This is a genomic window from Streptomyces daghestanicus, from assembly GCF_020521275.1.
GTDB classification, from domain to species: domain Bacteria; phylum Actinomycetota; class Actinomycetes; order Streptomycetales; family Streptomycetaceae; genus Streptomyces; species Streptomyces griseoviridis.
The window spans coordinates 115,343-228,379 of record NZ_BNDX01000007.1 but is presented as its reverse complement, the minus strand read 5'-3'; the positions used below and the strand labels follow the sequence as shown (position 1 = coordinate 228,379).

General features: G+C 74.0%; 100 protein-coding genes and 4 pseudogenes (2 of these 104 only partly in view). 48 read left to right on the top strand and 56 right to left on the bottom strand.

Going from position 1 to position 113,037, the window contains the following annotated elements:
• The 4 genes from Sdagh_RS08315 to Sdagh_RS08300 form a co-directional block, all read right to left on the bottom strand.
• On the bottom strand, positions 1–1,983 hold the 5' portion of the coding sequence (locus tag Sdagh_RS08315) for a GH92 family glycosyl hydrolase (protein WP_190076790.1). The gene continues 372 nt to the left of window position 1, outside the view; only the first 1,983 of its 2,355 coding nucleotides appear in the window; the start codon lies at positions 1,981–1,983; the stop codon falls past the left edge of the window.
• A 188-nt stretch (positions 1,984–2,171) separates the two neighbouring features.
• Positions 2,172–3,194 carry a TolB family protein gene (locus Sdagh_RS08310; RefSeq protein ID WP_190076791.1) on the bottom strand — a complete coding sequence of 341 codons (1,023 nt, stop codon included), beginning with the start codon at positions 3,192–3,194 and terminating at the stop codon, positions 2,172–2,174.
• A gap of 690 nt (positions 3,195–3,884) precedes the next feature.
• A complete protein-coding gene (locus Sdagh_RS08305; protein ID WP_189419264.1) occupies positions 3,885–5,174 on the bottom strand; it encodes an MFS transporter in 1,290 nt (429 codons plus the stop codon).
• A gap of 26 nt (positions 5,175–5,200) precedes the next feature.
• A complete protein-coding gene (locus Sdagh_RS08300; protein ID WP_189419266.1) occupies positions 5,201–6,049 on the bottom strand; it encodes a glycosyltransferase family 2 protein in 849 nt (282 codons plus the stop codon).
• A 345-nt stretch (positions 6,050–6,394) separates the two neighbouring features.
• Here Sdagh_RS08300 and Sdagh_RS08295 point away from each other — a divergent pair, with 345 nt between their 5' ends.
• The 8 genes from Sdagh_RS08295 to Sdagh_RS08260 all read left to right on the top strand — a co-directional run bounded on the left by Sdagh_RS08295 (position 6,395) and on the right by Sdagh_RS08260 (position 17,712).
• A complete protein-coding gene (locus tag Sdagh_RS08295; protein ID WP_190076792.1) occupies positions 6,395–7,831 on the top strand; it encodes a sugar transferase in 1,437 nt (478 codons plus the stop codon).
• A gap of 148 nt (positions 7,832–7,979) precedes the next feature.
• Positions 7,980–9,029 (top strand): Gfo/Idh/MocA family protein, encoded by a 1,050-nt coding sequence (locus tag Sdagh_RS08290; RefSeq protein ID WP_226534851.1) that lies wholly within the window; start codon positions 7,980–7,982, stop codon positions 9,027–9,029.
• A 33-nt stretch (positions 9,030–9,062) separates the two neighbouring features.
• A complete protein-coding gene (locus tag Sdagh_RS08285) occupies positions 9,063–10,037 on the top strand; it encodes an NAD-dependent epimerase/dehydratase family protein (RefSeq protein WP_189419272.1) in 975 nt (324 codons plus the stop codon).
• Complete coding sequence (locus tag Sdagh_RS08280) at positions 10,034–11,173, top strand: DegT/DnrJ/EryC1/StrS family aminotransferase (RefSeq protein WP_226534849.1); 1,140 nt, start codon at positions 10,034–10,036, stop codon at positions 11,171–11,173. Before Sdagh_RS08285 ends, Sdagh_RS08280 begins: the two co-directional genes overlap by 4 nt.
• Positions 11,170–11,877, top strand: a complete 708-nt coding sequence (locus Sdagh_RS08275) for a NeuD/PglB/VioB family sugar acetyltransferase (protein WP_189419276.1) — start codon at positions 11,170–11,172, stop codon at positions 11,875–11,877. Before Sdagh_RS08280 ends, Sdagh_RS08275 begins: the two co-directional genes overlap by 4 nt.
• Positions 11,874–12,992: a DegT/DnrJ/EryC1/StrS family aminotransferase gene (locus Sdagh_RS08270; RefSeq protein ID WP_189419278.1), complete on the top strand. Its 1,119-nt coding sequence runs from the start codon at positions 11,874–11,876 to the stop codon at positions 12,990–12,992. Before Sdagh_RS08275 ends, Sdagh_RS08270 begins: the two co-directional genes overlap by 4 nt.
• Before the next feature lie 50 nt (positions 12,993–13,042).
• Positions 13,043–16,651, top strand: coding sequence for a DUF4082 domain-containing protein (locus Sdagh_RS08265; RefSeq protein WP_190076793.1), 3,609 nt, complete (start codon positions 13,043–13,045; stop codon positions 16,649–16,651).
• A 14-nt stretch (positions 16,652–16,665) separates the two neighbouring features.
• The gene (locus Sdagh_RS08260) at positions 16,666–17,712 is read left to right on the top strand and encodes a glycosyltransferase family 2 protein (RefSeq protein WP_190076794.1); all 1,047 of its coding nucleotides are present in this window, start codon (positions 16,666–16,668) and stop codon (positions 17,710–17,712) included.
• Between the two features lie 20 nt (positions 17,713–17,732).
• Here Sdagh_RS08260 and Sdagh_RS08255 read toward each other — a convergent pair whose 3' ends face one another.
• On the bottom strand, positions 17,733–18,383 hold the full coding sequence (locus Sdagh_RS08255) for a hypothetical protein (RefSeq protein ID WP_189419284.1): 651 nt from the start codon (positions 18,381–18,383) through the stop codon (positions 17,733–17,735).
• Between the two features lie 89 nt (positions 18,384–18,472).
• Between Sdagh_RS08255 and Sdagh_RS08250 the strand changes: the two genes are divergently transcribed.
• Entirely contained in the window at positions 18,473–20,491 is a 2,019-nt protein-coding gene (locus tag Sdagh_RS08250) for an O-antigen ligase family protein (RefSeq protein WP_190076795.1), read from the top strand.
• Positions 20,488–21,387: a glycosyltransferase family 2 protein gene (locus Sdagh_RS08245; protein WP_189419288.1), complete on the top strand. Its 900-nt coding sequence runs from the start codon at positions 20,488–20,490 to the stop codon at positions 21,385–21,387. Before Sdagh_RS08250 ends, Sdagh_RS08245 begins: the two co-directional genes overlap by 4 nt.
• A 19-nt stretch (positions 21,388–21,406) precedes the next feature.
• On the opposite strand, the gene Sdagh_RS08240 is transcribed toward Sdagh_RS08245, so the two are convergent.
• From Sdagh_RS08240 to Sdagh_RS08155, 18 genes are all read right to left on the bottom strand, one after another.
• Positions 21,407–22,387 carry a class I SAM-dependent methyltransferase gene (locus Sdagh_RS08240; protein ID WP_190076796.1) on the bottom strand — a complete coding sequence of 327 codons (981 nt, stop codon included), beginning with the start codon at positions 22,385–22,387 and terminating at the stop codon, positions 21,407–21,409.
• The gene (locus Sdagh_RS08235) at positions 22,387–23,058 is read right to left on the bottom strand and encodes a class I SAM-dependent methyltransferase (protein ID WP_190076797.1); all 672 of its coding nucleotides are present in this window, start codon (positions 23,056–23,058) and stop codon (positions 22,387–22,389) included. The genes Sdagh_RS08240 and Sdagh_RS08235 overlap by 1 nt, the downstream gene beginning before the upstream one ends.
• A 63-nt stretch (positions 23,059–23,121) precedes the next feature.
• Positions 23,122–23,937, bottom strand: a complete 816-nt coding sequence (locus tag Sdagh_RS08230; protein ID WP_190076798.1) for a glycosyltransferase family 2 protein — start codon at positions 23,935–23,937, stop codon at positions 23,122–23,124.
• The gene (locus Sdagh_RS08225; RefSeq protein WP_226534847.1) at positions 23,934–25,076 is read right to left on the bottom strand and encodes a ribosomal eL19 family protein; all 1,143 of its coding nucleotides are present in this window, start codon (positions 25,074–25,076) and stop codon (positions 23,934–23,936) included. Before Sdagh_RS08225 ends, Sdagh_RS08230 begins: the two co-directional genes overlap by 4 nt.
• A 5-nt stretch (positions 25,077–25,081) precedes the next feature.
• Complete coding sequence (locus tag Sdagh_RS08220; RefSeq protein WP_190076800.1) at positions 25,082–26,605, bottom strand: oligosaccharide flippase family protein; 1,524 nt, start codon at positions 26,603–26,605, stop codon at positions 25,082–25,084.
• On the bottom strand, positions 26,577–27,398 hold the full coding sequence (locus Sdagh_RS08215; protein ID WP_190076801.1) for a chain length determinant protein: 822 nt from the start codon (positions 27,396–27,398) through the stop codon (positions 26,577–26,579). The genes Sdagh_RS08220 and Sdagh_RS08215 overlap by 29 nt, the downstream gene beginning before the upstream one ends.
• Positions 27,399–27,449: 51 nt before the next feature.
• The gene (wecB, locus tag Sdagh_RS08210) at positions 27,450–28,583 is read right to left on the bottom strand and encodes a non-hydrolyzing UDP-N-acetylglucosamine 2-epimerase (RefSeq protein WP_189419303.1); all 1,134 of its coding nucleotides are present in this window, start codon (positions 28,581–28,583) and stop codon (positions 27,450–27,452) included.
• 3 nt (positions 28,584–28,586) lie between these two features.
• Positions 28,587–29,846, bottom strand: a complete 1,260-nt coding sequence (locus tag Sdagh_RS08205) for a nucleotide sugar dehydrogenase (protein WP_189419306.1) — start codon at positions 29,844–29,846, stop codon at positions 28,587–28,589.
• Positions 29,846–30,616 (bottom strand): WecB/TagA/CpsF family glycosyltransferase, encoded by a 771-nt coding sequence (locus Sdagh_RS08200; RefSeq protein ID WP_189419308.1) that lies wholly within the window; start codon positions 30,614–30,616, stop codon positions 29,846–29,848. Before Sdagh_RS08200 ends, Sdagh_RS08205 begins: the two co-directional genes overlap by 1 nt.
• Positions 30,613–31,779, bottom strand: a complete 1,167-nt coding sequence (locus Sdagh_RS08195; protein ID WP_190076802.1) for a hypothetical protein — start codon at positions 31,777–31,779, stop codon at positions 30,613–30,615. The genes Sdagh_RS08200 and Sdagh_RS08195 overlap by 4 nt, the downstream gene beginning before the upstream one ends.
• Before the next feature lie 356 nt (positions 31,780–32,135).
• Complete coding sequence (locus Sdagh_RS08190) at positions 32,136–32,735, bottom strand: acyltransferase (RefSeq protein WP_189419312.1); 600 nt, start codon at positions 32,733–32,735, stop codon at positions 32,136–32,138.
• 227 nt (positions 32,736–32,962) lie between these two features.
• Positions 32,963–33,115 carry a hypothetical protein gene (locus Sdagh_RS08185; protein ID WP_189419314.1) on the bottom strand — a complete coding sequence of 51 codons (153 nt, stop codon included), beginning with the start codon at positions 33,113–33,115 and terminating at the stop codon, positions 32,963–32,965.
• A 99-nt stretch (positions 33,116–33,214) separates the two neighbouring features.
• On the bottom strand, positions 33,215–34,138 hold the full coding sequence (locus Sdagh_RS08180; RefSeq protein WP_226534940.1) for an amidohydrolase family protein: 924 nt from the start codon (positions 34,136–34,138) through the stop codon (positions 33,215–33,217).
• 227 nt (positions 34,139–34,365) lie between these two features.
• Positions 34,366–37,374 (bottom strand): 3-keto-alpha-glucoside-1,2-lyase-like domain-containing protein, encoded by a 3,009-nt coding sequence (locus Sdagh_RS08175; RefSeq protein WP_190076803.1) that lies wholly within the window; start codon positions 37,372–37,374, stop codon positions 34,366–34,368.
• Positions 37,375–37,500: 126 nt separating this feature from the next.
• Positions 37,501–38,370 carry a restriction endonuclease gene (locus Sdagh_RS08170; RefSeq protein WP_190076804.1) on the bottom strand — a complete coding sequence of 290 codons (870 nt, stop codon included), beginning with the start codon at positions 38,368–38,370 and terminating at the stop codon, positions 37,501–37,503.
• A 101-nt stretch (positions 38,371–38,471) separates the two neighbouring features.
• Positions 38,472–39,806, bottom strand: coding sequence for an enolase C-terminal domain-like protein (locus tag Sdagh_RS08165; RefSeq protein ID WP_190076805.1), 1,335 nt, complete (start codon positions 39,804–39,806; stop codon positions 38,472–38,474).
• 65 nt (positions 39,807–39,871) lie between these two features.
• Positions 39,872–41,209 carry a gluconate:H+ symporter gene (locus Sdagh_RS08160; RefSeq protein ID WP_190076806.1) on the bottom strand — a complete coding sequence of 446 codons (1,338 nt, stop codon included), beginning with the start codon at positions 41,207–41,209 and terminating at the stop codon, positions 39,872–39,874.
• A 420-nt stretch (positions 41,210–41,629) separates the two neighbouring features.
• Positions 41,630–42,505, bottom strand: coding sequence for a LysR substrate-binding domain-containing protein (locus Sdagh_RS08155; protein ID WP_190010309.1), 876 nt, complete (start codon positions 42,503–42,505; stop codon positions 41,630–41,632).
• 235 nt (positions 42,506–42,740) lie between these two features.
• On the opposite strand from Sdagh_RS08155, the gene Sdagh_RS08150 reads away from it, so the two are divergent.
• From Sdagh_RS08150 to Sdagh_RS08140, 3 genes are all read left to right on the top strand, one after another.
• Complete coding sequence (locus Sdagh_RS08150; RefSeq protein ID WP_190076866.1) at positions 42,741–43,913, top strand: L-talarate/galactarate dehydratase; 1,173 nt, start codon at positions 42,741–42,743, stop codon at positions 43,911–43,913.
• Positions 43,914–44,091: 178 nt separating this feature from the next.
• The gene (kdgD, locus tag Sdagh_RS08145) at positions 44,092–45,015 is read left to right on the top strand and encodes a 5-dehydro-4-deoxyglucarate dehydratase (protein WP_189419320.1); all 924 of its coding nucleotides are present in this window, start codon (positions 44,092–44,094) and stop codon (positions 45,013–45,015) included.
• Positions 45,016–45,118: 103 nt separating this feature from the next.
• Positions 45,119–45,715 carry a TetR family transcriptional regulator gene (locus Sdagh_RS08140; RefSeq protein WP_190076807.1) on the top strand — a complete coding sequence of 199 codons (597 nt, stop codon included), beginning with the start codon at positions 45,119–45,121 and terminating at the stop codon, positions 45,713–45,715.
• A gap of 4 nt (positions 45,716–45,719) precedes the next feature.
• Here Sdagh_RS08140 and Sdagh_RS08135 read toward each other — a convergent pair whose 3' ends face one another.
• Positions 45,720–46,730 (bottom strand): SMP-30/gluconolactonase/LRE family protein, encoded by a 1,011-nt coding sequence (locus Sdagh_RS08135; protein ID WP_190076808.1) that lies wholly within the window; start codon positions 46,728–46,730, stop codon positions 45,720–45,722.
• Between the two features lie 174 nt (positions 46,731–46,904).
• On the opposite strand from Sdagh_RS08135, the gene Sdagh_RS08130 reads away from it, so the two are divergent.
• Positions 46,905–48,710, top strand: coding sequence for a flavin-containing monooxygenase (locus tag Sdagh_RS08130; protein ID WP_190076809.1), 1,806 nt, complete (start codon positions 46,905–46,907; stop codon positions 48,708–48,710).
• Between the two features lie 7 nt (positions 48,711–48,717).
• On the opposite strand, the gene Sdagh_RS08125 is transcribed toward Sdagh_RS08130, so the two are convergent.
• The 4 genes from Sdagh_RS08125 to Sdagh_RS08110 form a co-directional block, all read right to left on the bottom strand.
• Positions 48,718–49,197, bottom strand: a complete 480-nt coding sequence (locus tag Sdagh_RS08125) for a (2Fe-2S)-binding protein (protein ID WP_189419324.1) — start codon at positions 49,195–49,197, stop codon at positions 48,718–48,720.
• Positions 49,198–49,214: 17 nt separating this feature from the next.
• Entirely contained in the window at positions 49,215–51,524 is a 2,310-nt protein-coding gene (locus Sdagh_RS08120) for a molybdopterin cofactor-binding domain-containing protein (RefSeq protein WP_189419325.1), read from the bottom strand.
• Positions 51,525–51,621: 97 nt separating this feature from the next.
• Positions 51,622–52,842, bottom strand: coding sequence for an oxygenase MpaB family protein (locus tag Sdagh_RS08115; RefSeq protein ID WP_189419326.1), 1,221 nt, complete (start codon positions 52,840–52,842; stop codon positions 51,622–51,624).
• 49 nt (positions 52,843–52,891) lie between these two features.
• Positions 52,892–54,121, bottom strand: coding sequence for an oxygenase MpaB family protein (locus tag Sdagh_RS08110; RefSeq protein WP_189419327.1), 1,230 nt, complete (start codon positions 54,119–54,121; stop codon positions 52,892–52,894).
• A 271-nt stretch (positions 54,122–54,392) separates the two neighbouring features.
• Here Sdagh_RS08110 and Sdagh_RS08105 point away from each other — a divergent pair, with 271 nt between their 5' ends.
• The 5 genes and pseudogenes from Sdagh_RS08105 (at position 54,393) to Sdagh_RS08085 (ending at position 57,949) form a co-directional block, all read left to right on the top strand.
• Positions 54,393–54,530, top strand: coding sequence for a hypothetical protein (locus Sdagh_RS08105; RefSeq protein WP_226534845.1), 138 nt, complete (start codon positions 54,393–54,395; stop codon positions 54,528–54,530).
• Positions 54,527–55,200, top strand: a pseudogene (locus tag Sdagh_RS08100) (M20/M25/M40 family metallo-hydrolase); the annotation flags it as partial. The gene Sdagh_RS08105 and the pseudogene Sdagh_RS08100, both read left to right, overlap by 4 nt.
• Positions 55,177–55,674 (top strand): MFS transporter, encoded by a 498-nt coding sequence (locus Sdagh_RS08095; RefSeq protein WP_226534931.1) that lies wholly within the window; start codon positions 55,177–55,179, stop codon positions 55,672–55,674. The pseudogene Sdagh_RS08100 and the gene Sdagh_RS08095, both read left to right, overlap by 24 nt.
• A 41-nt stretch (positions 55,675–55,715) precedes the next feature.
• Positions 55,716–56,630: a LysR family transcriptional regulator gene (locus Sdagh_RS08090; protein WP_189419333.1), complete on the top strand. Its 915-nt coding sequence runs from the start codon at positions 55,716–55,718 to the stop codon at positions 56,628–56,630.
• A gap of 191 nt (positions 56,631–56,821) precedes the next feature.
• Positions 56,822–57,949, top strand: coding sequence for an FAD-dependent oxidoreductase (locus tag Sdagh_RS08085; RefSeq protein ID WP_190010314.1), 1,128 nt, complete (start codon positions 56,822–56,824; stop codon positions 57,947–57,949).
• Positions 57,950–58,011: 62 nt separating this feature from the next.
• Here the strand turns inward: Sdagh_RS08085 and Sdagh_RS08080 are convergent, their stop codons facing one another.
• Positions 58,012–59,262 carry a poly(ethylene terephthalate) hydrolase family protein gene (locus Sdagh_RS08080; RefSeq protein ID WP_190076810.1) on the bottom strand — a complete coding sequence of 417 codons (1,251 nt, stop codon included), beginning with the start codon at positions 59,260–59,262 and terminating at the stop codon, positions 58,012–58,014.
• A gap of 551 nt (positions 59,263–59,813) precedes the next feature.
• Between Sdagh_RS08080 and Sdagh_RS08075 the strand changes: the two genes are divergently transcribed.
• Complete coding sequence (locus Sdagh_RS08075) at positions 59,814–60,200, top strand: VOC family protein (RefSeq protein WP_190076811.1); 387 nt, start codon at positions 59,814–59,816, stop codon at positions 60,198–60,200.
• A gap of 85 nt (positions 60,201–60,285) precedes the next feature.
• Here Sdagh_RS08075 and Sdagh_RS08070 read toward each other — a convergent pair.
• Positions 60,286–60,432, bottom strand: a pseudogene (locus Sdagh_RS08070) (aldo/keto reductase); the annotation flags it as partial.
• Here Sdagh_RS08070 and Sdagh_RS08065 point away from each other — a divergent pair.
• From Sdagh_RS08065 to Sdagh_RS08050, 4 genes and pseudogenes are all read left to right on the top strand, one after another.
• Positions 60,432–60,842 (top strand): annotated as a pseudogene (locus tag Sdagh_RS08065) (aldo/keto reductase); the annotation flags it as partial. The pseudogenes Sdagh_RS08070 and Sdagh_RS08065 sit on opposite strands and share 1 nt — an antisense overlap.
• 113 nt (positions 60,843–60,955) lie before the next feature.
• Entirely contained in the window at positions 60,956–62,422 is a 1,467-nt protein-coding gene (locus Sdagh_RS08060; protein ID WP_190010318.1) for a 4-hydroxyphenylacetate 3-hydroxylase family protein, read from the top strand.
• Positions 62,423–62,723: 301 nt separating this feature from the next.
• A complete protein-coding gene (gene helR, locus Sdagh_RS08055; protein WP_190076812.1) occupies positions 62,724–64,892 on the top strand; it encodes an RNA polymerase recycling motor ATPase HelR in 2,169 nt (722 codons plus the stop codon).
• A gap of 244 nt (positions 64,893–65,136) precedes the next feature.
• Complete coding sequence (locus Sdagh_RS08050) at positions 65,137–65,514, top strand: ATP-binding protein (protein WP_308288740.1); 378 nt, start codon at positions 65,137–65,139, stop codon at positions 65,512–65,514.
• Between the two features lie 16 nt (positions 65,515–65,530).
• On the opposite strand, the gene Sdagh_RS08045 is transcribed toward Sdagh_RS08050, so the two are convergent.
• From Sdagh_RS08045 to Sdagh_RS08025, 5 genes are all read right to left on the bottom strand, one after another.
• Entirely contained in the window at positions 65,531–66,715 is a 1,185-nt protein-coding gene (locus Sdagh_RS08045; protein ID WP_190010324.1) for a PP2C family protein-serine/threonine phosphatase, read from the bottom strand.
• Between the two features lie 594 nt (positions 66,716–67,309).
• Positions 67,310–68,044, bottom strand: a complete 735-nt coding sequence (locus Sdagh_RS08040; RefSeq protein ID WP_190010326.1) for a hypothetical protein — start codon at positions 68,042–68,044, stop codon at positions 67,310–67,312.
• A gap of 211 nt (positions 68,045–68,255) precedes the next feature.
• Positions 68,256–69,548: a sulfite oxidase gene (locus Sdagh_RS08035; protein ID WP_190076813.1), complete on the bottom strand. Its 1,293-nt coding sequence runs from the start codon at positions 69,546–69,548 to the stop codon at positions 68,256–68,258.
• Between the two features lie 39 nt (positions 69,549–69,587).
• Positions 69,588–71,567 (bottom strand): FAD/NAD(P)-binding protein, encoded by a 1,980-nt coding sequence (locus tag Sdagh_RS08030; protein ID WP_372478428.1) that lies wholly within the window; start codon positions 71,565–71,567, stop codon positions 69,588–69,590.
• A gap of 5 nt (positions 71,568–71,572) precedes the next feature.
• A complete protein-coding gene (locus tag Sdagh_RS08025) occupies positions 71,573–72,622 on the bottom strand; it encodes an amino acid ABC transporter permease (RefSeq protein ID WP_190010332.1) in 1,050 nt (349 codons plus the stop codon).
• Positions 72,623–73,286: 664 nt separating this feature from the next.
• Here Sdagh_RS08025 and Sdagh_RS08020 point away from each other — a divergent pair.
• The 10 genes from Sdagh_RS08020 to Sdagh_RS07980 all read left to right on the top strand — a co-directional run bounded on the left by Sdagh_RS08020 (position 73,287) and on the right by Sdagh_RS07980 (position 81,842).
• Complete coding sequence (locus Sdagh_RS08020; RefSeq protein WP_189419351.1) at positions 73,287–74,423, top strand: LLM class flavin-dependent oxidoreductase; 1,137 nt, start codon at positions 73,287–73,289, stop codon at positions 74,421–74,423.
• Positions 74,420–74,923 (top strand): GNAT family N-acetyltransferase, encoded by a 504-nt coding sequence (locus Sdagh_RS08015; RefSeq protein WP_190076815.1) that lies wholly within the window; start codon positions 74,420–74,422, stop codon positions 74,921–74,923. The genes Sdagh_RS08020 and Sdagh_RS08015 overlap by 4 nt, the downstream gene beginning before the upstream one ends.
• Positions 74,920–75,870: an ABC transporter substrate-binding protein gene (locus Sdagh_RS08010; protein ID WP_189419356.1), complete on the top strand. Its 951-nt coding sequence runs from the start codon at positions 74,920–74,922 to the stop codon at positions 75,868–75,870. The genes Sdagh_RS08015 and Sdagh_RS08010 overlap by 4 nt, the downstream gene beginning before the upstream one ends.
• Before the next feature lie 19 nt (positions 75,871–75,889).
• The gene (locus tag Sdagh_RS08005) at positions 75,890–76,900 is read left to right on the top strand and encodes an amino acid ABC transporter permease (protein ID WP_190076816.1); all 1,011 of its coding nucleotides are present in this window, start codon (positions 75,890–75,892) and stop codon (positions 76,898–76,900) included.
• Positions 76,897–77,670, top strand: a complete 774-nt coding sequence (locus tag Sdagh_RS08000; protein WP_306884224.1) for an amino acid ABC transporter ATP-binding protein — start codon at positions 76,897–76,899, stop codon at positions 77,668–77,670. Before Sdagh_RS08005 ends, Sdagh_RS08000 begins: the two co-directional genes overlap by 4 nt.
• Positions 77,671–77,705: 35 nt before the next feature.
• A complete protein-coding gene (locus tag Sdagh_RS07995; protein ID WP_190076817.1) occupies positions 77,706–78,683 on the top strand; it encodes an ABC transporter substrate-binding protein in 978 nt (325 codons plus the stop codon).
• Between the two features lie 157 nt (positions 78,684–78,840).
• Positions 78,841–78,933 carry a putative leader peptide gene (locus Sdagh_RS36905; protein ID WP_370594857.1) on the top strand — a complete coding sequence of 31 codons (93 nt, stop codon included), beginning with the start codon at positions 78,841–78,843 and terminating at the stop codon, positions 78,931–78,933.
• Between the two features lie 88 nt (positions 78,934–79,021).
• On the top strand, positions 79,022–79,594 hold the full coding sequence (locus tag Sdagh_RS07990; RefSeq protein ID WP_189419362.1) for a winged helix-turn-helix domain-containing protein: 573 nt from the start codon (positions 79,022–79,024) through the stop codon (positions 79,592–79,594).
• Positions 79,595–79,602: 8 nt separating this feature from the next.
• Positions 79,603–80,892 carry an acyl-CoA dehydrogenase family protein gene (locus tag Sdagh_RS07985; RefSeq protein WP_226534843.1) on the top strand — a complete coding sequence of 430 codons (1,290 nt, stop codon included), beginning with the start codon at positions 79,603–79,605 and terminating at the stop codon, positions 80,890–80,892.
• Positions 80,893–80,978: 86 nt separating this feature from the next.
• Entirely contained in the window at positions 80,979–81,842 is an 864-nt protein-coding gene (locus tag Sdagh_RS07980; RefSeq protein WP_189419364.1) for a glutathione S-transferase C-terminal domain-containing protein, read from the top strand.
• 64 nt (positions 81,843–81,906) lie between these two features.
• Here Sdagh_RS07980 and Sdagh_RS07975 read toward each other — a convergent pair whose 3' ends face one another.
• The 8 genes from Sdagh_RS07975 to Sdagh_RS07945 form a co-directional block, all read right to left on the bottom strand.
• Entirely contained in the window at positions 81,907–82,809 is a 903-nt protein-coding gene (locus Sdagh_RS07975) for an ABC transporter permease (RefSeq protein ID WP_189419367.1), read from the bottom strand.
• Positions 82,796–83,593, bottom strand: coding sequence for an ABC transporter ATP-binding protein (locus tag Sdagh_RS07970; RefSeq protein ID WP_189419369.1), 798 nt, complete (start codon positions 83,591–83,593; stop codon positions 82,796–82,798). The genes Sdagh_RS07975 and Sdagh_RS07970 overlap by 14 nt, the downstream gene beginning before the upstream one ends.
• Positions 83,594–83,656: 63 nt before the next feature.
• Positions 83,657–84,763, bottom strand: coding sequence for an ABC transporter substrate-binding protein (locus Sdagh_RS07965; RefSeq protein ID WP_190076818.1), 1,107 nt, complete (start codon positions 84,761–84,763; stop codon positions 83,657–83,659).
• 136 nt (positions 84,764–84,899) lie between these two features.
• A complete protein-coding gene (locus Sdagh_RS36900; protein ID WP_360018976.1) occupies positions 84,900–85,001 on the bottom strand; it encodes a putative leader peptide in 102 nt (33 codons plus the stop codon).
• A 124-nt stretch (positions 85,002–85,125) separates the two neighbouring features.
• The gene (locus Sdagh_RS07960) at positions 85,126–85,584 is read right to left on the bottom strand and encodes an RrF2 family transcriptional regulator (RefSeq protein WP_189419374.1); all 459 of its coding nucleotides are present in this window, start codon (positions 85,582–85,584) and stop codon (positions 85,126–85,128) included.
• A gap of 78 nt (positions 85,585–85,662) precedes the next feature.
• Entirely contained in the window at positions 85,663–86,226 is a 564-nt protein-coding gene (locus tag Sdagh_RS07955) for a DUF3618 domain-containing protein (protein ID WP_190010340.1), read from the bottom strand.
• A complete protein-coding gene (locus Sdagh_RS07950) occupies positions 86,223–86,663 on the bottom strand; it encodes a phage holin family protein (protein ID WP_189419378.1) in 441 nt (146 codons plus the stop codon). The genes Sdagh_RS07955 and Sdagh_RS07950 overlap by 4 nt, the downstream gene beginning before the upstream one ends.
• Before the next feature lie 174 nt (positions 86,664–86,837).
• Positions 86,838–87,047, bottom strand: coding sequence for a hypothetical protein (locus tag Sdagh_RS07945; RefSeq protein WP_190010342.1), 210 nt, complete (start codon positions 87,045–87,047; stop codon positions 86,838–86,840).
• 153 nt (positions 87,048–87,200) lie between these two features.
• Between Sdagh_RS07945 and Sdagh_RS07940 the strand changes: the two genes are divergently transcribed.
• Complete coding sequence (locus Sdagh_RS07940; protein ID WP_226534841.1) at positions 87,201–87,980, top strand: SAM-dependent methyltransferase; 780 nt, start codon at positions 87,201–87,203, stop codon at positions 87,978–87,980.
• 173 nt (positions 87,981–88,153) lie between these two features.
• On the top strand, positions 88,154–90,268 hold the full coding sequence (locus tag Sdagh_RS07935) for a SpoIIE family protein phosphatase (RefSeq protein ID WP_190010344.1): 2,115 nt from the start codon (positions 88,154–88,156) through the stop codon (positions 90,266–90,268).
• An 8-nt stretch (positions 90,269–90,276) separates the two neighbouring features.
• Here Sdagh_RS07935 and Sdagh_RS07930 read toward each other — a convergent pair whose 3' ends face one another.
• Entirely contained in the window at positions 90,277–90,603 is a 327-nt protein-coding gene (locus tag Sdagh_RS07930; RefSeq protein ID WP_190010346.1) for a helix-turn-helix transcriptional regulator, read from the bottom strand.
• Between the two features lie 169 nt (positions 90,604–90,772).
• Between Sdagh_RS07930 and Sdagh_RS07925 the strand changes: the two genes are divergently transcribed.
• Positions 90,773–91,117, top strand: coding sequence for an STAS domain-containing protein (locus Sdagh_RS07925; protein ID WP_190010348.1), 345 nt, complete (start codon positions 90,773–90,775; stop codon positions 91,115–91,117).
• A gap of 21 nt (positions 91,118–91,138) precedes the next feature.
• On the opposite strand, the gene Sdagh_RS07920 is transcribed toward Sdagh_RS07925, so the two are convergent.
• Positions 91,139–91,795 carry a maleylpyruvate isomerase N-terminal domain-containing protein gene (locus Sdagh_RS07920; protein ID WP_190010350.1) on the bottom strand — a complete coding sequence of 219 codons (657 nt, stop codon included), beginning with the start codon at positions 91,793–91,795 and terminating at the stop codon, positions 91,139–91,141.
• A gap of 343 nt (positions 91,796–92,138) precedes the next feature.
• Here Sdagh_RS07920 and Sdagh_RS07915 point away from each other — a divergent pair, with 343 nt between their 5' ends.
• The 3 genes from Sdagh_RS07915 (at position 92,139) to Sdagh_RS07905 (ending at position 94,820) form a co-directional block, all read left to right on the top strand.
• Positions 92,139–92,927 (top strand): methyltransferase domain-containing protein, encoded by a 789-nt coding sequence (locus Sdagh_RS07915; RefSeq protein WP_189419389.1) that lies wholly within the window; start codon positions 92,139–92,141, stop codon positions 92,925–92,927.
• Positions 92,928–93,293: 366 nt separating this feature from the next.
• The gene (locus tag Sdagh_RS07910; protein WP_226534839.1) at positions 93,294–94,568 is read left to right on the top strand and encodes an ABC transporter ATP-binding protein; all 1,275 of its coding nucleotides are present in this window, start codon (positions 93,294–93,296) and stop codon (positions 94,566–94,568) included.
• Positions 94,569–94,613: 45 nt separating this feature from the next.
• Positions 94,614–94,820: a DUF5302 domain-containing protein gene (locus Sdagh_RS07905; RefSeq protein ID WP_189419391.1), complete on the top strand. Its 207-nt coding sequence runs from the start codon at positions 94,614–94,616 to the stop codon at positions 94,818–94,820.
• 429 nt (positions 94,821–95,249) lie between these two features.
• Here the strand turns inward: Sdagh_RS07905 and Sdagh_RS07900 are convergent, their stop codons facing one another.
• The gene (locus Sdagh_RS07900) at positions 95,250–96,212 is read right to left on the bottom strand and encodes a zinc-binding dehydrogenase (RefSeq protein ID WP_189419393.1); all 963 of its coding nucleotides are present in this window, start codon (positions 96,210–96,212) and stop codon (positions 95,250–95,252) included.
• Between the two features lie 85 nt (positions 96,213–96,297).
• Here Sdagh_RS07900 and Sdagh_RS07895 point away from each other — a divergent pair, with 85 nt between their 5' ends.
• The 3 genes from Sdagh_RS07895 (at position 96,298) to Sdagh_RS07885 (ending at position 99,349) form a co-directional block, all read left to right on the top strand.
• Positions 96,298–96,936, top strand: coding sequence for a TetR/AcrR family transcriptional regulator (locus tag Sdagh_RS07895; RefSeq protein ID WP_226534838.1), 639 nt, complete (start codon positions 96,298–96,300; stop codon positions 96,934–96,936).
• Between the two features lie 404 nt (positions 96,937–97,340).
• On the top strand, positions 97,341–97,715 hold the full coding sequence (locus tag Sdagh_RS07890) for a DUF485 domain-containing protein (RefSeq protein WP_189419395.1): 375 nt from the start codon (positions 97,341–97,343) through the stop codon (positions 97,713–97,715).
• Positions 97,712–99,349 carry a sodium/solute symporter gene (locus Sdagh_RS07885; RefSeq protein ID WP_190076819.1) on the top strand — a complete coding sequence of 546 codons (1,638 nt, stop codon included), beginning with the start codon at positions 97,712–97,714 and terminating at the stop codon, positions 99,347–99,349. The genes Sdagh_RS07890 and Sdagh_RS07885 overlap by 4 nt, the downstream gene beginning before the upstream one ends.
• Before the next feature lie 56 nt (positions 99,350–99,405).
• Here Sdagh_RS07885 and Sdagh_RS07880 read toward each other — a convergent pair whose 3' ends face one another.
• Complete coding sequence (locus Sdagh_RS07880; RefSeq protein ID WP_189419397.1) at positions 99,406–100,143, bottom strand: alpha/beta hydrolase; 738 nt, start codon at positions 100,141–100,143, stop codon at positions 99,406–99,408.
• Between the two features lie 144 nt (positions 100,144–100,287).
• Between Sdagh_RS07880 and Sdagh_RS07875 the strand changes: the two genes are divergently transcribed.
• The gene (locus Sdagh_RS07875; protein ID WP_190076820.1) at positions 100,288–101,127 is read left to right on the top strand and encodes a helix-turn-helix domain-containing protein; all 840 of its coding nucleotides are present in this window, start codon (positions 100,288–100,290) and stop codon (positions 101,125–101,127) included.
• 6 nt (positions 101,128–101,133) lie between these two features.
• On the opposite strand, the gene Sdagh_RS07870 is transcribed toward Sdagh_RS07875, so the two are convergent.
• The 3 genes from Sdagh_RS07870 to Sdagh_RS07860 all read right to left on the bottom strand — a co-directional run bounded on the left by Sdagh_RS07870 (position 101,134) and on the right by Sdagh_RS07860 (position 103,303).
• Positions 101,134–102,312, bottom strand: coding sequence for a wax ester/triacylglycerol synthase domain-containing protein (locus Sdagh_RS07870; protein ID WP_189419402.1), 1,179 nt, complete (start codon positions 102,310–102,312; stop codon positions 101,134–101,136).
• Between the two features lie 138 nt (positions 102,313–102,450).
• On the bottom strand, positions 102,451–102,963 hold the full coding sequence (locus tag Sdagh_RS07865) for an SRPBCC family protein (protein ID WP_226534836.1): 513 nt from the start codon (positions 102,961–102,963) through the stop codon (positions 102,451–102,453).
• 124 nt (positions 102,964–103,087) lie between these two features.
• Entirely contained in the window at positions 103,088–103,303 is a 216-nt protein-coding gene (locus Sdagh_RS07860) for a tautomerase family protein (protein ID WP_189419403.1), read from the bottom strand.
• Positions 103,304–103,450: 147 nt separating this feature from the next.
• Here Sdagh_RS07860 and Sdagh_RS07855 point away from each other — a divergent pair, with 147 nt between their 5' ends.
• Positions 103,451–104,323: a helix-turn-helix transcriptional regulator gene (locus tag Sdagh_RS07855; protein WP_190076821.1), complete on the top strand. Its 873-nt coding sequence runs from the start codon at positions 103,451–103,453 to the stop codon at positions 104,321–104,323.
• Positions 104,324–104,342: 19 nt separating this feature from the next.
• Here Sdagh_RS07855 and Sdagh_RS07850 read toward each other — a convergent pair whose 3' ends face one another.
• On the bottom strand, positions 104,343–105,683 hold the full coding sequence (locus tag Sdagh_RS07850) for an MFS transporter (protein WP_372478427.1): 1,341 nt from the start codon (positions 105,681–105,683) through the stop codon (positions 104,343–104,345).
• A gap of 365 nt (positions 105,684–106,048) precedes the next feature.
• Between Sdagh_RS07850 and Sdagh_RS07845 the strand changes: the two genes are divergently transcribed.
• The 3 genes from Sdagh_RS07845 to Sdagh_RS07835 are packed head-to-tail and all read left to right on the top strand — an operon-like array spanning position 106,049 to position 109,938.
• The gene (locus Sdagh_RS07845; protein ID WP_189419405.1) at positions 106,049–106,936 is read left to right on the top strand and encodes a helix-turn-helix domain-containing protein; all 888 of its coding nucleotides are present in this window, start codon (positions 106,049–106,051) and stop codon (positions 106,934–106,936) included.
• A gap of 10 nt (positions 106,937–106,946) precedes the next feature.
• Positions 106,947–108,491: an NAD(P)-binding domain-containing protein gene (locus tag Sdagh_RS07840; protein ID WP_189419406.1), complete on the top strand. Its 1,545-nt coding sequence runs from the start codon at positions 106,947–106,949 to the stop codon at positions 108,489–108,491.
• A complete protein-coding gene (locus tag Sdagh_RS07835) occupies positions 108,484–109,938 on the top strand; it encodes a class I adenylate-forming enzyme family protein (protein WP_190076822.1) in 1,455 nt (484 codons plus the stop codon). Before Sdagh_RS07840 ends, Sdagh_RS07835 begins: the two co-directional genes overlap by 8 nt.
• Before the next feature lie 200 nt (positions 109,939–110,138).
• Here Sdagh_RS07835 and Sdagh_RS07830 read toward each other — a convergent pair whose 3' ends face one another.
• From Sdagh_RS07830 to Sdagh_RS07815, 5 genes and pseudogenes are all read right to left on the bottom strand, one after another.
• Positions 110,139–110,684, bottom strand: coding sequence for an ATP/GTP-binding protein (locus tag Sdagh_RS07830; RefSeq protein ID WP_190076823.1), 546 nt, complete (start codon positions 110,682–110,684; stop codon positions 110,139–110,141).
• A 304-nt stretch (positions 110,685–110,988) separates the two neighbouring features.
• Positions 110,989–111,126 (bottom strand): annotated as a pseudogene (locus tag Sdagh_RS36895) (IS5-like element IS4811 family transposase); the annotation flags it as partial.
• Positions 111,127–111,204: 78 nt separating this feature from the next.
• Positions 111,205–111,423 carry a hypothetical protein gene (locus Sdagh_RS07825; RefSeq protein ID WP_190076824.1) on the bottom strand — a complete coding sequence of 73 codons (219 nt, stop codon included), beginning with the start codon at positions 111,421–111,423 and terminating at the stop codon, positions 111,205–111,207.
• A gap of 232 nt (positions 111,424–111,655) precedes the next feature.
• Complete coding sequence (locus Sdagh_RS07820; protein ID WP_190076825.1) at positions 111,656–112,924, bottom strand: cation:proton antiporter; 1,269 nt, start codon at positions 112,922–112,924, stop codon at positions 111,656–111,658.
• A protein-coding gene (locus Sdagh_RS07815) for a cytochrome P450 (RefSeq protein WP_190076826.1) crosses the window boundary here: on the bottom strand, positions 112,921–113,037 show its 3' end. 1,251 nt of this gene lie beyond the right edge of the window; 117 of the gene's 1,368 nt are visible here — the last part of the coding sequence; its start codon lies off the right edge, out of view; it ends in the stop codon at positions 112,921–112,923. Before Sdagh_RS07815 ends, Sdagh_RS07820 begins: the two co-directional genes overlap by 4 nt.

Below are 113,037 nucleotides of genomic sequence, written 5' to 3'. Positions count from 1 at the left end.
CGTGCGCAGCGCCCGCAGCACCGCCGAGGTCTTCCACGGCGAGCCGGTCCACGCGTACATCCACGGGGCGTGGAAGTCGGGCTCGTTGTTCGGGTTGAAGGCGAAGTTGTCGTGGTAGTCGTACGCGCCCGTCACCCAGGACTCCGAGGCGGCCTTCGCCGGGTCGGAGAGCACGGTCGGCAGGTCGAAGAAGGCGTCGAGCCGCCGCTCGGCCGCGTCCCGGCCGCCCATCAGCCCGAACAGGGTCCCGGGGTCCTGCTGGCCGAGCCACTGGTACTGCCACGCGGTGCCCTCGTGGAAGGCGCCGGACTGCGTGGGGTCGGTGGTGCCGGCCGCCGTGCCGTCCTCGTTCCGGGCCACGGGGAAACCGGTGAAGCCCTTCGAGGTGACGCCGGAGTCCCACAGGTGGGCGAAGTCGTCACAGCGGGCGGCGAGCGTCTCGGCCTTCTTCCGGTGGCCGAGCCCCGCGGCCATCGTGGACAGCGCGCAGTCGCCCAGGGCGTACTCGAGGGTGGCCGACCCCGCCTGGCGGCTGTCGCCGTACAGGTAACCGGGCAGGTTCCGGTAGGCGACCCAGCCGTTCGCCACGTACGAGGGGTTGCCGTCCCGGCCGCGGAAGAGGGACTGGTCCTCGGGGACCTCGTTGGCGTTCTTCCAGAGCGCGGCGAACAGCCCGCGGGCGGTGCGGTCGTCGAGCAGGCCGCGGTTGTACAGGTCCACGACGAACGGCGTGACCGGGTCGCCGCTCATCACGTTGGTCTCGCCGTTGCCGAGCCCCCAGCGCGGCAGCCAGCCGGCGTCCTCGTGGACACGCAGCAGGGACCGGGCCATGTCCGCGGCCCGGTCCGGGTGCAGCAGCGCGACCAGCTGGTTCTGCGAACGGTAGGTGTCCCAGAGGGAGAACATCTGGTAGTAGGGGGAGTCCGCGCGGTGCACCTGGTCGTCGAAGCCGCGGTAGCGGCCGTCCACGTCGGAGCCGACCGACGGGTGCAGCAGTGAGTGGTAGAGCGCCGTGTAGTAGGTGCGCTGGTCGGCGGTGCTGCCGCCGGCCACCCGCATCCGGCTCAGCTCCTCGCGCCAGGTGTCGTGCGCGGCGGCGCGGGCCCGGTCGAACGACCTGGGCTGCTCGACCCGGCGGTTCAGGCGCGCCCCGTCCACCGAGGTGTAGGACAGGCCCACCGAGGCGCCCACCCGCTTCCCCCCGGCGGGGTCGAACGTCAGCCAGGCACCGGCCCGCTGAGCGCCCCGCGACGCCTCCCGCCGCCCGGCGGTGAGGGTGTCGTCGCTCCAGGTGCCGAACGCCGAGAACGTCCGGTCGAACCGGGCGCTGAAGTAGACCCGGTAGCGCTCCTTGCCGGTCTCCCCGCAGAAGTTGCCGCCCTGCACCCAGCCTTCCACGGTGTCGTCGCCGACCACCCGGACGTCCCCGGCGTAGGTGCTGCCGTTGCTCTGCCCGGCCTCGACGAGGATGTTCTCGGCGTCCGCGCCGTCGGGGAAGGTGTAGCGGTGCTGCCCGGTCCGCTGCGTCGCCGACAGCTCGGCCTCGATGCCGCCTGCGAGGGTCACGCCGTAGTAGCCCGGTGCCCGCCGCTCGTCGTCATGGCTGAACTCCGCCGCGTACCGCGCCGGATCGGAGGAGGTCACCGTGCCGGTGGTCGGCATGAACCGGATGTTGCCCATCGTCTGACAGCCGACGCCCGAGAGGTGCGTGTGGCTGAAACCGAGGATGCTGTCCTGCGCGTAGTCGTACGAGGCGTACTTGTTCAGCTGGGTGTCGGGGCTGAGCTGGACCATGCCGAACGGAGTGGTGGCGCCCGGGAAGGTGGTCCCGTCGCCGTTGTTGCCGATCGACGTGTCGACCAGCGTGGTGGGGTCGGCCGCGAACCTCGGGGGCCGTTCCCCGGCGTGCGCGGCGCCGGTGGTGGCCGCGGCCACAGTGATGACGGTCAACGCGCCGGTGAACGCCCGTTTCCACGCTCTCATCGTGATCCTTCCGTTCGACAACGTTGTCACGGTGGTGTCCGTCGATCTTGGGCCCATGGACGCGCTTCCGTCAATGCGTCCGCCGACGCGTTCCGTCGGTACGTCGTCGCGTACGGCGGGTGTGGGGGGTGGGGGAGGGCGGGAGGCGGGCGGGAGGCGGGCGGCGGGAGGTTCCTGGCGTTCGGTGATCAGAGCGGCGCGGGAGAGGACGCCCCTCGGACCAGCAGCCGGGGGCTGCCCGAGCCGTCGGCGGGCACGCTCCACAGGTCGCTGGAACCGACCTCGCCGTCGGCGGGCAGGGCGTAGGCGAGGGTGTCGTCGTCCAGCCAGGCGGCCTGGTCGTCGACGCTGTGCCGTTCGGCGAGCGGGGTCTCGCGCAGGGTGCGCAGGTCGAGGACGTACTCGCGCCACAGGTCGGTCCGGGACAGCACCCGCTTCTTGAAGGCGACCCGGGTTCCGTCGGGGGAGAGCGAGGGGCACTCCACGTTCTCGGCCAGGGTGGTGACCGACCGTTCGGAGACCGAACCGCGCACCAGGTACGTCTTGTTCGCGGTGTTGAGGGTGGCGTAGAAGGTGTCGTCGTCGGCGGCGAAGGTCACTCCCCAGAAGTTGACGTCGGCGGCGCGGTAGGACGCGCCGTCGAGGGTGATGGCGAAGGTCTCCAGGCTCGGGATCAGCCGCATGGTGCGGGTGTCCAGGATGGAGGTCCGGGTGGAGAAGAAGGTGGACGCGTAGGACTCGCCGGAGACGAAGACGGTCCAGGCGGCGAAGCGGCCGCTGGGGGAGACCCGGGCCCGGCTGGGCGTCCCCGCGAGGGCGAAGGTGCGTCGGGTGCGCAGCTCGGAGTCGAGCAGCAGGGCGCGGTGGCTCTGCTTGAGCACACCGGGCTCGGACCGGAGGCAGACGCCGGTGCCGGCCGCCGCGTAGAAGCGTACGCACTTCAGGCCGGAGGCCGTCCGGTCGCCGCCCGGGGCCGTGGCCGGCACCGAGGCGACCGCCGTGCGGTGCGGTCCCGCGGTCTCGTTGACGAACGCCAGCCGGCCCTCCCGGCCCAGCGTCACCGCGCCCGCGTGCGCGCGGGGGGCGCCCGCGTGCGGCCGGTCGGCGCGGTCGGCCCGGTCGGCGGCGCGCAGGACCATGCCGGTGGCGGCGCCGGCGAGGAGCAGGATCGCGACGGCGAGGACGAGGAGGCGGCGGTGGAGCGAGGTCATGGGGTCCTCGGGGGTGCGGGCTTCGGCGGGGCGGTCGGCGGGGTTTCGCGGGCGGTCGGTGGTGGCCGGTGCTGGTCATGGGGTGGGCGGGGCGTGGCGTCCGCGGCCGGGGTGGCCGTCCGGGGCCGGTCGGCGGCGGGTGCGCGGGGCCGCGGAGAGTGAGCGGGGGCCGGGGGAGTGGGGGCCGGGGGAGCGGCGGTGCCGGTGTGCCCCGGCGTTCGGCGGGTGGTCGCCGGCCCGGGACCGGTGGGCCGCCGGTGCCCGTACCGGTGGACGACGAGGAGGTGCGGGGGACGCGGTGACACCGGCGCCCCCGCCGCGGCACCGGCGGCCTGGGTCTCACGGAGGTCATGGGCGGCACGGGTTCCAAGGGCCTCACGAGCGGCACGGGTTCCACGGGCGTCGCGTGTTGCACGGAGATCTGCCGCGGCATGGATCTCGGGGAGGTCACTCGCACATCGTGGCTCACGGGCGTCGCGTGTTGCACGGAGATCTGCCGCAGCACGGATCTCACGGAGGTCACCGGCACCTCGTGGCTCACGGGCGTCACACGTCTCACGGAGATCACCTGGCTCACCGATCTCACGGGCGTCACGCGCGTCACGTGTCTCATGGGCGTCACAAGGGGCACGGATCTCACGGACGTCATCCGTGACACGCGTGGCACAGGCGGTACGGCTTCCACGGGCGTCACCGGCGGCCGTCGTCCCCGTGGGCCGGGCGCAGGACCGAACCGGCGACGGCCGCGCAGCACAGCAGGCCGAGCGCGGAGCCGGCGAGGGCCGGGCCGTCGCCCCACAGCGTCCAGGCGGCGCCGAAGCCCAGGGAGCAGCCGAACCGGGCCAGGGCCTGGCCGGTGCCGACGAGGGCGAGACCGCTGGCCCGCAGGTGCTCGGGCACCACCCCGGCCAGCGCGGCCGGCAGCACCCCGTCGGTCGCCGCGTAGAACACGCCGTGCAGGGCCAGCACCAGCGGCACGAGCAGCGGGGTGGCCGGGGCCCACAGCAGCAGGCCGTACGCGGTCAGCAGGGCCCCGTGTCCGGCGAGGAACACGGTGTGCCGGCCGACCCGGTCGGCGAGCGCGCCCAGCGGCACGGCCAGCAGCAGGAACACCGCGGCGGTGCCCAGCGGCAGCAGGGTGAACCACTCCTCGCCGACCTCCGCGCGGCGTTGCAGCAGCAGGTAGAGGAACGCGTCGCTGACCGTGGTCAGGCCCAGCAGCGCAGCGCACCCGGCCAGCGACCGCAGCCGGGGCAGCCGCAGCAGGGCCAGCGCCTCCCGCACCCGGACCGGGGCCAGCCCCCCGTCCGCGTCCGCGACCGCGCCGGGCGGCGCGGCGGGCCGCTGTCGCCGGCCGGGCACGAACAGCACCAGCACCAGCACGCCCAGCACGGCGACGCACGCGCTCACCCCGAACACCGCGTCATAGCCGTCGGCCGCCACACTCAGGATGAGGAACGCGGCCAGCGGGCCGAGCATCGCCCCGGTGGTGTCCATCGCCCGGTGCACTCCGAAGGCCCGGCCCTGGCGCGCCACCGGCGTGGACAGGGAGATCATCGCGTCCCGGGGCGCGGTGCGCAGCCCCTTCCCGGTCCGCTCCAGCGCGAGCACCGCGCCGAGCGCGCCGATGCTCCCGGCGACCAGCAGCAGCGGCTTGGCCAGGGCGGACAGGCCGTAACCGAGCCCCGCGAGGAGCTTGTGGCCGCGCACCCGGTCGGCGAGGTGCCCGCCGGTGAGCTGGACCAGCGCGCCGACGCCGTTGTAGACACCGTCGAGGGTGCCGAAGGCCAGCGGGCTGAAGCCGAGCGTGGTGACGAGGTACAGCGGGAGGACGGCGGTGACCATCTCCGAGGAGACGTCGGTGATCAGGCTGACCGTGCCGAGGACGAGCACGACCGGGGCGACGCCCGGCCGCCGGCCGCGTCTTCGGCCCGGTGCGCGGTCCGCCGCCGGCGGGGCGGAGCGATCGGTGAGGTACACGTACGGAACTCCCGTCGGGGGTGCGCTCAGTCCTGCCGGCTGCTGTCGTCCCGTAGCCAGGTGTCGAAGTCCCGCTTCCGGACGGCCCGCGCCGCCCTGCGGCGGGCGACGACCGCCGCCGCGACGAAGACGGCGACGCTCGCGAACAGCCCCGGCCGCGCGCGGAGCAGGACCGCGAGGTCGGACACGCCGGTGCGCGCCGAGGCGCCCGCCGGGCCCTGCCGCTGTTCGACCTGGGCGGTGGAGACCGCGGCCCGGACCCGCCGGTTGATCAAGTCCCGCCAGGTGCGCGGCGGGCGGACCACGACCTCGGCGGCGCCGACCACCCGCCGCTCCCCGGGGGCGAACGCCAGGGACGCGGCCAGATCGTCCGCCATCAGCGGCGGCAGCGCCGCGATCCGGGCGTGCCCGGCCGCCGAGACCGCGATCACGCCCCGGCCGAACAGCCCCTCGCGGACGGCCGGCAGCCGCTGCCACACCCGGTAGTACGCCCGCACCCGCCAGGCGCACCCGGCCAGCGGGATGCGCCGCACCGGGGCGGTGGCGAGGACGCCGGACGCGGTGTCGGCCAAGGGCTCGGCCAGCGCCCGGACGCCGGCGCCCGTGAGCACCACGTCGGCGTCCACATAGAGCCGGGGGAAGCCGCGGGCGTGGTCGTCGCCGGTGCGCAGCGCGGTGTGCTTGGACGGGACCGGGATCTCCACCACCCGTACGCGCGGCCCGCGTCCGGCGGCGACCCGCGCGGTGTCGTCCGTGCAGCCGTTGCAGACGACCACGATGTCGGTCGCCTCCTCGGCGGGGTCGGCCAGCAGCGCGTCCAGGAGCCGCCCGATGACGCGCGCCTCGTTGTGCGCCGGGATCACGATGCTCGTCACCTGGGCAGTATGCCGCCGGTGTCACGCTCGCGAGGTGTGTTTCGTCCAACTGTTCCCGCCGCTGCGGTCCATGGTCTAGATTGAGCTTCGCCTGGCCGGTGGTGACGGAGGGGAGCGTGCCGATGACGGCACGTGCCGAAGCCGGACGCCGCGGGCCGGACGGGGAGCAGTAAGCCAACAGGCAAGCGTGAAGCGGCGGTTGGGGAACCGCCGAAAGCTTTCTCGTACGTCGGTGCCGGGGTGTGGAGGAGACACACCGGTGCCGATCCAGCCCTGACCGAGGACGTGTGACCACACGTCCCGCATGCTCACGGTCGGGGGTAGCTGCGCGTGTGGTGGGGGGCCATGACCATTGAGGTCACGCACGAGCCGATCGAAGTGGAACGTAGGCGTCCGGAGACGCGCCGAAGACCCTGGGACCGCAGATACCGTTCGGTGCTGCTGGTCGCGGACGGCCTGGTGGCCGTCGCCGCGGCGCTGCTGATCCACGCGGCCTACGGCCGGTGGGCGGTGGCCCTGGTGCTGCCACCGGTCTGGATCGCGATCATGCTCGCCCACCGCTCCTACGACCGTGACGTCCTGGGGCTGGGGAGCGAGGAGTACCGGCGGGTGGTACGGGGGGCCGTGGCGCTGCCGGCGCTCGCCGCGGTCACGTACTGGCTGTTCGTCCCCGATTCCGCGCTCTTCCATGACATGACCATGGCTGCGTTACCGGTCGCCGGGTTGGGGCTTCCCGTCCGCCGCACGCTGCGCCGCAGGCTGCACCGGCGGTGGGCGCGGGGCCGGGACCACAGCCCGGCGCTCCTGGTCGGCCCGGCGCACGGCATCCTGGAACTCGTCGCCGTACTGCGGCGCGGCACCCAGGAGTTACGGGTCACCGGCGTGTGCCTGACCGATCCGGAGCACGCGGCGGAGATCCGCAAGGCCGGCCTCCCGGTGCTCGGCGGCGTCGCCGACCTGGACGACGTGGTCCGCGCCCTCGGCATCGGCACCGTGGTGGTGTTGCCCGCCCCGGAACTGGACACCGCCACGGTGCGCCGGATGTCCTGGACGGCGGCCGCGCAGGGCGTCGACTTCCTGCTGGTCCCGACGCTCGCCGACATCTCCGCGGCCCGCCTCGCGGTCCGCCCCGCCAACGGGGTGCCGCTGGTCCATGTGAGGGCCCCCGACCTCTCGCGGTCCGCCCGGCTGCCCAAGGAACTGCTGGACCGCTTACTCGCCGCTGTGCTCCTGGTGCCGCTCGCGCTCCCCATGCTGGTCATCGCCGCCGTCGTCCGGCTGGACAGCACCGGCCCCGCTCTCTTCCGCCAGCAGCGGGTGGGCCGCTACGGCGACCAGTTCACCATGCTCAAGTTCCGTTCCATGCGCCCCGGTTCCGAGGCGCTGCGGGCGGACCTCGACCATCTCAACCACAACGGCGACGGCCCGCTGTTCAAGGTGAAGCAGGACCCGCGCGTCACCCGCGTCGGGGCGTTCCTGCGCCGCACCTCCCTGGACGAACTCCCGCAGCTGCTCAACGTGGTGCGGGGCCACATGTCCCTGGTCGGCCCCCGCCCGCCGCTGCCCGAGGAGGTCGAGGGCTATCCGCCGGACATCAAGCGCCGGCTGCTCGTCAAACCGGGCCTCACCGGCCTCTGGCAGGTCAGCGGCCGTTCCGACCTGCCCTGGGAGGAAGCCGTCCGGCTCGATCTCGGATACGTGGACAACTGGTCGATGAGCCTCGACCTGTCGATCCTGCTGCGCACCGGGTCCGCGGTGGTGCGGGGAACGGGGGCCTACTGATGGGCCGGAGCACCACTGACACACCGCCGGCGCACCGGGGACCGGCGGCCCGCGAACCGATGGACCGGCGACCGATGACCCGGCGACCGTCGGACCGGGGACCGATGGACCGGGGGGCCTGCTGATGGGCAGGGGAAAGAGGACAGACGTGACAGCGCAGCCGCTGGGGGTCGCCGTCGTCGGCGCCGGCTACTGGGGCCCCAACCTCGTACGCAACTTCCAGGCCAGCGACCGGTTCCGGCTGCGCTGGCTCTGCGACCTCGACGTGGAGCGGGCCCGCCGGGTCCTCGGCGGCTACTCCACGGTCGGGGCGACCGCCGACTACGCCGCCGTCCTCGCCGACCCCGAGGTGGCCGCCGTCGCCGTCGCCACCCCGGCCGGCACCCACCTGGACATCGCCCTCGCCGCCCTGCGGGCCGGCAAGCACGTCCTCGTGGAGAAACCGCTCGCCTCGACCTACGCGGACGGGCAGCGCCTGGTCGCCGAGGCCGAGGAACGCCGCCTGGCTTTGATGTGCGACCACACCTACTGCTACACCCCCGCCGTGGGCCGCATCCGGGAAGCGGTCCGCTCCGGGGAGCTCGGCGAGATCCACTTCGTCGACTCCGTCCGCATCAACCTCGGGCTCGTCCAGAAGGACGTCGACGTCCTGTGGGACCTCGCCCCGCACGACCTGTCCATCCTCGACTTCATCCTCCCGGAGAACGTCGAACCGGTCGCCGTCGCCGCCCACGGCGCCGACCCGATCGGCGCCGGACAGGCCTGCGTCGCCTACCTGACGCTCCAGCTCAGCACGGGGGCCATCGCCCACGTCCACGTCAACTGGCTTTCCCCGACCAAGGTCCGCACCACCATGGTCGGCGGCGCCAAACGCACCCTGCTCTGGGACGACCTCAACCCCCTCCAGCGGGTGGCGGTCTACGACCGGGGCGTGGACCTCGCCTCGCCCCAGGAGATCGGCGCGGACGAGCGCCGCGACGCCCTCGTCTCGTACCGCACCGGGGACATGGTCGCGCCCGCCCTCGGCGAGAAGGAGGCGCTGCGCTCCATGGTCGAGGAGTTCGCCGACGCCGTCCGCGACGGCCGGCCCCCGCTCACCGACGGCCGGGCGGGCCTCAGGGTGCTGGACATCCTGGAGGCCGCCTCCCGCAGCCTCGCGTTCAAGGGCGCGGTCGTCGGCCTGCGCGCCGGGCGCTGACCCACCGTCCCACCCCACCGGAAGGCACCGCAGTTGAGCACCGTAGAAGGCAAGAAGATCCTGGTCACCGGGGGAGCGGGCACCATCGGCTCGCACCTTGTCGACCTCCTCGCCCGGGGCGGCGCCCGGGAGATCACGGTTCTGGACAACTTCGTCCGGGGCCGGCGCGCCAACCTCGCCGGGGCCCTGTCCGGCGGCGCCGTGGAGATCGTCGAGGGCGACATCCGGGACGCCGCCACCGTACGGAAGGTCACCGAGGGCGCCGACCTGGTCTTCCACCTCGCCGCCATCCGCATCACCCAGTGCGCGGAGGAACCCCGCCTCGCCAACGAGGTCCTGGTCGACGGCACCTTCAACGTCCTGGAGGCGGCGGCCGAGGCCGGCGTGGCCAAGGTGATCGCCTCCTCCTCGGCCTCCGTCTACGGCCTGGCCGAGACCTTCCCCACCACCGAACGCCACCACCCGTACAACAACGACACCTTCTACGGCGCCGCCAAAGCGTTCAACGAGGGCATGCTGCGCAGCTTCCACGCCATGTACGGCCTGGACTACGTGGCGCTGCGCTACTTCAACGTCTACGGCCCCCGGATGGACATCCACGGCCTCTACACCGAGGTCCTCATCCGCTGGATGGAGCGGATCGAGGCGGGCGAACCCCCGCTGATCCTCGGCGACGGCACCCAGACCATGGACTTCGTCGACGTCCGCGACATCGCCAGGGCCAATGTCCTGGCCGCCGAGTCGGACCTCACCGACGAGGTGTTCAACATCGCCAGCGGTACCGAGACCTCCCTGAAGGAGCTGGCCGAGGGCCTGCTGGCGGCGATGGGCGCCGAGGGCCTGGAGCCCGAGCACGGCCCGGCCCGCACGGTGAACGGCGTCACCCGCCGGCTCGCCGACACCTCCCACGCCGCCGAACGCCTCGGCTTCACCGCCGGCATCGACCTGCGCACCGGCCTGCGGGACCTCGTCCAGTGGTGGCGCGCGGAGCGGCGGGCCGCCCGGTGAGCGCCGGCCGCATCCCCGTGATGATCCCCTGGCTCGGCGAGGAGGAGGCCCGCGCCGCCTCCGACGCCGTGCTGTCCGGGTGGGTCGCCCAGGGCCCCAGGGTCGCGGAGTTCGAGCGGGCCTTCGCCGAGCGGACCGGCGCCGGGCACGCCGTCGCCGTCAGCTCCTGCACCACCGCCCTGCACCTGTCGCTCCACGTGCTCGGCATCGGACCCGGCGACGAGGTGGTGGTGCCCTCCCTCTCCTTCATCGCCACCGCCAACGCCGTGCGGTACACCGGCGCGCGGCCCGTCTTCGCCGACGTCGGCCTCACCACCGGCAACCTGACCCCCGAGACGATCGACGCGGTCCGCACCCCGCGCACCCGGGCCGTCCTCGCCGTCCACCAGGGCGGCGTCCCGGCCGACGTGCACGCGCTGCGCGCCGCCTGCGCCGAATGGGACCTGCCGCTGGTGGAGGACGCCGCCTGCGCGATCGGCTCCACCGTCGGCGGCAAGCCGGTCGGGCACGGCGCCCTGCTCGCCACCTGGTCCTTCCACCCCCGCAAGCTCGTCACCACCGGCGAGGGCGGCATGGTCACCACCGACGACGCCGACCGGGCGGCCCGGCTGCGCCGGCTGCGTGAACACGGCATGAACGCCTCGGCGGCCGAACGGCACGCCAGCGGCACACCCGTCCTGGAGAGCTACCTAGAAGTCGGCTTCAACTACCGGATGACCGACATCCAGGCCGCCGTCGGCCTCGTCCAGCTCGCCAAACTGGACACGATGATCACCCGCCGCCGCGCCCTTGCCGCCCGCTACGACCGGCTGCTGCGGGGCATCCCCGGCCTGTGCCCGGTCGGCGACCCCGCCCACGGACAGAGCAACTTCCAGTCCTACTGGGTGCTGCTGGACGCGGACTTCCCCGTGGGCCGGGACGACCTGCTCGGCACGCTCGCCGCCGCCGGGATCTCCGCCCGGCGCGGCATCATGGCCGCCCACCTCGAACCGGCCTACGCCGGCCACCCGGCCGTCCCGCTGCCGGTCACCGAACGGATCAGCCGCGACTCGCTGATCCTGCCGCTGTTCCACACCATGACCGAGGCCCAGCAGGACCGCATCGTCGCCACGCTGCGCGAACAGGCCCGCGGATGACGACGCCGCTGGTGCTCGTCGGGGCCGGGGGCTTCGCCCGGGAGACCGCGCGGGCGGCGGCCGCCGCGGGCGGCTTCGACCTGCTCGGGCACCTCGACGACGACCCGGCCCTGCACGGCACCGAAGCCGACGGCCTGCCCGTGCTCGGCGGCTGCGACCTCGTCCACGACCTGCCCGGGGCACGCGTGGTGGTCTGCGTGGGAAACCCCCGCGACTACGCCTCGCGGGCCCGCCTGGTCCGCCGCCTCGGCCTGCCCGAGGAGCGGTACGCCACCGTCGCGCACCCCACCGCGGCCCTCTCCGCCACCTCCGCCGTCGGGCCCGGCTCGGTGCTGCTCGCGCACTGCGCGCTGACCGCCGCGGTGCGGGTCGGCGCGCACGTCGCGGTGATGCCGGGGACCGTCCTCACCCATGACGACGTGGTCGAGGACTTCGCCACGCTCGCCGCCGGGGTCCGCCTGGGCGGCGGCGTACGGCTGGCCCGGGGCGCCTATCTGGGGACCGGCGCCCTGGTCAGGGAGGGCACGACGGTCGGCGCCTGGTCGCTGGTCGGCATGGGCGCCACCGTGCTCACGGACGTGCCGCCGGGCGAGGTCTGGGTGGGCAGCCCGGCCCGGCGGCTGCGCGCGGCACCGGCGCCCGCGCTCGCCGAAGCGGAACTCGACGCGCGGACAGCGCACGCACAGGGGGGAACCGTCACATGAACCGCATCCCGCTGGTGGACCTCAAAGCGGCCCACGAGGAGGTCGCCGACGAGGTGCGCGCCGGCTTCGCGCGCGTCCTCGCGCACACCGCGTTCGTCGGCGGCGAGGAGGTCCGCGCCTTCGAGCGCGAGTACGCCGCCTTCGGCGGGGTCGCGCACTGCGTGGGCGTCGCCAACGGCACCGACGCCGTCGAACTCGCCCTGCGCGCGGTCGGCGTCGGCCCCGGAGACGAGGTGGTGGTGCCCGCCAACACCTTCATCGCCACGGCCGGCGCGGTCGCCCGCATCGGCGCCCGCCCGGTCCTCGCCGACTGCCTGCCGGACAGCCTCCTCCTCGACCCCGAGGCCGCCCTCGCCGCGGTCGGCCCCGCCACCCGCGCCGTCGTCCCCGTCCACCTGTACGGGCAACTGGCCGACGTCGGCGCACTGGCCGGCCGGCTCCCCGACCGCGTCCGGATCGTCGAGGACGCCGCGCAGTGCCAGGGCGCGACCCGCGACGGCCGCACCCCCGGCAGCGGCCACATCGCCGCCACCAGCTTCTACCCCGGCAAGAACCTCGGCGCCTACGGCGACGCGGGCGCCGTCCTCACCGACGACGAGGACACCGCCGGCCTGGTCCGCGCCGTCGCCAACCACGGCGGCGTCGCCAAGTACCGCCACGACGTGCCCGGCTTCAACAGCCGCCTCGACGGACTCCAGGCCGTCGTCCTGCGGGCGAAGCTCGCCCGGCTCGCCGCCGGCAACGCGGCCCGCCGCGCCGCCGCCGCCCGCTACGACACCCTCCTCGCCCCCCTCGCCGAGCGGGGCCGGGCCGTCCTGCCGGTCACCGAACCCGGCAACGTCCACGTCTGGCACCTGTACGTCGTCCAGGTCACCGGCGCCGACCGCGACACGGTCGTCGGCAAGCTGAACGCCGAGGGCATCGGCGCGGGCGTGCACTACCCGGACCCGGTCCACCTCACCCCGGCCTACCGGCACCTCGGCCACGCCCGCGGCGACTTCCCGCACGCCGAACGGGCCGCCGCCCGGATGCTGTCCCTGCCGCTCTACCCGCAGATCACCCCCGACCAGCAGCGGCGTGTCGTGGACGTCCTCGCCCACGCGCTCACCGGCTGACGGTCCCCGCACCCGCGTCACGGCACCGCCGAGAGGTACACGAGGTACTCATGGACAGATGGACCAGACGGCTGAGGGGCCTCCGGCTCGCCGTCGCGGCGGCGTTGATCTGGGCGGTGCTCCCGCAGTCCGGGGCCGCCGGGGCGGCAGCCGACCCGTGCGGCGCGGACTCCAACCCGATCGTCTGCGAGAACTCCAAGGCGGGCACCCCGAAGTCCGAGTGGTTCGCGGCCAACGCCTACGGCGAGATCGGCGGCTTCACCACCAAGGAGAGCGTGCAGGCCGGGGAGACCCTCCGGTTCAAGATCCAGTCACCGGTCCCGTACCGGGTGGAGATCTACCGCCTGGGCTGGTACGGCGGTGACGGCGCCCGGCTGATGTCCACCGCCGCGCAGGCGGCGGTCACCTACCCGGCGACCTACACCACCGCGCCCGCCGCCTGCGGGAAGAAGGCAGCCACCGGCCTGGTCGACTGCGGCAACTGGCCGGTGAACGTGACCTGGACGGTGCCCGCGGACGCCGTCTCCGGCCTGTACATCGCCAACCTCGCCCAAGCGGACGGCGACGGCATGATGCCGTACCCCTTCGTCGTCCGCGACGACGGCAGCACCTCCGACATCGTCGTGCAGACCAGCGACCAGACCTGGCAGGCGTACAACGACTACGGCGGCCAGGACCTGTACGGCGGCGCCGGCCCCGCGCCCGACGGCCGCGCCTACGAGGTCAGCTACAACCGGCCGCTGGACATCGGCGGCGACAACGGCATCTACGGCTCCGAGTTCATGATGCTGTCCTGGCTGGAACGCAACGGCTACGACGTCAGCTACCTCTCCGGCGTCGACGTCTCCGCCAACGGCGCCGCCCTGCTGAAGAAGCACCAGGTGTACCTGTCCTCCGGACACGACGAGTACTGGACGCAGAGCCAGTACACCAACGTGCTGAACGCCCGCAAGGCCGGGGTCCGGCAGGGCTTCTTCAGCGGCAACGAGGTGTTCTGGCAGACCCGGCTGACCCCCAGCATCGACGGGACGAGCACCGCGAACCGCACCCTGGTCTGCTACAAGATGACCAAGATGGCCCAGAACAACGGCGTCGCCGACCCCAGCGGCACCTGGACCGGCACCTGGATGGACCCGGCCAGCACCCGGTACGGGCAGGAGTACCAGCCGCCGAACATCCTCACCGGCTCCATGTTCACCGTGAACGGCTACCGCGCCGACGCCATCACCGTGCCCGGCTCGTACGGCAGGAACCGGCTCTGGCGCAACACCTCCGTCGCGAACCTCACCGCGAACCAGACCGCCACCTTCCCGGCCGGCACCCTCGGCTACGAGTGGGACAGCGACATCGACAACAGCACCCGCCCCACCGGCGCCGTCAACCTGTCGTCGACCACCGTGGAGATCGGCGACGGCAAGCTCCGCACCGACTGGGGCAACACCTACGGCAACGGCACGGCCACCCACAGCCTCGTCGCCTTCCGCGACCAGGACTCCGGGGCCCTGGTCTTCGGCGCGGGCACCGTCCAGTGGTCGTGGGGGCTGACCGACGTACCCACGTACCACCCCGAGGACACCGTGGTGACCGAGGACGTCCGGATGCAGCAGGCGACGGTGAACATCCTCGCCGACATGGGCGTCCAGCCCGCCACCCGGCAGAGCCAGCTGGTCGCCGCGACCGCCTCCACCGACACCACCGGACCGGCCGTCACCGTCACCGCGCCGACGACCGGGGCCACCGTCCCGGCACTGAGACCGGTCACCGTCAAGGGCACCGCCACCGACTCCGGCGGCGGCGTGGTCGCCCGGGTGGAGGTCTCCACCGACGGCGGCGCGACCTGGCAGGCCGCCACCGGCCTGACGTCCTGGAGCTACCGCTGGACCCCGACCGCCCCGGGCCCCCTCTCCGTCAAGGTCCGCGCCGTCGACGACAGCGTCAACATCGGCACCGTCACCACCATCCCGCTGACCGTCGGCCCCCAGGTCTGCCCCTGCACGATCTGGCCGGCCTCGGCGGTGCCCGGCACCCTGAACGCGGGCGACGGCGGCTCCGTCGAGCTGGGCGTCAAGTTCCGCACCACCAAGCCCGGCGCGATCACCGCCGTACGCTTCTACAAGTCCCCGAACAACACCGGCACCCACACCGGCAGCCTGTGGACCGCCTCCGGCACCCGTCTCGCCACCGGCACCTTCGCGAACGAGACGGCCTCCGGCTGGCAGCAGCTCAACTTCGCCACCCCGGTCACCGTCAAGGCGAACACCACCTACGTCGCCTCCTACTTCGCGCCGAAGGGCGGCTACTCCTACGACGCCGACGGCTTCGCCGGCCAGGGCGCCGGCCTCGCGCCGCTGACCGCCCTGAAGTCCGGCACCGACGGCGGCAACGGCGTCTACCGCTACACCTCGGCCGGCGCCTTCCCGTCCGCCCAGTCCAGCGGCAGCAACTACTGGGTCGACGTGGTGCTGGACACCTCCACGGCCACCACCACACCCCCCGTGGTCACCTCCACCTCACCGACCTCCGGGGCGGCCGACACCTCGATCACCGCGTCCGTCTCGGCGGTGTTCAGCGCCTCCGTCGACCCCGACGGACTGACGTTCACCCTGAAGGCCCCGGACGGCTCCACGGTGCCGGGGACCGTGACCGTGCCCGCCGCGGACAAGGTGACCTTCACCCCCGCCGGCCAGCTCTCCCTGCACACCGCCTACACCGCCTCCGTCCGCGCCTCCGACGTGTGGGGCAACACCATGACGGAGCCGGTGACCTGGTCGTTCACCACCAGCTCCACCCCGCCCCCGGTGACCTGCCCCTGCACGTTGTGGGGCCCGAACGCCGCGCCGGCCGTGACCGACATGACCTCCGACACCAACTCCGTGGAGCTGGGCACCCGGTTCACCTCCTCGGCGGACGGCTGGATCACCGGCGTCACCTTCTACAAGGGCACCGGCAACACCGGCACCCACACCGGCAGCCTCTGGGCCGACGACGGCACCCTGCTCGGCAGCGGCACCTTCGTGAACGAGACGGCCTCCGGCTGGCAGACCCTGGTCTTCGCGACCCCGGTGAAGGTCACCGCCGGCACCGCGTACATCGCCTCCTACCACGCGCCGAACGGCCGCTACGCGGTGGACGGCGGCTACTTCGCCGCCGCCCACCAGTCCTATCCGCTCACCGCCACCGCCGACACCACCCCCCACCCCAACGGGCTGTACAAGTACGGCACCGACCCGGCGTTCCCCACCGCCTCCTACGGCTCCGCGAACTACTGGGTCGGCCCCGTCTTCACCGCCGACGACCCGAGCGCCTCCCTGGCGGCGGAGGGCTCCTTCGAACCCACCGCATCCGGGGTGACGTACACCGCCGACGCGGCGCACCCGCTGGTGGCGGCCGTGCCCGCCGACGAGGAACCGGCCTCGGTCCGGGCCGGCCTGGACATCCTGTCCGGCGCCGCCGACGAGGCCGCCGCCGAGAAGCTCGGCGTCCGGCCCGTCACCCACTACGACCGGGCCACCGGCAAGGCGTCCGTCCACCTCACCGCGCCCCTGCCGGACGGCACCCGGTTCCGGGTCACCGTCACCGCGAAGGACCGGAGCGGGCACCCGGTGGCGTCCCGCACGTGGACCCTGACCGCCGACTCCGTCCGCCGCCCGAAGAACTGATTGGCAACCCCACGATGAGCAGTGTCAGTGTGGTCATCCCCTGCTACAAGTACGGCCACTTCCTCGCCGACTGTGTGCGCAGCGTCCTCGACGAGCAGGACGGTGTCGACGTCCGGGTGCTCATCATCGACGACGCCTCGCCCGACGACTCGGCCGAGACCGCGCACCGGCTCGCCGCCGCCGACCCGCGGATCGAGGTCCGGGTCCACCCGGTCAACAAGGGCCACATCGCCACGTACAACGAGGGCCTCCTGGAGTGGGCCGACGGCGACTACGTGGCCCTGCTGTCCGCCGACGACCGGCTGGTGCCGGGCGCCCTGGCGCGGGCCACCGCCCTCCTCGACGCCCACCCGGAGGCCGGGTTCGCCTACGGCCGGCCGCTGCGCTTCCGGCATGGCGGACCCCTGCCCAAGGCCCGCACCCGCTCCACCGGTTCGGTCGTCTACCCCGGACGGTGGTGGCTGGAGCGGCGGTTCCGCGAGGGCACCGGCTGCATCACCTCGCCCGAGGTCGTCGTCCGCACCCGCCTCCAGCGCGCGGTCGGCGGCTACGACCCGGCCCTGCCGCACGCCGGGGACATCGAGATGTGGATGCGGCTCGCCGCCCACGCCGACGTCGGCTACGTCCGCGGCGCCGACCAGGCCTTCTACCGCGTGCACGGTGACAACATGTCCACCACCGACTTCGGCGGCCAGCTCGACGACCTTCGCCAGCGGCTGGTCGCCTTCGACTCGGTGCTGGCCAAGTGCGGCGACCGGCTGCCGGACGCCGACCGCCTGGCCGACCAGGTCCACACCCGGCTCGCCCGCTTCGCGCTCCGCCGCGCCTACCGGGCCTACGACCGGGGCCGCACCGCGGTCGTCCCGGTCGAGGAGTGCGTGGCCTTCGCCGAGAAGTGCCTGCCCGGGTTCGAGGCCCTGCCGGAGTACCGCGCGCTGCGGCTGCGCCGGCGGATCGGCCCGGCGGTCATGCCGTACCTCCAGCCGCTGGTGTGGTCGGCCGTGGCCGAGCGCGGGCGGGAGCGGCTGTGGTGGGAGTCGTGGAAGCGGCGCGGTCTGTGATGCCCGTACTACCGCTCCGCTCAGCCCGTCACCGGGACACCGCCGGCCCGCAGCAGCCGGCCTCCGCGCCGCCGCGCGTACCGGTCGCACCACAGCGCGCCCAGGAACGTACCGGTCAGCCCCAGCAGCGCCGTACCGGCCAGCGCCCGGCTGCGGACCCCCCGCACCGGCGCGGCGCTCGGCGCGACCAGCACGGACGCCCCGATCCGCGCCGCGGGGGCGATCCCCTGCGCCTCCTGGACGGCCGTCACATGCCGGGTGTAGACGTCGATGATCCGCCGGACCGCGGCGTCCGCCGCGCCGGCGTCCGACCGGCGCGCCTGCACCTGCACCGAGGGGATCAGATAGCTCGGCGTGGCACTGGTCCCGCTGTTGCGCGGGACCAGCTGGTACGGCTCCCGCACCCCCGCCGCGGCCAGCTCCGCGCGCCCCTCGGCCGACTCCAGCCGCTGGACGATCCCGTACGAGAGGGTGGCGAGCGGCGGTTGCAGATTGGTCAGCTGGTTCGGCTGGCTGCCGGTCACGGGCGGCTTGAGGACGACCACCGCCGAACTCACGTACCGCGGGGCGGGATGCAGCACCTGGAAGGCCCCGGCGGCCGTCAGCAGGAGTCCCAGCAGCACCACGTACCAGCGGCGGAGCAGCGCTTCGGCGACGTCACGGGGCGACACGGGCAATCCTTCCGTCGGCGCCCCCGATCCTCGCAGGCGCCGGGTCCCGCCGCCACCGGATCACGTGTCCCGGTCCGGCGGGAGTCCCCGTGAGCCTCGCCGACCTCCTGGCCATCATGCGGCGGCGCTGGTACTTCGTCGTGCCGCTCACCCTGCTCAGCCTGTTCGCGGGCGGCTACCTCTACCGGACCGTCCCGGTCTCCTGGGAGTCGCAGAGCTCCGTCACGCTCCTGGACTCCCGGGCGACCAGCGAACTGCCGCCGACCTTCGGCAACCCCCTGTCGAACGCGGGCGGTTCGCTGGTCGTCACGGCCGACGTCCTGATCCGCACCCTCCAGTCGGGCGCGTCGGCGGACGAACTGCGCTCGCGCGGCGTCACCGACCCCTACACGGTGGCCTTCGCGGCGGACGCCGACGGCCCGCTGCTCGGGCTGAGCGTCACCGGCACCGACCGGGCGAAGGTGCTCCGCGAGACCACCACCCTCACCGAGTTCGCCGGGGAACAGCTCACCGCCCTCCAGGCCGCCTCCAAGGTACCCCCGGTGTACGCCGTGCAGTCGGCGCCGGTCGTCCTGCCGCAGACCCCGGTCCCGCGGTCCAAGAGCCGGTACCAGGGCGTCGCGGCCGTCGTCATCGCCGGACTGGTCGGCGCGTTCCTGCTGTCCGTCCTGGCCGAGGGCGTCGCCGTGGTCCGCCGCCGGGGCCGCGCCCTGGCCGGGTACGTGGCCCGCCGCCACCGCGCCCGGCCCCCGGAGCGGCCCAAGGGCCTGCTGGTGCGCCGCCTGGACGCCACCACGGTCCTCACCGGCTATCTGGTGCTCGCCTTCTTCGTCCCGTCGAACCTCACCCTGCCCGCGCTGGGCGGCGTCGGCACCCCCGCCAACGTCTTCGCCCTGCTGGGGCTCCTCTGGTACCTCGCGACCTGGCTCGGCGGCCGCATCCGGCCCGCGCCGGGCACCCGGCTGCCGCGCGTGGCGATGTGCGTGCTCGCCGCCGCCGTCCTGTTGTCGTACCTCGCGGCGGCGACCCGCGGCAGCTCGCACGCGGAGGTCCTCGGCGCCGACCGGGGACTGATCGGACTCCTGGTGTGGGTGGCGCTGGTGGTGCTGGCCTCGGCCGGCATCCAGGAACGCGCCCGTCTGGAGACCCTGATGCGCCGCCTCGTCGTCCTCGGCACGGTGGTCGCCCTGATCGGCTACTACGACTTCTTCGCCGCGACCAACATCGCCGACTCGATCAGCATCCCCGGCCTGCAGTCCGGCAGCGCCGGCAGCGGCGCCATGGACCGGGGCTCGTTCACCCGGCCCCGCTCCACCACCGCCCACCCGCTGGAGTTCGGCGGAATGCTGGCCCTGCTGGTGCCCTTCGCCGTCCACCAGGCGTTCGACCCGGTGCGCCGGCACGCCGGCGCGCTGCGCCGCTGGGCACCGGTGGCGATCATGGCGGGCGCGCTGCCGCTGACCGTGTCGAGGACCTCCATCATCGGCGCGTTCATCGTGATCCTGGTGATGGTGCCCCGCTGGAAGCCGCAGCGGCGCTGGGCCGCGCTCGGCCTGATCCTCGGGTCGGTGGCCGTCTTCAAGGTGATCATCCCCGGGCTGATCGGCACCATCACCAACCTGTTCGCCGGTTTCCTCTCCGACTCCGACAGCAGCACCCAGGCCCGGACCGTGAAGTACAGCGCGATCGTCCCCTACCTCAAGGAACACCCCTGGTTCGGGCGGGGGTTCGGCACCTTCACCCCCGACCTGTACTTCTTCACCGACAACGAGTACATGCTGATCCTCGCCGAGACGGGCGTCGTGGGCCTCGTCGCCTTCCTCGTCCTGATCGCCACCGGCATCCACACCGGGGGCGCCGTCCGCCGCCTCGCCCGCACCGAGTCGGACCGGGAACTCGGCCAGGCATTCTTCGCCTCGGCCCTGGTCGCCCTGGTCACCAGCGCCACCTTCGACGCGCTCAGCTTCCCCATGTACGCCGGGATGTTCTTCCTCATCCTGGGCGCCGGCGGCAGTCACCTCGGCTTCATCCGCCGTGCCGCGTCCGCCCCGCGCGCCCCCGCGCCGCCCCCCGAAGCCCGGCTTCCCGACCTCGCGGAGTCCCGATGAGCACCGTCGCCGTCATCGTCGTCACCTGGAACAGCGCCCCGGTGCTGCCCGGCTTCCTCGCCACGCTCCCCGACGGGATGGCCGGACTCGACTGGCGGCTCGTCGTCGCCGACAACGACTCCTCGGACGGCACCGTCGACCTCCTGCGCGCCCTCGCCCCGGCCGCCACGGTCGTGCCGACCGGCCGCAACGCCGGGTACGCGGCCGGCGTCAACGCGGCGCTGGACGCGGCCGGGGAGCACGGGGCGGTGCTGATCTGCAACCCCGACGTCCGGCTGCGGCGGGGCTGCGCGGAACGCCTCGTCGGCCGCCTCGGCGACGGGACCGGCATCGCCGTACCCCTGCTGTACGAGGACGGCGGTGACGCGCCCCACCGCTCGCTGCGCCGCGAACCGACCGTGCTGCGGGCGCTCGGTGAGGCCCTCGTCGGAAACACCCGCGCCGGGCGGTTCCCGGCCCTGGGCGAACTGGTCACCGACCCCGCCGCGTACCGGCGGCCCACCCGCGCCGACTGGGCGACCGGCGCGCTGATGGCGGTCTCGGGGGAGTGCCTGGCCGACTGCGGCCGGTGGGACGAGTCGTTCTTCCTCTACTCCGAGGAGACCGAGTTCTGCCTCCGGGCCCGGGACCGGGGCTGGGCCACCCGGCTGGAGCCGACCGCCGAGGCCGTGCACCTGGGCGGTGACTCCCGGGTGTCGCCCCGGCTGTGGACCCTGCTCACCCTCAACCGGGTCCGCCTGTACCGCCGGCGGCACGGCGCCCTCGCCACCGCCGCCTTCCGCGCCGCCGTCCTGCTCCGGGAGACCTCGCGCGCCGTGCTCGGCCGGCCCGCCGCCCGCGCCGCCGCGGCCGCCCTGGTCCGGCCGGGCGCGCTGCGGGCCACGCCGGGACCCTGACGGCCCCGGCGGCCGCCGCTCAGGACGCCCGGGGGCGGCACACCAGGGCGACGAAGTCGTGCCCGACCTCCGGCAGCGCCGCGTCCTCCGCGGCGAAGCACTGATCGAGCAGCGCCAGCGTCTCGGGTTCCTGGTCCCGGAAGTGGTGGGCGATCCCGGAGAACGCGATGTGCAGCACCGTGCCCCCGTACGGTCGTTCCTCCACGACGTCGAAGTACCGCCGCAGACCGGGCAGCAGGGCCGCCGCGTCGACCGCCTCCGAGGGGTCGTCCAGCACCATCGACATCCGGCTGGGCCGGACCACCCGGCGCTTGATCCGGCCGTCGGCCAGCCGCCGCCGCTCCTCGGGGAGCCGGGCCAGCAGCGCGTTCGCCGCGTCCAGCTGGGCGTCGGTCCACTGGAACCGGGTGGGGCCCACGAACTCGTCGACCACGAACATCCCGCCCGGTTCGATCAGTCCGGCCAGCCGCGGCAGGGTCTCGTCGAGGCGGTCGAAGTGGTGCAGTGACTGCAGGCCGAGCAGCACGTCGAAGCGTTCCCCGTCGGCGGCCGTCCGGTTGACGTCGGCGACCCGGAACCGCAGGACGCCGGAGAGGCCCTGTTCGGCGGCGGCGCGGGTGGCGAAGTCGATCCGCCGCTGCGCCACGTCCACCCCCTCCAGCAGGGCGAACGCGCCGGTCCTCGCCCAGAGCAGCTCGTTGCCGCCGGTGCCGCAGCCCAGCGAGAGGCCGCGCAGACCGGTGCGCGGCGCGAAGTGCCGCGCGGCCACGTACGCGGGGAAGGAGGTGTCCGCGTCGCCGGTCATCAGCAGGTTCCACCGCTCGACGACCGCCGGTATCGCCCACCACTCGGTCAGCGACGGGTCGACCCGCGACCAGTGCTGGACCACCCGCGCGCCGCCGCGCACCCGCAACTTGGCCAGCACCGGGTCCAGGTCCAGCTTCCGCACCTTGCGCAGCAACCGGTCCGCGTCGTGCCGGTTGACGAGGTTGTTCAGCATCAGAGTTCCCTCCGTACGGCGATGAGCGACTTCGGCACGCCGAGCACCCGTTCGCTGAGCAGCACCGAGCGGGGGAACAGGTAGCGCATCTCGGTGCGGGTCAGCAGCTCGATGCTGACCACCGCGTCCAGCGCGGACTCGGGGCCGTCGGGGCGGCTGTGGACCAGCGGCCAGCGCCGTACGAGGCGGGCCCGCGCGGCGAGCGGCAGGAACTGGAAGCCGGGAGCCACGAAGTGCGGCTCCACCGGGAAGTAGCGGTACGGCGTCTGCACCCAGTGCCGGGGCGCCAGCGTCTCCACGGCCGCGACGAACTGCCGGCGCCGGCCGTGGCCGCCCACGTGCTCGATGACCGAGTTGGAGAAGACGAGGTCGAAGCCGCCGCGGGCGCTCAGCTCGGCGGCGACCGCCGCGTCGGTCACGTCGGCGACCTCCGCGGTGATCCAGTCGGGCAGCTCGGCGGGATGCTCCTCCAGGTTGACCAGGTGGACGTGCTTGGCCCGCACCGGCGCGCGCAGCCACATCTCGGCCGTGCCGCCGAGGTCCACGACGCTCATGCCCTCGATGCCGGGGAAACAGCGTCGGAACCGTTCCCAGCGGGCGAGGCGCATACGCTCGCCCAGTGAGCCGGGGGCGTCGACGAAGCGGTTCCTGAGGGCGCGGGAGCGGGGCATGGGGATCAACCACCTGGGGTCGGGGCGGGCAGGGCGGGAGAGGCGGCGAGAGGGGCTCGGCCTTCAACGTGACCGCGGCCAGCGCGTGTAGAAGCTGGCCGGGTTCATCAGATACCGGACGGTGGGGTGGGGCACGTGCCGCACCCGGTGCCGGCGGGCGTACCGGCGGATCAGTTCCCAGTCCTCCCGGGGCAGCACCTCGGGGGTGCGGCGCAGCCGGCTGAAGTGCAGGGCGCGGGTGCGGCGGGCGACGAAGGCGTTGGTGTCCAGGAACGCTTCCCGGGCGGACCGGCGCCGGTCCCAGGGCACCGACAGGACGTCCCGCTCGGTTCCGTCGGGCAGGACGCGGCGCAGGGCCGTGTACACGCCGTCGGGTCCGCCGGGGGCGTCCAGCACCGCCAGCGCCCGTTCCAGATGGTCGGGTTCCCAGCGGTTGTCGTCGTCCAGGAAGGCCACATACCGGGAGCGGGTGAGGCGGATGCCCACGTTGCGCACGACGCCGGCCACCCCGGTGTTGCGGGTGAGGGAGACGGCGAACAGCCGTGGGTCGGCGGGGAGTTCCGGCAGCCCGGCGCCGTCGTCGACCACGACGACGACCTGGTCGCGGACGGTCTGCTCCAGCGCCGAGCGCACGGCGGCACGGAGCGCCTCGGGGCGCCGGTGGGTGGCGATGACCGTGGCCACCAGCGCCGGGGGCGGCGCGGGTGCCGCCGCCGCGGCCAGCCGGCGCAGCTCGGCGTTCTCGGTCCGGCGCAGCCGCAGCGCGGACGGGGCCAGCAGGATCTTGTTCCGGGCCTCGAAGAGGACCAGCCAGCCGCACAGTGCCTTCAGCAGCGTCCACGGGGCCCGCGCGACCCGGCGGGTCCGGGGGGCGCTCACGCGGCCGGCTCCGGGTGGACGGGACGGCCGTCGGACATCCGGTTGTTCCGCCACACGTTCCCGGCGCCGTCCGCGTTCCAGTGCGCGACCACGCCGTAGCCGCCGGAGGCGGGGTGGTACTGCGTGGAGAAGACGTTGTCGGTGACCTCGATGTGCGTGGCGCCCTCGGCACCGCCGTACAGGGCGTAGGCGCCGCCTGCGATCCAGTTGCGGTCGACGGTGACGTTGCGGACCACGCCGGTGTCCGCGAACAGGCCGATGCTGCCGGAGGCGCCCTGTTTCAGGCCGGTCGGGTTGAGCAGGGTGTTGTGGCGGATGACCAGGTGCCCGGTGTTGCCGCCGCCGCTGATCACGGCGTTGGTGTGCTGCCACTCGCCACCCAGGTTGACGAACGGCACCAGGTCGTGGACGTAGTTGTCGTGCAGGTGTCCCTGCCCCATGGAGAGGGCGTCGCCGAACACGGAGACGTCGCACCAGCCGACCTCGATCGAGCCGCCGCCCATGTTCGACACCGCGTAGTCCACGCCGCCGTTGTCGGGTCCCTCGCCGGGTACCGCGGTGATGGTGGAGTGCAGGACCCGCAGGCCCTTGTGGCCGGGGCGCAGGTTGATGCCCCACCAGTTGTCCGAGGTGATCCTGGAGTCGATCACGGTGACGTCGTCGGCGTAGATGTCGAGCGAACCGGTGATGTCCCAGCCCCGGATGACCGTGCCGTTCTCCCGGATGGCCAGGTAGCCGGTGTCGTGGGGCTCCAGCGCGGTGCGGTGGCCGGTGGTGCGGGCGTCGGGGAAGCCGCAGGCGGCGGGGGAGGCGCAGGCGCCCCCGGGCGCCGCGGACGTGCGGCTCCCGCCGGGCGCCGGGGTCGCCGGCGGTGCGGCGGGCGGGATCCCGGCTGTCGCGGAGGCCGTGGCGGTGGGGGGCGACGGCGCGGCGCCGGACGGCGCGGTGTCCGATGGTGCGGTGTCCGACGGCGCGGTGTCCGACGGTGCCGGGGACGTGCGGGCGCGGCACTCCGGTGCGCCGTCCGGGCAGTCCCGCGCCGCGGGCGCCCCCGGCTCCGTGCAGGCCGCTCCCGCCAGAGCCAGCAGCGCGGCGAGCAGCAGCCCCGCGAGCGGTGTCCGTCCGGTACGCCGTGGCATCCGGCTCACCTCACGTCCTGTCGGGCGGGCGGGACCGGCGCGGCCGGCCGGCCGGCGCGGCGGGTGCCGCGCAGGAAGTCGCGGCCGGGCAGCACGCACACCGCGTAGCCGGCCAGCGCGACCGCGCCGACGGCGACGAGCCCGAGCGGCCCGTCGCCGAACGGGCCGCGCAGGCCGAGGACGAGCACGGTCATCACGGCCCCGCCGAGGAAGGGCCACGCACAGGCCCGGCCGACCGGCCCGAGCCCGATGCCGCCCCGGCGGAGCGCGACCAGGAAGACCGGCACCACCAGGCCGCCGGCCACCAGCACATGCCCCTGGGCGACGCCGACGATGCCGTTGAGCCGGGCGGCGGCGAGCAGCACCGGTATCAGCGCCACCAGCCACAGCCCCTGCACCAGGAAGAGCGAACGGCGCTGCCCGGCCGCCACCAGGCAGTCGTAGGCGAGTTCGCCGCCGATGCGGATCAGACCGAGGGCCATCAGCCAGGGCAGGGCCGCGGCGGCGGGGGTCCACTGGCTGCCGTAGACCAGCCGGACGACCGGTTCCGCGAGGCCCGCCAGCAGGACGCAGAGCGGGACCGTGCCGGTGATCAGCACGCCCAGGGCGCGGGCGAAGCCCTCGGCGAGCGCCCGGGGCGAGCCGGCCAGGCGGGAGAAACCGGCGAAGGAGACCCGGCGGGCGGCCTCGGAGATGATCCGGACCGGCCAGCCGGAGATGTTGAACGCGAGCACGTAGAAGCCCAGGGCCACGTTGCCCAGCGCCGCGCCGAGCACCATCGTGTCGACGTTGACCACGGCCAGGGCCAGCATGCTTGCCCCGGCCAGCGGCAGCCCGAACCGCAGCAGGGCGCGGGCCTGCCCGGCGTCCCAGCCGAACCTGAGGGCGCCCGGCGCCGCCAGCGCGCACCCGATCAACGACACCAGGTTCCCCACCACCGCCCCGCAGGCGAAGCTCATCGCGCCCCAGCCCGCGAAGGCCAGCAGCAGGGTCACGGCGGTGCCGGTGACGAAGTTGAGCCCGTCGATGAGCATGCGCCGGCCCTGGGCGAACTCCCGGGTGAGGATGCCGCCGGGCACCTGGGCCACCCCGTCGATCACCACGCACAGGCACATCACCCGCAGCACCTCGGTGGCGTCCGCCGTGCCGAGCAGCCCGCCCACCGCGGGCGCCGCCGCGAACAGGGCCCCGTACAGCAGGCCGCTGGAGAGGGTGCTCAGGGTGAGCACGGTCGGCGCGAACCGCCGGGGGTCGCCCTCCCAGCGCACCAGGGCCAGGCCCACGCCCAGTTCGTTCGCGGACAGCAGGACCAGCAGTACGGTCTGGGCGAGGCCGTACACCCCCCATTCGGCGGGGCCCAGCGCGAAGCGCGCGAGGACGATGCCGGTCGCGAAGTTCCCGAGGCGCAGGACGACGGTGTTGACGAGGCTCCACCGGGCCGCCGAGCGTACCTTCGGGCCGAGGGCGGCGAAGACGGGTGCCTCGGCGGCCTCGCCCGGCTCACTCCCCGGTGCTCGGGCGGTGTCCACCGGTCGCCTCCTCGTCGAGCGGCTCGGCGGCGGAGGCGACCGCCGCCACGGGCCGGTCCGCCCCGGCGTCCCGGGCGGGCCGGGACCAGCTCGGCGGCCGGCGGATGGCGAGCGTCCGGTCCACGGCGGTGCCGGCGGCGGGTGCGGCGGCGGGCGCACCGGCGGTGGCCGGGTCCGCCCCGGGCGCGGGGGGCCCCGGCCTGCGCCGCGCCTCCACGTAGAAGGCGGCGGCCAGGGTGCCGGCCAGGCCCAGCGCCCCGGCCATGACCAGGTACTGCAGCCGGGTCCTGGTCTGCGCCACCGGCTTCTGCGGCGGCACGATCGTGGTCATCCGGATCATCGCCTTCGGCTCGACCGACTGCTCCTTCTGGAACGCGGCCAGCCGCTCCGCGGCGTACTCGGTGAGGATCTTGTCGGAGGCCAGCACGGAGGACGGCTCGGTGCCGGTGACGGTCAGCCAGAGCAGCGGTCCCTGCGCGTTGTCGGCGAGCTTCGTCTCGAACGTGCCTGCGGCGCCGCGGGACTTCAGCTCCCTCAGCGAGTCGTCGGAGTTGAGACTGCGGGCCAGGCTGTCGGCCATGCCGGTGAGCGAGGTCTGGGTGCTGAGGAAGGGATTCCCGTCGTACGCCAGCGTGGCCTTCTGGGAGTTGAGCAGCACCACCGTGCTCTGCGACCGGTAGTCCACGGGGACGAGCAGGGTCACGCCGAGGAGCAGGCCGGCGGTGAGCAGCAGTCCGGGCAGCAGGACGTACCAGCGCCTGCGCAGGACCCGGACGATCTCAGCGAGATCCATGGACGTTCCCCCTTGCGGTCCCCCGTGCGACGGTCATGTGCGGCGAGCGGATCATAGGGGGAGGGTTCGCTCCGTGGGACGGGCCAGGTCGGTCGGTCTCGGCCGGGTGCGCGCGGCGCCCGGCTCCAGCAGGACGTCGGCGATGCGCTCGCTCGCCCGGCCGTCCCACAGCGCGGGCCGGCGGGGCGCCGGCGGGTCGTCGAGCACCGCGTGCACGGTGCGCACGACGCGGTCCGGGTCCCGTCCGGCCAGGACGTTGGTGCCCTCCTCGACGGTGACGGGCCGCTCGGTGTTGTCCCGCAGTGTCACGCACGGCACGCCCAGCGCGGTGGTCTCCTCCTGCACACCGCCCGAGTCCGTCAGCACCACCCGTGCCGCGTCCTGGAGCGCGAGGAAGTCCAGGTATCCGGCGGGCGGGACGAGCCGGACGCCGCCGGGAACCCCCAGGCCGGCGAGCCGGCCGGCCGCGCGGGGGTGCGCCGGCAGCACCAGCGGACAGCGGCCGGCGATCTCCCCGAGCGCCTTCAGCAGCCCGGTGAGCACCTCGGGGTCGTCCACGTTGGCGGGCCGGTGCAGGGTGACCAGGCCGTAGCCGCCCCTGGTCAGGCCGTACCGGCCGAGGACGTCCGAGGCGCGGGCGCGGTCCAGGTTCGCCAGCAGGGTGTCGATCATGACGTTGCCGACGAGGTGGATCTGGTCGTCCCGGTAGCCCTCGGCGCGCAGGTTGCGGGCCGCGTCGGGGGAGGGGGCCAGCAGATAGTCGCTCACCCGGTCGGTGGCGACCCGGTTGACCTCCTCCGGCATGCTCCAGTCCCGGCTGCGCAGCCCGGCCTCCACGTGTGCCAGCAGCGGCCCCGCCTTCGCGGTGACCAGGGAGCAGGCCAGGGTGGAGTTGATGTCGCCGACCACGACGACGAGGTCCGGGGCCGCCTCCGCCAGCAGCGGCTCGAACGCGGTCATCACCCGGCCGGTCTGCTCGGCGTGGCTGCCGGAGCCGACGCCGAGGAAGCGGTCCGGCGGGCGGATGCCCAGATCGGCGAAGAACACGTCGTTCATGGCCGGGTCGTAGTGCTGGCCGGTGTGGACGAGGAGCACCTCGGCGCCCCGGCGCTCCAGCGCGTCCATCACCGGTTTGATCTTCATGTAGTTGGGGCGGGCCCCGGCGACACAGACGATGCGCGGCATGGGTCAGAGCACCTCGATCGCGGGTCCGGCCGGCAGCCGCCGGCGGCAGTCGAGGACGAGGGGGGCGTGTTCGGCGATCAGGGTGTAGTCGAAGCAGTCGTGGTCGGTGAGCAGCACCACCACGTCGGACGCCGCCAGCTCCTTCGGGTCCAGGTCGACCCGTACCAGCCGGCTGTCCACCGGCAGGCTCTCCACGACGTGCGGGTCGGCCGCCCTGACCTGCGCCCCCATGTCCAGCAGGAGCTGGGAGATGCGCAGCGCGGGCGACTCGCGCGCGTCGCCGGTGTTCTTCTTGTAGGCGAGGCCGAGCAGCAGGACGCGGGAGCCGTTGACGGACCGCCGCCGGGAGTTGAACAGGTCGCCGATCCGCCGGGCCACGTACTCCGGCATGTGGCCGTTGATGTCGTTGGCCAGTTCCACGAACCGGAAGCTCTGCCCGAGTTCGCGCTGCACCCGCCAGGACAGGTACGACGGGTCAATCGGCAGGCAGTGGCCGCCGACCCCGGGGCCGGGGGTGAACCTCATGAAGCCGAACGGCTTGCTGGACGCGGCGTCGATGGCCTGCCACACGTCGATGTCCAGGTGGTGGGCGAACATCGCGATCTCGTTGACCAGCGCGATGTTCACGTGCCGGAAGGTGTTCTCCAGCAGTTTGGCCAGCTCGGCCTCCTTGGGCGAACTCACCGGCACGGTGGTGTCGACCAGTTGCCCGTAGAAGCCCCGCACCGCCGCCAGTGACTCCTCGTCCACGCCGGAGACGACCTTGGGGGTTTCCTTGAACCCCCAGACCGTGTTGCCCGGGTCGATCCGCTCCGGGCTGTACCCGAGCCGGAAGTCCCGGCCCGCGGTGAGCCCCGACCCCTCCTCCAGGAGCGGCGCGAACAGTTCCTGGGTGGTGCCGGGGTAGGTGGTCGACTCCAGGACGACTGTGGCACCCGGGCGCAGATAGCGGGCGAGGGTGACCGCCGACTCCTTGATGTACCGCAGGTCGGGGGTGCCCTCGTGGAGCGGGGTCGGCACGGTGACGACGGCGACGTCGAAGCCGCCGCAGTCCCGCGCCGAGTCGCTCGGCCGGTAGCTGCCGTTGTCCAGGGCGGCGCGGACCCGCTCGGAGGAGACGTCCTCCACGAAGGACTCGCCCGCCGCGAGACTCTTGATCCGCCGGGTGTCGACGTCGTAGCCGATCACCTCGTGGCCGACCTCGGCGGCCCGGACGGCCAGTGGCAGGCCGACATATCCCTGTCCGACCACGACGACGCGCATCAGTGACTCCTGTTCGCGGGAGCGATGGACGGGGAGAGCCGGAAGCGCTCGCGCGCCGTCATGAGGACGAAGGCAGCATTGGTGGTGAGGTAGCGCCGGCCCAGCCGGCGCGGTTCCTGGAGTGCCCGGTACAGCCATTCCAGGCCCCGGCGCTGCCAGGACTCGGGCGCCCGCCGGGTGACCCCGGCGAGGATGTCGAAGGAGCCGCCGACGCCGTGCACGACCCGGGCGCCGGTACGGGCGCCCCAGGCGGCGGTGAAGACCTCCTTCTTTGGTGAGGTCATGCCAAGAAAGAGCAGCTGGGCGCCGCTCTCCGCGATGTTCCGCGCGACGGCCTCCTGCTCGGAGTCGTCGAAGTAGCCGTCGCGGTGACCCGCCACCTGGAGCGCGGGGAACCGGACGGCGACCCGGCGCAGCATCTCCTGGAGGACCTCGGGCCGGGCTCCGAGGAAGTACACCGGGATGCCCGCCGTCTCCGCCTCGGCCAGCAGCCGCAGGAACAGGTCGATGCCCGCCACCCGCTCCGGCAGCGGGGCCCGCAGGACGCGGGCGGCCCAGACCACGGCCTGCCCGTCGGCGAGGACCAGGTCGCAGCCCGCCACCGCCCGGGCCAGCCGGGGGTCGCGCCGCATGTTCACCAGCTTGGCCGCGTTGACCACGCCGATCTCCAGCCGGCGGCCCTCGCGCACCGCGGCGAGACAGCGCTCGACGGTCTGGTCCATCGTGAGCGCGTCCACGTCGATCCCGAACAGCGACCGCCGCTCGCTCATGTCCGGCCCCCCAGCCAGGCGTGCAGCATCCAGCCGAGCTCGTACGGACGGCACTCGCGGTCCACGGACAGCGGGCGGTACACCCGGTCCAGCGGTGCGAGCCGCAGCCCCGGCACGGCCCGCGTGGCCAGCCCGCGCACGGCGCGTACGGCCTTCCGCGGGTCGCCCCGGTACACCTTGCGCCAGGTGACGCCCAGGCCGTCGAGGATCAACGGCTCCCGGACGGCCGGGTGGCCGGCCAGCTCCGGTACCTCCGTCATCCAGCGCAGCCCCTCGCGGACGGCCGCCCCGTGGTCGGCGCCGCCGGCCTCGGCCAGGTCGAACAGGGCGGTCGGCGCCATCGCGTGCTGGTGGACGCTGTACACCGGGTAGCCCTCGACGACACCGCCGGTGCGGGCGTCGTAGTGCCACCACCACTGGCCGCCCTCGCCCTGGAGCGCGCAGATCCGGGCCGCGCAGGCGTCGGCCGCGGCGAGTGCCTCGGCGTCACCGGGGCCGGTGGCGTGCGCGCGGGCCAGCGCCTGGAGGGGGTACGTCTGGTCGGCGAAGCAGCTCACGTGCGCCCGGTACCAGGGCAGCAGGCCGGGGCCGGTGGCGTGCGGGAACAGCGGGCTGCCGCCGGTCCGGGACCGCAGCAGCCGGTCGCGGGCCGCCGCCAGGGGCCGTTCCACGTCGGCCGTGTCCCGGGCCGCCGCCAGCGCGGAGAGCACCCAGGCCGCCTCGACGGTGTACTGCGGCCTGGTGCGGTCGTCCAGCGCGTCCAGCCGGGCGAGGGCGTCGGACAGCTTGGGGTGCCCGGTGTCGGCGGCGGCCCAGGCGATGAGCGCCGCGTCACCGAGACCGGTCACCGAGGGCAGGGCCTCCACCAGCAGGCCGGTGAACTCCTGGGCGGTACGCCCCGAGAGCACCGCCCGCTGCCGGTCCTCCGGCAGGAAGCGGACCCCGAGGGCGGTGATGGCCGCGTACCGCGTGCTGATCCCGCGCCGCCTGAGGCGCCAGGAACCGTCCGGGGCGCGCGTCCCGGCCATGGTGAAGGCGAACGCCTCCCCGCCGGGCAACAGCATCGACGGAAGCCCCGACTCCGCCAGGTCGAGCAGCCGCCGGGCGAGCGGAACCAGCGACGGTTCGGCCCGTTCGAGCGCCGCCAGACGTGAAGTGGTCATCTTCTGGACACACCAACCCCCCTGTGGGTCCTGTGCGGAACAGACTGGTGTCCGTCGGGCCGCGACCGGCCGGACGGTGAGAAAAAGCAGACGTCAGACGCCGGCGCGGCAGCCGCTCCCGACCCTGGACAGAGGTGTCCCCCTCACCCCGTAACCCCCCTGGTCACTACTGGCCCGTGTGCTTATTGTGCTCGGTCCGCACACATCGTGCACATGGTATGCCGGTGGTTGTTCGAAGATTCTTGGTTCGCGGGGAACAGCCGAAAACAACCGGTGACGGCGGATTCCTGTAACAGCCGGCGGCCCACGGACCGGCATCCCGCCGCAGGCTCACGGTCCGTCAACTTGCGTTCATTTCAAGGCTGTTCGGTGAGCGCGCCGTCCCGCTCGTCGTACAGCGCCCCCGTCTCGGGGCACTCCCACACGCCCGGGGCGCCCGCGCGCTCCACCAGCCGGACACCGGCCCGGCCCACCCAGCCGATCCGGCGGGCCGGGACCCCCGCCACCAGGGCGAAGTCGGCCACGTCCCGCGTGACCACGGCCCCCGCCGCGACCAGGGCCCACCGGCCGACGCGCACCGGGGCCACACACACCGAGCGGGCGCCCAGCGACGCCCCTTCCTCCACCACGACCGCCACGGCCTCCCAGTCGCCGCCGCGCTTCAGCCGGCCCGTCACGTCCACCGAGCGCGGGAAGTGGTCGTTGGTGAGCACCGCCGCCGGGCCGACGAACACCCCGTCGCCGAGGACCGCGGGCTCGTAGACCAGCGCGTGGTTCTGGAGTTTCACGCGGTCGCCGATCCGCACCCCCGGGCCGACGTACGCACCCCGGCCGACGATGCAGCCGGTGCCGAGCCGCGCGTCCTCCCGGATCTGGGCGAGGTCCCAGACGGTCGACCCGGCACCGACCGTGGCGGACGCGTCGACCTGGGCGGTGGGCTGGACCCTGAAGTTCATCCGGCTGAACCTTTCTTCGGGGTGGTCGCACGGGGCGCGGTCCCACCCGGCACGGTCACCCGGGGCGGCGGCACCGGGGCGGCCACACCCTACTCACGCCGGTGCCGCGCGGGAGGCCGATCACGTCAGCCGGGCCTCCGTCCGGCCGGCGCCCGCCGTCTCCGGCGCTCACGGCTCGTTCGCCCGGCGCGTGCACGGGGCCCGGCAAAACTCCCGTTTCGCGCCCGTCAGTTCGGCGTCGCGTCGCCGGGCTCGGCGACAGCGAGGACGGCCCGGTACAGGTCCGGCCCGCCGGCAACCGGTGTGCGGACGGCAGCCCCCCGGACGGCCGTGGGGTCGTCGAAGGCGTCCAGGCGCAGGCCGCGCGCGCAGAGGTTCACCGGGACGCCGTGCTCCGGCGGGGCCCTCAGTCCGGCCGCCGCGTCCCCGGCGTCCCGGGTGCGGAGCCGGCCACCGCCGGCCCTCGCCGCCCCGAGCCGTCATGTCTCCCTGGTGCCCCGGCTGACGGTACGGGCCCCCTGCGCGGCACCGCCGCCGCGCAGGCCGGCCGCCTCCCGGGCGGCGTCGAGCAGCGCCGGGTCGATGCGGTAGAACGTCGCGGCGGTGCCGCCGAGGACGGCCGCGCGGTCGGCGGGGGAGAGCGGCGCCAGCAGTTCCAGGCAGGCCGCCCAGCCGCGCGCGTAGCCTCCGGCGAGCACGGAGACCGGCCAGTCACCGCCGTACATCAGGCGGCCCGGGCCGAACAGGTCCAGCGCGTCCTCGACGAACGGACGCACCTGCTCCGTCGTCCAGGAGCCGAGGGGACCGGTGGCCGAGTACAGGCCGGAGACCTTGGCGTGGACCTGGGGGTGCCGTGCGGCGGCGCCGATCAGCTCGCGCCATCCGGCCCGCTCGGCCGGTCCGCCGCCGACCGGCGGTTTGCCGAGGTGGTCGACGACGAGCCGCAGGCCGGGATGGCGGGCGGCCAGCTCCGGGACGTGGACCAGCGCCTCCGGGGAGGAGGTGACGTAATCGAAGGGGAGGCCCGCCCCGGCGAGCAGGTCCAGACCACGGGCGACGTCGGGGCGGAGGACCCAGTCCGGGTCGGGGCGCTCGTGGACGAGGGCGCGCACGCCCACCACGTACGGGTTCCGGCGCAGTTCCGCCAGGCGTGTCCGGGCCCGCCCGGGGTCGTCCAGCGGAACCCAGGCGACGACGCCGACGACCTCCGGGTGGGCGGCGGCGACCGCCAGCATGTGGGCGGTGTCCGCGTCGTGGTCGGCGGCCTGCACGAGCACGGCCCCGGTGACCCCGGCGGCGCGCAGCTCGGGGCGGACGTCCGCGAGGCCCATGGCCCGGTCGATCGGGGCCAGGGCGGGGCCCAGCCAGTCGTACGGGGCCCGGGACGGGTCCCAGACGTGCAGGTGGGAGTCGATGACGGTCAGGTCCGCCTCCCTTCGGTGACGGCGGCCGAGGGCGGCTCGGCGCCACGGTGGACAGGGGACGGCCCCGCGGACCGGGGGGAAGGTGCGCGGGGCCGTCCATCACGCTCGCACGGTCGCTCGGGGGGAACGCGGCCGGGCGGGCCTGTTCCACGTATGCCCGCCCGGCTTGCATATATGCGGCTTCACTTCCCTCCGCTTCCCCGGTGTCAGTCCAGGGCGCGGACCTGGAGGTTCCGGAAGCGCACCGGGTTGCCGTGGTCCTGGAGCCGGATCGCCCCGGCGGCGGGCGTCTCGGCCCGGCCGGCGGCGGTGGGTCCGTCGAGGGCCACGTCGTCGTGGATCTTCTTGCCGTTCCAGACGACGGTCACCCGGGCGTCGGAGGTCTTGGCGCCGCTGTCGTCGAAGCGGGCCGCCCGGAAGACGATGTCGTACGTCTGCCAGGTCTCCGGCGCGGTGGCCGCGTTGACGTCCGGTGCCTTCTTCAGATAGATCGCCCCGGCCTCGTTCGTGTCGGACGTGGTGTCGCCGTAGGAGTCGAGGATCTGGAGTTCGTAGCGGTCCTGGAGGTAGATGCCGCTGTTGCCGCGGTCCTGGCCGGTCACCTCCTCGGGCAGCTTCGGCACCCGGAACTCCACGTGCAGCGCGAAGTCCTGGTAGGCGTCCTTGGTGCGGATGTCGCCGCAGCAGACCTCCATCGACCGTTCCGCGGTCAGTGGCCAGGCCGCGGGCCGGCCGTCGGTGTGCTGCCACTGCGCCTGGGAGGCGGCGGTGCCGTCGAAGAGACCGACGCGGGAGCCGCTCGGGCGCACGGTGATCAGATCGAGGTTGACGTGTCCGGTGTCCCCGGTGTCGAAGCGGTAGGAGAGCGCGGTGTGCCCGGCCCGCAGCCGCAGCCGTTCGGTCCGGGTGGACCAGGTGTCCCAGTCACCGGTCGAGGGCAGTTCGGTCTGCCGGACCTTCTCGCCGTCCGCGTACAGGGAGAGGGACTTGGTGCCCCGGAACGGGTCCGGGCCGTTGGAGTAGCGCAGGCTGACGTCATAGGTGCCGGACTTCGGGACCGTCACGTCGAAGGTCGTGGCGGCCCTGCCCTCGGTGGCGTACCGGTCGACGAAGCCGCTGCCCGAGTAGCCGGTGTGGTCGGTGTTCACCCCGGCCGTACCGGTCAGGGCGGCCTCCTCCGCCTCGTACAGGGTGGCGGGGGCGGGCTGCTTGCCGGGCATCGCGTTCAGCGTGTACCAGGCCTCGGTGCTCCACAGCGTCTCGCCGGACGCCGAGTCGAACGGGCGCGGCGAGCGCAGGTGCACCACCCGGCCCGGCTTCAGCCCGTCCAGCAGCAGCCGGACGGTCCGGCCGTCCTTCGCGAGGGTGGCCGAGCGGACGGCGAGGTCCTCCTCGGCGATCTTCGGGCCGCCGTAGTCCGCGGTCGGGGTGTACCGCCACTGCTCGGCCGAGTACCGCTCCGCCAGCCCGGCGGCCGTGTCGTCGGACAGCGGCTGGGTGTAGGTCAGGTCGAAACCGCCCGGTACGGCGCGCATGGACTTGATGTCGAAGGTGTTGCCGCCGTTGGGTGTGAGCTTCTGCAGCCCGAACTTCAGCTTGCCCTCCTGGCCCCAGTTGCCGTCGGCGCCGAGGCCGCCGGCGTAGATCGCCCCGTCGGGACCGAGGCTGATCCGGTTGACGCCCGCCTCCAGGCCCTGGGTGTAGCGGAAGACGGCACCCTGGTACTGGCCCTTCACCTTCTCCAGGTAGGCGCGCTGGAGGCCGCCGTAGGTGACGTCGCCGATCAGCATCTGGCCGGCGTACTGGCCCTTCTTCAACAGCAGCGGGGTGGAGGGGGAGTTGCCGATCTCGTTCTGCGGGAACCACAGCACCGGCTGGGTGACGGGGGAGCCGTCGAACGGGCCGGCGGGTTCGGTGTAGTGGTTGAAGAAGCGGCCCGGTTGGATCTGGACGAGCTTGGACGCGGGGAGCCAGCCGCCCTGGTTGTCGGTGGCGAACAGACCGCCGTCCGGACCCCAGCCGATGCCGTTGGGCGTGCGCAGCCCGCCCGCGACGGGGCTGATCCTCCCGGTCTTCTTGCTCACCTTGTACGTCGCCCCGCGGTTCGGCGCGGGCTGCGGCACGGTGGTGGCGCCGCCGTAGTTGATCGCGACGGAGAGGTTCACGTAGAAGTAGCCGTCGCGGTAGAGCAGGCCGAAGGCGAACTCGTGGAAGTTGCCGCCGTACGGCCAGGTGGCGACCGTGCGGTACGTGTCGGTGACGTCGTCGCCGTCCTCGTCCACCAGCCGGGTCAGCTCGTGCTTCTGGGAGACGTACAGGTCGCCGTCGACGTACTTGACGCCCATCGGCTCCCGCAGCCCGCTCGCCACCTTCTTCACGGTCACCTGGTCCCGGCTGGTGGCCCCGGTGACGTTGTCCAGCAGGTAGACCTCGCCGGCGACCTGCTCGCTGCCGCCCCAGGTGCTGATCGCCAGCCGTCCGTCGGGCAGCCAGTCCATGCCGCTGACCTGCGGTTCGAACCCCTCGGGGCGCAGGTCGGTGAGGGTGAGGTCGGGGCGTACGGAGGTCAGCGGCAGGCCGTCGCCGGGGGTGTCGCCGCTCGCCTCGCACTCCTTGCGGCCCGGCGCCGTCACCCGGACCACGCCCGCGTCGGTGGTCAGTGCCTCGTTCGGTACGACGGTGAAGTCGCCGGCGCCCGGCGGCCGCCACGACAGCCGCAGCTCCTGCCCGCCGCCGCGCTCGAAGTGGTCGATCCGGAACGGGTGCGGACCGGCGGTGAGGTGGACCGTGCCGTCCTTCGGCTCGGCACCGTGCAGCCCGTCGTGGTCGACCACCACGGCGTCGTCGACGGTCAGCCGGGAGCCGTCGTCGCTGGTGAGGCGGAAGACGTAGGAGCCGTCGGCCGGGGCGAGGAGGTAACCGGTCGTCTCGGTGACGAAGTTGTCGGCGAACCCGCCGAAGTCGGCCTCCGTGGACCAGTCGACCGTCGGCATCAGCCGGTCGTGGTTGGGCGTCTGGCCCGGCTTGAGGGTGCACAGCTCGTCCAGCGGCGTCTGCACGTCGAAGACGCGCAGGGTGACGCCGGGCTCCTGGGGAGGGATGTCGGCGGGCGCGGCCGGCACGGCGGGCGCCGCGTACAGACCGCCGGCGAGGAGGCCGGCGGTCAGCAGTACGACGGCCCGTCTGCGGACGCGTGACAGCAGGCGTGGGCGCATAGGTCCTCCGGGGGGTGGGGACCGGACCGTGCCGGATGCGCTCCGGTCATGAGCGGGGTGGCTGCACTTCCGCCGTCAAGGTAGGAGACTTCTGTTTGACATGTCCATACTTTGTCACGGGTGTGTTCAAAGTTGGCCGGGTTCCGGACGTCCGGCGGCGCCGGGCCGTCCGGCGGTGTCGCGCCGGTTCCAGCGGAGCAGCAGCGTCCCGGCCGCGGCGGCCAGCACGGTGAACGCCGCGGGCACGAGATCGTCGGCGAGGCCTCCGCGCCACAGCCGCGCGTTGGTCAGCCAGGCCACGGGCAGATCGAGCAGGAACAGGCCGAGTCCGGTCGGCCAGTAGCGGCGGCGGGACTTCTCCCTGACGCCGGAGACGACGAGGACCGCGGGGACGACGAGCATCAGCAGGGTCATCAGGGCCCGGCTCGGGCGGGGGTCGACATCGCCCCCGCCCGGGATCAGCAGCGCCACGGCGGCCAGGACCAGCCCGAGCACCGCCCGGCCGGTCCCGGGCGGCAGGTCCCTCGGCGGCGCGGGGGCGGGGGAGACGGCCGGCGCCGGTCCCGGGTGACGGGACGGTGCCGGTGCCGCGGCGATACGGCGGGCCGGCGCGTTGACCGGCGCCATCGAACCGTCCAGGCCGTAGACGAACAGGGCGATGCCGTTCTCGTCGGCGTAGGCCAGCGCGGTGGCGGTGTAGCTGCTGCCCGTGAAGAACAGCAGGTCCTTGTCGAAGGCCCGGCCCCGCGCCCCGAACAGGCGCTGCAGCTCGGGCCTGCCCACCGCCGCCCCCTGGTACTTCACCTGCCCCAGGGCCCGCCGCGCGCGCACGTCGACCCCGCCGTCGCTGCCGCCGGGCCGGGCGAGGGCGTCCCGGTACCCCCAGTGGCGCATCCAGGCCGCGGCGTTGTGCTCGGCCTCCTGCCAGGACTGGACCGGGCGCCGGGCCGGGGGCGGGGGCGGGGGCGTTCCGTACGCGGCGGTGTTTTCGCTCATCACAGCCTCGGAGTATCGCCGACGCGGTCCGCAGCGCTGCCGACGGGGGTGAGCCGGGCATCCCGCCGGCCCACCGCGGCCCGGCGACCGCCGGCCACGCGCTACCGCACCAGGCAGGGACGCTTGGCGTCGAACCGCCAGTCGGGCACCAGGTACTGCATGCCGGCCGCGTCGTCGCGGGCGCCGAGGGCCTTGGCCTGGTACAGCTCGTGGGCGCTGAGCAGCCGGTCCATGTCCAGCCGGACCCCGAGGCCGGGGGCGTCGGGCACGGCGATCTCACCGCCGACGATGCGGGGCGGGTCGATGGTGAGCCGCTCCAGGCCCTCCTGCCAGATCCAGTGGGTGTCCAGGGCGTTGTACGCGCCGGGCGCCGCCGCACCGCAGTGGGTGACCATGGCCAGGGAGATGTCGAAGTGGTTGTTGGAGTGGCAACCCCAGGTCAGACCCATCGCGTTGCAGAGCTGGGCGACGCGGACGGAACCCTGCATGGTCCAGAAGTGCGGGTCGGCGAGTGGGATGGAGACCGACTGGAGGGCCAGGGCGTGGGTCAGCTGACGCCAGTCGGTGGCGATCATGTTGGTCGCGGTGGGCAGCCCCGTGGCGCGGCGGAACTCGGCGAGGATCTCCCGCCCCGAGTAGCCGCCCTCCGCGCCGCACGGGTCCTCGGCGTAGGCGAGGGTGCCGGCCAGGGGCGCACACAGCTCGACGGCCTCGCGCAGCGACCAGGCGCCGTTGGGGTCGAGGGTGATCCGGGCCTCGGGGAAACGCTCCTTGAGCGCGCGGACCGCCTTCACTTCCTCGGCGCCCTCCAGCACACCGCCCTTGAGCTTGAAGTCCCGGAAGCCGTACAGCTCATAGGTGGCCTCGGCCTGGCGGACGATCGCCCCGGGGGTGAGCGCCTCCTCGTGGCGGATGCGGTACCAGTCGGCGTCCGCGTCGGGTGCGCGGTGGTACTCGAGGTCGGTGCGGTCCGGGTCGCCGACGTAGAAGAGGTAGCCCAGCACCCGCACGGAGTCGCGCTGCTGCCCGTCGCCGAGCAGGGCCGCGACCGGCACGTCCAGATGCTGGCCGAGGAGGTCCAGCAGGGCCGACTCCACGGCGGTGACGGCGTGCACGGTGGTGCGCAGGTCGAAGGTCTGGGCACCGCGCCCGCCGGCGTCCCGGTCGGCGAATCGGTCGCCGATCTCCCGCAGGACGCGCTTGTAGTCACCGACCTTGGCGCCCACCACCAGGGACGCGGCGTCCCGCAGGGTCTGGGTGATCTTCTCCCCGCCGGGCACCTCACCGAGGCCGGTGCGGCCCTCGGAGTCGGTCAGGACGACGACGTTGCGGGTGAAGTAGGGGCCGTGGGCGCCGGAGAGGTTCAGCTCCATGCAGTCCCGGCCCGCCACGGGGTAGACGGCGAACTCGGTGACGGTCGGCTGGCTGGTGCTCATGCTCTGGTCGGGTTCCTTGTCGTGGTGGAGGGGACGGGGAGAGGCCGTGGCGAACGGCACGGGCGTCACAGGCTCAGGACGTCCAGGGCCCATTCGACGGCCAGCACACCGCCGAGGCCGAGGACGGACAGGACGGTCGTGTAGGTGGTGCGCACCTTGATGGCCTGGACGACGGACAGGTTGAAGTACTCCTTGAACAGCCAGAATCCGGGGTCGTTGACGTGCGAGAAGGCGATGGAGCCGCAGGAGACGGCGAGGACCATCATCTCCGCGTGGGTGCCGCTGCCGGCCAGCAGGGGCAGCACCACCCCGGAGGCCGTGACGACGGCGACCGTCGCCGAGCCGAGCGCGACGCGCAGGATGACGGCGATCAGCCAGGCCAGGACGATGGCGGAGACGGACCAGGAGTGGGTGACGTCCTTGATGTAGTCGGATATGCCGCCCTCGACCAGGACGTTCTTGAAGGCGCCGCCGGCCCCGATGACCAGCAGGATCATCGCCATCGCCTTGGCCGCCGACGTACAGGAGTCGCTCACCTCCGACAGGCTCCGGCCGATCCGCGGACCGAACGCCCAGATCGCCAGGCACAGGGTGAGCAGCAGCGCGGTGGGCGCGGAACCGATGAAGGCGACGGTGTGCAGCAGGGGCGTCTCGCCGGAGGCGGCCATGTCGGTCACCGCGGCACCGGCGATCAGCACGACCGGGAACAGCGCCACGAACAGGGACCAGCCCAGGCCGGGCATCTCCTCGTCGGTGAACTCCCGCTCGCTGACCAGGCCCTGCGGGATGGACGGGTTCATCGCCCTCACGAACGGCAGCCGCGGCCACACCAGTGCCACCAGCGCGCCCACCGGGACCGCGATGAACAGACCGTAGAACAGGGTCAGTCCGACGGAGGCGTGGAAGGTGGCGGCGACGGCGGTGGGGCCGGGGTGCGGCGGCAGGAAGCTGTGCATCGTCGACAGGGAGATGGACATCGGCAGACCGACCCACAGCAGATTCGCGCCGGTCACCCGGACCAGGGTGAACGCGATGGGCACGATGATGATGAAGGCGACCTCGTAGAACATCGTCACGCCGATCAGCATCGAGGTGACGACCATCGCGATCTGCACCCCGCGCGGCCCGAAGGCGTCGAGGAGCTTGCCGGCGATGCGCTGGGCGGCGCCGGAGTCACCCATGACCCGGCCGACCATGGCGCCCAGGCCGATGGTGAGCATGGTGTCCCCGACCTGGCCCCCGATGCCCTCGGAGAGGACGTCCGGGATGTGCGCCACCGGTATTCCCTGCACCAGGGCGACACCGACGGCCACCAGCAGCAGCGCCGCGAAGCCGTTCATCCTCAGTCTGGTCATGAGCAGCAGCAGGATCAGGACACTGATCCCGACTACGACAAGTGGCATGTCAGTTCCCCTTTGAACTGTGGGTGGAGCGGCCGCGCCGGGAACGGGCGGCGCGGCCGGCGGCCCGGAGAGCGCCGCGCCGGGTACGGGCGGACCCGGCTCCCTGGGGTCCGGTCGGCCCCGGGGCCCGGCCCGGCCGGCCGGGAGACATGCCGGCTCAACGGCCGGTCGTCGTCCGCCGCGTCGAGGACCGGACCGGCCCGTGGGGTCTGCCCGGGACCGCGGTCCCGGCGACGTCCTCGGCGGGGCCCGGCTCGTCCGGCCGGTCGCATGCGGACATGGTCGATCTCCTGAACCTGTACCGGAGAGGTGGTTGAGATGACCGTAGAGAGCGTTCCGATGCACGTCTATGTCGAATTTTGTTGCGTGCCATACCTTCCTTGTATGACGAGGCCATGACGCCGATGTGTCCGGAACGCGTCACAGACGCCGCAGCAGCGCCTCCAGCGCGGGGTTGTCGTTGCCGCGCCGCCATACGAGATCCAGCTCGACCGGCCGCGGATCGGGCAGCGTCACCTGCCGGAAGACGATCCCCCCGTACCGCGTCTGCGCGGCGGCCTCGGGGACGAGGGCGATGCCCCAGCCGCCGTTCACCAGGTTCAGGATGGTGTGCACCTGCGTCAGGTACTGGGTGTACACGGGCCGGACCTGTGCCGCCCGGAAGACGCTGATCAGCAGCTCGTAGAAGTAACGGGCCTCGATCGGCGAGTACATCAGGAAGTCCTGGCCGTCCAGGTCCTCGATCCGCACCGGCCCGCTCACCTCGGCCAGCGGGTGCCGGGCGGGCAGCGCGGCCAGCAGCCCCTCGCGCACGATGGGCCGGCAGGCCAGGTCCGGACCGGTGGCCGAGGGCCGGATCAGGCCGAGGTCGAGCGAACCCTGGCCGAGGGCCTTGAGCTGGTCGCGGGTGACGAGTTCCTGGAGGAGGATCTCCACGCCCGGCAGCGCCGCCCGCGCCGTCTGGAGGAGGTCGCCGAGGGCCGAGTAGGCGCTGGCGGCGGTGAAACCGACGGAGAGCGCCCCCGCCTCGCCGGTGGAGACCCGGCGCACCGCGAGCGCGGCGTGCTCGGACTGGCGCAGGATGCGGCGGGCCTCGACCAGGAAGGCCCGTCCGGCGGGGGTGAGCCGCACCGAGCGGTTGGTCCGGTCCAGCAGCTGCACGCCCAGCTCGTTCTCCAGCAGCTGGATCTGCCGGCTCAGCGGCGGCTGGGTCATGTTCAGCCGCTCCGCGGCCCGGGTGAAGTGCAGTTCCTCGGCGACGGTCACGAAGCTCGTCAGCTGGGCAAGAGTGAACACTGATGCTCTCCGGGTATCGCGGTATCCAAAAAGTATGTTGGACGTGAATCATTGGCGACCGTACCGTCACTTGTCGACAGACGGACGGCGGTCGTCCCGGTCCGGGACGACCGCCCGGCCCCGCCCGTCCGGCCCCGCCCGCCACCGCCGTCGCCGCGGTCACCCGCCGCACCGCCGCGGGGCGGCGACGGGCCGCGCACCGCCCGCACTACCCGAGGGAATCGAAGTGGTGACCATGACGCACACCGTCCCGCCCGCGGCACAGCCCGCCGACGCGACCGCACCCGACCGGATCGCCTGGCTGCGGCTGTCCTCGGTGACGCTTCCGCTGGCCACCCCCATCAGCGACGCCAAGGTCCTCACCGGCCGGCAGAAGCCGATGACGGAGGTGGCGCTGCTCTTCGTGGAGCTGGCCACCGAACAGGGCCACGAGGGCATCGGCTTCAGCTACTCCAAGCGGGCCGGCGGACCGGGCCAGTTCGCCCACGCCCGGGAGATCGCCGACGACCTGATCGGCGAGGACCCCAGCGACATCGGCCGGATCTGGACCAAGCTGGTCTGGGCCGGGGCCTCCGTGGGCCGCAGCGGTCTGGCCACCCAGGCGATCGCCGCCTTCGACATCGCCCTGTGGGACCTGAAGGCCAAGCGGGCCGGGCTGCCGCTCGCCAAACTGCTCGGCGCCCATCGCGACTCGGTGCGCTGCTACAACACCTCCGGCGGCTTCCTGCACACCCCCACCGAGCAGGTCCTCGAGAACGCGACCGCCTCCCTGGACGCCGGCATCGGCGGCATCAAGATCAAGGTCGGCCACCCGGACGGCAAGGCCGACCTGGCCCGGCTCACGGCGGTCCGCGAGCACATCGGCGACGACGTGCCGCTGATGGTCGACGCCAACCAGCAGTGGGACCGGCGCACCGCCCAGCGCCTCGGCCGCGCCATGGAGGAGTTCGACCTCGTCTGGATCGAGGAACCCCTCGACGCCTACGACGCCCAGGGCCACGCCGCGCTCGCCGCCTCCCTCGACACCCCGATCGCCACCGGCGAGATGCTGGCCTCCGTCGCCGAGCACATGGAGCTGATCCGGCACGGCGCCTGCGACGTCGTCCAGCCCGACGCGCCGCGCATCGGCGGCATCACCCCGTTCCTCAAGCTCGCGGCCCTCGCCGAACACCACCACCTGCCGCTCGCCCCGCACTTCGCCATGGAGATCCACCTCCATCTGGCGGCGGCCTACCCGATCGAGCCCTGGGTGGAGCACTTCGACTGGCTGGAGCCGCTGTTCAACGAGCGCCAGGAGATCCGCGACGGCCGCATGCTGCTGCCCACCCGCCCCGGACTCGGCTTCACCCTCAGCGACCGGGCCCGCGCCTGGACGGTCGCCACGCACGAGAGCGGCACCCGGCCCTGAACCGCCCGCCCCGGCCGGGCCCGGCCGGCCCCCGCGACCCCGGTGCGGGCGGTGCCGATCCCGGACAGCCGCGCCGCCCGCACCGGCCCGCACCCGGCGGGGCGGCCCGGCCGGCCCCGCGCCGGCCGCACCCGAACCCGCGCCACCACCACCCGACCCGCACTCCAGGAGCACTCCCATGACGTCGTCCTTCACCCCGGCAGAGCTGGGCCGCCGCATCGGCTCCGGGCTGCTGTCCTTCCCCGTCACCCACTTCCGCGACGACCTCTCCTTCGACGAGGACGCCTACCGCGAGCACATCGTCCGCCTCGCCGCGTACGACGTCGGCGGCCTGTTCGCCGCGGGCGGCACCGGCGAGTTCTTCTCCCTCACCCCCGCCGAGGTCGAGCGCGTCGTGACGGCCGCCGCGGGCAGCGCCCCCGAGGGCACGCCGATCCTGGCCCCGGCCGGCTACGGCACCGCCACCGCCGTGGAGTTCGCGACCGCCGCCGAGCGCGCGGGCGCCGACGGCATCCTGCTCTTCCCGCCCTACCTCACCGAGGCGAGCCAGGAGGGCCTGGCCCGCCATGTCGAGGCGGTCTGCCGGGCCACGTCCCTCGGTGTCGTGATCTACAGCCGGGCCAACGCCGTCTACCAGGCCGGCACCGTCGCCCGCCTCGCCGAGAACTGCCCCAACCTCATCGGCTACAAGGACGGCGTCGGCGACATCGACACCGTCACCCGCATCCACGCCCGGCTCGGCGACCGCCTCACCTACATCGGCGGGCTGCCCACGGCGGAGACGTACGCCCTGCCCTACCTCCAGCTCGGCGTGACCACCTACTCGTCCGCCATCTTCAACTTCCTGCCCGAGTTCGCCCTCACCTTCTACCGGGCGGTCCGCGAACTGCGGCAGGCCGACGTGACCCGGATGCTGTCCGACTTCGTGCTGCCGTACACCGAGATCCGCAACCGGCGGGCCGGGTACGCGGTCAGCATCGTCAAGGCCGGCCTGACCGCCACCGGGCACGGCGCCGGCCCGGTGCGCCCGCCGCTGACCGACCTGACCCCGGCGGAACTCGACGAGCTCAAGGCGCTGATCGCCGCGCTGCCCGCCGCCTGAGCCCGCACGGCGGGCCCCCGCGCGGCCGGCCCGTACGGGAACCCCGTACGGGCCGGCCGACCTGACGGGCCGATCGCGGCGGGTGGCCGGATATCCTCCCCGGATGACGCAGCGACCCCCCGTCTCCGACGAACGGCGGCCCGCCAACGACGGCCCGCGGGCCGCCGCCCGCAACCGGACCGCCCTGATCGCCGCCGCCCGGGAGATCTACGCCGAGCAGGGCCTGGACGCCCCGCTGTCCGCCATCGCCCGGCGGGCCGGGGTCGGCCAGGGCGTGCTGTACCGGCACTTCCCGGACCGGGCCGCCGTGGCACTCGCCGTCCTGGACGAGAACGTCCGGCAGATCGAACAGGCCGCGGCGGCGGACGGCGCGGACCTCGCCGGCGTCCTCGGTGTCCTCACCTGGCACCAGACGGAGTCGGCCGCGTTCGTCGGCATCCTGCACACCGACGGCGCGGTCGGCCACCAGCGGGTCCCGGCCTACGCCTCCGGCCTGTCCGAGCGGGTCGGCGGCGCCCTGCGCGGGCTGCTGCCGGACGGCCATCCGCTGGCCGGGCGGCCCGGCGACCTGATGCTCGCCGTCGCGATGGTCTCCGGTGCCGTCACCGGCCCCACCCGCGAGGAGCGCGAACGCCGGGCGCTGGCGGCATGGCGGCTGCTCGGCGTCGAGGTCGGACCGGTGCGGCCCTTCGGGGAGTGAGCGCTCACCCGCCGTTGGACTGCCGGGTTCCCTCGGCCAGCGCCTCGAAGGAGTACAGGTAGCCGCCGGCGGGGCCGCTGACGGTCAGGTACGCCCGGGTCCCGCCGGGGGAGATGGCCACGTTGGTGGCCGACCGGAGCCCCTCGGCGGCGCGGGCGGGCACCTCCACGGTCCCCAGCCGCTCGCCGTACTTGCTGTACACCGCCATCGCGGGCCGGCCGTGCAGGGCCTGGTACAGGTTGCCGTCGGCGTCCACCGCGAGGGAGTCGGTCTGCGCGAGACCGCCGTCGACCCGGATCGCGGTGTGCCGGGAGGCCACGCCGCCCTCGCCGTCCAGCGACAGGTAGGAGATGCGGTTCTCGGTCAGCTCGCTGAACCACAGGCCGCGGTGGTCGGCGTCGAAGGAGATGCCGTTCGGCGCCGCCAGCCCGTCCGCGAGCACGGCCGCCTCCTCGCCGTCCCGGCCGATCCGTACGATCCGGCCGGTGGACTCGCCCTCGGACATGCCCCGTGAGTCGCTGACGTACAGGTCGCCGTCCTGGTCGAAGGCGAGGTCGTCGGGGTTCATCGGGGCGCCGTCGACGGCACCGGAGAAGAAGATGCGCGGGTCCGTGCCGTCCGCGGCCAGGCTGACGATCTCGCCGTGCGAGAAGTCGGTGAGGTAGATCCGGCCGTCGTACGGGCTGAACTGGGCGGAGGCGTACGTCCCCCGGTCGTCGGTGTGGAACGGCTCGGCCGTCTTCCTCCGGACATCGACGCGCAGCACCTTGGGCTCGCCGGCGGGCGCGGTGACGTCGACGACCAGCAGCCGTCCCTTCCCGTCGAAGACCGGGCCCTCCAGCAAGGTCATCCCGGTCTCCTCGTGCACCTCGGTCAGCTTCATGACCTGCTGGGCGCGGATCGTCCGGTCCGCTCCGGCGGCGGGCGCGCCCGCGGTCTGCGTACCGCACCCGGTGAGGACCAGTGCCCCGGCCGCGGCGAGCCCCGCGAGGGGCCGGATCGGCAGTCGTCGCATGCGCATCACTCTTCCTGTCCGAAAGTAAGCGGAAGCTACGGGCACCTCAACCGGACAGCACTGTCCGGTGCTTGTTACGGTAGCGCATGGCTGCTCAAGTCCGGTGACCTCGTGTCCGGTTCACGGACGAGACGGCTCCCTGGCGGCGATGCGAGAGGAACGAGGTCCCCCCACATGACGCATTCCCGGACGTTCACCCCCGAGGCCCTGGCCGCGCTGAGGGAGCGCTACCGGATCGAGCGGGAGCGGCGGGTGCGCCCCGACGGCACCCGGCAGTACCTGTCCGCCGACGCCCGGTTCGGCTACTACGCCGCCGATCCGTACACGGAGACGGCCGGGCGCGACCCGGTGCGCGACCGGGTGGAGGCCGTGGTCGTCGGCGGCGGCTTCGGCGGCATCCTCGCCGGGGCGCGGCTGCGGCAGCGGGGGGTGGAGCGCGTCCGGGTCGTCGAGACGGGCGGCGACTTCGGCGGCACCTGGTACTGGAACCGCTACCCCGGCATCCACTGCGACATCGAGTCGCACGTGTACCTGCCGCTGCTGGACGAGACCGGCTACGTACCGGAGTGGAAGTACGCCCCCGGCGAGGAGATCCGCCGCCACGCGGTGCGCGTCGCGGAGAAGTTCGGCCTCTACGCCGACGCCCTCTTCTCCACCTCGGTCACGGCCCTCACCTGGGACGAGACCGACGGGACCTGGATCGTCGGCACCGACCGGGGCGACGAGTTCCGTGCCACGTACGTGGTGACCGCCACCGGCACCCTCTCCGAGCTGAAACTCCCCGGCATCCCCGGCATCGAGACCTTCCGGGGCCACACCTTCCACACCTCGCGCTGGGACTACGCCTACACCGGCGGCAGTCCCGACGGCGGCCTGACCGGCCTCGCCGACAAGCGGGTCGGCGTGGTCGGCACCGGTGCCACCGGTGTCCAGGTCGTCCCCGTGCTCGCCGAGGACGCCGCACACCTCTACGTCTTCCAGCGCACCCCCTCCACCGTCGACGTCCGTGCCAACCGCCGCACCACCGCCGCCGACGTCGGCGCCGGCCGGCCGGGCTGGGCGAGCGCCCGCCGGGACAACTTCCTGCGCGTCACGAGCGGGGAGGGCGCCGAGGAGGACCTGGTCGCGGACCGGTGGACGGCGTCGGCGGGCCTGCTGGAGAAGCTCCTGCCGAGCTTCCGCCGCCAGGGGGACCGGGCCGCCTTCGAGACGGAGTACGAGATCGCGGACGCCGCCAGGATGAACGAGATCCGCGCCCGCGTCGAGGAGGTCGTGACCGACCCGGAGACGGCGGAGAAGCTCAAGCCCTGGTACCGGTACGCCTGCAAGCGCCCCACCTTCTCCGACCTGTACCTCCAGGCGTTCAACCGGGACAACGTCACCCTGGTCGACACCGCCGACACCCACGGCATCGAGCGGATGACCCAGCGCGGTGTCGTGGTCGGCGGCACCGAGTACGAGCTGGACTGCCTGATCTTCGCCACCGGGTTCTCTGTCGGCGTCTCCGGCGTCCACTCGGGCCGGCTGCCCGTCACCGGCCGCGACGGCGTCCGGCTCCAGGACGCCTGGCGCGCGCACGGGCCGCGCACCCTCCACGGCTTCACCAGCAACGGATTCCCCAACCTGGTCCAGCTCGCCGGCACGCAGAGCGCCAGCAGCGTCAACCACACCCACGTCCTGGACGAACACGCCGTCCACGCCGCCGCGCTGATCGCCGCCGCCCGAGCCCGGGGCGCCGTGATCGAGCCGACCCGGGAGGCCGAGGACGCGTGGCTCGCCGTGTGCGCCGAGGACGCCCCGGACCACGCCTGGTTCCACGCCGAGTGCACCCCCGGCTACTACAACGCCGAGGGGCGCGGGCGGCCCAACGGCCCGACCGCCTACCCGCACGGCGCGGTCGCCTTCCACGACCTGCTGCGGCGCTGGCGCGAGGAGTCCCTGGAGGAGGTGCTCCGCGCGCCGGGTGCCGTCCGGGAGTGACGCCCCGTCACATCATGTCGCGCGCGCCCGCCCTGATCGCCTCCCGGATACGGACGTAGGTGCCGCAGCGGCAGATGTTGCGGATGCCGTCGAGGTCGGCGTCGCCGATCTCGCGGCCCTCCTCCGCGACCCGGCGCACCAGCGCCACCGCCGCCATGATCTGGCCCGGCTGGCAGTAGCCGCACTGGGCCACGTCCTGGTCGAGCCACGCCCGCTGCATGGGGTGCAGGTCCGCGCCGGCGGTCGCCGCGAGGCCCTCGATGGTGGTGATCTCGTCGTCCGGGCCGAGGGCGCCGACCGGCACCGCGCAGGGATTGACGGCCCGGCCGTTGAGGTGGCTGGTACAGGCCTTGCAGACGTTGATGCCGCAGCCGTACTTGGGGCCGGTCACGCCCAGGATGTCGCGCAGGACCCACAGCAGGCGCACGTCATCGTCGACGTCGACGGTGACCTGTTCGCCGTTGAGGCGGAAGGTGTGTTCGGGCACAGCGGGCTCCAAGCGGGTCAGCGGACGTGGTCCAGGCCGTCGGTGGGCGAGGCGGGAACGGGCGGCACCGTCGGTTTCGGCTCGAAGGAGAGCGTGCCGTGGTTGACGGGGAAGCGCGTCGGCATGGTGCCGGTGGCCCGGCCGTAGGCGCAGGCGACGGCCGCCATCGACGCCGCCACCCCCAGCTCCCCGGCCCCGCCCGGCTCCCCGGTGCTGTCCGGCATGACGACGACCCGCAGCTCCGGCGGGGTGTTCCACTGCCGGGTGTAGAAGTAGTTGTCCCAGCTGGCCTCCAGGAAGTGCCCGTCGCGCAGATGCAGGCCGGCGGTGAGGGCCAGCGCGATGCCGTCCATCAGGCAGCCCGCCATCTGGGCCTCCAGCCCGCGCGGGTTGACGGTGAGGCCGACGTCGACGGCGACGACGGCCTTGGTCACCCGGGGGCCGGTGACCGCGTCGCGGACGGTGCGGCCGACCGTCTCCGGGCGGCAGTCGATCTCGACCAGGACCGCGCTGACGGAGTGGTACTCGGAGTGGAAGGCGATGCCCTGCGCCATGCCGTCCGGCATCGCCCTGCCCCAGTTCCCGGTCTCGGCGGCCTTCTCCAGCACGGCCTTGGCGCGGTCGTCCCTGAGGAAGTCGCGCCGGAAGGTGTACGGGTCCTTGCCCATCTTCCCGGCCAGCCGGTCGACGAGGAGTTCCCGGGCGCAGGTGACGTCGGGGGAGTAGACGTTGCGCATGCTGCCGGTGTTGAAGCCCTTGTCGGTCTCGCTCAGCAGCCGGCTGTGGGCGCCGAAGTCGTAGGGCATGTTCTGGGAGAGCTGGAAGAAGGTCTCGGAGAAGCCGATGTCCCCCACCGGCAGCCGCGCCGCCAGGGCCGTGAAGATCTCGCCGAGCCCGTGGCTCAGGTCGGTGGCGACACTGGTGTGCCGCTGCCGGTAACCGAGGACGGTGTTCCCCAGGTACGAGATGCGGACCCGGGAGGTCGCCATCGGGTGGGCGCGGCCCTGGCGGGCGTCGTCGGCGCGGTGCCACATCAGCTTGACCGGCTTGCCCATGGCCCGGGACGCCTCCACGGCCTCCAGCGCCGCGTCGAAGAAGAGCTTGCGGCCGAAGGACCCGCCGCCCTCGGTGACGTGCACGGTGACCGCGCCGAGCGGCAGCCCGAGCTTGGCGGCGATGGCCTCCTTGGCGACGATCGGCGCCTTCAGGCTGGACCAGACCTCGGCCCGGTCGGCGCGTACGTCGGCGATGGCGCAGTTGGGTTCCAGCGCGCTGTTGCCGCGGAAGGCGAAGGTGAACCGGGCCTCCACGCTCGGGGTGAGCGGCGGCAGGCCCAGCGGCAGTTCGGCCGCCTCCAGTTCCTTCAGCACCACCTCGTCGGACTTGCCCTCCGCGGTCCCCGGCCGCCAGGACACCCGCAGCGCGCGCACCGCATCGATGCACTGCCCGAAGGTCTCGGCCCGCACCGCCACCCCGCTGCCGATCACCGCGACGTCGGTGACCCCGGGGAGGGCGCGCACCTCCGCGAGGTTGGCGACCGAGCCCACCCGGCCGTTGATGGTGGGCGGCCGGCACACCATGGTCGGCTTGGCGTCCGGCACGTCCAGGTCCATGGTGAACCGCTTCCGCCCGGTGACGGCGGCCAGCGCGTCGACGCGGCCGTGGGACCGGCCGATGACGGTGAACCGCTCGCGCGGCTTGAGGTCGACGGCCACCCGCTCGGTCCGTACCGCGGCGGCCTTCGCGGCCAGCGCGCCGATCCCGACGCGCCGGCCCGCCGGACCGGTGACGGTACCGTCCTTCAGCGTCAACTCGCTCTCTGGCACGCCCAGTTCGGCGGAGGCGGCGCGCAGCAGACGGCCCCGGGCGACGGCGGCGGCGACGCGGACCGGGACGAAGGTGGAGACGGTGGTGTTGGACGCGCCGGTGAGCTGGTTGAACAGCAGCTCCGGCCGGGCGTCGGCCAGGGTGACCCGCACCCGGTCCACGGGGAGGTCCAGTTCCTCGGCGATCAGCATGGCCGTCGACGTGGTGATGCCCTGGCCCACCTCGGTGCGCGGCAGCGCGAAGGAGACCGAGCCGTCCTCGCCCACCTCCACGGTGATCAGCCCGGAGGTCGGCAGCGCCGCCGCGGTCATCACGTCGTTGAGGTCGACCAGTTCGGTGATCTCCGGGGACGGGATGCCGTCGGCCCGTGCCGCGGGAGCCGGGGCGAGTCCGGCGGCGGTCACCAGGGTGGGGCCGGCCAGGACGTACCCGAGGAACCGCCGTCTGCCGACGGAATGCCCCGCGGGCTCCGGCGGGCTGGTGGGCTCGGCGTCGGTCATCCGGTGCTCCTTCTCGTGCGCGGCCTCGTCGGCCGGGGGCCCGGGGGCGGTCGGCGCCGCCCCCGGGCGTGTGTGCGAGCGGGTCGGTCCGGTGCGGTCAGGACGGGCGGTTGGTGTCCGGGATCTCCAGGTCGATGGGCTGGGCCTCGCCGAGGAACAGCAGCACGAACTTACGGATCGCCTCCTCCACCGTCCAGGCCGCCTCCGGGATCAGCGGCAGCGGGATCAGCCCTTCCCGGAACGCCACCAGCAGCGGCCAGGCGGCGCTGATCAGCGGCTGCCAGAACGGCTCCCTGTCCAGCCCGATGAGGTCCCCGACCCGGTCGCCGACCGTGTACCGGGAGAAGGCGTTGATCAGCGGGCGGGTGAGACCCGCGTCCAGCTCCGCGACGATGTCCAGCAGGACGTCGGTGAGGTTCTGCCCCTCGGGGGTGGCGGCCAGCACCGGGTCCAGGGCCTGCTTGGACTGGGCGTTCGCCTCGTCCCAGGAGGCCGGTATGTACTCGTCGAGGATGCCGAGCAGGTGCGCGGTCACCTGCCACACGTGCAGGAAGCCGTCCGACTCGGTGGTGCTGACCGGGACCCGCCAGTCCTTCAGCTTGCGCATGACAAAGGTGGGCAGGCTGTGCCAGGTGACCATCAGGTCGGCCTGGCTGATCGGGATGGTCTGCCCGCCGCTCGTCTGCGACCAGCCCGGCGACTGCGGCAGCAGGTGCCGTACGGCCGCGTGCACCAGCCGGGTCTTCACGCAGGTCACGATCATCGTGCCCTGGGGCTGGTAGGCGTCCAGGTCGCCGACGTCGTAGCCGAGTTTGGCGGTCTTGGCGATGCGGTCCTTCATGTCCGCGCCGCCCTTGGAGTAGTAGACGGCCCGTGCCTCCCGGGGGATGGCGGTGCTCATCAGGCCGCTGCCCAGTCCGTAGAGGGCGCCGGTGTAGATGCCCTTCTTCTTGGTGAAGTCGACCGCCGCCTTCAGTTTGCGGGTGTCGGCCCAGGCGGGCATCTGCCGGGCGTGTTCCATGAAGTCCCGCAGATCGGCGGGGAGTCCGGCCGGGAGCGGCTGGTCGTTGCGGGTCCACTGCCGCAGCAGGCCGTTCACCTTGGGCACGTCACCGCGGTCGATGACGGCGGCGAGCACCGGGTCGGCCTCGTCGTCCCAGACCCAGTCCGGGTCGACGCCCGCGCCCTTGCCGGCCACCGAGCCGCTCGGCGCCCACGTCCAGGGCCGGGCCTGCGCGGGGGCCGCCGCGCCCAGCGCGCCCAGCGCTCCCAGTGTTCCGCCGGTGATCAGCATTCTGCGCCTGCTGAGTCCGTCCATGTGCGCGTTCCTCCTCGTGGGGTGGCTGTCCGTACCGTGCGGGCGTGGTTCAGGAAGGGCGGTTGGTCTCGGGGAGGGTGATGCTCGTGCCCCGGCCCTTGGTCAGGTAGAAGAGGATGTACTGCCGTACCGCCTCGTCGATCGTCCAGGCCAGCGGCGGCACCAGCGGCAGCGGGATCAGCTTCTCGCGGAAGGCCACCAGCTTCGGCCAGGCCGTGGCGATCGCCCGCTCCCAGAACGGTTCGGCGGGGATGCCGTCCCAGTCGGCGACCCGGTCGCCCACCAGGTACCGGGCGAGCGCGTTGACGAGCGGCCGGTCGATGCCGCCGGGGCTGGTCTGCTCGGCGAGCTGGCCCAGCAGGATGTCGGTCAGCTCGACGCCCTCCGGGGTGGGAGCGAGGACCGGTTCGAGCACCTGACCGTACTGGGCGTCGGCCGCGTCCCAGGTGGCGGGGATGTACTCGTCCCGGATGCCGAGCAGATGCGCGGTCACCTGCCACAGGTGCAGATACGCCTCCGCGTCCGCGGGCGGCACCGGCACCTTCCACTCCCGCAGCCTGCCCATCGTGTAGGTGGGCAGGCTGTGCCAGGTGACGAGCAGGTCCGCCTGGCTGATCGGGACGGTCTGGCCGCCGCTGACCTTCGACCAGCCGGGGGAGCGCGGCAGCAGGTGGCGTACGGCGGCGTGCACCAGCCGGGTCTTGACGGCCTCCACGACGACCTTCCCGTCGGGCCGGTAGGCGTTCAGGTCGCCGACGGCGAAGCCCAGCAGGCTGGTCTTGGCGACCCGGTCCTCCATGTCGGCGCCGCCCTTGGAGTAGTAGACCGACCGCGCCTCCCGGGGGATGGCGGTGCTCAGCATGCCGCCGCCCACCCCGTTGAGCAGGTTGAGGTAGATGCCGCGGCGCTCGTTGAACGCGGCGGCCGTCTCCAGCTTCTTCCGGTCGGCCCACGGGGGCAGTTGCCGCGCCCGCTCCATGTACTCCCGCAGGTCCCCCGGCAGACCCGCGGGCAGCGGCTGGTCGTTGCGGGTCCACTTGACCAGTTCCTCGTTGACCCGGGGCACGTCGCCGCGGTCGATCACGGCGGCGACCAGCGCGTCGACCTCCTCGTCCCACACCCACTCCGGGTCCAGTCCGGCGCCCTCGCCCGCGACCGAACCGCTCGGCGCCCAGGTCCACAGGGACCGGGCGCCGGCCGGCGACGCCATGCCCAGCGCCCCGAAGGCGCCCAGGACGCCGCCCGTCGTCATCATCTTGCGCCTGCTGAGTCCGTCCATCGCCGCTAGCTCCTCCGCGAGCCTTTTTGATACAGAGAGACGATTCAAGGTTCTCTGTATCTTGTGGGGTTTCCAGGGGAGCACAGACGCGGCCCGAACGCCAGAGGTCGCGCAGTGATGGCGGTGCCGGCGGTGACGCGCCCGCCCTCCCGGGCCTTCCACATCTGAAAAACAGATTGCCTGCAACGGAAACATCTGTTGGACAGTGTTCGAGCCGCCGCCCGGGGATGGCCCGTGCGGCGGCACAGTCAACGCGACACGGGACCTGCGCGTGGACTGGGCCGACGACCCCGTGGACCGGCTCGGCGACCTGCTCGGCGTGTGGCTGCCGCAGCACGACGACTACGCGCGGCGCGGACTCGACCCCGCGAGCTCACCCTCGTACGGCGTCCCCGGGGACCCGCGGTGAGCGGCGCGCTCAAAGCCGCGGCGCGGGCCGCGGTCGACCGGCACGCCGAGGAGCTGATCGCGCTGTCCGAGCGGCTGCACGCCGACCCGGAGACCGCCTGGGAGGAGCACCGGGCCGCCGCGTCCGTGCCCGGTCTGCTGGACCGCGCCGGATTCGACGTCACCGCCGCCTACCTGGGCCTGGACACCGCCTTCCACGCCCGGTTCGGCAGCGGCCCGGTACGGATCGCGCTGTGCGCCGAGTACGACGCGCTGCCCGGCCTCGGGCACGCCTGCGGCCACAACCTCATCGCGGCGAGTTCGGTCGGTGCCGCGCTGGGCCTCGCCGCCGTCGCGGACGGCGCCGGACTCACCGTCGAGGTCTACGGCACCCCCGCCGAGGAGGGCGGTGGCGGCAAGATCGAGATGCTCGACCGGGGCGCCTTCACCGGCGTCGACCTCGCCATGATGGTGCACCCGGCGCCGGTCGACGTGGCCGAGGCCCGCCCCTTCGCGGTCAGCCACTCCCGGATCTCCTGCACCGGCAGGTCCGCGCACGCCGCCGCCTACCCGGAGACCGGGATCAACGCCGCCGACGCCTTCACCGTCGCCCAGGTCGCCATCGGCCTGCTGCGCCAGCAGCTCCCGCCTCGGCACGGGTGCACGGCGTGGTGACCCACGCCGGCGACGCCCTCCTGGTGCCCGTGTTCGGCCGGCTCTCCGACCGGGTGGGACGCGAACCGGTGTTCGTCGCGGCGACGACCGCCCTGCTGGTCCTGTCCACCCCCGCCTTCCTGCTGATGCGGACCGGGCTCGCCGGGACCTGGATCGCCGGTCTGCTGCTCGGCGCGATCCTCGCGGCGATCCTCGGCACCTACGCGGTGTGGTCGGCGGAGATCTTCCCCACCCGCACCCGGCAGAGCGGACTGTCGGTGGCGTACAACATCACCGCGGCGCTGTTCGCCGGCACGGTGCCCTACCTGATGACCGTCCTCGTCTCCGCGACCGGTTCCCCCCTGGTGCCCGGCCCGTACCTGATGGTGTTCACCACGGGCGGCCTGGCCGCCGCCCTGACCCTGAAGGAGACCGCGGGCCGCGCGCTGCTGCGCCCCGAGGACGTCGACGGCGTACCCGCCGGGCCCCGCCGGCGGGCCGGCGCCGCATAGGGTACGGCCCGGACACGGTTCACCGCGCGCAAGGGTCTCGCATGACGTCACCGCTGGGGTTCACCCTCGTTCAGCTCCGCTACTTCCTGGTCGCCGCCGAACGCGGCTCCATGACGGAGGCGTCGCAGGAACTGCACATCGCGCAGTCCGCCGTGTCCACGGCCGTCTACCACCTGGAACGCGACCTCCAGGTGCAGCTGTTCATCCGCCGCCGGGGCCGGGGCCTGACCCTGACCCCGGCCGGGGAACGGCTCCGGCAGCAGGCCCGGGACCTGCTGGCCCGCGCCCGCGAGGTCGAGCGGGAGGCCCGGGGCGACGGCGGCAACCTCACCGGGCCGGTCACCGTCGGCTGCTTCGTCACCCTCGCCCCCTACTACCTCCCCCCGCTGTTCAGCGAGTGCACCCGGCGCCACCCCGGCATCCAGATCGACGTGGTGGAGGGGGAGACCGACGACCTGGTCCGCGCCCTGACCGCCGGGCACCTCGACTTCGCCCTCACCTACGGCCTCGGCCTGTCCGCCGAGCCGGAACTGCGGGCCGAGACGATCGCCCTCGCCCCGGCCTACGTCATCGTCCCGGCCGGTCACCCGCTGGCCGGCCGGGACAGCGTGGACCTCGCCGAACTCTCCGCGGAACCCCTGGTCCTGCTCGACCTCCCGCACAGCCGCGACTACTTCCACTCCCTGGTCGCCGCCACCGGCACCGCCCCCGACGTCCGCTACCGCACCCGCAGTTACGAGACCGTCCGCTCCCTGGTGGCCCGCGGCCTCGGTTACTCCGTCCTCAACCAGCGCCCGGTGACGAGCCAGACCTACGGCGGCGGCGAGGTCGCCGAACTCCGGCTCCGGGACGGCGGCCCACCGCTCGAAGTCAAGATCGCCGCCGTGGACGGCATGACCCAGACCGCCCGCGCCCGCGCGGTGATGGACCTGCTGCGGGAGATCGCCGGCCCCTGACCGACGGCTTGCCCGCGCCGATCGCCCCGCCGTGTCGGGGCGCTGTCGGCCTGATCGGTGATCTGTCGGCGTGATCGGTGATCTGTCGGGGGTTTGCCGACGGAGTCCACGACGTTGGAGTCGGCCGGCGCCGGTGCGCACCGGCCACCGGCATCGCAGCGACGATGCACCGTCGATCAGAAAGCACTCCCATGACCACTGACGTCACGATCATCGGCGCCGGGCTCGGCGGCCTCACGCTCGCCCGTGTCCTGCACCTGAACGGCATACCGGTCACCGTCCACGAGGCCGAGCCCTCCCCGGCCGCCCGGGCGCAGGGCGGCATGCTCGACATCCACGAGGACACCGGACAGCCCGCCCTGGCGGCGGCCGGCCTGACCGAGGAGTTCCGTGGTCTGGTCCTGGCCGGCCGCCAGGCCGTCCGCGTCCTCGACACCGACGGGACCGTCCTGTTCGACAAGGCCGACGACGGCACCGGGGGCCGCCCCGAGGTGCAGCGCGGCGAACTGCGGCAGATCCTCCTCGACTCGCTCCCGGCGGGCACCGTCCGGTGGGGCCGCAAGGCCGCCGGCGTCCGCGCGCTCGGCGGTGGCCGCCACGAGGTGACCTTCGCCGACGGCTCCACCCTCGTCACCGGCCTGCTGGTCGGCGCGGACGGCGCCTGGTCACGGGTCCGTCCGCTGCTCTCCGACGCCACCCCCGAGTACACCGGCAAGTCGGTCGTCGAGACCTACCTCTTCGACGCCCCGGTGCGGCATCCGGCCGCCGCCGCCGCGGTGGGCGGCGGCTCGATGATGGCGCTCGCCCCCGGCCGGGAGATCTTCGCCCACCGGGAACGGGACGACACGCTCCACGCCTACCTGGGGCTGGCTGAGCCGCTCGACTGGTTCGACGCCGTCGACTTCACCGACCCGGCCGCGGCCGCCGCCCGGATCGCGAAGGAGTTCGACGGCTGGGCGCCGCAACTCACCGAGCTGATCACCGGCGCCGACTCCGCTCCGGTCCTGCGCCCCCTGTACGCGCTGCCGGCCGGACACCGGTGGGAGCGGGTGCCGGGGGTGACCCTGCTCGGCGACGCCGCCCACCTGCTGCCGCCGAACGGCGAGGGCGCCAACCTCGCCATGCTCGACGGAGCCGAACTCGGCGGGGCGCTCGCCGCGCACCCCGGCGACCCGGAGGCCGCGCTCACCGCGTACGAGGCGGCCCTGTTCCCGCGCAGCGCCCGCGCCGCCACCCTCGGCGGCCCCGACGCCCACGGGACCGACCCCGACAGCGGCACCATCCATGACCTGGTCGCCGCGTTCACCGGGGACGAGTAGCCCACCGCCCGGCCCCGCCCCGCCCTCCGTACCGGCGCGGGGCGGGGCCGGGGGCACCCGGCTCACCAGTTCTTGTACGCCACCTCCCCGAGGCCGCAGAAGGTGCAGCCGGCGCTCAGGAAGTCCTCGGTGCGGCGGAACTCCTCGTCGGCCAGGTGCCATCGCAGCCACGCGGTGATGATGTGCCGGGCGTTGCGCGTGGCGTAGAGGTGGTCGGTGCCATCGAGGACGTTGAACCAGACCGGGACGTCGGTGTTGGCGTAGTCCCGACGCACGTTGGAGGTGGCGAAGTCCTCGTCCCCGCCGATGTAGAGGGCGGGATGGCGCAGGCTGTCCGGCCCGTTGCCGTCGAAGGAGCCGCCGGCCACGTGGACCGTGGTGTCCAGCCGGGGATCGTCCGCCGCGTCGAACGTCCCGATCGAGCCGCGCGAATGGCCCCCGAAGGCCACCTCGGAGAGATCGAGGTCCTGGTACAGCGGGCCGCCGGACCGCGCGTTCTCGTCCTCCAGCCAGTCGAGGGCGTCGACCATGTAGGCACCGCTGCTGGAGGAGACCTCGCTGTAGACGACGAATCCGTGCGACGCCCACAGGCGCAGCATGTCCTCGTAGGCGGCCGGGTCGGACCCCGCGCCCGGCCCCCAGACGAACACCGGGTGGTCCACGCCGTCCCGCCCGGCGTCGGCCGGGTGCACCAGCCACCCGTCGCCGCCCGGCCCGGCGGACCGGTCGACGGCCACCGCGTACGGGCCGGGCGCGGTGACGTCGGAGACCGGGGGCAGTGAACCGGCCGGGGGATCGGCCGGCCCCCCGCCGCCCGCCGCCTCGACCCGTACGTCGTCCACGGTCAGGGTCTCCAGCACACTGTTCGCGGCCAGGGAGAACCGCAGCCGCAGCTGGTGGCCGTCGACCGAGGCCGGCAGCCGGAACGAGGCCGTGCCGGTCGCGTCGCGCGCCACCTCCAGCGCCGTGTACGACCCGCCGTCGACCGAGTAGGCGGCCGTGAAGGTCTCCCCGAGGTCCAGCCCGGACGTCGCCCGGGTGTACGACACCGTCACCTCCCCGTACCCGGCCAGGTCGATCGGCGCGGAGGTCAGGGCCGGGTCGGCAAACAGGGAACCGCTCAGCCGCGCGCCGTAGGCGCCGGTGCCGACGGACCCGGAGGCGGTGAAGGTGCCCAGCCCGTCGGAGAAGTCCTCGCTGTAGACGGGAATGGCGGCGGCAGCGGGGAGCGTGACCGCCCCGGCGGTGCCCGCGGCCAGGACGACGACGGCCGCGGCGGCGGACAGGAGCGGGTGCCGGCGTGTGCGAGACATGGGGAGTTCCCTTCTGGCCGCGCCGGTCGTCCATCCCGGCGCGGGACCGGATCGATTGCCAGGGCGTGCCGGTCCCGGTCACGGCCGGCGAGGGACGCCCCGGGAGGACCCGGCCGATTCAAGCGGCGTCCGGGCCCGCGGCAATCAGGGGAATCACCGGCCGTCGCGGCCCACCCCGCCGGGTCCGGTCGCCCCGCACGCCTCGCCGGGGTCCGCCGCCCGGCACCAGCCCCCCGTGCCGGACGCATCCCGGCGGGTCCGGCCGCTCCGCACGCCTCGCCGGGGTCGGCCGCCCGGCACCAGCCCCCCGTGCCGGACGCATTCCGCCGGGTCCGGTCGCTCCGCACGCCTCGCCGGGGTCCGCCGCCCGGCACCAGCCCCCCCGTGCCGGACGCGTCCCGGCGGGTCCGGCCGCTCCGCACGCCTCGCCGGGTCCGGCCGCCCCGCACCAGACCCCCCCGTGCCGGACGCATTCCGGCGGGTGCGGCGCACCCCCCACCGCTAGCCTGGTCAGCCCCGCCCGTCCCAGCGACCTCCCCGGAGCACACCCCATGAAGATCCACCTCACCAGCGTCTTCGTCGACGACCAGGAGGCGGCGCTGCGCTTCTACACCGACATGCTGGGCTTCGTGACGAAGCACGACGTCCCGATGGGCGCCGACCGGTGGCTGACCGTGGTCTCGCCCGAGGACCCCGACGGCACCGAACTGCTGCTGGAGCCCTCCGGGCACCCCGCGGTGGCGCCGTACAAGGAGGCCCTGGTCCGCGACGGCATCCCGGCCGCGTCCTTCGCCGTGGACGACGTACCGGCGGAGTACCGGCGGCTGCGCGGCCTCGGGGTGCGCTTCACCCAGGAGCCGCTGACGGCCGGGCCGGTCACCACCGCCGTCCTGGACGACACCTGCGGCAACCTGATCCAGCTCATGCACAGCGCGTAGTCCCGCCGGCCGCCCCGGCCACCCGGGGCACCAGCAGCCGGCCGGCCGCCGGCGAGCAGTTCCGCGTGCGTCCCCGTGGCCCGGACCGGGCCAGCGACTCGCGCTCGGAGAAGTCGAGGGACTCCTGGAGCCGTTCGACGGAGATGTTGGAGGCGGCGATGTGCCGGACCTTGCCCGCCCGGACCAGTGCGTCGAGTGCGCCGAGGATCTCCTCGACGGGTACCTCGGGCCGCCCTCCAGCCGCACTACAACCTGGTCTCGCGCGACACCTACGAGGGCGCCCTGCGCGACGTCGCCGAACGGGCCGGCCTGGCCGCCGTGCCGTACTCCGCGCTGGCGTCCGGCTTCCTCACCGGCAAGTACCGCCCCGGCGCCGAGGTGGACAGCGCGCGGGCCGGGCGCGCCGCCCAGCACCTGACGACCGAGCGCGGACAGCGGGTGCCGGCCGCGCTGGACGAGGTCGCCCAGGCGCACGACGCCCCCGTCGCGACGGTCGCCCTGGCCTGGCTCGCCGCCCAGCCCACGGTGACCGCCCCCATCGCCTCGGCCCGCACGGTCGAACAGCTCCCCGCCCTGCTGGGCGTGGCCGGGCTGCGGCTGACCGACGCGGAACTGGCGGACCTGACCAGCGCCTCCGCATGACCCCGCGTACGCCGGTCTCCGGGGGCGCGCGACGGCCGCCGCGCTCCCCTTGTCGTTCGCCGGCGCGGCCGGGTGGGCATCCACTCCGGGAGCCCCACGACCGAGGAGACCGCATGATCCGTACCGGCGAGCAGTACAAGCAGTCCCTCTCTCCCGACCGGCGGATCCGCGTCGACGGCGAACGCGTCACGGACGTCACCGCCCACCCCCAGTTCGCGCCCGCCGTCGGCATCCGCGCCCGCATCCACGACCTCGCGCACGAGGCCGCCACCCGCGACGTCATGTCCTACGCCGACCCGGAGACCGGCGAACGCCACGCCGTCGCGAACAGACCGCCGCTCACCCAGCGGGACTGGCACGACAAGCGCGCCGCCGTCGACACCGTGCTCGACACGGCCCGCGGCGTCGTCACCCGGGTCGGCGACGAGACCGTCGGCGAGATGTGGTCGCTGCGCGACGCCCAGGACGTCCTCGACGGGCTGGACCCCCGCTTCTCCGGCAACATCCGCCGGCACATCGCCCGCACGGTCACCGACGACCTGTTCCACGTCTCCGCCGACACCGACCCCAAGGGCGACCGCTCCAGACGCCCCCAGGACCAGGACCCGGACATGCTGCTGCGCGTGGTCCGCGAGACCGGCCGCGGCATCGTGGTGCGCGGCGCCAAGTACGAGACCGCCGCGGCCTACGCGAACCAGGCGTTCGTCAAACCCGCCGTCGCCGACTGGGGCGGCACCGAACGCTCCGACTACGCCGTCGGGTTCATCTGCGACATGAACGCCGAGGGCCTGACCTTCCTCTGCCGCACCGGGTTCGCCGGACGCGGCAGCGCCGAGGACTACCCCCTGTCCCACCGCGTCGACGAGATCGACACCCTGGTGGTCTTCGACGACGTCGAGATCCCCTGGGAGGACGTGCTCTTCTACCGCGACACCCGGGCCGCCGCCCTGCTCCGCACCACCCTGCACCGCTACTCGGCGCTGCCCTTCACCCACCGCACCCTGCGCCTGGCGGACCTCATGATCGGCGCCGCGCTGTGGAACGTACGGCAGACCGGCCTGGAGAACCTCCAGGGCGTACGGGAGAAACTGGCCCGGCTCGCCTGCTGGCGCGAGGGCATCAACGCCCACCTCACCGCGGCCATAGCCCTGGGCACCCGGTCACCCGGCGGGCTGTGCATGCCGGACCAGTCCCTGCTGTACTCCGGACGCGTCCTGGCGTCCGCGCAGCTGCCCGAGATGATGCACCTGGCGCGGGAGCTGTGCGGCGGCCAGGTCTGCGTCACCCCGGACGCGGCGGCCTTCGCCGACCCCGAGACCGGCGGCTGGCTGCGGAAGTTCTACTCGGTCAACGACACCTGGCTGGCCGACGACCGGCGCCGGCTCCTCGCCTTCGCCCGCGACCTGCTCAACTCCGACTACGCCGGGCACCGCCTCACCTTCCAGCTCTTCGCCCAGGGACCGCCCTTCGCCCACCTCTCGGCCGTCTACCACGCCTTCGACTGGGAGGGCCCGCTCGACCTGGTCCGCGACGCGGCCGGCCTCTCCGACCGGGTACGGGGGACCGGCCGGCCCGCGTGACCGGCGTCCGCCAAGGGGTGTGGATCGACTTCGCGGGGAGGCCCCGGCGCGCACGCGGCACGGAACGGACACCGCGGCTGCGTGAGGGAGACGGCGAGGGGGACCACCCGCTCCTCGCCACTCTCAACGTATAGCGCACCGGGGGGCTTGCGGCAAGGCCCCCGTCGTCCCGCACAATGACCGGCCTGAGCCCGTGACCTGCGAGAACGGCAGCCGCCGCATGCGTGTGCGATGGTCGATGACCAGGACGGCGGGCACGAACGCTCGATCCGCACCACCTACCGACGGAGCTGACCCGACCGTGAAACCGCTGACCGCCGGCGTGTTCGACCTCCCCGAACGCCTCGCCGCCAAGGCCGATCCGGCGCTGATCGAGGGCGACGAGCGGCACTTCGCGGCGCTCGCGCACTGCCTGGAACGGACGATCGCGGACCTGTCCGACCGGCTCGCCGCCGCCCGCAAGGCCCCCGGCGGCCTAGGCCGGGAGGCCATGGACCGGGACACGGAGATCCACCGGCTCACCGCCCGCCTGCGCACCCTGAGCCGCTTCGGCCTCGATCTCTGCCTCGGCCACATGGCCGGCGCGGACGGCTCCGAGCCGGTGTACATCGGCCGGCTCGGCCTCACCGACGACACGGGCCGCCGGCTGCTGCTCGACTGGCGTTCCCCCGCCGCCGAACCGTTCTTCGGAGCCACCCACGCCCAGCCCATGGGGCTGGCCAGCCGCCGCCGCTACCGCTGGACCGACGGGCGGATCACCGACTACTGGGACGAGGTGTTCACCCCGGACGGCTTCGCCGGACACGCCGCGCTCGACGACCAGTCCGCCTTCATCGCCAGCCTGGGCGGCACCCGCACCGAGCGGATGCGGGACGTCCTCGGCACCATCCAGGCCGACCAGGACGCCGTCATCCGCGCCGGCTCGCGCGGCACCCTCGTCGTCGACGGGGGGCCGGGCACCGGCAAGACCGTCGTGGCCCTGCACCGCTCCGCCTACCTCCTCCACTCCGACCCGCGCCTCGGGCACCGCAGGGGCGGCGTGCTGTTCGTCGGCCCGCACCGGCCCTACCTCTCCTACGTCGCCGACGTCCTGCCCAGCCTCGGCGAGGAGGGCGTGCAGACCTGCGTCCTGCGGGACCTGGTCGCCGAGGGCGCCGGCGCCGGCGTCGAGACCGACCCGGAGGCGGCCCGGCTGAAGTCCTCCGCGGACCTGGTGAAGGCGATCGAGACGGCCGTCAGGTTCTACGAGGAACCCCCCACCGAGGGCATGACGGTCACCACCCCCTGGAACGACATTCCGCTCACCGCCGGGGACTGGGCCGCGGCGTTCGACGCGGCGGAACCCGGCACCCCGCACAACGAGGCCCGCGCCCAGGTCTGGGAGGAACTGCTCACCCTCCTGGAGGACAAGCACGACGGCGACGCCCCGCCCGAGCAGCTGCGCAGGGCGCTGACGCGGAACCGGGAGCTGCGCACCGCCTTCGACCGCTCCTGGCCCCTGCTGGAGGCCGCCGACCTCGTCGGGGACCTGTGGACCGTCCCCGCGTACCTGCGGCTGTGCGCCCCCTGGCTCGGCCCGGACGACGTACGCCGCCTCCAGCGCGCCGACGCCCACGCCTGGACGGTGTCCGACCTGCCGCTGCTGGACGCGGCCCGGCACCGGCTCGGCGACCCGGAGACGGCCCGCCGCGCCCAGCGGCAGCGGGCCGCCCTCGCCGCGCAGCGCGCTCGCATGGACCAGGTCGTGGACAACCTGATCGCGGCGGTGGCCGACTCCGGGGCCGACGGCGACGAGGGGGAGGGCCTGGTGCGGATGCTGCGCGGCGAGGACGCGCGGGTCAGCCTGGTCGACGAGTCCGAGCTGGCCGTCGCCGACCCGGACCTGCTGGCCGGACCGTTCGCGCACGTCGTGGTGGACGAGGCCCAGGAGCTGACCGACGCCGAGTGGCAGATGCTGCTGCTGCGCTGCCCGTCGCGCAGCTTCACCGTCGTCGGGGACCGCGCCCAGGCCCGGCACGGCTTCACCGAGTCCTGGCAGGAACGCCTCGCCCGGGTCGGCCTGGACCGGGTCCGCCTCGCCTCCCTCACCATCAACTACCGCACCCCGGCGGAGATCATGGCGGAGGCCGAGCCGGTCATCCGGGCCGCGCTGCCGGACGCCAACGTGCCCACCTCGGTGCGCACCGGCGGCGTCCCCGTGATCCACGGTTCCACCGCCGACCTGGACACGGTCCTCGGCACCTGGCTCGCCGACCACCAGGAGGGGACCGCCTGCGTCATCGGCGCCCCCGCGTTCCGGGCCACGCCCCGCGTCCGGTCGCTCACGCCCGAGCTGGCCAAGGGGCTGGAGTTCGACCTGGTCGTCCTCGTCGACCCGGACGGCTTCGGCGCCGGGGTGCGAGGAGCCGTCGACCGCTATGTCGCCATGACCCGCGCCACCCGGCAGCTGGTGGTCCTCACCGGCCCGTGACGGGCTCCCGGACCCCGTCCGGGGCATGACCGGACGGGACGGGAACTATCGTAGGGGCGACAAGTGTTCTGGTCGCGCGGGATGCGACGGTGTTCCGCGCTCCACGGGGGAGTCGGACGGCGGTGGCGCAATGGGTGAGGTCGAGGTCGAACCGGGCGGGGTGGCCGGTGGGCGAACGCTGTCCGGGGACGGTGCGGGCAACGGCGGACGGGGGTGGCCGGAGAGCGGGGCACGACGTCTGTCGGTGACGTTCGAACCCGGCACGTTCCGGGTCGCGGACGCCCGGCACCTCGCGGTCCGGTACCTGGCCGCGTCCCTGGACGACCGGGCCGAGCCGTGGCCGGACCGGGTCGTGGAGGCCACCCAGCTGGTCGTCAGCGAGCTGGTCACCAACGCCGTCAAGTACGGATCGGGCCCCGTACGGCTCTCCCTGGCCGTCGCCGACGGCATGCTGTCGGTCACCGTGCGGGACGGATCGGCCACGCTGCCGGCGCAGCGGCCGGCCGATCCGGGCCGCGTCGGACAGCACGGCCTGGAGATCGTCGCGGCGCTGAGCGAGGAGCTCGACGTCCGCCGCGAACCCTTCGGCAAACGGGTCACCGCGCGGATCGCGCTGCGCTGAGCCGCCGGTGAAGGGGTCAGGAAAGCGGCCGCAGGCGCGCGTCCCGGTCGCCGTACCAGTCCAGGCACAGGGTGGTGGCGTCGTCCCGCAGCCGGCCCCGGCAGGCGTCCTGCACGGCCCCGACCAGGACCCGGACCGCCTCCCTCGGGTGCAGCTCGGCGGAGGCGCGGACGAGGGCGGGCAGGTCCACGCCGGAGGCGCTGCGCTCCTGCATGCCGTCGGTGAGCAGGACCAGTCGGTCCCCGGGTCTGAGCGTCAGCTCCTGCACCTGGTGCTCGATCGGGGAGGCCACCCCGAAGGGCAGGTTCGCGGTGAGCGCCAGCTCCCGTACGGTGCCGTCGCGCAGCAGCAGCGGGCGCGGATGACCGGCGTTGACCAGGCGGACCTCGCCGGTGGCGAGGCAGACCCGCAGCAGCTGGCCGGTGGCCAGGCCGCGGTTGTGCTGGAGCAGGGCCCGATGGGCGCGCCGGGCCTGCTCCGCGAGGTCGCACCCGGCGCGGCGGGCGCCGCGCAGCGCCCCGAGCAGCAGTGTGGCCAGCAACGCCGAGTCGGTGTCGTGGCCCATGGCGTCGGTGATGGACAGGTGCAGCACGTCCCGGTCGAGGGCGTAGTCGTAGGTGTCGCCCCCGATGTCGTCGGCCGGTACCAGGCCGCCGGCTATGGCGAACTGAGGGGCCTCGCAGGCCGGGGCGGACGGCAGCAGCTGGTGCTGGATCTCGGCCGCCAGGCTGGTCGGCGTGGTGCGCCGGTTGACGTGGTAGAGGTCGGTGAAGCGCCGGTCGGTGACGATGATGTAGGCCAGCGCGTGGGCCGCCTCACCGACCTCGCGCAGCACCGTCGGGTGGTCGTGCGGGAGGGTCACCTCCAGGACGCCCACGCAGTCCCCGCGGTTGGTGACCGGCGCGATCACCCGGTGGCCGCCCGCGCCGTCCCGTTCGACATGCCGGCGCTGGGACCGCAGCACCTGCTCGTAGACGCTGCCGCGCAGCGCGGTCCGCAGCGCGCGGCCGGTGTCCGCACCGTCGTCACCGGTGGTGAGCCGTACCAGTTCCTCCTCGATCAGGTCGACACAGAGGAACGACACGTCGCCGGCCGCGAACCGCTTGCGGAGATTGCGCGCGACGACATCGACGGACTCCACCGGTGAGGCGTCCTCGGCGTCGGCGAGCAGGTTTCCCAACTCCAGGGTGTTGCCGTCCACGCTTCTCTCCCTCCGTCCGGACACCCATCTGCCCGGTGACGGCCCGCACATGCCCAGGGCGGTCCGGGCGGGTGGCGGGCGCGGGGGAGGAGCACGGCCGCCATTCGATCAACGGGCGGACGGCCCATGGCGTTTGTGGCGGGGCGCGGGCCCGGCGGAATGCTGCTGCACCAGCAGCAGAGCAAGGAGCAGGGGTCCGGCGGTGCACAGCGTGAAGAGCATGCGTCACCTCTCGCTCGGCTGACCTGCCTGAGGTGTACCCGGGTCCGCGTCACACCAACGGCCCACGACCGGTCACCACCCGCACGAGGGTCTCCCGCGTGCCCCCCTTGACGCGCAGGCCCCGTGGACGGCCCGTCTCGCGAAGCGGCGGCGACGGTGATCAACCCCGGCGGGTGCCGGGACATCGGGATCACCGTCGCCGCCGGGAGCCGCGCGCAGCAGGAGGAGGGCGGGTGCCGGGACACGTGGGGTACGGCCGGTCAGCGCCCCTTCCCGGGGTGCTCCACGCAATCGACGTAACGCCATGCGGACATCACTACCAGGGGATCGACATCAGCACCGGGCATCGGTGGGCCGTCGTGCCGGGTGCGGTCACGCGGAGCGCTGCTCGGCCTTCTCGGACGGCGCCTCGTCCGTGGCCGCCGCGGCCTGGGCGGCCTCCGACACGGTGTAGAAGACGGACGTGCCCTGCTTGGTGCGCTGCACCTGGTTGCGGGCCACCAGGTTCTCCAGGGTGTTGCGCACCACGGTGGTCTTGACCGGCCGGTCGGCGTGGGCCTCACCCAGCGCGGCGGCCACCTCGGCGGCGGAACGCGGCTCCTTCTGCTCGGCCAGCACCCCGCGGATCAGCTCGCCCAGCGTCGGACCCGCGGCCTTCTTCGCCGCCGGCCCGGCCGCCGCCTTCCCGGCCGCCGGCGCCTTCTTGGCGGCCTTCCCCGGCTTCCCGGCCTTCGCCGCCTTCTCGGCGCTCGCGGTGCTCCCGGTGTCCTTGGCCTTCTCGGCGGTCTCCGTCCCGCGCCGCCGCGGCGCGGCCTTCGCCGCCCGGGTCCGCTTGCCGGCGGTGGCGGGCGCGGGCTTCTTGCGCGGCGCCGGCACGGCCGCGGTGTCCGCGGCGGTGTCCCCGGCCGGTGCCTGCGTGGAGCCCAGCGCCTGCCGGATGTTGACGAGCACACTGTGGTCGCGCTGGAGCGCGGCGAGCCGCTCCTGCAGGGAGGCGATCTCCGCGCTCAGGCGCTCCTGCTCCTGTGCGTTGCGCTCCAGGTCACCGGTCACCTGCGCGGCGTACTGCGTGGCCAGTTCGGTGGCGGTGGTCGTTGTCTCCGACATGGTCGGTCACTCTCCTCGATGCTGACGAGTCGTCGTCGGCGGCGGGCAACAGCCGGGTGCCGGCTGACGGCGGACGGCCCGCCCCACCGCATTCGGCGGCGGACGGGCCCTGACTGCTGCGCATGCCCTGAAGTGGAGATACTACGTACAAGTGGTGCCACTTGTTCCTCTCGGGTCGTTTTCTGCTCCGCGACGAGTGACTGACACACCATCAGGTGACGGTCACGGGATGCCGTACGACCGCGTCGAACAGATATCCCTGAGTGTTGTGCGCGGTGGTGTCCGGCTGGGTGCGGCCGGCGGCGTCGGTGGCGCGGGCCGCCAGGGTGTACGCGCCGGGTGACCGGGGCCGCCAGTCGGCCGACCAGCGGACCCAGCCGCCCCGGCGGGGTGCGTCGTGCAGCCGGGCCGGCCACCAGTGGGCGCCGCCGTCGGCGCTCACCTCGACCCGGACGACACCGGCCGCGCCGGACCAGGAACGGCCGGTGAGACGGTGGGTGGTGTCCCGCGCCAGCCCGGCGTTCCACTCCAGTTCCCAGGCGCTCTTGACCGTCTGCCGGGTCAACGGGGCACTGCCGCCCACCGGGTGGGCGTCGCCGAACAGCCGGTAGAAATCGGTGTTCCACGGCGAGTACAGGGGCTGGGCCGACACCTGGATGTCGCCGACCCACTTGACGGAGGAGACGCCGATCCACGAGGGCACCAGGACCCGCACCGGGTGTCCGTGGTCGGGCGGGAGCGGCTCACCGTTCATCTCGTAGGCGAGCAGCACGTCGTCGAGGGCCTTGGCCAGCGGCAGCGGGCGCCGGACCCGGCCGAGGTTCGTGCCGTCGGCGGTGACGTAGTCCGCGTCCAGGCCGCGCGGCATGACGTCGACGGCCCGCCGGCCGAGGCCCGCCCGGCGCAGGACGTCGGCGAGGCGGACACCCCGCCAGCGGGCGGCGCCGATGGCGCCGAGTGTCCAGGCGGTGCCGCTGACGGCCTGGCCCTGCTGGGTGGTGAACAGGCTGCGGCCGTTGCCGGCGCACTCCACGAACGCGTCCCGGGTGACGGCCGGGAACCGCTTGAGGTCGTCGAGGGTGAACTCGACGGAACCGCCGTGGTCGAGTCCGTCGCCCCACACGGTGAGGGTCCAGCCGCTGGCGTCCAGGACGGGCGTGGCCGTGTGGTTGCGCACGAAGAACCGCTCGTTGGGGGTGTGGTAGCCGGTCTCCGCGAGGGAGGCGAACCGGGTCTCGGCGTTGGTGCCGCGGACGGTGAACCACGCCTCGGGCAGGGGCTTGACGATGCCGGGGGCGGTGGCCGCTGCGGCCGGACCGGCCCCGGCCGACGGAACGGCGAACGGGGCGGCGCCGGCGACCCCCGCCGCCCCGAGCAGCCGCAGCAGGGTGCGCCGGGGGACCCCCTCGGCGTGAGCCCGCCCGGACAGCCACTGGCTCAGTCTGCGCCGGTCGTAGGAGGCTTCGGAGGGGTGGGTGACAGGTGCCGGTGGGGAGGTGCGCACGGTACTGCCTTTCGTCGGGGCCTCATGGGGACCGTGGTGTCACAGGGAGGAGGAGCCGGCCGTGGGCAGGCAGTCCTGCCGCGTGTTCTCGCCCAGGGCGCGCAGCAGGGCGCGGGCCACGGCGTCGTTCTGCCGGAAGCCCGGGGCGTTGGTGCGGGGGCGGGCGAAGGCGGCGACGGCACGGCTGTTGGTGGGGGCGCCGAGGGCGATCCGGCGGGGGTGGGGGCCGCCGAGGAGCGGGTCGATGACATGGGCGTCGGCGGGGGAGACGCTGAGCAGGCCGGAGCGGTGGGTGTGGTCGGGGTCGGCGACCACCTCCTCGGCGAGTTCACCGGCCCGGTGCAGCCGGCGCAGCAACGGGTCCTCGGTGCGGTCGAGGGCGTGCCGGGGCAGGTACGCCTCGATGAGGGCGGTGGCGTGCACGGTGTGGCCGGGCACCGTGGGACTGGTGGCGGTGAAGGTGCCGCGGGCCTCGTCGGTGCCGATCCGCAGGTCCGCGCCGAGGAACCGGACGATCCCGGCCCGGGACAGGGCGAGGAGCTGCCGCAGCCGGAACCCGGGCGGCCCGGAGGCGAGGAAGCTGAAGAAGCCGTGCCACCAGCCGTCGATGCCCTCGGCGACCGAGCGGGCGGTCAGCCGCCCCGAGGCGACCAGGGCGGGGAGCTGGCCGTAGACGGAGAGCAGGGCGAGGAACGCGCCGAGGTCCGCGCTGTGCTCCGGGTCCTCGCGGCGGGCCACGTCCTGGGCGATGTGCTCGCGCAGGTGTTCCTGGAAGGCGTCCGGAGCCGGGAAGGTGACGCCGGTCAGCGGCCGGTCCAGGGCGTCGAGGTCGAGCCGGTCCGCCGGGTCGGGGACGGACGCGGCGACCAGGTCGGCCATGCCGGGGGAGTACCAGTCGAGCCGGTCGTAGGCGGCCTCGAAGGCGGACCAGGACCGCGTGGTGCGCTCGGGGTGGGCGTGGAACAGCTCGTGGTAGTGGCCGAAGCCGATCTCCTTGGCCATCAGCGGCCACACGTCGCGCCGCAGGTCCAGCGGGCGGTCCCCGGCGAGCAGCGCGCCGATCGCCTCGGGACCGAAGTGGCGGGGCAGCGGCGGACGGGGACCTTGGAGCCGGTACCCCGTCTTGGAGTGGTACGGCACACCGCGCCGCGACCCGACGTGCAGGACCGGCTCCCGGCCGGACGGCAGGTAGGTGAGGGTGCCGTCCGGCTCGGTCCGGTAGGAGCCGCCGCGGCCCTCGGTGAGCAGCACCGTCAGGTCCACGAAGGCCAGGCCGAAGCCGCGCAGCACGACGTGCTCACCGGGACGGGGTCCGGACAGGTCGGCGTCGGCGGAGAAGGCGGGCGGGAGGTAGAACCGGGAGTGGCGGCGGGCGAAGGCGGCCAGGGCGCGGTGCTCGGCGGCGGGCACGGCCGTGCCCAGGTGGCCCTGGGCGAGGACCACCAGGTCGGCGGTGAGCGGGGTGGCGCGGCCGGCCAGGTGGACGTGCTGCGGGCCGTCCGCCGGGCCGGTGACGGAGGTCGCGGTGGTGCGGTGCCAGGTGACGGTGACGGACGGCGGCAGCGCGGCCAGCGCGGCGCGGAACACCCAGTCCAGGTAGGCGCTCTGGACCCGCCGGGTGGGGAAGTCGGTGGGGGCCAGGGCGCGGAGTTCACCGAGCACCTCGGGGTCGGCGGGGGCGGTCACGGGCGCCTCCTGGGCGGGCGGCGTCCCGGGCCCCCGGCCGGCGAACCGGGCGGCCCACTCGGCCAGCGAGGGGCCCGGCCGCACCGGCCCCTCGATGACGGAGGACTCGTCGGTGAACATGGTCACGTCCTCGGCCATGGAGTTCATCCGCAGCAGCGGTGACTGCTCCTGCCGCCAGATCCGGCCCGGCCCCGGCGGGTGCGGATCGATCAGGTGGATGTGCAACTCGCGCTCTCGGGGCCAGAGTTCACCGGTGTTGGCGGCGATGCGCTCCAGCAGCCCGGTGGCGCGCGGTCCGGCGCCGACGACGGCCAGCACCGCGGGGGAGGTCACGTCGTTCACCGGTCACCGCCGGTCGCGGGCCGGGCGTCGGCGGCCGTGGCGGCGCCGAGCCGGACGCGCAGGGCGCCCAGCCGGGCCCGCAGCCGCTGCACCGGGGTCGGCGGCAGGGAGCGGGCGGCGCCGCGCGCGTAGTGCCGCTCGACGTAGAACTGCCCGACGCCGAGCACGGTGGTGACGGCGATGTACCACAGGGTGGCCACCATCAGCAGCGGGATCACCTGGTAGGTCTGGTTGTAGACCAGCTGCACCGAGAACAGCAGGTCGTGCACGGCCAGCACACTGACGATGCTGGTGCCCTTCAGGGTGCCGATCAGCATGTTCCCGGCGGTCGGCACGATCGACCGCATCGCCTGCGGGATCACGATCCGGCGCAGCGTCCGGCGCCGGCTCAGGCCCAGCGCCTGCGCGGCCTCGGTCTGCCCGGCGTCCACCGACAGGATGCCGCCGCGCACCACCTCGGCGGCGTACGCGGACTCGTGCAGGGTGAGGCCGACCACCGCGGTGAGGGTGGGCCCGAACAGGTTCACCGTCTTGACGGTGACGAACTCCGGGCCGAACGGGATGCCGAGACCGAGCGTCGGGTACAGGGCGCCGATGTTGAACCAGAACAGCAGCTGCACCAGCAGCGGGGTGGACCGGAAGATCCATATGAAGCCCCAGCTCAGCGTCCGCAGCACCGGGTTGGCCGACAGGCGCAGCACCGCCAGCAGCGTGCCCAGCAGGAAGCCGAGCGCCATCACCGCGGCGGTCAGCCAGAGGGTGAGCAGCAGCCCGTCGAGCACGGCCGCGGTGGTGAAGTAGCGGCCCACCACGTCCCACTGGAACGCGTCGTTGCGGACGACGGAGTTGAGCACCATCGCGAGGACCAGCAGGGCCACGACGGCGGCCGCCCAGCGGCCGGCGTGCCGGCGCGGCACGATGCGCGGCAGCTCGGAGCCGGGCGGGCCCGGCGCGCGGACGGGACGGGCGGCGCCGGCCGAGAGGCCGGTGACGGCGGTGGGATCGGTGACGGCGGAGGAGTCGGTGACGTCGGACGGTGTGGCCATCGGGAGGCTCTCCGGGGGAGGGGTGCGCGGGCGTGGGTGCCCTCCCGGCGCCCATCGGTCCGGGCACGGCACGGACGCCGTACCGGACGACGGTGCGGCCGGGGGCCGGTGTCATCACGCTCACCGCGTCCCTCAACGCGGCCGGAGGGCGCCGTACGGGACGGAGCCGATCCGCCTCGATCGTATGTGCCCATGGCCGGGAGGTGTCAACAGCGCTTCCCCTGCTCCGCGGTGGCCGCGGGGCGAGGAGACCGCGACCGCGAGCAGGGCGGGTCCCGCTATCCGGTCACCGCTTGACGCGCCGCGAGAAGTCCTGCTCAATTGGTCGCATGAACGCCCAGCAGCGCTTGGTCTCGCGTGACCACATCGACTTCGGTCGAGTGTGGTCCGCGGCGTGTCGCGGCTGACTCGGCGGCGGGCCGTCTGACCGGCCCTTCCCTCCCTCGGTGACCCCGTCGCGGGCCGAGCGACCCCTTCACGCGGACGCGTTCCGCCGCCCTTCCACGCTTCCCCGCCCTCCGGCGTCATCACGTCCTTCGGGACCGGCCGCGGACACCGGCCGTCCCTGACACACCTTCACCTTCACCTTCCCCTGCACCGGCGGCTGCCGGGCGGCGCCCGTGCGCGCGCGTCCGGCGGCCGGCCCCTGCGAAAGGCCTTTGCCATGCCCGTGGAATTTCTCGGCATTGCCGCCACCAACGACGGCTCGGAGACCACCTCGCGCTCCGGCGCCTCCTTCGACAAGGAGTACACGCTCCGGCTCGCCCGCGCCCATGAGGACCACGGCTGGGACCGGGTGCTGTTCGCCTACGGCTCCGGCTCACCGGACCCGGCACCGGCCGCCGCGTACATCGCCGCCCGGCTTGAGCGGCTGCAGATCCTCCTCGCGCACCGGCCCAACGTGTCGTACCCGACCTTCGCCGCGAAGACCTTCGCCACCCTCGACCGGATCAGCGAGGGACGGCTCACCGTCCACTTCATCACCGGCGGCAACGACCGTGAACAGGGCCGCGAGGGCGACACCCTCACCAAGGACGAGCGCTACGCCCGTACCCGGGAGTACATCCGCATCGTCAAGAAGATCTGGACCACCCACGAGCCCTTCGACCACGAGGGCGAGCACTACCGCTTCCACGACTTCGTCAGCGACGTCTTCCCGGTCCAGCAGCCCCGCCCGGACGTGTCCTTCGGCGGTTCCTCACCCGCCGCGTACGCCGCCGGCGGCGCCGAGGCGGACATCTACTGCCTGTGGGGCGAGCCGCTGGCGAGGACCGCCGAGCAGATCGAGGCCGTCAAGGCCGCGGCCAGGGCCGCCGGCCGCACCGACGTCCCCCGCATCCAGGTGGCCTTCCGCCCGATCATCGCCCCCACCGAGGAACTCGCCTGGGAGAAGGCGCACCGCACGGTCGGCGCGATCAAGGCGCGCAAGGCCAAGGGCGAGCCCGTCACCAGGCGCCACAACGGGCAGACGGCCCCGCAGAACACCGGGTCCCAGCGGCTGATCGCCATCGCCGAGGCCGGCGAGCGCTACGACCGCGCCCTGTGGACCCCGACCGCCGCCGCCACCGGGGGCGCGGGCAACTCCAACGCCCTGGTCGGCACCCCGGAGACCGTCGCGCAGGCCCTCCTGGACTACTACGACCTCGGCGTCGACATCCTCTCCGCCCGCGGCTACGACCTGCTCGACGACGCGATCGACTTCGGCCGGTACGTCATCCCGATCGTCCGTGAGGAGGTCGCCAAGCGCGACGCCGCACGGGCGGACCGCGGCCGGCAGGCCCTCGCGGCGGTGCGCGGATGACGTCCGCCACCGAGCTGACGGTCATCCGGGTACCGGTCTCCGACCCGAGAGTACGGCCCCTGCTGCGCGAACTCGGCGACGAGTACTCCCGCCGCTACGGCAAGGACGCCCACGCCGAACTGGCCCGCTACCCGGACGAGGAGTTCACCGCGTCCCACGGCGGCGTCCTGCTGCTCCTCCTGGAGGCCGGCACCCCCGTGGCGGGCGGAGCCTTCCGCCGCCACGATCCGCACACCGCCGAGCTGAAACGCATCTGGACACACTCCGCCCACCGCAGGCGCGGCCTGGCCCGCCGGGTCGTCGCCGCGCTGGAGGCCGAGGCCCGGTCCCGCGGCTACCGGCGGGTCTACCTGACCACCGGCCCCCGCCAGCCCGAGGCCCGCGGCCTCTACCTCGCCACCGGCTACACCCCGTTGTTCGACACCGCCGCCGACCCCGAGACCATCGGGCCGCTGGCGTTCGAGAAGGACCTGACGCACGTGAAGGAGAACACTCCGTGACGCCCACCGCGGCCCGGGTGCGCCCGCGCCTCGCCGCCGCCCTCGTCCTGCTGCCCCTGCTGGCGCTGACCGCCTGCGGCTCCGGCGGCTCCGGCACCACCCCGGCGGGCGCGCAGTCACCCGCGCCGGCCGACGACCCGGTCGCCGCCGTCCGCAAGGTCGACTCGGCCGCCGCCCTGCTGCCGGCGGACGTCCGCCGGGCGGGCACCCTGCGTGTCGGCAGTGCCGTCGGCGCCCCGCCCTCCGCCTACTACCCCGGCGGCTCCGGCAAGCAGCCCGAGGGCCAGGACATCGACCTCACCGACGCCGTCGCCAAGGTCCTCGGCATCGAGGTGCGGCGCCAGGACGCCTCCTTCGAGACCATCCTGCCCGCCCTTCAGAGCGGCAAGTACGACGTCGGCACCGGCAACTTCGGCGTCACCGCCGAGCGCCTGAAGACCATCGACTTCGTCACCTACATCGACGACGGCCAGGGCTTCGCGGTGAAGAAGGGCAGCACCACGCTGAAGAAGAAGGTCACCGACCTCACCCAGCTGTGCGGCCTGGTCATCGGCACCAACGCCGGCACCACCTTCGAGACCACCCTCACCGCGCAGAAGCACGTGTGCGCCGACGCCGGGAAGAAGCCCTACGACGTCAAGGTCTACTCGGAGAACGGAGCCGCCCTCACCGCGCTCCAGCAGGGCCGGATCGACGTCGTCATGTCGACCATCAACGGCCTGCGGTACCAGGCCGCCCAGCCCGCCGCGGGCACCGCCTTCCTCGGCGAGTACCACCGCCTCGACGTCGGCTTCGCCTTCAAGAAGGGCTCCCCGCTCACCAAGGCGTTCCGGGCTGCCGTGAACGAGCTGATCGAGGACGGCACCTACGCCCGCATCCTGAAGAAGTGGGGCACCTCCGCCTCCGCGATCGACACCTCGCGGATCAATCCGCCCGAGCACACCTGAGCCGAGCAGGAAACCCGTCATGCGACTCATCACCGGCCCCGCCGCCCCACCGGGCGCCGCCGCCGAGACACCGCCGGCCCCCGCCGACCCGGCGACGCTCAAGGTCGTCCCCGCCCGTCACCCCGCCCGGTGGGCGGCGGCCGTCGCCGTGGCCGTGCTGCTCGCCCAGTTCGGGCACGGCCTCGCCACCAACCCCGTCTGGGAATGGGGCGTCTTCGCCGACTACGTCCTGTCCGAGACCATCGTCCACGCCGTCTGGGTCACCCTCCAGCTCACCGCGTACGCCACCGTCCTCGGCTTCCTGCTGGGCACTGTCCTCGCGTTCATGCGGCTGTCCCGCAGCCCGCTGCTGTCCACGGCGGCCTGGACGTACATCTGGGTCTTCCGGTCCATCCCGATGATCGTCCAGCTGGTGTTCTGGTTCAACCTGAGCGCCCTGTACGAGCGGCTCGGCCTCGGCGTCCCCTTCGGGCCGGTCCTCTGGTCCGTCGACAGCGACAGCCTCATCGGGACCATCGGCGCCGCCGTCATCGGACTCTCCCTGCACCAGGCCGCCTACGCCGCCGAGATCGTCCGCGGCGGTGTCGTCTCCGTCGACCAGGGCCAGTCGGAGGCCGCGGCGGCCCTGGGCCTCCCGCGGCTGCGGCAGATCCGCCGGATCGTGCTCCCGCAGGCCATGCGGGCCATCCTGCCCACCGCCGGCAACGAGATCACCGGCCTGCTCAAGGGCACCTCGGTGGTCTACGTCATGGCCATCGGCGAACTCTTCTACCAGGTCCAGGTCGTCTACGGCCGCAACGGCCGGGTCATCCCGCTGCTGCTGGTGGCCACCGCCTGGTACGTGGTCCTGACCTCCGTGCTGTCGGTCGTCCAGTACTACGTCGAGCGGCACTTCGCCCGCGGCGCCGACCGGACCCCGCCGCCCACCCCCCTCCAGCGCCTCCGGCGCGCCGTCCGCTCCCTGCGCGCGGCGGCGGCCCGGCGCGAGGAACCCGTCGTACCCCTGAGCCTCCTGGGAGAGAAACGATGACCGAGGTCAGCGAGGTCATGGTGGACGTGCGCGGCGTCCACAAGAGCTTCGGCCCCCTGGACGTGCTGCGCGGCGTAGACCTGCAGGTCCGCACCGGGCAGGTCACCGTCGTCCTCGGCCCCTCCGGCTCGGGCAAGTCCACACTGCTGCGCACCATCAACCACCTGGAGAAGGTCGACCGCGGCTGGATCAGCGTCGACGGCGAACTCATCGGCTACCGCCGCTCCGGGAAGACCCTGCACGAACTGAAGGAGAAGGACGTCCTCAAGCAGCGCACCCACATCGGGTTCGTCTTCCAGGACTTCAACCTCTTCCCGCACCTGACCGTCCTGGAGAACCTGGTCGAGGCGCCCGTCGCCGCGCTGCGCCGCCCCCGCGCGGAGGCCGAACGCACCGCGCACCGGCTGCTGGACCGCGTCGGACTCGCCGACAAGGCCGCCGCGTATCCGCGCCAGCTCTCCGGCGGCCAGCAGCAGCGCGTCGCCATCGCCCGCGCGCTCGCCCTGGAACCGAAGGTACTGCTCTTCGACGAGCCCACCTCCGCGCTCGACCCCGAACTGGTCGGGGAGGTCCTCGACGTCATCAAGGACCTGGCCGGCACCGGCACCACCATGATCGTGGTCACCCATGAGATCGGCTTCGCCCGCGAGGTCGCCGACACCGTGGTGTTCATGGACGCCGGTGTCGTCGTCGAACAGGGCCCGCCCGCCGCCGTACTGGACACCCCGCGCCACGAGCGCACCCGCGCCTTCCTCGCCAAGGTCCTCTGACCCTCCCCGCCCCACCCATCCCCAGGAGAACCACCGTGCCCGCCCTCGCCCGCAGCACCGCCACCACCGCCGGACTCGCCCTGGTCCTCCTCCTCGCCGGCTGCTCGAACCCCTCCGACGGCGGCACCACCGAGGTCGCCGACGCCTCGGGGGCCAAGACGAAGATCAACCTGAGCGCCGACCAGAGACGGATCACCACGGCGAAGGTCGAATCCATAGCCGCCGAACTGCCCGCCGCCGTACGCGAGAGGGGCACCCTGGAGACCGTCGCCTCCTCCAGTTCCTCCGCTCCGCTGAACTTCTACGCCACCGACAACAAGACCGTCATCGGCGTCGAGACCGACATCGCCCACCTGGTCGGCGACGTCCTCGGCCTGGAGATCCGCATCCACCCGGTCTCCTGGGAGAACATCTTCGTCGGCCTCGACAGCGCCAAGTACGACGTGGGGTTCAGCAACATCACCGTCACCGAGGAGCGCAAGGAGAAGTACGACTTCGCCACCTACCGCGAGGACAACCTCGGCTTCGAGGCGAAGAAGGGCAGCGGCCTGAAGGTCGACGGCCCCGAGGACGTGGCCGGGCTGACCGTCGCCGTGAGCAGCGGCACCAACCAGGAGAAGCTGCTCATCGAGTGGTCCGAGGAGAACGAGAAGGCCGGCCGGAAGCCGGTCGACATCAAGTACTACCAGAGCGACAGCGACACCTACCTCGCCCTGCGCTCCGGCCGCATCGACCTCTACCTCGGGCCCAATCCGACCGCCGCCTACCACGCGGCCACCACCGGACAGACGGAGGTCGTCGGCACCTACTCCGGCGCCGGCGCGCACCTCCAGGGGCTCATCGCCGCCACCACCAAGAAGGACAGCGGACTGGTCCGGCCGCTCGCCGACGCGCTCGACGAGGTCATCGAGAACGGCACGTACGGCAAGGTGCTCGCCCGCTGGGGCCTGTCCGACGAGGCCGTCCGCACGTCCGAGATCAACCCGCCCGGCCTGCCGAAGACCGGTGAGTGAGCGGCTGAGCACCACGGCGGGACCCGGCGGAGGCGGAACCGTCCGCCGGGTCCCGCCCCGCCGCCGGGAGGCGCCTTCGAGCAGGTGGCGCGTTTTCTCTATTATCCCTACCGGATTTATAGGAAACTGTTGACCGGGGGTGGTCCGGGTGCGCAGGATGGAACACATGTCCCGCACGCAGCAGCTGCTCGTCCGCCGCCGGCACGTCGACTTCTGTCGTGTCACCGGCGCTGCCTGCCGTCGCCCGTAGGACGACCGCGCCGTCACCCTCCCCCCTCGCTCGCCCCCTCCCGGCCGTTCCCGATCCGGCCGCCCGGCGCCCTGTCAAGGAACCCGTCATGACCAGCCCCTTGCCGTCCGAGACCCCTCCGCCCGGCCCCGCCGAACCCGGCTCCCGCCACCTGCGGCTCGTCCCGCAGGAGCTGCCCGGCGCCCCGGGGGGCGAGGCACCCGAGCCGCTCGTCGGCTACCTCGTGTACGTCCCGGAAGGCACCGATCCCGCCCGGCTGTTCGCGCCGGACGGACCCCGGCCGCTCATCCGGCCCCTCACCCCCGTGCCGGACTCCACCGGCGGCGCGGGAGCGGACGGGGACGACCTGCGCATCGACACCGTGCGCCGGGTCGCGGAACTGGACGGGCGCGCACTGGACCTGACGTACCTGGAGTTCGAGCTGCTCGCCCACCTCGTCGCCCATCCCGACCGGGTGCTCTCCCGGGAGTCGCTGATCGGCAGCGTCTGGGGGTACGGCCACATCGGCGACGGCCGCACCGTCGACGTGCACATCGCCCGGGTGCGGGCCAAGCTCGGCCGCGCCCACCGGCAGCGGATCGTCACCGTCCGCCGGGTGGGCTACAAGTACACCCCCGGCCGGCGGCCGTGTACCGGCCCGGTCACCCGCGGACAGTCCTGAGGAGGAACGTGACGACGACCGCCCCCCTCCCGCCGCGGACCGGGACCCCGGACCGCGCCCACTGGCTGCGCGTCGCCCGCGAGGTGGCCGACGACCTGGCGACCGACGCCCTCACCCGTGACCAGGCCGGCAAGCCCCCGTTCGACGAGGTCGCCCGGCTGCGCGAGGCCGGACTGCTGACCCTGCTGGTCCCCGCCCCGCACGGCGGGGGAGGGGCGGACTGGGCCACGGCCCACGCCGTCGTCCGGGACATCGCCGCCGCCGACGGCGCCATCGGCCAACTCCTCGGCGGACACTACGTCCTGTCCTGGACGGCCCGCTTCTTCGCCGGACCCGCCCTGGCCGACCAGGTGGCCCGGCGCTCCGCCGCCGGCCAGTGGTGCTGGGGCGGCGGCTTCGCCGCCCACGAACCGCCGCTGCGGCTCACCCCCCGCGCCGCGGGCGGCTACCTGCTGAACGGGCGTCAGGGCAGCGTCGGAGGCGCCCGGGTCGCCGACCGGCTGGCCGTCCGCGCCGCCCGGTCCGACACCGGCGAACCGCTCGCCGTCCTCGTCGACCCGGCCCACCCCGGCGTGACGAGCGGCGACGACGGGGACGCCTTCGGCCAGCGGCTCTCCGGCGGCGGCAGCGTCGAGTTCGACGCCGTACCGGTCGCGGAGGACGCCGTCCTCGGATCGCTCTCCGCCGACGAGGGCGCCCTGCCGCCGTTCGCCGGGCTGGCCGCCGCCACCGCGCGGCTGGTCTCCGCCCAGCTCTGCCTCGGCATCGCCGAGGGCGTCCTCGCCGAGGCCCGCGAATACACCATGACCCGCGAGTACAGCAGAGCCGCCGAGTACGCCCGGGCCGGCGAGGGCGCCTGGACCGGCGCGCTCACCGCGCACCACGCGCCGGCCGGTGTACCGGCCTGGCAGGACGGGCTCGCCCGCGACCCGCACGTCCTCGTCACCTACGGCGAACTCACCGTCGAGGCCCGCGCCGCCTCCGCCCTCGCCGACCAGGCGGTGGCCGCCCTCGACGACGGACTGGCCCGCGGCGAGGACCTCACCGACGACGAGTGCGCCGAGGTCTCCGTGCTCGCCGCCGCCGCCGAAGCCGCCGCCGCGCGCGCCGTCCACGACATCACCACCCGCACCCTGGACGTCATCGGCCCCGGCGCCGCCTCCTCCCGCCACGGCTTCGACCGCTTCTGGCGCAACGCGCGCACCCACACCCTCCACCACCCCGTCGCCCACGGCCTGCGGGAGGTCGGGGACTACTTCCTCAGCGGCTCCCACCCGCCGTTCGCCCTCCCCGCCTGACCGGCACCGACCTCCCGACGCACTCCGGGTCCGCGCCGACGCCGCCGCGCGCCCGTAACCCACCGGAACCGTCCCCAGGGAGAAGAATGCCCGCCACGCCTGAGCCAGCCGTGCCGTCCCTGCCGCCGTTCCGGGGCCGTATCGGCCGTGATCCCCGCAGCGGTCACTACGCCGTGCCCCGCCGCTACCGCCTGCACCTGTCGCTCTCCTGCCCGCACTGTCTGGGCATCGCCGTCACCCACAGCCTGCTCGGCCTCGCCGATGTCCTCCCGGTCACCCTGCTGCCCGCCGTGCCCGACCGCCCCGACGGCGGCCACACCGCCCTGCTCCCCCTGTACGAGGCCAGCTCCCACCGCCACCCGGGGCCCGCCGCCGCACCCGTGCTCAGCGACGACTGGACCGGCCGGATCGTCAGCACCCACACCCCCGACATCCTGCGCGACCTGGCCCGGCAGTTCGGCCCGTACGGCCGCGGCGGCGCCGACCTGTTCCCGCCCGGCGCGGAGGCGGAGACCGACGCCGTACGCCGCCTGTGCGAGCACGGCGTCAACGAGGCCGCCCAGAGCGCCGGCCGGACCGGCGCGGGCCGCGAGGAGGCCCTGGCCGCCCTGCTCCGCGTCCTCGGCTCCCTGGAGTGGCGGCTCACCTCGGCGCCGTACCTCCTCGGTGACACGATCACCGTCGCCGACGTGGAGCTGTGGGTGACCCTGGTCCGGCTCGACACCGTGCACCGCCGCCATCTGGACGCCGCCGCCGTGGAGGGGATCGCCGGCCATCCGCGGCTGTGGGACTACGCCCGGCGCCTGGCCGCCCACCCCGCCTTCGGCCCGCACCTGGACCTCGACGGCATCGCCCGCCGGCACGACGCGCACTGCCGGGGACCGGAGGCGGCCGGCGCGGCGCTGCGCATCCTCGACTGGGGCGTGCCCGTCGTCGCCCAGACGGTCTGAGCGCACGGGCACACGACGAAGGCACCGGCCGCGGACGGCCGGTGCCTTCGTCGTGCCGGTGGCGTCAGCGGCTGACCAGCAGCCCCCGGCCGCGCAGCACGCGCCGCTCCAGCGGACTGAAGACCAGCAGGTCGACGGCGATCCCCACCACCAGGATCAGCAGAATGGCGAGGAACACCTGCGCCATGCTGGAGTTGTTGCGCCCGTTCTCCAGCAATTGCCCCAGGCCGATGCCCAGATCGGGTGAGGACGCGATGATCTCGGCGGCCATCAGCGACCGCCAGGAGAACGCCCAGCCCTGCTTCAGCCCCGCCAGGTAACCGGGCAGCGCGGCCGGCATCACGATGTGCCGGGCACCCCGCAGCCCCGTCGCGCCCAGCGTCCGGCCCGCCCGCAGATACAGCGGCGGGATCTGGTCCACGCCGGCCACCAGGCCGTTGGCGATCGACGGCACGGCACCCAGCAGGATCACCGCGTACATCATCCGGTCGTTCAGCCCCAGCCAGATCACCGCGGGCGGCACCCACGCCACCGACGGCAGGGACTGCAGCCCGGACAGGATCGGCCCGATCGCCGCCCGGACGAACCGCACCCGGGCCACCAGCAGACCGAGCGGAGTGCCGATGACCAGCGCCAGCAGGAAACCGAGCAGACCCCGCGAGACGGAGGTCCAGATGTAGTCCAGCAGCGTGCCCTGCAACCACGCCTCGGACACCTCGTCCCACACCGCGGACGGCGCGGGCAGTTTGTAGTCGGGCGCGACCTCGGCCCAGACCAGGACCTGCCAGACCACCAGGACCAGGACGACGGCGGTGACCGGCGGCAGGACCTTGCGCAGCAGGACCTCGCGCAGCGGCGTCCGGCCGGTCTGCACCGTGTCCAGCGCGTCCAGCCCGGCCTCCAGGCCCGCCAGGTCCTGCGACGCCTCGGCGTGGCGCGCCGCGGGATCGGTGTCAGTGCCGGCCATGACGGCGGATCTCCCTCCGTAGTTCCTCGGTGATCTCGGCGGACAGCTCGGCGACCGCGCTGTCCTCCAGCCGACGCGGCTGCGGGATGCCGACCGTCCACTCGCGGGCGATCCGCCCCGGCCGGGACGACAGCAGCACCACCCGCTGGGCCAGCCGGACCGCCTCGCGCACGTTGTGCGTGACGAACAGCACCGACAGGCCGGTCTCCCGCCAGATCCGGGTCAGTTCGTCGTGCAGCACGTCCCGGGTGATGGCGTCCAGCGCCGCGAACGGCTCGTCCATCAGCAGCAGCCGGCTGTCCTGCGCCAGCGCCCGCGCCAGCGCGACGCGCTGGCGCATGCCGCCGGACAGTTCGTGCACCCGCTTGCCGTGCGCGCCCCGCAGCCGGACGAGGTCGAGCAGCCGCTCCGCCTCCGGCCGGCGCTCCGGCTTGGCCACCCCGCGCAGCCGCAGCGCGAGTTCGATGTTCTGGCCGGCCGTCAGCCACGGGAACAGGGCGTGTTCCTGGAACATCAGGGCGGGCCTGCCGTCCGTGCTGATCGTGCCGGCGGACGGCCGGTCCAGGCCCGCCACCAGGTTGAGCAGCGTGGACTTGCCGCACCCGGAGGCCCCCAGCAGGGTGACGAACTCACCCGGCGCGACATCGAGCGTGATGTCGTCCAGGACGAGCTGGTCCCCGCCGGACGCCCCCGGCGAGGGGAAGGACTTCGAGACATGGGCGACCCGGGCGGCGGGCGCCGCCGCCCCGGTGTCCTCAGCGGCCTCGGCGGTCGCGGTGGCCATGGCCGTCACCTCCTTGGGAACGTCCGGCGTACCGGGTGGGAGCCGTACGGCGTCCGGTCGTGGTCACTCGGTGCCGAGTCCGGCGTCGTCGACCTCGGCCGCGCCCTCGGCCTTGAGGACCTTGTTGAGCGGCGCCAGGTCGTAGATGCCCTTCAGGTCCGGCTGCTCCAGCAGCCCGGCCTTGACCGCGTGCTCCGCCTCGGAGTCGAGGGTCGAGGCCAGCGGGTCGTCCAGGAACGTGATGGACTTCCAGGCCGGGTCGAGCACCTCGGCCGGCAGGGCCTTGCCGGACAGCTTCTTCAGCGCCTCGTTGGCGGACGCCTTCGCCGCGTCGGGGTTGGCGTTGATCCACTTGTTGGTCTTCACCGAGCCGCGCAGCACCGCCTCGACGACGTCCGGGTGCTCCTCGAGGAACTTCTGCGACACGATGATGTTGGTGATCACGAACTTCTTGTCCGGCCACAGGTCGGACTCGTCCAGCAGTACCTTCGCGCCGTCGGCGACCAGCTTGGAGGCGGTCGGCTCCGGCACCCAGGCGCCGTCGATGGAGCCGGACTTGTAGGCGTCCGGGGTCACCTTGTTGTCCGAGCGGACCACGGAGACGTCGCCCTTGCCGCTCTCCGCGTCGACCTTCCAGCCCTGCTCCGCGATCCAGTTGAGGAAGGCGACGTCCTGGGTGTTGCCGAGCTGCGGGGTGGCTATCTTCTTGCCCTTGAGGTCGTCCTTGGACTTGATCTTGTCCGGGTTGACGACGAGCTTGACCCCGCCGGAGGCCGAACCGCCGATGATGCGCAGGTTCTTGCCGTCCGCCTTGGTGTAACCGTTGATGGCGGGGGAGGGGCCGATCCAGCCGATGTCGATGGACCCGGAGTTCAGCGCCTCGATCTCGGAGGGACCCGCGTTGAACGTCGACGACTTGATCGTGGTCCCGCCCAGCTCCTTCTGGAACAGGCCCTCCTCGACGCCCACCAGCGCGGTGGCGTGGGTGAGGTTCGGGAAGTAACCGATGCGCACCTCGTCGGCGGAGAGCTTCTCGGCACCCGCGGCGACCTCGCTCTTCTGGTCGTCGTCGCTGGATTCGGAGCCGTAGCCGCAGGCCGTCAGCAGCAGGGGGAGGGCCGCCAGGGCGGCGAGGGTGCGCAGGGTGGTGAACGGTCTGGCGGCAGACACGGAGGTGTCCTTTCGGAGAATGGGTGTGCGGCACGTCGGGACGGCACGCGCGGGGACGTCCGGAACGGGACGGCGATGCGGACGCCGTCCCGCTCTGCTTCTGGCTCTTCCGGTGGCCCGGTCCGGGCACGGCTTCTCAGACGGTGCGACAGACGGCGCTGGAGGTGCGGACGAGATCGATGTGCCGGCGGGAGGTGAGCAGGGGCAGCGACCGGCCTGCGCGGCTGAGCGTTCGCATGGTCACCCCTCGATCCCTAGTTTTCCCACCGGGTTGATAGGGATCGTGGCAGAAGGTGACGGCTACCCCAAGGGGTTGTTCATATAATGGGCAGCGGCGTATCGCTATGTGGGACGCGGTCGCGTCAGGGATTGGCCCAGGCGCCCGGGGTGTCGGTCAACGCCGCGACATCGGCGGGGAGCTGGGCGGACGCGACATCGGCGAGGGAGACCCCGTCGAGGATCTCCCGGACATTGGACCGGAGTGCGATCCACAGGGGCAGCAGCGACTGGGCGGGCCCGCGGTACGACAGTTCCGGCGGGCGGACACCGCGGACGGAGACGAGCGGGCCGTCCACGACCCGGATCACGTCCGCGATGGAGATGGCCTCGGCGGGCTTGGCCAGCCGGTAGCCGCCGTTGCCGCCGCGCTGGCTGGTCACGAGCCCGCCGCGGCGCATGTCGCTGAGGATGCCCTCCAGGAACTTGTGCGGAATGTCCTGGGCGTCGGCGATGGCCTCGGCCTTCACCGGCCCGTCATCCCCCGACGCGACGAGTTGCAGCGCGGCACGTACCGCGTAGTCCGCCCTGGCTGAGATCCGCATAGCCGCATTATTCCGTACGGCCGTCCCGCTTCCCCCACCGCCGCCCGGCCGCACGGCGACGGCGGCGGGGGAGGCCCGTCAGCCCTCCCGGCGGCGCAGCGCCAGCCACAGCAGCAGCGTGGCGGCACCCGCGCCGGCCAGCAGCAGCCCCCGGTGGTCGCGCGCCGCGCGAGCCGGACCGGCGGCCTTCTCGCGCACCGGCTCGGGGACCTTCTCCTGCCACATCCGGTCGGCCCCGGACGCCACGGCGCGGGCCCCTCCGGCGGCCTGCGCGGCGGCCTGCGCGGCCTTCTCGCGCACCGGCTCGGGCAGCTTCCCCCGCACCTGCTGCGCGACCTCGGCCGCCTTGCCCTTGGCCTGCCCGGCCACCGCGGCGGCCTGCTCCTTGGCCTGCGCGGCCTTCGCGGCGGCCTGTTCCCTGGCCTGCCCGGCGGCGGCCGCCGCCCGCTCCTTGGCCTGCGCGGTCACCGCCGCGGCCTGTTCCTTCGCCTGGTCCGCCTTCTCCTGGGCCCGTGCCTTGACGTCGGTCTTCGCGGCCAGTGCCTCGACCGTCTCGCCCAGTTCCCGGCGGGTGTGCTCGACCTGCTCGCGCAGTTCCTCGGGGCTCTGCGCGGTCGGTTCGTCGTGCGGTGGCTGGGTCATCGGTGTGCGCTCCCCTTGATCTCGGCCACATCGGCCTTGACGTTCTCGATGGTCTGCTGCGGTGTCGGCGGCGATGCCTTGCCGACCTGCTTCTTGCCGGTCAGGGCCATCACCGCGGCGATCACGCCGAGCACCGCGGTCACGATCAGCCCCGCCGCCCACACGGGCAGCGGTACCGCCAGTGCGGCGATCGCGGTGGCCACCAGCGCCTGGAGCATCAGGAAGCCCACCAGGCCGGCGCCCCCGAACAGGCCGCCGCCCTTGCCGTAGCGCTTGCCCTTCTCCTTCATCTCGGCCTGCGCCAGCCTCAGCTCGCCGCGCACCAGCTCGGTCAGCTGCTGCGAGGCGCGCTGCACCAGCTCGCCCACCGGCTCCTGCCCCGGACCCTGTCCGTCCGTCCTGGCGGAGTGCGGCCGTGTAGTCGCCACGGTGATCATCTCCCGTCCCGTTTCGCCGCAGGCCGGGCCCGCTCGGCGCGGGCCCGGTCTCCCTGAGCGCGCGAGTACCCACGACGGCGCGGATCAGGACACCCTGGATGTCTTTGCACCGGTCGTTCACACCATGCGCCCCACACGTCCCCGGTGACCGCCCCGCGCCGCACGCCGGCCGTCTCAGGCGGCGTCCGCCCGCCGGGAGGCGGCGGCCGGGCGGCGGTGCCGGCGCCCGGCCGCCGTGCCGCCGATCAGCCGCAGGTGCCGGCGGCGCCCGTGCCGCGCGGGCGACGGCGCGGACGGCCGCCCGAACAACCGGTCCTCCAGCCGGTCCATCCCGTAGAGCAGAAGCCCCAGGAGCGGCAGCAGCAGAACGGCGACGACGATCATCAAGGCCCCCTCGGCACCGGCGGTACTCGTCCGGGTGCCCGCCGGACGCGCCTCGAGCGTCGGCGCGGGGTGAAGGTTCGATGACCGGCCGGTGACGTCCCGCGCGGTATCCGGTTTGCCCGGGGGACCGGCCGTCGGGTTGGCTTGGGGCCCGTGACCGCTTCCCGGGCCGTGCAGGCCCTGCTGCGCCCGGACCGCTATCCGCGCTCCTCGCGCTACGACCCCCGCTGGCTGCTCGACCTCGACATGGGGCCGAACCCGCTGTGGCTGCTGGAGGACCTCGCCCCTGACCTCGGCCTGCGCCCCGGCATGAGGGTCCTCGACCTCGGTTCGGGCAAGGGCGCGACCTCGGTCTTCCTGGCCCGTGAGTACGGCGCCCGGGTCGTGGCCGCCGACTGGTGGACCGATCCCCGGACCGCGGCGGACGTCTTCGCCGGGGCGGGCGTCGGGGACCGGGTGGAGGCGGTGCGGGCCGAGGCGCACACCCTGCCCTTCGAGGACGAGGCATTCGACGCGATAGTCAGCATCGACGCGTTCGAGTACTTCGGCACCGCGGACGGCTACCTGCCGTACCTCGTCAGGTTCCTGCGTCCCGGCGGGCGGCTCGGTATCGCCACGCCCGGCATGACCCGGGAGGTACGAGACCTCGGGGCGGTCCCCGCCCACATCGAGCGGGTGGTCGGCTGGGAGGCCATGGCGTGGCACACGGCCGAGTGGTGGCGTTTCCAGTGGGCGACCACCGGCCTGGTGACGGTGACCTCCGCCCGTCTGCAGCCGGACGGCTGGCGGGACTGGCTGCTGTGGGCGCGGGCGGGCGCCGAGCACCGCGGGGAGGAGTCCGGGGCCGCCGACCGGGCGGTGCTCGACATGCTCACCCAGGACGGCGGGGCGTTCCTCTCCTTCGCGCTGGTGGCCGCCACGAAGAATTCCTGACCCCGCCGGCCCGCCCGGCACATGCCGACCGCCCCGCGCGCGGGTAGCGTCCAAGGGTGGGGGAGCCGTACAGGCGCCGGGCTCGCCCGAGAGACCCGGCGGGACGGGAAAGGACGAGGGCCGCCCTTGACTGGATCACTCCTTCCCGGTGCGGCCGGGGCCGGCGGTACCCGGTGACCGGCGACGACGCCCGGGCCGCCGGGCTCCGCGCCCTGGACGCCGCCTTCGCGGAGACCGCGCGCGGCATCGGCGCCTCCGTGGGCGCCCTGTTCCTGCGGGCGCCGAAGGAGCCGGTGCTCCGGCTGGACGTCCTGTACGGCGCGCCGGCCGAGTTCGCCGCGCCCTGGGCCCGGGTGCCGCTCGCCGCCCCCGCGCCGGTGGCGGACGCCGCCCGCGACGAGCGGATGGTGTGGCTCGGCAGCCATGAACACGTCGCACGGTCCTACCCGCGCACCGCCGTCGCCCTGCCCTACCCGATGGCGCTGGCCGCGGCGCCCGTCACCGGAGCCAGGCCGTGGGGCGCGCTGCTGCTGATGTGGCCGGCGTCCCGGCCGCCGCACATGTCCGCCCGGGAACGCGGGCACATCACCGCCGGCTGCCGGCGGCTCGCCCGGCTGGTCGAGGAGGCCGCGGGGGAGGACGCCCTGCCACCCCCCGACGCCCCGCTCCGGGTCGTACCGACCGGCCGGGAGCGGACGGGCGCGGGCCCCGACCTGGCCGCCGCGGACTTCGCCGAGCGGCTCCCCGGCGGCAGCTGCGCCGTCGACCTGTCCGGACGCTTCACCTACCTCAGCGCCGGCGCCTGCGACCTGCTCGGCCGCGACGCCGGCGACCTGCTGGGCACCCTGCCCTGGCAGTCCCTGCGCTGGCTCGACGACCCCGTCTGCGAGGACCGCTACCGCGCCGCCGTCCTCAGCCGGCAGCCGGTCGCCTTCACCGCGCTGCGCCCGCCCGACCGCCGGCTGGACTTCCACCTCTACCCGGACGCCAGCGGCATCAGCGTCCGCATCGTGCCCAGCGGCACCGAGCCGCCGCCCCGCCGGGACCGGGCGCCCGCCCCGCCGGCCCGCGCCGGGCGGCTGTACCAGCTCACCCACCTGGCCGTCGCGCTGGCCGAGGCCGTCGGGGTGCAGGACGTCATGGACCTGGTCGCCGACCAGGTGCTGCCCGCCTTCGGCGCCCAGGGCATGATCCTCTCCGCCGCCGAGGCCGGCCGGCTGCGCATCATCGGAACCCGCGGCTACGGTCCCGAGGCCGTCGAGCGCCTCGACGCGCTCCCCGTGGACAGCACCCTCACGCCCGCCGGACGCACCCTGCGCACCGGGATACCGGCCTTCTTCGGCCGCCCGGAGGAACTGCGCCGCTTCTACCCCGACGCCCCGGTGATCAGCGGCAAACAGGCCTGGGCCTTCCTCCCCCTGATCCTCTCCGGCCGCGCCGTCGGCTGCTGCCTCCTGTCCTACGAGCGGCCCCACGGCTTCCCGGCCGAGGAACGCGCCGTCCTCACCGCCCTGGCCGGTCTCATCGCCCAGGCCCTCGACCGGGCCCGCCTGTACGACACCAAGCTCGACCTGGCCCACAGCCTCCAGCAGGCGCTCCTCCCGAGGACCCTGCCCGCCGTGCCGGGCCTGCGGGTCGCCGCCCGCTACCTGCCCGCCACCCGGGGCATGGACATCGGCGGGGACTTCTACGACCTGATCCGGCTCGGTGACGGCGCCGCGGCGGCGGTCATCGGCGACGTCCAGGGGCACAACGCGGCGGCCGCGGCGCTGATGGGGCAGGTCCGCACCGCGGTGCACGCGAACGCCTCCCGAGGCACCCCGCCGGAGCAGGTGCTGACCAGCACCAACCGGCTGCTCACCGACCTCGGTTCCGACCTGTTCACCAGCTGTCTGTACGCGCACCTGGATCTCGTCCGGGGCCGGGCGGTCCTGGCCACCGCCGGCCATCCCCCGCCCCTGGTGCGGCTGCCCGGCGGTGAGACGCGGCCCGTCGAGATGTCGCCCGGCCCGCTGCTCGGCATCGACCCGGGCGCCGGTTATCCGCACCGCGAACTGCCGCTCGTCCCCGGGATGACGCTGCTCTTCTACACCGACGGCCTGGTCGAGCGCCCGGGGGCCGACCTCGACGACGCCATCGCCGGGCTCGCCCGGCACTTCGCCCGTGCCGGTGACCGCGACCTCGACGGACTGATCGACGACCTGCTGGCCGAGGCCGACCCGGCCGGCCCCCGCACCGACGACGTGGCGCTCCTGGCGCTGCGGCTCGGTCCGGGCGACGGGGCCTGACGGGGCCCTCAGACCTTGGGGGCGCGCCGCTCGTCGTGACGGGCCAGGAGGGACAGGAGCGCGGCCACGGTCAGACCGGCCTCCGCCTCGGCGGGGTGCCGCAGGGGGATGCCCGACTCGACCCGGTAGACGTTCGACCGTCCCTGGCGGGTGTGGGACAGGTAGCCGTCCTCCTCCAGATCCGAAATGATCTTGTGGACGGCGCGCTCGGTGAGCCGGCAGTGCGCGGCGATGTCGCGCACGCGCGTGCTCGGATCGTCGGCGATCACCGCCAGGACGCGCGCGTGATTGGTCAGAAACGTCCAGCCGCTGTGTGGCTCCGGTACTCCACCCATGATCCCCGAGTATGACGTCTTTTTCATGCATCAGTACATAGGAACTTTATTTCAGGTATCGGTTGACAGGTCACCGTGCCCGAGACGATCCTTGTCCGGACGGAACCGGCGGCTGCCCGGCGGAGCGGCCCGGTCCGTGCGGCAGCACCTCGAAAGGACGACCTGTGCCATGACTCCGCGACCGTTCTCCGCGGTGCGCTCCTCCACGCCCGACGGCGTCACGGTAGTGACGCTGCGCGGTGACATCGACCGGGACGCCGGCGCCGAGGTGCGCCAGGCCCTGCTGCCGTCCGGCGAGCCCGCGCCGTTCACGGTCGTCGACCTGTCCTCGGTCTCCTTCATGGACAGCGCCGGTGTCAACGCGCTGATCCAGGCGCACCGCGCGACCGGCTCCCGCGACGGCTGGATACGGCTGGCGGCGTGCTCGCCCGCCATCTCGCGGATACTGGCCATCATCGGCGTCGACGGGCTCATCCGCTCCTACCCCACCGTGCGGGACGCCATCGCCGGCTGACCCGGGGGCGGTGCCGGGCGGTCATCCGAGGACGAACGGCAGCCGGCCGGCCAGCGCGCCGAGCCGGGTCCGCTCCGCGCCGGACGGCGCGCGCCGCCCGGTGCCGATGCGCAGGGCGTCGGAGTCGGGGAGCGCGGCGGGGAAGGGCGTACCGGCGATCCGTTCCAGCAGTTCGCGGGAGCGCGCGAGCCCCGCCGCGGGCGGTCCCGGCACCTGGGGGAGGCCGGCGACGAGGTCGAGGTGGTGCAGTGTCCACTCCAGTACGTAGGCCGTGAGGTACTCGCCCGTCGTCAGCACCTCGCCGCGGGTCCCGACGGTGCGGCCGGGGTCTGCCGCGTCCGCGGCGCGGCCCGCGGCGGAGCCCAGGTCGTCGAGGTGGAAGCGGAGGAGAGCGGGGTCCTGGTACGCGGCGGCCAGCCGGACCGTCAGCGCGTCGAGCGGGTCGTCCCCGGCCGGCGGCGTCCCGCTGACCTCCCAGTAGGTCACCGCGTCCCGGGTGGGCGCGGCGGTCACCGGCGTCGCGAGGGTGATCAGCACGTCCTGGGCGTCGATGACCAGGTGGCACACCAGGTCCCGGACGAGCCAGCCCGCGCATCCGGACGGACGGGCGAAGTCCTCGTCGGCCAGCCCGGCGACCGCCGCGCGCAGCGCCGCCCACGAACGGCAGAAGAGATCCACGGCGGCACGGTAGTGCGCGCCGCGCCGGGCGGACAACCACGCGGGTCCGGTCGCCGGGCCCCCACCGGACCGGTCGGCCGGGCCCTCACCGGGCCGGACGCCGGATCGTGCCCGGCCGGACATCGGGTCGGCCCCCGGCCGGGCGCCGGTCTCCCGCGGCGTGCGCGTGTGCTCGCGGGGGTCACGGGCGCGCGGGTGTGGCGCCCCGTGCTTCCACGCGCCCCGCCGCCGCACACCGTTCACCCGCCGGGCGGACCTCCCGGCCGTGTCCATTGGCCATGATCACTGGGCGGCACCGTCGCCGCGCCACCCGGCGAAGCCACCCAGGAGAGAGGACACCGCCATGGAACAGGCCGAGACCCCCACGACCGGAGGGCTGCGGACCGACGAGGACGCCTACCACGACGCGTTCCTGCGCTTCCTGGCAGGCAGCGACGAGAAAGCGGTCACCCACGCCTACCTCGACGAGGTGGTGGCCGGACTGCCCGCCCGGCGGGTCTTCCTCGACGTGGGCCCCGCCGACGGCACGACCACCCGCCACGTCGGCCGGTCCTTCCGGCACACCGTGTGCGTCGAGCCCAGCGCGCCCATGCGCCGCGCCCTCGCCCGCACCTGTCCCGACGCGCTCGTCCTGCCCGACCCGGTGCTCGACGCCGACCCCGGGACCAACGTCGATCTCGCCCTGCTCTCCCACGTGCTGTACTACCTGCCCCGCGAGGACTGGGCGAAGACCGTCCGGCACGTCCTGCGGTGGGTCGAGCCGGGCGGCACCCTGCTGGTCGTCCTCCAGTCCCCGGAGAACGCGTGCATGCGGATGGTCCGCCACTTCACCGGCGCCCGCTTCGACCTGGCGGAGCTGGCGGACGAACTCACCGCGGCCCCGGACGGACCGCCCGGTGACGTCCGGCTGGAGTCGATCCCCGCCCACTACCGCAGCGACGACCTGGCGGAGACGGTCGCCGTCGCCGACTTCTTCCTCAGCGTCCCCGACGGCCACCGCACCGCCGGCGGCACGCCGCCCACCCGCGACGCCGTGACCGCGTACGCCCTGCGGCACTTCCGGACCGAGGGGACCGGTTACCGCGTCGACCACGACCAGGACGTCCTGCGCGTCGTCCGGCCCGCCGCGTGAACCGGTCCCGGCCGGGCGGGCGGGACCGGCCGGTTCGGCCGGCGCGGCGCGCGCGTACGGGCCAGGCGTCGAGGGGCAGAAAAGACTGCCCGGACCCGGACCCGGCCCCGCCGCCGCTCCCCGGACCGGACAGCGGCCCCCGGCTCGACGCGCCCCGCGCCCCGCGACACGGCTCCTCCCGCGGGGGCGGGCGGCTGAGGTCCCGCTCCGCCTGCCGCAAAACTCGCTTGCCCCGGCAGCGGAAGCGTGCCAGCGTGGGACCGTCCTGTCGTCGAGGCACCGGAGCGGACATGCTCATCCAGAACGTTCACCCGACCTCGCGGCCCACCCGGGCCGCCTCGCTCGCGAACGTTCCGGAGTGCCCGCATGCCCACGCAAGTCACCGCCCGCGCCCTCTCGACGTCGTACCGCGGCCGTCTCGTCCTTGACTCCCTCACCTGTGCCCACGCCGCCGGCGAACGCGCCGGCGTGGTGGGGAGGAACAGCTCGGGGAAGAGCAGCCCGCTGCGGCTGCCCGCCGGCGGTGAGGTCGTCCTCCGGGCCGGAGGCGGCGTCGGCCACCTCCCGCAGGAGGGCCGGCTCCCGCTCCACCACACCCTCGACCACGCCCTGCGCGCCCTGGAGAGCCGGACGCGGGCGCTCGAAACCGCCCTGCCCGCGGGCGAGGACACCGCGCTCACCGAGTACGGCGAGCTGCTGACCGCCTTCGGACCGCGCGGCGGCTACCAGGCCGAGGCCCGCGTCGACCGTGCCCCGCACGGCCTCGGCCCCGCCGGACCGCCCCGCGACCGCCGGACCGGCACCCGCTCCGGCGGCGAACAGGTCCGGCCGCGCCTGGCCGGCGTCCTCGCCGCGGCCCCCGAGGCCCCTTTCCCGGACGAGCCGATGAACCACCCCCACGCCGCCGCGCCGACCTGGCTGGAGGACCACCTCCGCACCCGGCGCGGCACCACCGTCGTCGTCTCCCACGACCGCGCCTTCCTCGAACGCGTCGCCACCACCCTCCTGGGCGTCGACGCCGACCGCCGCGCCGTCGCCCGCCACGGCTGCGGCTACGCAGGCCACCTCGCCGAGAAGGCGGCGGTTCGCGGACGGCGGGCCCGCGCACGCGACCGCAGGCAGGCCGAGGACGCCGCGTCGCGGGAGGGCGCCGCCACCACCGCCCTATGGGCCACCGGCCCCGCCGTGGACGGCCGGCCGTCTCCCGTCGACCTCACCTCGGAGGCCGGCCGGTACCCGCTGGTCACCGGGGAGATCGGCACCGGCGAGGGCACCCTGGTGAGGGCCTTGGCCGGCCGGCTCGCGCCCCACGGCGGCCGGGCGGTCCGCCGCGGCAGTACCGGACACCCGCCGCAGGACCCCGTCCCCGGCCGGCCCGGCACGACCGTCCCCGGGACCTGCCCCCGCACCCTGGAGGAACACGCCGAACGGCTCCTCGCCCTCGGCCCGTCCATCCGCGGCCTTCCTCGCCGCCCGCGTCAGCGACCTCTCACCCGCCCTCGCCGAGGAAGTGGAGGCGGCCCTGACCGGCTGCTCCCGCCCCTCGTCCCCGTCTCGCACGACCGCCGGCCGAGCGAGCGACGGCAGGGCGACCGTCTCACCCTGCCGGACCGGGACCGCGGTCCCGTACCGTCCGGGTGACCCCACCGAGCCACCGTCCGCCCACCGAAACCGAGGAGGCAGTACATGACCGACACCCCCGAAACCCCCGAAACTCCTGAGACCGAGAAGGAGACCGTGGACAGCGAGACCAAGCGCAAGTTCCAGGAGGCCCTGCAGCGCAAGGCCGGTGTCAGCAGGTCCCAGCAGGCCCATCAGGACGGCCGGCTGAAGGCCAAGGGCACGGGCGGCCCCAAGGGCCAGAGCCGCAACTTCCGCCGCAAATCCGGCTGACCCCCGCCCGGCCGCCGCGGTCCGCGGCACGCGACCGCGGCGGCCGGCACCGCCGCTCCCACGAACGACGGCACCCCTCTCGTCCCCGGGAGCGGGCACCCGCCCGCACCACCACGCCCGTTCGCCGCGCGTCACGCGCCGGGCCGCCCCGTCACCGGCTGCCCGCCCTGCCGGCCCGGGGCGGGTACGCGGACGATCGCGCTGTGCCGCCCGCGGAGATCGCCATGCCACGGGCCACGGCCGCGTCGGTCCTCGACGCCGGCCCCTCGACGAGGCCGCCGGTGCCGTGGCCCGCCGGATCACCGCCCGCCGGGCGACGGCACCCGGTCCCGCGTCCTGACGACGGCGTCGTCGGCCGCGCGGAGGACCAGGGTCCGGGGCAGATTCCCACCGCCCTGCCCGGAGGCGTCCGCGCCGCCGCCCCCGGGGCTACGGCGTCAGCACGATGCGACCGAGGACCTCGCCGGCGTCCATCGCCCGGTGCGCCCGTACCGCCTGGTCCAGGGGCAATACGTCGTGCACCACCGTGCGCAGGGTGCCCTCGGCCGCGGCGGCGAACTGTTCGGCGCGCACGGCCTGCCGGTCCGCCACGGGCACCGTCGCGGCGCTGAAGGTGGCGAACGTCAGCGACTTCTGGAAGGCCGCCATCATGACCGCGCCCAGCTCCGCGGGCGGTGGCCCGCCGACCGCGCCGACGGCCACCAGCCGGCCGTTCGGCCGGAGACGGCTCAGGAAGGAGGGGACGTCCGCGCCGGTGACGACGTCGAGGATGACGTCGTATCCGGCGTCGTCGGCCTCGACGCCCGCGCCGGACCGGTCCAGCACCCGGGTGGCCCCCAGTTCACGCAGCCGCGCGCCCCGCGCGGCGGAGGACGTGGTGACCGCGACCGCCGAGGCCCCGCCCCGGGCGGCGAGCTGGACCGCCGTGATGCCGAGACTGCCCGCCGCGCCCCGGACCAGCACCGCGTCGCCGGGGGCGAACCGCGCGTGCGCCAGGCCGAAGTGCGCCACCACCGAGGCACTGCCGAGCGTCACCGCGTCCACGGCGGACAGCCCCGCCGGCAACGGGAGGATCTCCGCGACGGGCGCGAGCGCGTGCTCCGCGTACCCGCCGCCCGCACCGGTGGACGCCCAGACCCGCCGCCCGGCCCAGGCGGGGTCCACGCCCTCGCCCACGGCGGTCACCGTGCCCGCCACCTCCCCGCCCGGGACATGGCCCGCCCGGAACCCGTGGGCGGCCAGGGCGCCGCTGCGGATCAGCGTGTCGACCCCGCCCACGCCGATCGCCTCGGAGCTGATCCGTACCTGACCGGCGGCGGGGACCGGGAGCGGCAGTTCGACGACCGCCAACCCCTCCGGACCCCCGAACGCCTGTACCGCCACTGCCTTCAACGCCGCCTCCTCATTCCGGGCACGGTGCCCGTCCGCTCCCGGACGTTAACCGGACGCCCCCGTCCGCCTCGTTAAAGTGAGAGCGGTGACCGACCGTTTGCCTCACCCGCCGCGCTCCGGCGCCGCGGACGACACCCTGCGCTCCGACGCGGCCGGCAACCGGGACCGCATCCTCGACGCGGCCCGCGCGCTGTTCGTCTCACGGGGACCGGACGTGCCGATGCGGGAGATCGCCCGGCACGCGGGGGTCGGCCCCGCGACCCTCTACCGCCGCTTCCCGACCAAGCGGGACCTGGTCGCCGAGGCCCTCGCGGACCGGATGCGGGCCTGCCGGGACATCGCCGAGGAGGGCCTCGCCGACCCCGACCCGTGGCGCGGCTTCCGCCGCGTGATCGAGCGGATCTGCGCCCTGCACGCACGCGACCGGGGCCTCACCGAGGCGTTCGTCGCGGGCTTCCCCGACGCACTGGACCTCGCCGCGGGGCGGGCGGAGACCCTGCGGACGATCGCCGAACTGGCCCGCCGCGCCAAGGACTCCGGGGACCTGCGCCCGGACTTCGTCCTGGCGGACCTCATCCTCGTGCTCATGGCCAACAAGGGCATCCAGGCGCCCACACCGGCCGCCCGGGCAGCCGCCTCCCGCCGTTTCGCCGCCTACGTCGTCCAGGCGTTCCGCGCCTCCCCCGACCACACCCCCCTGCCGCCGGTGGCCGGGCCCCTCTAGATCCGCCCCAGGACCGGCGGGCCGACCAGCCGGCGGACCTGTCCCCGGAGCCGCGCCGCACGGTGCGGGCGGTCGCTTCCGGCCGGGAGTGACCGGGCCGGCCGGCCGACCGGCCGCCGGGGCGGAGTACGTAGGACTCCTCGTCCGTCGCGGCGCCGGACGTCGTCGAACCGCCGGCGTGGAGGGGAACGTGCCTACGGCGGGCGGGGGAGCGGCGTCGTGCCGGGCGCGGCTCGGCAGGCACGCCGATCCCTTCCGGCACCGCGCGTCTCACGCGTAACGGGGGCGGGCAGCACCCAGCCGGGGATCTCCACCGGACAGTTCGAGGAAACCCCTCCGGTCGCCGTGGCACCCGCATAGCGTGCGACGAACGTCCGGGCCCCCGCCGCGCTAGGAGACCGCAGATGTCCGGTGACAGCTCGGAGCCGCACCCGGCCCGGCAGCCGTACGGGGCCCGCCCGGCCTCCTGGTCCGGGTACCACCGCGCGCTGCGCGTCCTGCGCCGCGCCTGCCGGTGGCGGCGCCGGGCCGCCACGTTCGCCGCGCTCGGCTACTTCGCCGTCTTCCTGACCCTCACCGTCGAGGCGCCCGCCCTCATGTCCCGCCCCGCGCCCGGCGGCCTGCCCACAGGGGTGCTGCTGGCCCTCGTCCAGGTGCCCGTCACCTGGGCCGCCGTCATCCTGTTCGAGTACCTGTCCGGGCGGTACGTCGACCCCCTGGCGCGCAGCGTCGGCGGGTACGCCCGGCCGGGCGACGGCGACCGGGAGCCGCCGAGATGACCGACCTCGGCGGCTCCGCCCACTCCTGGTCCCTCGTCGCCTTCTGCAGCGTCGTCACCCTCACCCTGCTGCTGTGCGTGCTCACCGGCCCCGACCGCGACGACCTGGAGGAGTTCTACACCGGCTACCGCTCGCTGTCGCCGCTGCGCAACGGCCTGGCCGTCGCCGGCGACTACATCTCCGCCGCCACCGTGCTCACCATCGGCGGGGTCATCGCCCTGTGCGGCTACGACGGTGTCGTCCTCGCCCTGAGCACCCTGCTCTCCCTGCTGCTGCTGATGGTCCTGCTCGCCGAACCCCTGCACAACACCGGCCGGTTCACCATGGGCGACGCGCTGGGCCGGCGGATGCCGGGACGGGCCGTGCGGATCACGGCCTGCGCGGTGACCGTGCTGTCGCTGGTGCCGATGATGACCGTCCAACTGGCCGGCGTGGGGCAGTTGCTGGCGTACATCCTGGGCTTCTCCGACAGTGCCATGAAGACCGGGTGCGTCATCGGCGCCGGAACCCTGATGATCGCCTACGCGGCGCTGGGCGGGATGAAGGGCACCGCGCTGATCCAGATCCTCAAGACGGTCATCCTGCTGGGCTCCGGGCTGGTGGTCGCCGTACTCCTCCTGCACGCCTTCGGCTGGCACCCCGGGACGATGGTCGACACCGCCGCGCGGCGCAGCGGCGCCGGGGAGGCGTTCCTGCGGTACGGGCTCCAGTTCGCGGACGGGCCGCACCCCGCCGCGGACATGATCAGCACCCAGGTCGCCATCGTGCTGGGCGGCGCCTGCCTCCCGCACGTCACCATGCGCATGTACACCGCCGGAAGCGCCCGGCAGGTGCGGCGCACCATGTCCTGGGCGGTGTCGTCGGTGGCCCTGTTCATGCTGCTCATCACGGTCATCGCCATCGGCGCCACCGCCCTGGTCGGCCGGGCCGGCATCACCGCCGCCGACCCGCGCGGGAGCACGGCCTACCTGCTGGGCGCGCGGGCCGCGTTCGGCCCCGACGTGTCCCGTGTCGAGAGCCTGCTGTTCAGCGCGGTCACCACCGCCGTCTTCCTCACCCTGCTCGCGTCCGTCGCCGGGATGACCCTCGCCTGCGCCAACTCCCTCGCGCACGACGTCGTCGCCTCCCGCCGGGCGGGGCTGCCGCCCGCCCGGGAGACGACCCTGGCCCGGATCTCCGCGCTGATCATCGGCGTACCGGTGGTGGTGCTGGCCGCCCTCGCCCAGCACCGCAGCCTCCAGCCGCTCGCCACCCTGTCCTTCTGCGTGGGCGCCTCCGCCATCGCCCCCGCCCTGGTGTACACGCTGTTCTGGCGCCGCTTCGGCCGGGCCGGCCTGCTGGCCACGCTGATCGGCGGCTCGGTCGCCACCCTGGTGCTGATGTCGGGCACCCGGCTGGTCTCCGGGTCACCGACCGCCGCCTTCCCCGAGGCCGACTTCGCCTGGTTCCCCTTCACCACGACCGCCCTGGTCTCCGTGCCTGTGGGCTTCGCCTGCGGCTGGCTGGCCACCCTGGCCGGCGGAGGCCGCGCCGCCCGCCGCGAATGCGACCGGTACGCCTCCCTCGAACCCCTCGTCCTCGCCGGGCCCCCACGCCGGGGACCCGGCTGGAGCCCGGGGGACGGACGGCCGTGACGGGGGTGACGCGCGCAACCCGGACCCGGCCGGCACGGTCGCCGGCCGGCAGGCGGCTACGCGGTCGCCGGGGCGGCCCTGAGCAGCAGCGCCGTCAGTTCCGCCGGCATCGTGACCATGCAGTCGTGGCCGGTGGGCAGCTCCCACACCACCGCCGGGTCGCCGTTGGGCTGGACGGCGGGGACGGGGCGGCGGGCGAAGCCTTCCGGTACCCCGGTCACGCAGTGCACATGGGCCTGCGGGATCGTGAGCGCGGCCGGGTTGTCCAGCCGGACGGGCTGCTGGAGGCAACGCACCGGATGATCGCTCGCCATCGACCGCAGCCACGCGATGTCGTCCGGGTCGGTGACCCCGAACAGCCCCGCGGGCGGCGGCAGTTCGGGCAGCGGCGGGACGCGCCAGCCGTCCCCCGAGGTCCGCGCCAGGTCGATCAGGTGCTGGGAGACGGGCATGACGTCGACGGCCGTCTCACCGTCCCGCGGCACCATCGCGTCGACGTACACCAGGTGCGCGATCCGCTCCGGGACCCGGTGGGCCACCGACGAGACGACCAGCCCGGCGTAGCTGTGCCCCACGAGGACGACCTCGGTGAGGTCCTCCGCGAGGATCAGTCCGACGATGTCGTCCACGTGCGTGTCGAGGCCCACCTCGGGGCCGAGGAGACGCGCCTTGTCTCCGTACCCGGTCAGCGACGGCGCGAGGACCCGGTGCCCGGCCTCGGCCAGCAGCGGGACCACCCGGTCCCAGCACCGTCCGCTGTGCCAGGCACCGTGTACGAGCAGATAGGTCGACATGAACGCGCTCCTTGCTGTGTCTCCCGGAGGGCCGGGCGGCCCGCGGCCACGCTGCCGCCACGCCGCGGCCCGCACCAGGTCCCCCGTGATCCTGGGGGTGACAGGACCAGGCAGCGTCCCGCGGGGCCGCCCTACAGTGGACCGATGACCGACGAACCGAACCCGCTCGGCGCCTATGTGCGCGCCCGGCGCGAGCAGGTCACCCCCGAGGAGGCCGGCCTCACCCCGGTGGGGACGCGGCGCGTGCCGGGACTGCGCCGGGAGGAGGTCGCGATGCTCGCCGGCATCAGCGCCGACTACTACCTGCGGCTGGAGCAGGGCCGGGACCGCAACCCCTCGGTACAGGTCCTGGAGTCGCTCGCCCGGGTTCTCCGGCTGGACGCCGCCGCGACGGCCTACCTGCTGCGGCTCGGCACGCCCCGCCCCCGCCGCCGGCCCGCCCCCGGCCGCCCGCGGTCGGTCCCGGCGGGCATCGCCCAGCTCGTCACCACGCTCGCCCTGCCCGCCGTGGTGGAGGACCGCGCCTTCGACGTCCTCGCCGTCAACCCCCTCGCGACGGCTCTGTCCCCGCGCCTGGTGGCCGGCGCCAACCGGCTGTGGGACCTCTTCCGGGACCCCGCCGAGCAGGACCTCTACCCCGACTGGGAGGCGGCCACCGAGGGAGCCGTCGCCGTCTTCCGGGAGTCGGCCGACACCGGCGACCCCCGCACCCGGGACCTCATCGGTCAGCTCCTGCGCACCGACCCCCGCTTCGGCCGGCTCTGGGCCCGCCACGACGTCCGCACGTGCGAAGGCGCCCCCATCCGCTTCGCCCATCCCCAGGTCGGAGAACTCACCCTCAACAGGGAGAAACTCGACATCGGCGGTACGGACGGACAGGTGCTCCTCGTCCACCACCCGGTCCCCGGCACCGACAGCGCCGACAAGCTGGCGCTGCTCGCCTCGATCGCGCGGACCCCGGCGGGCGCCGGCCCGAGGATCTAGCCGGCGTCAGCCGAGGACCTCGGCCCAGTGGCGGGGGAGCGCGGTGGTGTGGGCTCGGGGGACGTCGGCGACGACGGCGCACCGCACGGTGTCCGGGGTGCGGGTGAACGACAGGTACACCAGCCGCTGGCTGTCGTCGCCGAGGTACAGGAACAGCGAGGCCCCGGCCAGCCGGCCCCCGAAGCAGGTGAACGACTCCGGGAAGTGCACGCTGCTCACGGCGAACGGGTAGATCCGGGGGTTCACCACGGTCCGCAGGGCCCGCACCCCGGGCGCCAGGGGCCGGGGCAGCTCCAGCAGCGCGCGCAGGGCGTCCCGGCGCCGCGAGTGCCGTACGGCGTCCGTCCGCCGGCGCACCTCGGCCACCGCGGCCGGCAGCGGGCCGGCGGTGACGGGGAGGTGCAGCCGGTGGAAGACGACGTGGTTGCCCGGCCGGTGCCGTTCCGCCGGGCGGCGGGTGGACATGGAGATCAGCGTCCGGGCGGCCGGCGGCGCGGCCGGCAGCCCCTGTTCCGCGCTCCAGGACCGCAGGGCGAGGGCCAGCGCGGCGAGGGCGACGTCGTTGACGCTGGTCCCGTGGGTGTCCGCGAGGGCGCGCAGCCGGGCCAGGGGGACGTCTCCGTACGCCCACCGCGCGCCGGGACCCCGCGCGGCGGAGTGCCGCATGGCCTGCCAGGGCGGGCCGGGACGGAGCACGGGCGCGGCGGCCTCCCGGGCGGCGAGCAGGCCCGCGCGGACCCCGGCCCGGCCGGCGGCGTACAGCGGCGGCCCGTCGGCCGGCGTGTCCGCGAGCAGCCCGAGGACACTGTGGGCGGCGCCGACACCGTCGAGCAGGGCGTGGTGCACCCGGAAGCAGACGCGGTGACCCCCGCGCGGGGACGGCCGGGTCAGCAGCCAGCAGTCCCACGGCGGGTGCTCCCCGCCGGGCAGCTCCCGCGTCAGCAGCGCCTCGCAGACGGCGTGCAGCGCCCGCGCCCCCTCGGGGACGTGCCGGTGGCGGACGTGCACGCCGGGATCGAGCGCGGCGGCGCGCACGGGCCAGTGCCGGGCCCGCTTCCCGGGCAGCAGACGCGTCAGCGCGGGCAGCGCGGCCGCCCGGTCGACGATCCGCCGCGTCAGCTCCGTCGTCGACGGCGGGCGCCCGTCGAAGTCGAGGAAGAACCCGGCGACGGGCGCCTCACGCATCGAGAGAAAAGTACGGTCGGTCGCACTGATGGAGTACACGTTCCGGCAACGACGCCGGGGCCGCGCGGGTCACGAGGCGCCGCACCCCCGCCCCGCGCCCTGCCCGGACCCGGTGCTCACCTCACCGCCCCGCCGTCCTCACCGCCCCGCCGTTCCCGCCGCCCTCACCGTGTCCGCTCGGCCGGCGACCTGACGCCGGAGAGGGTCTCCCGCGCCCTTGCGCAGTTCCCCCAGCCGGTAGGCGATGATGTCCGGCTCCCGCTCGGTGCGGCCCGCCATCGCCGCGGTGAGGCCGCTCGGGCCCGGTCCGGGGCGGACCGACTGGCGCAGCCGGGTGCCCGCCTCCGCGGCCTGAAGGGCGAGGCTCCGGACCGCCATGGCCCGCTCCGGGTCGCGGACGGGCGGACCGTATCGGCCGTCCGCGTCCGTCACCGCCCAGGTGAACGCGCGGGGCGCGGCCGGCTCGGTCACCTGGCAGACGGTGCGCCACTCGCCGAGCACCGCGTGCCGGTGGTGCCCCTCGAAGCGCGCGCCGACCGAGGGCCCGTCCGCGCCGTCGAGCCAGGCCACGCGCCGCAGCTCCGGGCCGGGCCGGGCCGGCAGCCCGATGCCGGCCACCGGCTCCCGGACCCGCTCCGGCGCGGCCTCCACGAGGATGTCGCAGTGCGTACGGGGTGCGTCGGTGATACGCGTGTCGTCCCTTCCGGTGTCGGCGGGGGAACATCATGTACGTCCCGTCCGGTCCGCGCAGCGGCCCGTCCGGAGCCGTGGTCCGTCAACTCCTGGGCGGCTGCTGGAGCATGGCCAGGGTGAGGACCCCGCCCCCGATGCCCCAGCCGCCGTCGGCGACCTCCTCGACCAGTACCAGGGTGGTGGCGCGGGCCCGTTCACCGTAGAGGTCGACGAAGAGTTCGGTGGCGCGGGTGATGATCCGCCGCTTCTCCTCCTCGTCCAGGGAACCGGCGGGGACCTTGAAGCTGGCGAACGGCATGGCTGTTCTCCTCACGTGCTGCACGAGACGGCTGTGGGTGTTCCGGAACCGAGCCTGACCCCCGGTGCCCGCGCCGGCCAGGGCGCTCCGCACCCTGGGGTCGGCGTCCCCTGGCTCGGCGGACCGGACGGGCGGGATGATGGCGGGGTGAACCACGCGGAACTGGGTGCCTACCTGAAGTCCCGGCGCGGCCGGGTCCGGCCCGCCGACGTCGGCCTGACCGCCGGCACCCGGCGCCGGGTGCCGGGGCTGCGGCGCGAGGAGGTCGCCCACCTCGCCGGGCTCTCCGCCGACTACTACACAGAGCTGGAACGCGGACGCGGAGCCCAGCCCTCCGCGCAGGTACTGGCCGCCCTGGCCAGGGCGCTGCGGCTGGACGGCGACGCGCGCGACCACCTCTTCCACCTCGCCGACCGGCCGGTGCCGCCCGCCGCGCTCGGCCCGGACGCGCACGTCCCGCCCGCGCTGCTCGGCCTGCTCGACCGGCTCACCACCACCCCCGCCCAGATCATCACCGATCTGCACGAGACCCTGGTCCAGAACCCCCTGGCGGCCGCGCTCGTCGGCCCGCCCCCGGCGGTGCGCGGGCTCGCGGCCGGTCTCGTGTACCGCTGGTTCACCGACCCGGAGGCCCGCGCCCTCTACCCGGCCGAGGACCACCCGCATCACTCACGGGTCTTCGTCGCCGACCTCCAGGCCGTCGCCGCCCGGCGCGGCCGGGACCCCCGGGTCCGCCGGACCGTCGCCGAACTGCGCCGCCGCAGCGCGGAGTTCACCGCGCTCTGGGACACCCACGACGTGGGCCTGCGGCGCGCCGACCACAAGCGCATCGTCCACCCCGTCCTCGGCGTCATCGACCTGGACTGCCACAGCCTGTTCAGCGAGGACGGCTGCCGGCGGCTGCTGTGGTTCACCGCGCCGCCCGGCAGCGCGGCCGCCGGACAGCTCGACCTGCTCTCCGTCATCGGCGTCCAGGACCTGGCCGCGCCGGCCGGCGCGGACCGCCGTACCGACGTCTGAGGAAGCCGCCCGGTGGCCGTCACTCACGCGGCAGCGCGAGCCGGGAGAGCGCGGCGGTCGCCAGCAGCAGCGCACCGACGACGAGCAGCCCGAGCCGCATCCCGGACAGTGAGAACCCGCCGCCCGGCTCCGCCAGCAGACCGCCGAACAGGGCGACGGCGAGCGCGCCGCCCGTCTGCCGCAGGGCGTTCAGCAGCCCCGAAGCGGTTCCGGCGCGGTCCCCCGGGACGGCGTCCATCAACAGCGCGGTCAGCGCGGGCACCGTGAGCGCGCCGCCGACGCTCAACGGCACCAGCAGTACGAGCACCAGCCACAGCGGGGTGTCCGTGCCCAGTGGCAGCAGGGCCGCCATCGCCCCGACGAAGACCACCTGCCCGGCCACGATCACCGGGCGCCGCCCGACCCGCTCCGCCAGCCGCGGCGAGACCAGGTTCACGGCCGTCACCAGCACCGACATCGGGACGAACATCAGCCCCGCGGCGATCCCGGACATGCCCCGCACTTGCTGGTAGTACAGCCCGAGGAGGAAGATCCCGCCGTAGAAGGCGGCGTTGAGGGCGAAACCGACCGCCAGTGGCACGGCCACCCGGCGGTCGCCCAGCAGCTCCAGCGGCACCATGGGCCGGCGCTGCCGGCGCTCCACCGCGACGAACGCCCACCCGGCGGCGACGGCGAGCCCCGCGGACGCCAGGACGGGCAGGCTCGTCCAGCCGCGGTGCCCGCCCTCGATCATCGTGAACGCCAGCCCGGCCAGCGCCGCGACGGCGGTGAGCTGACCGGCGCGGTCCAGCGCGGCCGGCCGCCGCGGCGAGGCCGCGACCCGCACCAGCAGACCCAGGATGACGACGCCGACCGGCAGGTTCAGCAGGAACACCGCCCGCCAGCCCGCCGAGTCGGTGAGCAGCCCGCCGAGCACCGGTCCCGCCGCCATCGCCACCGACCCGCCGACCGTCCACAGGGCGATGGCCCGGGCCCGCGCCCGCGCGTCGTCGTAGGCGTGCCGGATCAGCGCCAGCGACGCCGGCATCACCAGTGCCGCCGCCGCGCCCTGCGCCCCACGCGCGCCGATCAGGACCGTGATGTCCGGCGAGAGCGCACAGGCGAGGGAGGCGAGCGTGAACAGGGCCACGCCCAGTACGTAGGCGCGGCGGGCGCCGATCCGGTCGGCCAGGGCGCCCGCCGAGATCATCAGCGCCGCGAACGTCAGGGTGTACGCGTCCACCACCCACTGAAGGCCGGTCATCGCGCCGCCGAGCGACTCCTGGACGGCGGGCAGAGCGATGTTCACCGCCGAGACGTCGATGGTGATCACGCTGAACCCGAGCAGCGAGGCGACCAGGGCGGGACCGCCCCGCGGCACCGGGCCGGCCGTGGTGCGTGGTGGCCCACCGGTGCCGTCGTGGCACACGGGCGGTGACGGGAATCCCGCGCGGCCGTGGGCGGCGGTGGGGGAGGAGGGACGGTGAACGGGCACGGCGGAACTCCTGGGCAGCGAGGGGACGTGACGGCCAGGGGACAGGACAGGACAGGACGGGCGGGCGGGCCGGCCGCCGGGCCGCGGTCCGGTGTCACGCACCCCCTGGGCCCCGGCGGCCGGGCCGCCCGCTCCGGGCACCACTGTCCACCGCCGCGTCTCCGCCCGGGAGACCGCGCCGTACCGGGGTGCCGTGTTCCAGGCAGTGACACGGCCCCTCACCCGCCCCACCCGCCTGCCACAATGTCCGGATGGCTACAGCAGCGGACGCGCGGGGCACCGAACTCGGCCGATACCTCAAGGCTCGCCGGGCCCAGGTACGCCCCGAGGACGTCGGGCTCCCGGCCGGCGCGGGCCTGCGCCGCACCCCCGGCCTGCGCCGGGAGGAACTCGCCGCGCTCGCCGGAGTCAGCGTCGACTACTACATCCGGCTGGAGCGCGGCCGGGAGACCAACCCGTCCCCGGCCGTCGTGGACGCCCTCGGTCGTGCCCTGCGGCTGCGCGGTGACGCCTACGAACGCCTCCACGAACTCGCGGAACTGGCCTCCGGCCGCAACTCCGACCTGCCCGCCTGCTCGGACCACACCGTCCGCGACTCCGTGCTGCGCATGCTGGAGTCGGTCCGTCCGATGCCCGCCTACGTGGTGAACCGCTTCAACCGCGTCCTGGCCGCCAACCCGCCCGCGCGCCGCCTGCTGCCCGGCCTGTGGGACTGGCCCGAGGAGCGGCGCAACCTGACCCGCTACCTCTTCCTGCACCCGGTCGGCCGCACCCTGTACGAACCGTGGAAGGAGACGGTCGCCTCCTCGGTCGCGCACCTGCGCGCCGTCGCCGGCGCCGACCCGGACTCCCCGGAGCTGACCGCCCTCGTCGGCGAACTCGCGGTCAAGTCACCGGAGTTCGCCCGGCTCTGGGAGCGGTACGACGTCTGCGAGCGCGGCGGCGGGCAGAAGAACTTCCGGCACCCGCAGGCCGGCCCGCTGACCCTGACGTACGAGGTCATGCGGCTGGCCCGGACCGGCGGTCAGCGCATGGTCGTCTACCAGGCCGCGCCCGGCACCCCGGACGAGGCGGCCGTCCTGGGACTGGACGCCGCCGGGGAGCGCCAATCTCAGAGCCTTCTGAGTTCGCGGGGCTAGCGTCCCGTGCATGGTGCGCGATTACCTGATCATCGGGGCCGGACCGGCCGGACTGCAGCTCGCCGCGGCGCTCGAACGCGACGGACGTGACTACGCCGTCCTGGAACGGGGCAGGGGCCCGGGGACCTTCTTCACCCGCTTCCCCCGGCATCGGCAGCTCATCTCCATCAACAAGGTGCACACCGGGTACCGCGACCCGGAGCTGCGCCTGCGGATGGACTGGAACTCGCTGCTGAGCGACGACCCGGAGCTGCTGTTCACCCGGTACAGCGACGACTACTTCCCCCGCGCCGACGACCTGGTGCGCTATCTCGCCGATTACGCCGAACGCACCGGCGTGCGCGCCGAGTACGGCGCGGAGGTCGTCCGCGTCTCCCGCCCGGACGGCGTCTTCACCGTCGAGGCCGCCGACGGCCGGACCTGGCGGGCCCGGCGGCTGATCGTCGCCACCGGCGTCTCCCGGCTCAACGTCCCCCCGATCCCCGGCATCGAACTCGCCGAACGCTACGACGACTTCGACACCGACCCGGCCTCCTTCACCGATCAGCGGGTGCTGGTCATCGGCAAGGGCAACTCGGCCTTCGAGACAGCCGAGTCCCTCATGGCGAAGGCCGCCGTCATCCACGTGGCGGGCCCGCACTCGCTGAGGATGGCCTGGCAGACCCATTTCGTCGGCCATCTGCGGGCGGTCAACAACAACTTCCTCGACAGCTACCAGCTCAAGTCGCAGAACGCCGTCCTGGACGGCACCGTCGAAAGCGTGGAGAAGGCCGCGGACGGCGGCTACCGGGTGGTGTTCCGCTACGCCCGTACCACGGAGCGGCTGCGCGAACTGCGCTACGACCGGATCATCCTGGCCGCCGGCTTCCGCTTCGACGCGAGCGTCTTCGACGACACCTGCCGTCCCGCGCTCGTGATCGACGACCGGTTCCCCGAACAGACCGCCGCCTACGAGTCGGTGAACGTACCGGACCTGTACTTCGCGGGCACCCTCACCCAGCAGCGGGACTTCAAGAAGTCCACCAACGGCTTCATCCACGGCTTCCGCTACGGCGTGCGGGCCCTGCACCGCATCCTCGACGCCCGCTACCACGACACCCCCTGGCCCGCCCGGCCGCTGCCCGCCGCGCCGGAGGCGATCGCGGACGCCGTCGTCGAGCGGGTCAACCGCTCCTCCGGGCTGTGGCAGCAGTTCGGGTTCCTCGGTGACGTGGTCGGCGTCGACGGGGACCGGGCCGTGTACCAGGAGGAGGTCCCGCTGGACCTGGTCACCGGCGGCGGCCTCGGCCCCGCCGCGCACCGGTTCGTCGTGGACCTGGAGTACGGGCCGGGACACGCCGACGTCGACCCGTTCGACATCAGCGTCCCCCGGGTCGCGGAGAACGACGCCGAGCACGCCGGTGACTCCGTCTACCTGCACCCCGTGGTCCGCCACTACCGCGACGGCGTCCTCGATGGCACCCACCACCTGGCGGAGAACCTGGAGAACGACTGGGACATCCCGGCCGTCCACCAGCAGCCGCTCACCGCGTTCGTGAAGGCCTGCCTTGACTGAGCCGTTCCCCGGGGCCGTCCTGGACCTCCTCGGCGCGGCGGGCGACCGCGTGGTCTTCGAGCACCTCGGCAGGGAGGTCACCGGCGCCGCGCTCCTCGCGGACGTACGGCGGGTGACGCACGGCCTGCGGCGGCGCGGTGTCCGCCCCGGTGACGGCGTCGCGCTGCTGCTCGGCGTCAGCCCCGAGGCGTTCGCCGCCGTCGTCGCCGCCCACACCGTCGGCGCCCGCGTCGTCGGCGTCCGGCCGGGGCTGACCGGGCCGCAGCGCGCCCACCTCCTCGCCGACGTCCCCCACCGGATCACCGACCGGCCGGACGACACCCCGGACACCTCGCCGTCCGCAACCGTGCTCCCCCTCGCGGAGCTGCTGGCGGCCCCGGACGACGGCGTACGGCCCCGGGTCACCGCCCGCCCCGACGACATCGCCCGGCTCATCCACACCAGCGGCAGCACCGGTCTCCCCAAGGCGTGCGCCCAGACCTACGCGGCGATGACCGCGGCCTGGGCGCTGCGACCGGACGCCTGGCCGCCCGCGGTCCGCGAACTCGCCGCCCGCCTGGACCGGTTCCTGGTCTTCGGCACCCTGGCCAGCCAGGTGATGATGGAGTACGGGCTGCTCACCCTCGCCGCCGGCGGCATCCTGGTCACCGCCGACCCGCCCGTCTTCCCCGACGCCCTCGTCCGGCACCGGGCGACCGCCGGCGTCATCACCGTCGCGCGGCTGACCAGGCTGGTGGCGGCCCAGCGGGAGTCCCCCGTGGACCTCGGCTCGCTGCGCGCGCTGATGGTCTCCGGTTCCCCGCCCGGACCGGCGCGGCTGCGGGAGGCCGCCGAGGTGCTCGGCCCGGTCGTCTTCCACGGCTACGGCCAGACCGAGACCGGCATGATCTCCATGGCCACCCCCGCCGACGAGCCGGGTTCCCTGGGCGTCCCGCCCGTCGAGCTGGAGGTGCGCGGCCCCGGGGGCCGCCCCGTCCCGCCCGGCACCGACGGCGAACTGTACGTCCGCACCCCGTCGCAGAGCTGCGGCTACTGGTGCGAACCCGGCCTGACGGCCGAGGTGTTCACCCCCGACGGCTGGGTCCGCACCCGCGACCTCGGCCATCTCGACGGCGCGGGGCGGCTGTGGCTCACCGGACGCGCCCGGGACGTGGTCATCGTCAACGCCAACGTGTACTACACCGGCCCCGTCGAGCGGCTGCTCGGCACTCACCCGGCGGTGGCGGAGGCGTACGTCACCGCCGTCCCCGACGACAGCACCGGGGAAGCGGTGCACGCCTTCGTGGTGCCCGCCGCCGGCCGCGTCCCCGTCCTCGCGGAACTGCGCGCCCTGGTGACGGACCGGCTCGGTGAGGCGTGCGCGCCGGCCCGGCTCACCCTCATCGACGAGGTGCCGCTCACCCCGGCCGGGAAACCCGACAAACGACGCCTGGCCGTCGGGAACTGAGCGGACGAAAGGCCCGGCCCCCTCGGGGCCGGTCCTTTTCCCAGTGGCTTCCGGCCGTCACTTCCCAGTGGCTTCGGTGCGTGTTTCCGATTCCCCGGTGGTCGTTGGGCCTGTATGGCTGTCGTGACGAACCTGGATCGGGGGCACAGGGGCACCGGGTCCCGAGACGCCACCGGTGAACGGATGACGACCGGTCTCGCTCATGAGCCGGGCCGCGAGATCACCGAGCTGACCGCAGCGACACGGTCGGCCAGGTCGCCGGCAGGGATGTCGATGAGCTCGAAGCCGAACGCCCGGTAGCTCTGTTCGTGGACCTTCTCGAACACCAGCGACTCCTGGAAGCTGATCCGACGGGCACTGGTGGGCTCACAGAATCCCAGATTGCGGACGAAGAGCACCTGCCGCTCGTAGATCTTCTCGGCGGTGATCCGCTCGATCTCCGCCGACAGCGCACGGGATACCGGCCGCCCCAGGTAGTTCGCGAGGGCGTGTGTACAGACCGGCGACCGGTCGAACACCTGGACAGATTTCGTGGCGGAGGCTCTCAACTGCCGTTGCTTCTGCAGATCGACGACCTCATCGATGAAGGAGGCCCGTGTCCACGGCTCGCCCTCGCCCTGAGCCTGCGCTCGTGCGATGACCGCGGTCGCGGCCTCCTCGACGACCTCGTAGCCGTGCTCCGCCAGGCACCGCAGGATCGATGTCTTGCCCGCGCCTGGCGTGCCGGTGAGAACGTACCGTCGCATGCTCGGATGCCTTTCGTGCGTGGTGAGACAGGCCCGCTGGTACCCGACAGGCCGCGTGCGGAGGCATCGGACCGGCGGAGCCCTGGGGGATTGGAGGTGGTGGGGCAGGGCGGAGAGGGGCTCTCGAACGGCTCACCTGCCGGAGATGCCCGTATGCCCGAGGCGTCGAGCGAAGCCGGCCACAGCCAGGTTGCTCAACGTCACGCCGGCTTTCAGTACAGCCTGCCGACGGTGCTCGCGGCAAGTACCCCTCGGCGATCAAGCCGCCGCAAGGAGCCTGGGCCCGCCGGCTGGGGAATCACAGGGCGGGCATCATCCAGGCGAGCGACCCTTCGACGACCCGGCGGCGGGGCGGCACGACGAGGCCGCAGGCGTCCTTGGGGCGGCTGACCGGCTTGACGGTGAGGTTGAGGTGCTGTTCTGCCCACTCGACTAGCTCGCCGGTTGCGGGTGGGGCGCCGGGTCGTCATGGTGACGAGGGTCCGGTTCAGTTGGGCTTCGGAGTGCCGGAGCAACCGGCTCATGGTCGCGTGCGTTGGCGACGGGCGTTCACGCACCAGCCGATCGTCCGCTCGGCTTTCCAGCGGCGGGGCAGGACGACGAAGCCCTTCACGCCCTTGGGCCGGGAGACGGTGCGCGGGGTGAGCCGGAGGCGGTCGCGGGCCCGGCCGACGAGGTCGCCGGCGTGGCCGCGGTCGGCCCAGACGATGTCCGGGATGTCCGCGAGGCGTTCGGCCATGGCGTTTCCGTAACGGCGTCCCGTGACGCCCGCCGCTGGCGGCAGGCCCGGACCCGGCAGCGGTCCGAGCAGTGAACCGGCGCCCTCGGCCGCTCCACCCCCATGGTCCACGGCCGCCCGCGAACCGGGCCGTCTCCGGAGACAAGCACCGCTCGTCTCCGGAGACAAGCACCGCTCGTCTCCGGAGCCGAGGCGTGTGCCGCGTCCCCACGCGCGACGTCGCATCTCAAGCTCAGGCCGCCACGACCGGTGCCGGGTCGGGCCGGTCGTCCCGCTCGCCGCGGCTCCGCTCCCACCGGTCGATCAGGGCCAGCAGCGGCGTCGCCATCACGGTGGTGACGATGGCGACCACCACCAGCGCGCTGAACATCGCCTGCGTCACGATGCCCGCCGCCAGCCCCAGGTTGAGCGCGATCAGCTGCATCAGGCCCCGCGCGTTCATCAGCGCCCCCACCCGCAGCGCCACCCGGTTCGGCTCACCGGCGGCCCGGGCCGCCAGCCAGCACGCGCCGAACTTCCCGGCGATCGCCACCACGACGCACCCGGCGGTGAACAGCAGCACCGGCCCCGAACCCAGGAGGGTGAAGTCGGTGTTCAGCCCGGAGTAGGTGAAGAACAGCGGCAGGAACAGCCGGCCCACCGGCTCCAGCGTCTCCACGGACCGGTCCAGCTGCCGCGAGCGCGGGAAGACCAGACCGAGGCTGAACGCGCCGAACACCGCGTACAGGCCGATCTCGTCGGCGTACCAGGCCACCAGGAACAGCACGCCGACCAGCACCAGCAGCAGGTTCTCCGGTGTCGCCCGCTCGGCCAGCAGCACGGTGCGCCCGCGCAGCCGGACCACCACCGCCAGGATCGCGATGAGCCCGAAACCGCCGCCGACGGCCAGCGACACCAGCCCGGCGCTGCCGCCCGCGATGCTGAACACCCCGGCGAGCAGGATCCAGGCCACCGCGTCGTCGACGGCGCCGGCCCCCAGCGACAGCGAACCGTACCGGGTGCCCGCCAGGTTCCGCTCGGCGATGATCCGCGCCAGCATCGGGAACGCTGTCACCGCCAGCGCCACGCCGACGAACAGCGCGGACACGGTCAGGGAGATGTCCGGGGCCATCGCGCCGGTGCGTTCGCCGACGGCCACGATCAGCAGCACGCCCAGCACCACCGGCACCACCACCCCGGCGGCCGAGACCAGCCCGGCCGGGCGGGCCACCCCGCGCAGCCGGTCGACCCGGAAGTCCCAGCCGACGTGGAACATGAACGCGACGAGGCCGATCTGCCCCACCACGTAGAGCACGGGCCGCAGGTCCTGCGGGAAGAGCCCGGACTCCACACCGGGCAGCAGCGCGCCCAGCACCGAGGGGCCGAGGACCACGCCGGCCAGCATCTCGCCGACGACGGGCGGCTGTCCGACCAGGGCCAGCAGCCGGCTCACCGCCCGGCACGCGACCAGGATGACCACGACGGCGAGGAAGAACGCGGGGGCCAGATCCGTGGCGCTCATCTGCCTTTTCCTTCCGGGTGGGCGACCGGGCAGCGCCCGGCCGGGGGATGCTCCTCGAAATAGCGGGTCGCCAGGCGCAGCCGCCGGGCGTGGAGAACCATCACCGTGCCGAG

What these genes read in the sequence shown, in the direction of transcription:
- Sdagh_RS08040 (WP_190010326.1), bottom strand. Translation starts at nt 68,044, where the DNA reads ATGTCGGAGACAACGACCACCGCCACCGAACTGGCCACGCAGTACGCC.
- Sdagh_RS07825 (WP_190076824.1), bottom strand. Translation starts at nt 111,423, where the DNA reads ATGGCCGAACGCCTCGCGGACATCCCGGACATCGTCTGGGCCGACCGC.
- Sdagh_RS07945 (WP_190010342.1), bottom strand. Translation starts at nt 87,047, where the DNA reads ATGATCGTCGTCGCCGTTCTGCTGCTGCCGCTCCTGGGGCTTCTGCTC.
- Sdagh_RS08075 (WP_190076811.1), top strand. Translation starts at nt 59,814, where the DNA reads ATGAAGATCCACCTCACCAGCGTCTTCGTCGACGACCAGGAGGCGGCG.
- Sdagh_RS07915 (WP_189419389.1), top strand. Translation starts at nt 92,139, where the DNA reads ATGGAACAGGCCGAGACCCCCACGACCGGAGGGCTGCGGACCGACGAG.
- Sdagh_RS07885 (WP_190076819.1), top strand. Translation starts at nt 97,712, where the DNA reads ATGACCGACCTCGGCGGCTCCGCCCACTCCTGGTCCCTCGTCGCCTTC.
- Sdagh_RS08245 (WP_189419288.1), top strand. Translation starts at nt 20,488, where the DNA reads ATGAGCACCGTCGCCGTCATCGTCGTCACCTGGAACAGCGCCCCGGTG.
- kdgD (WP_189419320.1), top strand. Translation starts at nt 44,092, where the DNA reads ATGACGTCGTCCTTCACCCCGGCAGAGCTGGGCCGCCGCATCGGCTCC.
- Sdagh_RS08020 (WP_189419351.1), top strand. Translation starts at nt 73,287, where the DNA reads ATGCCCGTGGAATTTCTCGGCATTGCCGCCACCAACGACGGCTCGGAG.
- Sdagh_RS08200 (WP_189419308.1), bottom strand. Translation starts at nt 30,616, where the DNA reads ATGAGCGAGCGGCGGTCGCTGTTCGGGATCGACGTGGACGCGCTCACG.
- Sdagh_RS08270 (WP_189419278.1), top strand. Translation starts at nt 11,874, where the DNA reads ATGAACCGCATCCCGCTGGTGGACCTCAAAGCGGCCCACGAGGAGGTC.
- Sdagh_RS08240 (WP_190076796.1), bottom strand. Translation starts at nt 22,387, where the DNA reads ATGCTGAACAACCTCGTCAACCGGCACGACGCGGACCGGTTGCTGCGC.
- Sdagh_RS07955 (WP_190010340.1), bottom strand. Translation starts at nt 86,226, where the DNA reads ATGACCCAGCCACCGCACGACGAACCGACCGCGCAGAGCCCCGAGGAA.
- Sdagh_RS08000 (WP_306884224.1), top strand. Translation starts at nt 76,897, where the DNA reads ATGACCGAGGTCAGCGAGGTCATGGTGGACGTGCGCGGCGTCCACAAG.
- Sdagh_RS08015 (WP_190076815.1), top strand. Translation starts at nt 74,420, where the DNA reads ATGACGTCCGCCACCGAGCTGACGGTCATCCGGGTACCGGTCTCCGAC.
- Sdagh_RS07970 (WP_189419369.1), bottom strand. Translation starts at nt 83,593, where the DNA reads ATGGCCACCGCGACCGCCGAGGCCGCTGAGGACACCGGGGCGGCGGCG.
- Sdagh_RS07925 (WP_190010348.1), top strand. Translation starts at nt 90,773, where the DNA reads ATGACTCCGCGACCGTTCTCCGCGGTGCGCTCCTCCACGCCCGACGGC.
- Sdagh_RS08090 (WP_189419333.1), top strand. Translation starts at nt 55,716, where the DNA reads ATGACGTCACCGCTGGGGTTCACCCTCGTTCAGCTCCGCTACTTCCTG.
- Sdagh_RS07975 (WP_189419367.1), bottom strand. Translation starts at nt 82,809, where the DNA reads ATGGCCGGCACTGACACCGATCCCGCGGCGCGCCACGCCGAGGCGTCG.
- Sdagh_RS08265 (WP_190076793.1), top strand. Translation starts at nt 13,043, where the DNA reads ATGGACAGATGGACCAGACGGCTGAGGGGCCTCCGGCTCGCCGTCGCG.
- Sdagh_RS07820 (WP_190076825.1), bottom strand. Translation starts at nt 112,924, where the DNA reads ATGAGCGCCACGGATCTGGCCCCCGCGTTCTTCCTCGCCGTCGTGGTC.
- Sdagh_RS08170 (WP_190076804.1), bottom strand. Translation starts at nt 38,370, where the DNA reads ATGAGCGAAAACACCGCCGCGTACGGAACGCCCCCGCCCCCGCCCCCG.
- Sdagh_RS36905 (WP_370594857.1), top strand. Translation starts at nt 78,841, where the DNA reads ATGGAACACATGTCCCGCACGCAGCAGCTGCTCGTCCGCCGCCGGCAC.
- Sdagh_RS07910 (WP_226534839.1), top strand. Translation starts at nt 93,294, where the DNA reads ATGCCCACGCAAGTCACCGCCCGCGCCCTCTCGACGTCGTACCGCGGC.
- Sdagh_RS08310 (WP_190076791.1), bottom strand. Translation starts at nt 3,194, where the DNA reads ATGACCTCGCTCCACCGCCGCCTCCTCGTCCTCGCCGTCGCGATCCTG.
- Sdagh_RS07860 (WP_189419403.1), bottom strand. Translation starts at nt 103,303, where the DNA reads ATGCCGTTCGCCAGCTTCAAGGTCCCCGCCGGTTCCCTGGACGAGGAG.
- Sdagh_RS08260 (WP_190076794.1), top strand. Translation starts at nt 16,666, where the DNA reads ATGAGCAGTGTCAGTGTGGTCATCCCCTGCTACAAGTACGGCCACTTC.
- Sdagh_RS07905 (WP_189419391.1), top strand. Translation starts at nt 94,614, where the DNA reads ATGACCGACACCCCCGAAACCCCCGAAACTCCTGAGACCGAGAAGGAG.
- Sdagh_RS08005 (WP_190076816.1), top strand. Translation starts at nt 75,890, where the DNA reads ATGCGACTCATCACCGGCCCCGCCGCCCCACCGGGCGCCGCCGCCGAG.
- Sdagh_RS07930 (WP_190010346.1), bottom strand. Translation starts at nt 90,603, where the DNA reads ATGGGTGGAGTACCGGAGCCACACAGCGGCTGGACGTTTCTGACCAAT.
- Sdagh_RS08205 (WP_189419306.1), bottom strand. Translation starts at nt 29,846, where the DNA reads ATGCGCGTCGTCGTGGTCGGACAGGGATATGTCGGCCTGCCACTGGCC.
- Sdagh_RS07960 (WP_189419374.1), bottom strand. Translation starts at nt 85,584, where the DNA reads ATGCGGATCTCAGCCAGGGCGGACTACGCGGTACGTGCCGCGCTGCAA.
- Sdagh_RS08150 (WP_190076866.1), top strand. Translation starts at nt 42,741, where the DNA reads ATGACGCACACCGTCCCGCCCGCGGCACAGCCCGCCGACGCGACCGCA.
- Sdagh_RS07875 (WP_190076820.1), top strand. Translation starts at nt 100,288, where the DNA reads ATGACCGACGAACCGAACCCGCTCGGCGCCTATGTGCGCGCCCGGCGC.
- Sdagh_RS08115 (WP_189419326.1), bottom strand. Translation starts at nt 52,842, where the DNA reads ATGGACGGACTCAGCAGGCGCAGAATGCTGATCACCGGCGGAACACTG.
- Sdagh_RS08225 (WP_226534847.1), bottom strand. Translation starts at nt 25,076, where the DNA reads ATGCCACGGCGTACCGGACGGACACCGCTCGCGGGGCTGCTGCTCGCC.
- Sdagh_RS07870 (WP_189419402.1), bottom strand. Translation starts at nt 102,312, where the DNA reads ATGCGTGAGGCGCCCGTCGCCGGGTTCTTCCTCGACTTCGACGGGCGC.
- Sdagh_RS08135 (WP_190076808.1), bottom strand. Translation starts at nt 46,730, where the DNA reads ATGCGACGACTGCCGATCCGGCCCCTCGCGGGGCTCGCCGCGGCCGGG.
- Sdagh_RS08275 (WP_189419276.1), top strand. Translation starts at nt 11,170, where the DNA reads ATGACGACGCCGCTGGTGCTCGTCGGGGCCGGGGGCTTCGCCCGGGAG.
- Sdagh_RS08165 (WP_190076805.1), bottom strand. Translation starts at nt 39,806, where the DNA reads ATGAGCACCAGCCAGCCGACCGTCACCGAGTTCGCCGTCTACCCCGTG.
- Sdagh_RS07845 (WP_189419405.1), top strand. Translation starts at nt 106,049, where the DNA reads ATGGCTACAGCAGCGGACGCGCGGGGCACCGAACTCGGCCGATACCTC.
- Sdagh_RS07880 (WP_189419397.1), bottom strand. Translation starts at nt 100,143, where the DNA reads ATGTCGACCTATCTGCTCGTACACGGTGCCTGGCACAGCGGACGGTGC.
- Sdagh_RS08215 (WP_190076801.1), bottom strand. Translation starts at nt 27,398, where the DNA reads ATGGATCTCGCTGAGATCGTCCGGGTCCTGCGCAGGCGCTGGTACGTC.
- Sdagh_RS08195 (WP_190076802.1), bottom strand. Translation starts at nt 31,779, where the DNA reads ATGACCACTTCACGTCTGGCGGCGCTCGAACGGGCCGAACCGTCGCTG.
- wecB (WP_189419303.1), bottom strand. Translation starts at nt 28,583, where the DNA reads ATGCCGCGCATCGTCTGTGTCGCCGGGGCCCGCCCCAACTACATGAAG.
- Sdagh_RS08175 (WP_190076803.1), bottom strand. Translation starts at nt 37,374, where the DNA reads ATGCGCCCACGCCTGCTGTCACGCGTCCGCAGACGGGCCGTCGTACTG.
- Sdagh_RS08235 (WP_190076797.1), bottom strand. Translation starts at nt 23,058, where the DNA reads ATGCCCCGCTCCCGCGCCCTCAGGAACCGCTTCGTCGACGCCCCCGGC.
- Sdagh_RS08160 (WP_190076806.1), bottom strand. Translation starts at nt 41,209, where the DNA reads ATGCCACTTGTCGTAGTCGGGATCAGTGTCCTGATCCTGCTGCTGCTC.
- Sdagh_RS07840 (WP_189419406.1), top strand. Translation starts at nt 106,947, where the DNA reads ATGGTGCGCGATTACCTGATCATCGGGGCCGGACCGGCCGGACTGCAG.
- Sdagh_RS08140 (WP_190076807.1), top strand. Translation starts at nt 45,119, where the DNA reads ATGACGCAGCGACCCCCCGTCTCCGACGAACGGCGGCCCGCCAACGAC.
- Sdagh_RS07990 (WP_189419362.1), top strand. Translation starts at nt 79,022, where the DNA reads ATGACCAGCCCCTTGCCGTCCGAGACCCCTCCGCCCGGCCCCGCCGAA.
- Sdagh_RS07950 (WP_189419378.1), bottom strand. Translation starts at nt 86,663, where the DNA reads ATGATCACCGTGGCGACTACACGGCCGCACTCCGCCAGGACGGACGGA.
- Sdagh_RS08295 (WP_190076792.1), top strand. Translation starts at nt 6,395, where the DNA reads ATGACCATTGAGGTCACGCACGAGCCGATCGAAGTGGAACGTAGGCGT.
- Sdagh_RS08130 (WP_190076809.1), top strand. Translation starts at nt 46,905, where the DNA reads ATGACGCATTCCCGGACGTTCACCCCCGAGGCCCTGGCCGCGCTGAGG.
- Sdagh_RS08110 (WP_189419327.1), bottom strand. Translation starts at nt 54,121, where the DNA reads ATGGACGGACTCAGCAGGCGCAAGATGATGACGACGGGCGGCGTCCTG.
- Sdagh_RS07830 (WP_190076823.1), bottom strand. Translation starts at nt 110,684, where the DNA reads ATGCGACGGTACGTTCTCACCGGCACGCCAGGCGCGGGCAAGACATCG.
- Sdagh_RS08190 (WP_189419312.1), bottom strand. Translation starts at nt 32,735, where the DNA reads ATGAACTTCAGGGTCCAGCCCACCGCCCAGGTCGACGCGTCCGCCACG.
- Sdagh_RS08025 (WP_190010332.1), bottom strand. Translation starts at nt 72,622, where the DNA reads ATGGCCACACCGTCCGACGTCACCGACTCCTCCGCCGTCACCGATCCC.
- Sdagh_RS08060 (WP_190010318.1), top strand. Translation starts at nt 60,956, where the DNA reads ATGATCCGTACCGGCGAGCAGTACAAGCAGTCCCTCTCTCCCGACCGG.
- Sdagh_RS08085 (WP_190010314.1), top strand. Translation starts at nt 56,822, where the DNA reads ATGACCACTGACGTCACGATCATCGGCGCCGGGCTCGGCGGCCTCACG.
- Sdagh_RS07980 (WP_189419364.1), top strand. Translation starts at nt 80,979, where the DNA reads ATGCCCGCCACGCCTGAGCCAGCCGTGCCGTCCCTGCCGCCGTTCCGG.
- Sdagh_RS07890 (WP_189419395.1), top strand. Translation starts at nt 97,341, where the DNA reads ATGTCCGGTGACAGCTCGGAGCCGCACCCGGCCCGGCAGCCGTACGGG.
- Sdagh_RS36900 (WP_360018976.1), bottom strand. Translation starts at nt 85,001, where the DNA reads ATGCGAACGCTCAGCCGCGCAGGCCGGTCGCTGCCCCTGCTCACCTCC.
- Sdagh_RS08120 (WP_189419325.1), bottom strand. Translation starts at nt 51,524, where the DNA reads ATGACCGACGCCGAGCCCACCAGCCCGCCGGAGCCCGCGGGGCATTCC.
- Sdagh_RS08080 (WP_190076810.1), bottom strand. Translation starts at nt 59,262, where the DNA reads ATGTCTCGCACACGCCGGCACCCGCTCCTGTCCGCCGCCGCGGCCGTC.